The 102,703-nt window shown below is 71.4% G+C and carries 104 protein-coding genes and 1 tRNA gene (1 of these 105 cut by a window edge); 54 read left to right on the forward strand and 51 right to left on the reverse strand.

Annotation, left to right across the window (positions count from 1 at the left end; translation table 11 throughout):
* Nucleotides 1-12: the beginning of a dCTP deaminase gene (dcd, locus tag AB0C01_RS17960; protein ID WP_285792496.1), read on the reverse strand. 567 nt of this gene lie to the left of the window's left edge; 12 of the gene's 579 nt are visible here — the first part of the coding sequence; its start codon is at nt 10-12; its stop codon lies beyond the left edge, outside the window.
* 99 nt (nt 13-111) lie between these two features.
* Between dcd and AB0C01_RS17965 the strand changes: the two genes are divergently transcribed.
* Together AB0C01_RS17965 and AB0C01_RS17970 are read left to right on the forward strand one after the other, a co-directional pair.
* A complete protein-coding gene (locus AB0C01_RS17965; RefSeq protein ID WP_357243246.1) occupies nt 112-672 on the forward strand; it encodes a pyridoxamine 5'-phosphate oxidase family protein in 561 nt (186 codons plus the stop codon).
* A 237-nt stretch (nt 673-909) separates the two neighbouring features.
* A tRNA-Gly gene (locus AB0C01_RS17970) sits at nt 910-983 on the forward strand.
* 85 nt (nt 984-1,068) lie between these two features.
* Here AB0C01_RS17970 and AB0C01_RS17975 read toward each other — a convergent pair.
* From AB0C01_RS17975 to AB0C01_RS17990, 4 genes are all read right to left on the reverse strand, one after another.
* Nucleotides 1,069-1,743 carry an NUDIX domain-containing protein gene (locus tag AB0C01_RS17975; protein WP_357571641.1) on the reverse strand — a complete coding sequence of 225 codons (675 nt, stop codon included), beginning with the start codon at nt 1,741-1,743 and terminating at the stop codon, nt 1,069-1,071.
* A gap of 274 nt (nt 1,744-2,017) precedes the next feature.
* A complete protein-coding gene (locus AB0C01_RS17980) occupies nt 2,018-3,067 on the reverse strand; it encodes an LD-carboxypeptidase (RefSeq protein WP_357243252.1) in 1,050 nt (349 codons plus the stop codon).
* Nucleotides 3,068-3,103: 36 nt separating this feature from the next.
* The gene (locus AB0C01_RS17985; RefSeq protein ID WP_357243255.1) at nt 3,104-3,529 is read right to left on the reverse strand and encodes a nitroreductase family deazaflavin-dependent oxidoreductase; all 426 of its coding nucleotides are present in this window, start codon (nt 3,527-3,529) and stop codon (nt 3,104-3,106) included.
* On the reverse strand, nt 3,526-4,149 hold the full coding sequence (locus tag AB0C01_RS17990; protein ID WP_357243258.1) for an NAD(P)H-binding protein: 624 nt from the start codon (nt 4,147-4,149) through the stop codon (nt 3,526-3,528). Before AB0C01_RS17990 ends, AB0C01_RS17985 begins: the two co-directional genes overlap by 4 nt.
* A gap of 102 nt (nt 4,150-4,251) precedes the next feature.
* On the opposite strand from AB0C01_RS17990, the gene AB0C01_RS17995 reads away from it, so the two are divergent.
* Together AB0C01_RS17995 and AB0C01_RS18000 are read left to right on the forward strand one after the other, a co-directional pair.
* Entirely contained in the window at nt 4,252-4,638 is a 387-nt protein-coding gene (locus tag AB0C01_RS17995) for a helix-turn-helix domain-containing protein (RefSeq protein ID WP_357243261.1), read from the forward strand.
* A gap of 121 nt (nt 4,639-4,759) precedes the next feature.
* Nucleotides 4,760-7,900 (forward strand): BTAD domain-containing putative transcriptional regulator, encoded by a 3,141-nt coding sequence (locus AB0C01_RS18000; protein WP_357571642.1) that lies wholly within the window; start codon nt 4,760-4,762, stop codon nt 7,898-7,900.
* Here AB0C01_RS18000 and AB0C01_RS18005 read toward each other — a convergent pair.
* Both AB0C01_RS18005 and AB0C01_RS18010 read right to left on the reverse strand, forming a co-directional pair.
* Nucleotides 7,884-8,633, reverse strand: coding sequence for an ABC transporter permease (locus AB0C01_RS18005; RefSeq protein WP_357571643.1), 750 nt, complete (start codon nt 8,631-8,633; stop codon nt 7,884-7,886). The two genes, AB0C01_RS18000 and AB0C01_RS18005, sit on opposite strands and share 17 nt — an antisense overlap.
* Entirely contained in the window at nt 8,630-9,574 is a 945-nt protein-coding gene (locus AB0C01_RS18010) for an ATP-binding cassette domain-containing protein (RefSeq protein ID WP_357571644.1), read from the reverse strand. The genes AB0C01_RS18005 and AB0C01_RS18010 overlap by 4 nt, the downstream gene beginning before the upstream one ends.
* Nucleotides 9,575-9,712: 138 nt before the next feature.
* On the opposite strand from AB0C01_RS18010, the gene AB0C01_RS18015 reads away from it, so the two are divergent.
* Nucleotides 9,713-10,294, forward strand: a complete 582-nt coding sequence (locus AB0C01_RS18015; protein ID WP_357243276.1) for an RNA polymerase sigma factor — start codon at nt 9,713-9,715, stop codon at nt 10,292-10,294.
* Entirely contained in the window at nt 10,291-11,094 is an 804-nt protein-coding gene (locus AB0C01_RS18020; protein WP_357571645.1) for a hypothetical protein, read from the forward strand. Before AB0C01_RS18015 ends, AB0C01_RS18020 begins: the two co-directional genes overlap by 4 nt.
* Before the next feature lie 25 nt (nt 11,095-11,119).
* On the opposite strand, the gene AB0C01_RS18025 is transcribed toward AB0C01_RS18020, so the two are convergent.
* From AB0C01_RS18025 to AB0C01_RS18035, 3 genes are read right to left on the reverse strand one after another with little or no spacing between them, the layout of a single operon-like run.
* Nucleotides 11,120-11,557 (reverse strand): GyrI-like domain-containing protein, encoded by a 438-nt coding sequence (locus tag AB0C01_RS18025; RefSeq protein WP_357243282.1) that lies wholly within the window; start codon nt 11,555-11,557, stop codon nt 11,120-11,122.
* Between the two features lie 31 nt (nt 11,558-11,588).
* Nucleotides 11,589-11,948 carry a transcriptional regulator gene (locus tag AB0C01_RS18030; protein ID WP_357243285.1) on the reverse strand — a complete coding sequence of 120 codons (360 nt, stop codon included), beginning with the start codon at nt 11,946-11,948 and terminating at the stop codon, nt 11,589-11,591.
* A complete protein-coding gene (locus tag AB0C01_RS18035; protein WP_357243288.1) occupies nt 11,945-12,700 on the reverse strand; it encodes a hypothetical protein in 756 nt (251 codons plus the stop codon). The genes AB0C01_RS18030 and AB0C01_RS18035 overlap by 4 nt, the downstream gene beginning before the upstream one ends.
* A gap of 183 nt (nt 12,701-12,883) precedes the next feature.
* Here AB0C01_RS18035 and AB0C01_RS18040 point away from each other — a divergent pair, with 183 nt between their 5' ends.
* Complete coding sequence (locus AB0C01_RS18040) at nt 12,884-13,228, forward strand: VOC family protein (protein ID WP_357243291.1); 345 nt, start codon at nt 12,884-12,886, stop codon at nt 13,226-13,228.
* Between the two features lie 12 nt (nt 13,229-13,240).
* Here the strand turns inward: AB0C01_RS18040 and AB0C01_RS18045 are convergent, their stop codons facing one another.
* The 4 genes from AB0C01_RS18045 to AB0C01_RS18060 all read right to left on the reverse strand — a co-directional run bounded on the left by AB0C01_RS18045 (nt 13,241) and on the right by AB0C01_RS18060 (nt 15,533).
* On the reverse strand, nt 13,241-13,885 hold the full coding sequence (locus tag AB0C01_RS18045; RefSeq protein WP_357243294.1) for a dihydrofolate reductase family protein: 645 nt from the start codon (nt 13,883-13,885) through the stop codon (nt 13,241-13,243).
* A 31-nt stretch (nt 13,886-13,916) separates the two neighbouring features.
* Nucleotides 13,917-14,621, reverse strand: a complete 705-nt coding sequence (locus tag AB0C01_RS18050; protein WP_357571646.1) for a dihydrofolate reductase family protein — start codon at nt 14,619-14,621, stop codon at nt 13,917-13,919.
* Nucleotides 14,622-14,748: 127 nt separating this feature from the next.
* Nucleotides 14,749-14,943, reverse strand: a complete 195-nt coding sequence (locus tag AB0C01_RS18055; protein WP_357243300.1) for a hypothetical protein — start codon at nt 14,941-14,943, stop codon at nt 14,749-14,751.
* A 95-nt stretch (nt 14,944-15,038) separates the two neighbouring features.
* Nucleotides 15,039-15,533: a GNAT family N-acetyltransferase gene (locus AB0C01_RS18060; protein WP_357571647.1), complete on the reverse strand. Its 495-nt coding sequence runs from the start codon at nt 15,531-15,533 to the stop codon at nt 15,039-15,041.
* A 42-nt stretch (nt 15,534-15,575) separates the two neighbouring features.
* Here AB0C01_RS18060 and AB0C01_RS18065 point away from each other — a divergent pair, with 42 nt between their 5' ends.
* On the forward strand, nt 15,576-16,463 hold the full coding sequence (locus AB0C01_RS18065) for an LLM class flavin-dependent oxidoreductase (RefSeq protein ID WP_357571648.1): 888 nt from the start codon (nt 15,576-15,578) through the stop codon (nt 16,461-16,463).
* Between the two features lie 69 nt (nt 16,464-16,532).
* On the opposite strand, the gene AB0C01_RS18070 is transcribed toward AB0C01_RS18065, so the two are convergent.
* On the reverse strand, nt 16,533-16,964 hold the full coding sequence (locus AB0C01_RS18070; RefSeq protein ID WP_357571649.1) for an ASCH domain-containing protein: 432 nt from the start codon (nt 16,962-16,964) through the stop codon (nt 16,533-16,535).
* Nucleotides 16,965-17,013: 49 nt separating this feature from the next.
* Entirely contained in the window at nt 17,014-17,565 is a 552-nt protein-coding gene (locus AB0C01_RS18075) for a phosphoribosyltransferase family protein (RefSeq protein WP_357243312.1), read from the reverse strand.
* Between the two features lie 187 nt (nt 17,566-17,752).
* Between AB0C01_RS18075 and AB0C01_RS18080 the strand changes: the two genes are divergently transcribed.
* The 4 genes from AB0C01_RS18080 to AB0C01_RS18095 all read left to right on the forward strand — a co-directional run bounded on the left by AB0C01_RS18080 (nt 17,753) and on the right by AB0C01_RS18095 (nt 22,066).
* On the forward strand, nt 17,753-18,385 hold the full coding sequence (locus AB0C01_RS18080; RefSeq protein WP_357571650.1) for a septal ring lytic transglycosylase RlpA family protein: 633 nt from the start codon (nt 17,753-17,755) through the stop codon (nt 18,383-18,385).
* Between the two features lie 104 nt (nt 18,386-18,489).
* On the forward strand, nt 18,490-19,614 hold the full coding sequence (locus AB0C01_RS18085) for a PP2C family protein-serine/threonine phosphatase (protein WP_357571748.1): 1,125 nt from the start codon (nt 18,490-18,492) through the stop codon (nt 19,612-19,614).
* A gap of 128 nt (nt 19,615-19,742) precedes the next feature.
* Nucleotides 19,743-21,599 (forward strand): acyl-CoA dehydrogenase, encoded by a 1,857-nt coding sequence (locus tag AB0C01_RS18090; protein WP_357571749.1) that lies wholly within the window; start codon nt 19,743-19,745, stop codon nt 21,597-21,599.
* 197 nt (nt 21,600-21,796) lie between these two features.
* Nucleotides 21,797-22,066, forward strand: coding sequence for a DUF6458 family protein (locus AB0C01_RS18095; protein WP_030487564.1), 270 nt, complete (start codon nt 21,797-21,799; stop codon nt 22,064-22,066).
* A gap of 46 nt (nt 22,067-22,112) precedes the next feature.
* Here the strand turns inward: AB0C01_RS18095 and AB0C01_RS18100 are convergent, their stop codons facing one another.
* Nucleotides 22,113-22,652: a histidine phosphatase family protein gene (locus AB0C01_RS18100; protein ID WP_357243318.1), complete on the reverse strand. Its 540-nt coding sequence runs from the start codon at nt 22,650-22,652 to the stop codon at nt 22,113-22,115.
* Nucleotides 22,653-22,764: 112 nt separating this feature from the next.
* On the opposite strand from AB0C01_RS18100, the gene AB0C01_RS18105 reads away from it, so the two are divergent.
* Nucleotides 22,765-23,052: a DUF6458 family protein gene (locus AB0C01_RS18105; RefSeq protein WP_357571651.1), complete on the forward strand. Its 288-nt coding sequence runs from the start codon at nt 22,765-22,767 to the stop codon at nt 23,050-23,052.
* A 108-nt stretch (nt 23,053-23,160) separates the two neighbouring features.
* Here the strand turns inward: AB0C01_RS18105 and AB0C01_RS18110 are convergent, their stop codons facing one another.
* Complete coding sequence (locus AB0C01_RS18110) at nt 23,161-23,838, reverse strand: hemolysin III family protein (protein WP_357243326.1); 678 nt, start codon at nt 23,836-23,838, stop codon at nt 23,161-23,163.
* 107 nt (nt 23,839-23,945) lie between these two features.
* Between AB0C01_RS18110 and AB0C01_RS18115 the strand changes: the two genes are divergently transcribed.
* From AB0C01_RS18115 to AB0C01_RS18125, 3 genes are read left to right on the forward strand one after another with little or no spacing between them, the layout of a single operon-like run.
* Entirely contained in the window at nt 23,946-24,638 is a 693-nt protein-coding gene (locus AB0C01_RS18115) for a carboxyltransferase domain-containing protein (RefSeq protein ID WP_357571652.1), read from the forward strand.
* Nucleotides 24,635-25,498, forward strand: a complete 864-nt coding sequence (locus tag AB0C01_RS18120; protein WP_357571653.1) for a biotin-dependent carboxyltransferase family protein — start codon at nt 24,635-24,637, stop codon at nt 25,496-25,498. Before AB0C01_RS18115 ends, AB0C01_RS18120 begins: the two co-directional genes overlap by 4 nt.
* Nucleotides 25,482-26,231 (forward strand): 5-oxoprolinase subunit PxpA, encoded by a 750-nt coding sequence (locus tag AB0C01_RS18125; protein ID WP_357571654.1) that lies wholly within the window; start codon nt 25,482-25,484, stop codon nt 26,229-26,231. Before AB0C01_RS18120 ends, AB0C01_RS18125 begins: the two co-directional genes overlap by 17 nt.
* A gap of 35 nt (nt 26,232-26,266) precedes the next feature.
* Here AB0C01_RS18125 and AB0C01_RS18130 read toward each other — a convergent pair whose 3' ends face one another.
* The 6 genes from AB0C01_RS18130 to pdhA all read right to left on the reverse strand — a co-directional run bounded on the left by AB0C01_RS18130 (nt 26,267) and on the right by pdhA (nt 35,435).
* Nucleotides 26,267-28,105 carry an NHL domain-containing thioredoxin family protein gene (locus tag AB0C01_RS18130; protein WP_357243339.1) on the reverse strand — a complete coding sequence of 613 codons (1,839 nt, stop codon included), beginning with the start codon at nt 28,103-28,105 and terminating at the stop codon, nt 26,267-26,269.
* Nucleotides 28,106-28,226: 121 nt separating this feature from the next.
* Complete coding sequence (locus AB0C01_RS18135; protein ID WP_357571655.1) at nt 28,227-31,076, reverse strand: hypothetical protein; 2,850 nt, start codon at nt 31,074-31,076, stop codon at nt 28,227-28,229.
* A 342-nt stretch (nt 31,077-31,418) separates the two neighbouring features.
* Complete coding sequence (locus AB0C01_RS18140) at nt 31,419-31,556, reverse strand: hypothetical protein (RefSeq protein ID WP_357243345.1); 138 nt, start codon at nt 31,554-31,556, stop codon at nt 31,419-31,421.
* A 218-nt stretch (nt 31,557-31,774) separates the two neighbouring features.
* The gene (locus AB0C01_RS18145) at nt 31,775-33,274 is read right to left on the reverse strand and encodes a dihydrolipoamide acetyltransferase family protein (RefSeq protein WP_357571656.1); all 1,500 of its coding nucleotides are present in this window, start codon (nt 33,272-33,274) and stop codon (nt 31,775-31,777) included.
* Nucleotides 33,271-34,260: an alpha-ketoacid dehydrogenase subunit beta gene (locus tag AB0C01_RS18150; protein WP_357243351.1), complete on the reverse strand. Its 990-nt coding sequence runs from the start codon at nt 34,258-34,260 to the stop codon at nt 33,271-33,273. The genes AB0C01_RS18145 and AB0C01_RS18150 overlap by 4 nt, the downstream gene beginning before the upstream one ends.
* Nucleotides 34,260-35,435: a pyruvate dehydrogenase (acetyl-transferring) E1 component subunit alpha gene (gene pdhA, locus AB0C01_RS18155; protein ID WP_357243354.1), complete on the reverse strand. Its 1,176-nt coding sequence runs from the start codon at nt 35,433-35,435 to the stop codon at nt 34,260-34,262. Before pdhA ends, AB0C01_RS18150 begins: the two co-directional genes overlap by 1 nt.
* Nucleotides 35,436-35,997: 562 nt before the next feature.
* On the opposite strand from pdhA, the gene AB0C01_RS18160 reads away from it, so the two are divergent.
* Together AB0C01_RS18160 and AB0C01_RS18165 are read left to right on the forward strand one after the other, a co-directional pair.
* Nucleotides 35,998-36,858 carry a hypothetical protein gene (locus tag AB0C01_RS18160; protein WP_357243357.1) on the forward strand — a complete coding sequence of 287 codons (861 nt, stop codon included), beginning with the start codon at nt 35,998-36,000 and terminating at the stop codon, nt 36,856-36,858.
* Nucleotides 36,859-36,906: 48 nt separating this feature from the next.
* Nucleotides 36,907-37,587, forward strand: coding sequence for a phosphatase PAP2 family protein (locus AB0C01_RS18165; protein ID WP_357243360.1), 681 nt, complete (start codon nt 36,907-36,909; stop codon nt 37,585-37,587).
* Nucleotides 37,588-37,671: 84 nt separating this feature from the next.
* On the opposite strand, the gene AB0C01_RS18170 is transcribed toward AB0C01_RS18165, so the two are convergent.
* The 3 genes from AB0C01_RS18170 to AB0C01_RS18180 are packed head-to-tail and all read right to left on the reverse strand — an operon-like array spanning nt 37,672 to nt 42,476.
* Nucleotides 37,672-38,895 carry a hypothetical protein gene (locus AB0C01_RS18170; protein ID WP_357243363.1) on the reverse strand — a complete coding sequence of 408 codons (1,224 nt, stop codon included), beginning with the start codon at nt 38,893-38,895 and terminating at the stop codon, nt 37,672-37,674.
* A gap of 57 nt (nt 38,896-38,952) precedes the next feature.
* Entirely contained in the window at nt 38,953-40,638 is a 1,686-nt protein-coding gene (locus tag AB0C01_RS18175; RefSeq protein WP_357243366.1) for a GTPase, read from the reverse strand.
* Nucleotides 40,635-42,476 carry a GTPase domain-containing protein gene (locus AB0C01_RS18180; RefSeq protein WP_357571657.1) on the reverse strand — a complete coding sequence of 614 codons (1,842 nt, stop codon included), beginning with the start codon at nt 42,474-42,476 and terminating at the stop codon, nt 40,635-40,637. The genes AB0C01_RS18175 and AB0C01_RS18180 overlap by 4 nt, the downstream gene beginning before the upstream one ends.
* Before the next feature lie 220 nt (nt 42,477-42,696).
* Here AB0C01_RS18180 and dnaK point away from each other — a divergent pair, with 220 nt between their 5' ends.
* The 5 genes from dnaK (at nt 42,697) to AB0C01_RS18205 (ending at nt 47,436) form a co-directional block, all read left to right on the forward strand.
* Nucleotides 42,697-44,559, forward strand: coding sequence for a molecular chaperone DnaK (gene dnaK, locus AB0C01_RS18185; protein ID WP_357243371.1), 1,863 nt, complete (start codon nt 42,697-42,699; stop codon nt 44,557-44,559).
* Nucleotides 44,560-44,607: 48 nt separating this feature from the next.
* Entirely contained in the window at nt 44,608-45,366 is a 759-nt protein-coding gene (grpE, locus tag AB0C01_RS18190) for a nucleotide exchange factor GrpE (RefSeq protein ID WP_357571658.1), read from the forward strand.
* A gap of 85 nt (nt 45,367-45,451) precedes the next feature.
* Nucleotides 45,452-46,633, forward strand: a complete 1,182-nt coding sequence (gene dnaJ / locus AB0C01_RS18195; RefSeq protein WP_357243377.1) for a molecular chaperone DnaJ — start codon at nt 45,452-45,454, stop codon at nt 46,631-46,633.
* 30 nt (nt 46,634-46,663) lie between these two features.
* Entirely contained in the window at nt 46,664-47,104 is a 441-nt protein-coding gene (locus AB0C01_RS18200; protein WP_030332087.1) for a helix-turn-helix transcriptional regulator, read from the forward strand.
* A gap of 137 nt (nt 47,105-47,241) precedes the next feature.
* Nucleotides 47,242-47,436 (forward strand): hypothetical protein, encoded by a 195-nt coding sequence (locus AB0C01_RS18205; protein WP_357373274.1) that lies wholly within the window; start codon nt 47,242-47,244, stop codon nt 47,434-47,436.
* A 126-nt stretch (nt 47,437-47,562) separates the two neighbouring features.
* Here AB0C01_RS18205 and AB0C01_RS18210 read toward each other — a convergent pair whose 3' ends face one another.
* Nucleotides 47,563-47,994: a hypothetical protein gene (locus tag AB0C01_RS18210; RefSeq protein WP_357243383.1), complete on the reverse strand. Its 432-nt coding sequence runs from the start codon at nt 47,992-47,994 to the stop codon at nt 47,563-47,565.
* 172 nt (nt 47,995-48,166) lie between these two features.
* On the opposite strand from AB0C01_RS18210, the gene AB0C01_RS18215 reads away from it, so the two are divergent.
* The gene (locus AB0C01_RS18215) at nt 48,167-48,625 is read left to right on the forward strand and encodes a GNAT family N-acetyltransferase (RefSeq protein WP_357243386.1); all 459 of its coding nucleotides are present in this window, start codon (nt 48,167-48,169) and stop codon (nt 48,623-48,625) included.
* On the opposite strand, the gene AB0C01_RS18220 is transcribed toward AB0C01_RS18215, so the two are convergent.
* The gene (locus tag AB0C01_RS18220; protein WP_357243389.1) at nt 48,614-49,828 is read right to left on the reverse strand and encodes a cation:proton antiporter; all 1,215 of its coding nucleotides are present in this window, start codon (nt 49,826-49,828) and stop codon (nt 48,614-48,616) included. The two genes, AB0C01_RS18215 and AB0C01_RS18220, sit on opposite strands and share 12 nt — an antisense overlap.
* 5 nt (nt 49,829-49,833) lie before the next feature.
* On the reverse strand, nt 49,834-50,334 hold the full coding sequence (locus AB0C01_RS18225; protein WP_357243392.1) for a TrkA C-terminal domain-containing protein: 501 nt from the start codon (nt 50,332-50,334) through the stop codon (nt 49,834-49,836).
* Nucleotides 50,335-50,364: 30 nt separating this feature from the next.
* Here AB0C01_RS18225 and AB0C01_RS18230 point away from each other — a divergent pair, with 30 nt between their 5' ends.
* Entirely contained in the window at nt 50,365-51,462 is a 1,098-nt protein-coding gene (locus tag AB0C01_RS18230; protein WP_357571659.1) for a hypothetical protein, read from the forward strand.
* Nucleotides 51,463-51,520: 58 nt separating this feature from the next.
* Here the strand turns inward: AB0C01_RS18230 and AB0C01_RS18235 are convergent, their stop codons facing one another.
* On the reverse strand, nt 51,521-51,739 hold the full coding sequence (locus tag AB0C01_RS18235) for a winged helix-turn-helix domain-containing protein (protein ID WP_357243398.1): 219 nt from the start codon (nt 51,737-51,739) through the stop codon (nt 51,521-51,523).
* 284 nt (nt 51,740-52,023) lie between these two features.
* Between AB0C01_RS18235 and AB0C01_RS18240 the strand changes: the two genes are divergently transcribed.
* Nucleotides 52,024-52,287 (forward strand): hypothetical protein, encoded by a 264-nt coding sequence (locus AB0C01_RS18240; protein WP_357571660.1) that lies wholly within the window; start codon nt 52,024-52,026, stop codon nt 52,285-52,287.
* A 144-nt stretch (nt 52,288-52,431) separates the two neighbouring features.
* On the opposite strand, the gene AB0C01_RS18245 is transcribed toward AB0C01_RS18240, so the two are convergent.
* Nucleotides 52,432-53,568 carry an epoxide hydrolase gene (locus AB0C01_RS18245; protein ID WP_357571661.1) on the reverse strand — a complete coding sequence of 379 codons (1,137 nt, stop codon included), beginning with the start codon at nt 53,566-53,568 and terminating at the stop codon, nt 52,432-52,434.
* Between the two features lie 85 nt (nt 53,569-53,653).
* On the opposite strand from AB0C01_RS18245, the gene AB0C01_RS18250 reads away from it, so the two are divergent.
* From AB0C01_RS18250 to AB0C01_RS18290, 9 genes are all read left to right on the forward strand, one after another.
* Complete coding sequence (locus AB0C01_RS18250) at nt 53,654-54,298, forward strand: helix-turn-helix domain-containing protein (protein WP_357243407.1); 645 nt, start codon at nt 53,654-53,656, stop codon at nt 54,296-54,298.
* Between the two features lie 85 nt (nt 54,299-54,383).
* Nucleotides 54,384-56,975 (forward strand): ATP-dependent chaperone ClpB, encoded by a 2,592-nt coding sequence (gene clpB, locus AB0C01_RS18255; protein ID WP_357571662.1) that lies wholly within the window; start codon nt 54,384-54,386, stop codon nt 56,973-56,975.
* A gap of 113 nt (nt 56,976-57,088) precedes the next feature.
* Nucleotides 57,089-57,469, forward strand: coding sequence for a hypothetical protein (locus AB0C01_RS18260; protein ID WP_357571663.1), 381 nt, complete (start codon nt 57,089-57,091; stop codon nt 57,467-57,469).
* 172 nt (nt 57,470-57,641) lie between these two features.
* Nucleotides 57,642-58,238, forward strand: a complete 597-nt coding sequence (locus tag AB0C01_RS18265; protein ID WP_357243416.1) for a DUF4178 domain-containing protein — start codon at nt 57,642-57,644, stop codon at nt 58,236-58,238.
* 90 nt (nt 58,239-58,328) lie between these two features.
* A complete protein-coding gene (locus AB0C01_RS18270; protein ID WP_357243419.1) occupies nt 58,329-59,087 on the forward strand; it encodes a hypothetical protein in 759 nt (252 codons plus the stop codon).
* 72 nt (nt 59,088-59,159) lie between these two features.
* Nucleotides 59,160-59,828, forward strand: coding sequence for a hypothetical protein (locus tag AB0C01_RS18275; RefSeq protein ID WP_357571664.1), 669 nt, complete (start codon nt 59,160-59,162; stop codon nt 59,826-59,828).
* Between the two features lie 11 nt (nt 59,829-59,839).
* A complete protein-coding gene (locus tag AB0C01_RS18280) occupies nt 59,840-60,649 on the forward strand; it encodes an SDR family oxidoreductase (RefSeq protein WP_357571665.1) in 810 nt (269 codons plus the stop codon).
* Nucleotides 60,650-60,818: 169 nt separating this feature from the next.
* Complete coding sequence (gene pyrE / locus AB0C01_RS18285; RefSeq protein ID WP_357243427.1) at nt 60,819-61,358, forward strand: orotate phosphoribosyltransferase; 540 nt, start codon at nt 60,819-60,821, stop codon at nt 61,356-61,358.
* Nucleotides 61,359-61,415: 57 nt separating this feature from the next.
* Nucleotides 61,416-61,793: a metalloregulator ArsR/SmtB family transcription factor gene (locus tag AB0C01_RS18290; protein ID WP_030332125.1), complete on the forward strand. Its 378-nt coding sequence runs from the start codon at nt 61,416-61,418 to the stop codon at nt 61,791-61,793.
* A 173-nt stretch (nt 61,794-61,966) separates the two neighbouring features.
* Here the strand turns inward: AB0C01_RS18290 and AB0C01_RS18295 are convergent, their stop codons facing one another.
* The gene (locus AB0C01_RS18295; protein WP_357243430.1) at nt 61,967-62,788 is read right to left on the reverse strand and encodes a DedA family protein; all 822 of its coding nucleotides are present in this window, start codon (nt 62,786-62,788) and stop codon (nt 61,967-61,969) included.
* A 128-nt stretch (nt 62,789-62,916) separates the two neighbouring features.
* Nucleotides 62,917-64,557, reverse strand: coding sequence for an LPXTG cell wall anchor domain-containing protein (locus AB0C01_RS18300; RefSeq protein ID WP_357571666.1), 1,641 nt, complete (start codon nt 64,555-64,557; stop codon nt 62,917-62,919).
* Between the two features lie 180 nt (nt 64,558-64,737).
* Here AB0C01_RS18300 and AB0C01_RS18305 point away from each other — a divergent pair, with 180 nt between their 5' ends.
* Together AB0C01_RS18305 and AB0C01_RS18310 are read left to right on the forward strand one after the other, a co-directional pair.
* Nucleotides 64,738-65,217, forward strand: a complete 480-nt coding sequence (locus tag AB0C01_RS18305) for a SigE family RNA polymerase sigma factor (protein ID WP_357243436.1) — start codon at nt 64,738-64,740, stop codon at nt 65,215-65,217.
* 2 nt (nt 65,218-65,219) lie between these two features.
* Nucleotides 65,220-66,284, forward strand: a complete 1,065-nt coding sequence (locus tag AB0C01_RS18310; protein ID WP_357243440.1) for an LCP family protein — start codon at nt 65,220-65,222, stop codon at nt 66,282-66,284.
* Nucleotides 66,285-66,288: 4 nt separating this feature from the next.
* Here AB0C01_RS18310 and AB0C01_RS18315 read toward each other — a convergent pair whose 3' ends face one another.
* Entirely contained in the window at nt 66,289-66,501 is a 213-nt protein-coding gene (locus AB0C01_RS18315) for a hypothetical protein (RefSeq protein ID WP_357243443.1), read from the reverse strand.
* Between the two features lie 125 nt (nt 66,502-66,626).
* Here AB0C01_RS18315 and AB0C01_RS18320 point away from each other — a divergent pair, with 125 nt between their 5' ends.
* Entirely contained in the window at nt 66,627-67,010 is a 384-nt protein-coding gene (locus tag AB0C01_RS18320) for a phage holin family protein (RefSeq protein ID WP_357571667.1), read from the forward strand.
* A 136-nt stretch (nt 67,011-67,146) separates the two neighbouring features.
* A complete protein-coding gene (gene fbaA / locus AB0C01_RS18325) occupies nt 67,147-68,172 on the forward strand; it encodes a class II fructose-bisphosphate aldolase (protein ID WP_357243449.1) in 1,026 nt (341 codons plus the stop codon).
* 53 nt (nt 68,173-68,225) lie between these two features.
* Here fbaA and AB0C01_RS18330 read toward each other — a convergent pair whose 3' ends face one another.
* The gene (locus tag AB0C01_RS18330) at nt 68,226-69,419 is read right to left on the reverse strand and encodes a hypothetical protein (RefSeq protein ID WP_357571668.1); all 1,194 of its coding nucleotides are present in this window, start codon (nt 69,417-69,419) and stop codon (nt 68,226-68,228) included.
* A gap of 249 nt (nt 69,420-69,668) precedes the next feature.
* Here AB0C01_RS18330 and AB0C01_RS18335 point away from each other — a divergent pair, with 249 nt between their 5' ends.
* Entirely contained in the window at nt 69,669-70,097 is a 429-nt protein-coding gene (locus AB0C01_RS18335) for a DUF3151 domain-containing protein (protein WP_357243455.1), read from the forward strand.
* Nucleotides 70,098-70,141: 44 nt separating this feature from the next.
* On the opposite strand, the gene AB0C01_RS18340 is transcribed toward AB0C01_RS18335, so the two are convergent.
* A complete protein-coding gene (locus tag AB0C01_RS18340) occupies nt 70,142-72,190 on the reverse strand; it encodes a chromosome partitioning protein (protein ID WP_357571669.1) in 2,049 nt (682 codons plus the stop codon).
* 93 nt (nt 72,191-72,283) lie between these two features.
* Nucleotides 72,284-73,297 (reverse strand): diacylglycerol kinase family protein, encoded by a 1,014-nt coding sequence (locus tag AB0C01_RS18345; protein WP_357571670.1) that lies wholly within the window; start codon nt 73,295-73,297, stop codon nt 72,284-72,286.
* A 124-nt stretch (nt 73,298-73,421) separates the two neighbouring features.
* On the opposite strand from AB0C01_RS18345, the gene AB0C01_RS18350 reads away from it, so the two are divergent.
* The 5 genes from AB0C01_RS18350 to AB0C01_RS18370 all read left to right on the forward strand — a co-directional run bounded on the left by AB0C01_RS18350 (nt 73,422) and on the right by AB0C01_RS18370 (nt 79,482).
* Nucleotides 73,422-74,711 (forward strand): adenylosuccinate synthase, encoded by a 1,290-nt coding sequence (locus AB0C01_RS18350; protein WP_357571671.1) that lies wholly within the window; start codon nt 73,422-73,424, stop codon nt 74,709-74,711.
* A 574-nt stretch (nt 74,712-75,285) separates the two neighbouring features.
* Nucleotides 75,286-75,855, forward strand: a complete 570-nt coding sequence (locus tag AB0C01_RS18355) for a hypothetical protein (protein WP_357244129.1) — start codon at nt 75,286-75,288, stop codon at nt 75,853-75,855.
* Nucleotides 75,856-76,007: 152 nt separating this feature from the next.
* Nucleotides 76,008-77,258, forward strand: coding sequence for a phosphoribosylamine--glycine ligase (gene purD / locus AB0C01_RS18360; protein ID WP_357571672.1), 1,251 nt, complete (start codon nt 76,008-76,010; stop codon nt 77,256-77,258).
* A gap of 425 nt (nt 77,259-77,683) precedes the next feature.
* On the forward strand, nt 77,684-78,268 hold the full coding sequence (locus tag AB0C01_RS18365) for a SigE family RNA polymerase sigma factor (RefSeq protein WP_357243469.1): 585 nt from the start codon (nt 77,684-77,686) through the stop codon (nt 78,266-78,268).
* A 2-nt stretch (nt 78,269-78,270) separates the two neighbouring features.
* Complete coding sequence (locus AB0C01_RS18370) at nt 78,271-79,482, forward strand: hypothetical protein (RefSeq protein WP_357243472.1); 1,212 nt, start codon at nt 78,271-78,273, stop codon at nt 79,480-79,482.
* Between the two features lie 55 nt (nt 79,483-79,537).
* Here AB0C01_RS18370 and AB0C01_RS18375 read toward each other — a convergent pair whose 3' ends face one another.
* The 3 genes from AB0C01_RS18375 to AB0C01_RS18385 all read right to left on the reverse strand — a co-directional run bounded on the left by AB0C01_RS18375 (nt 79,538) and on the right by AB0C01_RS18385 (nt 82,970).
* The gene (locus AB0C01_RS18375) at nt 79,538-81,100 is read right to left on the reverse strand and encodes an AMP-binding protein (protein WP_357243475.1); all 1,563 of its coding nucleotides are present in this window, start codon (nt 81,098-81,100) and stop codon (nt 79,538-79,540) included.
* A 201-nt stretch (nt 81,101-81,301) separates the two neighbouring features.
* Complete coding sequence (locus AB0C01_RS18380; RefSeq protein ID WP_357243480.1) at nt 81,302-82,516, reverse strand: acyl-CoA dehydrogenase family protein; 1,215 nt, start codon at nt 82,514-82,516, stop codon at nt 81,302-81,304.
* Between the two features lies 1 nt (nt 82,517).
* Nucleotides 82,518-82,970: an SCP2 sterol-binding domain-containing protein gene (locus AB0C01_RS18385; RefSeq protein WP_357243483.1), complete on the reverse strand. Its 453-nt coding sequence runs from the start codon at nt 82,968-82,970 to the stop codon at nt 82,518-82,520.
* Between the two features lie 68 nt (nt 82,971-83,038).
* On the opposite strand from AB0C01_RS18385, the gene AB0C01_RS18390 reads away from it, so the two are divergent.
* A complete protein-coding gene (locus tag AB0C01_RS18390; RefSeq protein WP_357243486.1) occupies nt 83,039-83,677 on the forward strand; it encodes a TetR/AcrR family transcriptional regulator in 639 nt (212 codons plus the stop codon).
* Nucleotides 83,678-83,718: 41 nt separating this feature from the next.
* Here the strand turns inward: AB0C01_RS18390 and AB0C01_RS18395 are convergent, their stop codons facing one another.
* The gene (locus AB0C01_RS18395) at nt 83,719-84,381 is read right to left on the reverse strand and encodes a DedA family protein (protein ID WP_357243489.1); all 663 of its coding nucleotides are present in this window, start codon (nt 84,379-84,381) and stop codon (nt 83,719-83,721) included.
* 169 nt (nt 84,382-84,550) lie between these two features.
* Between AB0C01_RS18395 and AB0C01_RS18400 the strand changes: the two genes are divergently transcribed.
* Nucleotides 84,551-85,702 carry a histidine kinase gene (locus AB0C01_RS18400; protein WP_357243491.1) on the forward strand — a complete coding sequence of 384 codons (1,152 nt, stop codon included), beginning with the start codon at nt 84,551-84,553 and terminating at the stop codon, nt 85,700-85,702.
* On the forward strand, nt 85,699-86,340 hold the full coding sequence (locus AB0C01_RS18405) for a response regulator transcription factor (RefSeq protein ID WP_357243494.1): 642 nt from the start codon (nt 85,699-85,701) through the stop codon (nt 86,338-86,340). The genes AB0C01_RS18400 and AB0C01_RS18405 overlap by 4 nt, the downstream gene beginning before the upstream one ends.
* A gap of 26 nt (nt 86,341-86,366) precedes the next feature.
* On the opposite strand, the gene AB0C01_RS18410 is transcribed toward AB0C01_RS18405, so the two are convergent.
* The 7 genes from AB0C01_RS18410 to AB0C01_RS18440 all read right to left on the reverse strand — a co-directional run bounded on the left by AB0C01_RS18410 (nt 86,367) and on the right by AB0C01_RS18440 (nt 93,378).
* Nucleotides 86,367-86,966, reverse strand: a complete 600-nt coding sequence (locus AB0C01_RS18410; RefSeq protein ID WP_357243497.1) for a DedA family protein — start codon at nt 86,964-86,966, stop codon at nt 86,367-86,369.
* 63 nt (nt 86,967-87,029) lie between these two features.
* Entirely contained in the window at nt 87,030-88,292 is a 1,263-nt protein-coding gene (locus AB0C01_RS18415) for an adenylosuccinate synthetase (RefSeq protein ID WP_357571673.1), read from the reverse strand.
* On the reverse strand, nt 88,289-89,248 hold the full coding sequence (locus AB0C01_RS18420) for a hypothetical protein (protein WP_357373205.1): 960 nt from the start codon (nt 89,246-89,248) through the stop codon (nt 88,289-88,291). The genes AB0C01_RS18415 and AB0C01_RS18420 overlap by 4 nt, the downstream gene beginning before the upstream one ends.
* A gap of 9 nt (nt 89,249-89,257) precedes the next feature.
* Nucleotides 89,258-90,229: a serine/threonine protein kinase gene (locus AB0C01_RS18425; RefSeq protein WP_357571674.1), complete on the reverse strand. Its 972-nt coding sequence runs from the start codon at nt 90,227-90,229 to the stop codon at nt 89,258-89,260.
* Nucleotides 90,226-90,978 (reverse strand): NUDIX domain-containing protein, encoded by a 753-nt coding sequence (locus AB0C01_RS18430; RefSeq protein WP_357243509.1) that lies wholly within the window; start codon nt 90,976-90,978, stop codon nt 90,226-90,228. Before AB0C01_RS18430 ends, AB0C01_RS18425 begins: the two co-directional genes overlap by 4 nt.
* A 79-nt stretch (nt 90,979-91,057) precedes the next feature.
* Nucleotides 91,058-91,879, reverse strand: a complete 822-nt coding sequence (locus AB0C01_RS18435) for a MaoC/PaaZ C-terminal domain-containing protein (RefSeq protein WP_357244085.1) — start codon at nt 91,877-91,879, stop codon at nt 91,058-91,060.
* A 140-nt stretch (nt 91,880-92,019) separates the two neighbouring features.
* The gene (locus AB0C01_RS18440) at nt 92,020-93,378 is read right to left on the reverse strand and encodes a 3-oxoacyl-ACP reductase (RefSeq protein ID WP_357571675.1); all 1,359 of its coding nucleotides are present in this window, start codon (nt 93,376-93,378) and stop codon (nt 92,020-92,022) included.
* Nucleotides 93,379-93,433: 55 nt separating this feature from the next.
* On the opposite strand from AB0C01_RS18440, the gene AB0C01_RS18445 reads away from it, so the two are divergent.
* Both AB0C01_RS18445 and purB read left to right on the forward strand, forming a co-directional pair.
* Complete coding sequence (locus tag AB0C01_RS18445) at nt 93,434-94,726, forward strand: acetyl-CoA C-acetyltransferase (protein ID WP_357571676.1); 1,293 nt, start codon at nt 93,434-93,436, stop codon at nt 94,724-94,726.
* Nucleotides 94,727-94,792: 66 nt separating this feature from the next.
* The gene (purB, locus tag AB0C01_RS18450; protein ID WP_357243518.1) at nt 94,793-96,217 is read left to right on the forward strand and encodes an adenylosuccinate lyase; all 1,425 of its coding nucleotides are present in this window, start codon (nt 94,793-94,795) and stop codon (nt 96,215-96,217) included.
* 183 nt (nt 96,218-96,400) lie between these two features.
* On the opposite strand, the gene AB0C01_RS18455 is transcribed toward purB, so the two are convergent.
* Complete coding sequence (locus AB0C01_RS18455; RefSeq protein ID WP_357571677.1) at nt 96,401-96,964, reverse strand: YbjQ family protein; 564 nt, start codon at nt 96,962-96,964, stop codon at nt 96,401-96,403.
* Nucleotides 96,965-96,988: 24 nt separating this feature from the next.
* Nucleotides 96,989-97,672 (reverse strand): trypsin-like serine protease, encoded by a 684-nt coding sequence (locus AB0C01_RS18460; RefSeq protein WP_357243524.1) that lies wholly within the window; start codon nt 97,670-97,672, stop codon nt 96,989-96,991.
* A 354-nt stretch (nt 97,673-98,026) separates the two neighbouring features.
* Here AB0C01_RS18460 and purS point away from each other — a divergent pair, with 354 nt between their 5' ends.
* The 4 genes from purS to AB0C01_RS18480 all read left to right on the forward strand — a co-directional run bounded on the left by purS (nt 98,027) and on the right by AB0C01_RS18480 (nt 102,455).
* The gene (purS, locus tag AB0C01_RS18465; RefSeq protein WP_357243527.1) at nt 98,027-98,290 is read left to right on the forward strand and encodes a phosphoribosylformylglycinamidine synthase subunit PurS; all 264 of its coding nucleotides are present in this window, start codon (nt 98,027-98,029) and stop codon (nt 98,288-98,290) included.
* The gene (purQ, locus tag AB0C01_RS18470; RefSeq protein ID WP_357243530.1) at nt 98,287-98,970 is read left to right on the forward strand and encodes a phosphoribosylformylglycinamidine synthase subunit PurQ; all 684 of its coding nucleotides are present in this window, start codon (nt 98,287-98,289) and stop codon (nt 98,968-98,970) included. The genes purS and purQ overlap by 4 nt, the downstream gene beginning before the upstream one ends.
* Nucleotides 98,971-99,037: 67 nt before the next feature.
* Nucleotides 99,038-101,695, forward strand: a complete 2,658-nt coding sequence (gene purL, locus AB0C01_RS18475; protein WP_357571678.1) for a phosphoribosylformylglycinamidine synthase subunit PurL — start codon at nt 99,038-99,040, stop codon at nt 101,693-101,695.
* A gap of 4 nt (nt 101,696-101,699) precedes the next feature.
* The gene (locus tag AB0C01_RS18480) at nt 101,700-102,455 is read left to right on the forward strand and encodes a 2-phosphosulfolactate phosphatase (RefSeq protein ID WP_357244089.1); all 756 of its coding nucleotides are present in this window, start codon (nt 101,700-101,702) and stop codon (nt 102,453-102,455) included.
* Nucleotides 102,456-102,703: the final 248 nt, after the last annotated feature.

Consider the following 102,703-nt stretch of genomic DNA (forward strand, 5'->3'; position numbering starts at 1 on the left):
GGAGAGCAGCATCGGACCACCTTAGCCGCGGGCCTCAAAACCCCCGAATTCGGTGCCGGTGACCAGCGCGTCGAGGTCGCCGCTCGTACATTTGTTCGATAGAATGCCCACATGGCTTCCTGGTCCGAATTCGCCGCCGACGAGCCCCGACTCGCCGACGGGATCCGCGTTCTCCTCCAGCAGTACGGGCCGGGCTTCGGCTATCTGGCCACGGTCCGTGCCGACGGCGGGCCCCGGGTCCATCCGGTCTCCCCGGTCATCACCGACGAGGGTCTGTTCTGCTTCATCATCGACTCCCCGAAGCGCCGTGACCTCGAACGCGACGGCCGCTACGCGCTGCACTCGTTCCCGCCGGAGGAGAGCGACGACGAGGCATACGTGGCGGGTCATGCCCGCCCGGTGACCGATCCGGCGCGAGTCGCCCGGTTGGCGCAGGGCGCCCGCGCCGAGCCGCAGGTCGACTGGCAGCTGTTCGAGTTCACCATCGACGTGGCGATGCTGACCCGCCGCGAGCAGCACATCACCGGCGTCCCAGGCCTCGCGCCGGGCCGGCCGGCCGTTCGGGTCTGGCTCGACCCGCGGGCGCCATCGGCGATGGCGCCCGCGCCGCTCAGCGTGCCGCAGACCCGCCCGACCCGCCGCAGCCGCGACGTCCAGTGCACGGCCGCCTAGACCACGGCCCAGCGACAGCGAATGCCGGCTCCGTGCTGACGGAGCCGGCATTCGGCTGTCCGCCCCGCGTCCGGCCGGCGGTCGCCCGGCATGACCAACTCGGTTTCGGTGATGTCGCGGTGTCCCGCCGCTCGGATGCCCCGACTTCCAAGACACCGAGTGGATCAACCCAGGCCGAGCGGCGGGCGGGGTACCTGGGTGCACGGGCTCGACGACTCGGGTACAGTGGTGCCGCTTGCGGGTGTAGTTCAATGGCAGAACATCAGCTTCCCAAGCTGACAGTGCGGGTTCGATTCCCGTCACCCGCTCCACGCACGGAAGCCCTGGTCAGGACCCACGTCCTGCCGGGGCTGCCGTATTTCTAGGCCATGCTGAACAGGGCATGGGGCCACCAGTTCAGCTTCGGTGCCTTTCCAGGGCCGAATGCACACCCGTGGAGACCGCCGAGTCGTTGGGTAGGTCCGTAAGGTCCACGGCTACCCACCGGGCCTGGGAGATCTCCCCGTTTGGGTTGAGTTCGGTCGAGGTCGCGTGCAGGCGGACAACCGTCAGGTAGCCCCGTCTGCCGCCGTTGGTGGTCACGCGTTCCTCGAGCACAAGAGCGGACGAGTCCAATTGAACGCCCAGCTCCTCGATGCACTCGCGCCTGGCTGCCTGCTGAGGTGTCTCTCGTTCCGGCCGGTATCCGCCTCCGGGCAGCCTCCAGAGGGACTGGTCACCGTAGCTGTGTCGGACGAGGAGGACTCGATCGGCGTCGACCGGGTGAATGATCAGCGCCTTCACGCCGTAGATGGTCGGCTTGACGATCCGCCAGTACGCCCGACGCAGGTGATACAGCAGCCTGAACGCGAACGGCGGAATCCTCATCTGGCCATCCAATCGGTGAGCCACGCGAGTCTGATTTTCCTCCGACGATGGCAGGATCGCATAGATGGGAACGGCCGGGAGCCCGTGGTGGCAGACAACGAAGACGCCCAAGCAGGGTTTCCTCCTGGGAGGTGTCTGGCTCCTTCTTGTCGTGACGTACGTGGTGTTTTCCATCAGGAGGCCGATCAGTTGGTCGATATTCATCGCCGCGCTGGCAGCACTGCTTGCCGTTGGCCACCTGGTTTCAGCCGTGCTGCTGCTTCGGGCACGAGCCGGAAGGCGCCGGACCGGGGAAGAGTCCGAGTGATGAGGAATGAATTCCACACTCATTCAGGCTGATTTATGGGTTGATGGTGGCGATGCCCGGTGCGACCCGAACTGTCGGCGGCAGCAATCATCCGGGTGCGGACAGGTGCCCGTGGCGCGCTCGACGCAGGAGCGGGCAGCGGTAGCCAAAGGCGTGTCGAGTAAACGTGCTCTATCGATAGTCGGCGAACACTCGCCGTTCCACGCCGTCAACGGTCACCTGGCCGCCGTGGGGAAGGATCCACTGCGGTCGGGTGTGGCCGAAGGGGATGCCGACGCAGACGACTGCCTCCGGGTTGTAGCGGGCCACCACGTCGACGACCGTGTCGCGTTGCTGCTCGCGTAGCCGTGCCCGATCCGCGGTAGCGGGCCGCCGGGTGTGGTCGGAGACCGCCGGACGGGCTACCAGCACCGCGTCGACGGCGCTGAGGAGGCCGCGTTCACCCAGGGAGCGGACGATCCAGCCGACCTCGCGCGCGGGAAGGAGTTCCTCCGACGTCTCGATGACCAGCACCCCGCCCCGCAGAGCCTCCGGAGTGAACGGGAAACGTCCCGCCGTCAGGATCCACTGGATGACTTCCAGGCATCCACCCCAGGTGGGGCCGGTAACCGCGCGACGCGGCCCGTGCCAGCTCCACGGCTCCGTCGGTTCGCGTTCTCCGAAGGACGTCAACGCCCGCGGATCGGCCCAGTCGAACCCGACATCCTCGGACTCGCCCGGGTCGGTGATCTCCAACCGCTCGCCGGTGAGTAGCGCCGCTCGCAGCGACTGGACGTGGATGTCGTCCACGGCCGGCCCGGGGCCGAGGTGTACCTGGGACGACCCGCCGTAGAAGCTGGCGACGCCGAGGCCCCAGAGCCAGTGGTGCAGGTTGGTGTTGTCGCTGGTGCCGAGGAACGGCTTGGGATCGGCTCGGGCGAGGTCCGCGTCCAGGTGCGGGATGACCGTGATCTGGTCCTCGCCGCCGACGACGGCGAGGATGCCGCGTACCTCAGGGTCTGCGAAGGCGGCATTGATGTCCGCCGCCCGCGCCGCCGCGGTCGCACCGACCTGCCGGGTGGTGGGGTACTCGACCGGTACGAGGCCGGTCAGGTCGGCGAGCCGTCGCAGGGCCTGCTCGTGGATTTCGGGAAAGGCGCCGGCCGCGGCGAAGGACGGCGAGAGAACCGCGATCTTGTCCCCGGGTCGGGCCTTCCGAGGACGAACAAGCTCATGCGTCATGCCGAGATCCAACAGGTACGCCAGTCCGTACGCATCTCATTTCGTTACCGGCTCCAGGAGGATCACGGGGATCTCCCGCGTGGTCCGTTCTTGGTAGGCGGCGTACTCCGACCTGGCCGAAACCATCAAGCGCCACAGATGCGGACGCTCCCCGGCTGCGGCGGGGCGCGCGTACGCGCCGAAGGTCTCCGTACCGACCTGCACCGTGACGTACGGGTCGGCGAGCAGGTTGAGGTACCACGCGGGGTGCTGGTCCGCGCCGCGGTTCGAGGCGGCCAGCACGTAGTGGTCGCCATCGCGTTCGTAGACGAGCGCGGTGCGGCGCAGTTGACCGGTCTTTCGGCCTCGGGTCGTCAGGAGCAGGTCGTTCACGCCGGGCCGGGGCCGGCCGCCGGTTTCCTCGAACCGGCGGATGTGCTCGGCGATCCAGGCCGTCGGGCTGTCGTGGACCTCGGTCATCACACCTCCCGGACACTTGCGGCGGCGCGGTGGTGGCGGGGTGCCTCGATCTCGTCGACAAGTGCGATCGCGAAGTCCGCACAGCTGATCCGACTGGCCGGGTCGCCATGTTCGGCGATCCGGTAGTGGCCGGTGCGTGTGCCGCCGTGGTCGAAGTCACCGGCGGGGGCCAGGTAGGCCCAGTCGAGGTCGGAGGTCCGAAGCTCGTCAAGGCCCGCTGCGTGCCCCAGGTAGAAGGGCCGGTACTCGTTCGGGTAGCCGGGGTGGTCCATCAGGGCGGCGCCGGATGCGCCGGGCATGATCGAGGCGAGGCCGACCACCACCAGGCGACGTACACCTGCCGTGGTCAGGCCGGCGGCCAGGGCGCGTGCCGATGCGGTGAAGAAGTCGTGCGGCGGTACGGACAGGTCGACGGCAGCGCTGATGGCGGCGTCGTGCCCGGCGGCTGCCTGGGCGATGCTTCCGGCGTCGGTGACGTCGCCTGCCACCACCCGTACGTCGGTCAGGTCGCCGTGGTCAGCGGGGTTGCGCACCAGGGCGGTGACCTGGTGGCCGCGTCGTCGCGCCTCGGCGACGGCCTGCCGTCCGGCCCGACCGCCCGCGCCGAAGACCACGATCCTCATGGGTCACGCCTCTCACCAGAGGCCGGAGCCCGTGCGCCCGGCCGGTGTGCCGACGCTATCGAGGGTCGTGGTTACCACCGGGATACCAGTTATCGTTTGGTGATGAGGCAACCTCTGCCCGCCGACATGTTCGACGAGCTGTGCCCGTCCTCGCTCACCCCGATCCGATTCGGCGACAAATGGGCGGCGCTGATCGTCCGCTGTCTTGAGCAGGGGCCTCGTCGGTTCTCCGAGCTGCGCGTGCCGCTGCGCCGCGTCACCCCCAAGGTGCTCACCCAGTCGCTGCGTTCCCTCGAACGGGACGGGCTGGTCAAGCGCACCGTCCTGGCCGAGGCCACCCGGCACGTGGAGTACGAGCTGACGCCGGTGGGCCGCAGCATGCTCGAACCGATCGCGGTTGCCTGCGCCTGGACCGAGCAGCATTGGGACCAGTTGCTCGACGCCCGAGAGTCGTACGACAACGCCACCCGGCGCAACCGCGCTGGGTGACCCCGCGTGCCACCGGCGTGGCACAGGACCAGGAATGCGTGGTCGACCTCGGCCCGGAGAGCCGTTGGCAGAGCACCACGGCGACACGGATGCTTCTCACGTTCGTGGCAGGATCTGCCAGGTGCAGGTCAGGATGCTTGGTCCATTCGAGGTTCGCGCGGACGTCGGCACCGTCATCGACGTGCCGGGCGCGCGGCTGCGCGGGCTGCTGACCGCCCTCGCGCTCAACCCGGGTCGCGTGGTCCCGAAGGGGACCCTCGTCGACTGGATCTGGGGTGAACATCCGCCCTCCGATGCGGCAAACGCCCTGCACCGCCTGGTTTCCCGGTTGCGGAAGGCGCTGCCGGAGGGGTCGATCGAGGGGCAGGCGGACGGCTACCGGTTGATCGTCGAACCCGATGACGTGGACGCCGTACGGTTCGAACGGCTCGTCGGCCTGGCTCGCGATGACGAGGGCGCGCAGCGGGGACGGCGGCTGCGCGAGGCCCTCGATCTGTGGCGCGGTGCGGCGATGCAGGACGTCGGCCTGGCCGACAGCGCGGCGCTCGACGCGGCGGTCACCCGGTTCGACAGGCTGCGGCTGACCGCCCTCGAGGATCGCTTCGACGTGGAGGTCGGCGTCGGCCACGGTCCGGAGTTGATCGCGGAGCTGACCGATCTGGTGGCCGCGCACCCGGTACGGGAGCGGCTGGTCCTCTCGTTGATGCGGGCGCTCGCCGCGAGCGGCCGAGACAACGAGGCGCTGCTCGTGTATCAGCGCACGAGTGCGGCGCTGGCCGACGCGCTGGGCGTCGACCCCTCGCCGGAACTCTCGGCGTTGCACGTCGCGCTCCTGCGGGGTGAGGTGCAGCAGCGGCGCGAGGAGCACCGGAAGACCAACCTTCGTGCCGAGTTGAGCAGCTTCGTCGGCAAGGACGAGGCCGTCGCCGAGGTCGGCGCGCTCGTCGCCGAGCACCGGCTCACGACCCTGATCGGGCCGGGTGGCTCCGGGAAGACCCGGTTGGCCACCGAAACCGCGCGCAGAATGCTCGACGACCTGCCGGACGGCGCCTGGCTCGTCGAGTTCGCCGCCATCGGTGCGGACGGTGACGTGGTGCAGGCGACGCTCGCGGGGCTCGGACTCCGGGACGCCCTGCTCGGTGAGCCACCGAGCATGGAGTTGATCGACCGGCTCGTCGCCGCGATCCGCGAGCGGGAGGCGTTGCTGATCCTGGACAACTGCGAGCACGTCATCGAGCCGGCGGCGGTGCTCGCGGACCGGCTGCTCGGGGAGTGTCGGCGGCTGCGGATCATCGCGACGAGCAGGGAACCGCTCGGCATCACCGGCGAGGCGCTCTGGCCGGTCGCGCCGCTGGCCCTGCCGGACGTCGATGCCGGCCCCGGTGAGATCGAGACCTCTCCCGCTGTCCGGTTGCTGCGGGACCGAGCGGGCGCGGTGCGCAGGGATCTGGCGGTCGACGATCTCACGCTGTCCACGATGGCGCGGATCTGTCGGGCGCTGGACGGGATGCCGCTGGCCATCGAACTGGCCGCCGCCAGGTTGCGCACCATGTCCATCGACCAGCTCGCCAGGCGGCTCGACGACCGGTTCCGCCTGCTGACCGGCGGCAGCCGTACCGCGTTGCCCCGGCACCGGACGCTGCGCGCGGTGGTCGACTGGAGTTGGGAGCTGCTGACCGACGCGGAGCGGGCGGTCCTGCGCCGGCTCTCGGTGTTCTCGGGCGGGGCGAGCCTGGAAGCGGCCGAACGGGTCTGCGCCGGCGACGAGGTCGAGCCGGAGGATGTGCTCGAGTTGGTCACCGCACTGGCCGAGAAGTCGCTGGTGGTCGCCGAGGGCGATGAGGCTCCGCGCTACCGGATGCTCGGCACGATCAAGGAGTACGCCGCACACCGCCTCGCTGAGGCGGGGGAATCGGACCTGGCGCGCCATGCGCACCTGACGTACTTCATCGAACTGACCGCGACCGCGGAGCCGCAGCTTCGTCGCGCGGACCAGGTGACCTGGCTCGCCACTCTCGAGCTCGAACATGACAACATCGGATCCGCGATGCGTGGTGCGCTCGCCGCGGGCGAGGCGCACGCGGCCATGCGGCTGGCCGCGGGTGCCGGCTGGTACTGGTGGCTGGGTGGTCACCGGACCGAAGGCATGGAGTTGATCACGGCGGCCACCGAGACGCCTGGCGAGGTCAGCGACGAGATCCGGGCCACGGTGTACGCGCTCGTCGTGCTCTTCATCAACTCGGGACCGGGTGACGAACACCAGGCGGCGGAGTGGATCCACAAGGCGTACGAGTTCAGCCAACGTGGTAACGGCAGCCACCCGGGGACGGCGCTCGTCGTCCCGCTGGAACGCATGCTGCGAGCCCCGGACGCGATCCTGCAAGCGTGGGAACCGTTGCTGGACGACGAGGATCCCTGGGTACGCGCGCTGGCCCGGTTGCAGCTGGGCAAGATGCGGATCATCTTCGGCCAGGACGGTCGGGATGTGGAAGCGCATCTCGTGGCGGCGCTCGCCGAGTTCCGGGCACTCGGCGAACGGTTCGGGATCTCGTTCGCCCTGACCGAGTTGGCGGAGCTGATTGCCGTACGCGGGGAGTTCGCCCGTGCGTGCGAGCTCTACGAGGAGGCGACCGCGGTCGTCACCGAGGTCGGCACCGTCGAGGACATCATCCGGATGCGGTCCCGGCAGGCTCAGCTGTACTGGTTGCTCGGCGATGAGAAGTCCAGTGCGGCTGCCATGGCCGAGGCACGGCGATGCGCGGCGCGGGTCACGTGGCCCGGTGCGTTGGCCATGCTGGCCCTGTCCCAGGCGGAACTCGCTCGCTGGTGTGGCCAGGCCGAAGAGGTCGCCCACCAGGTCGGTGTCGCGACCAGCCTGTTGCGCGACGAGGCGACACAGGCGCACATCCGCGTGCTGACACACGACCTGCTCGGCTATGTCGCGGACGATCTCGAGGCGGCGCGCAGACACCATTCCCTGGCCTGCGAGGCGGCAGCCGCGACGGGGCACGCACCCTCGATCGCGCGGGTACTCGTCGGTGTCGCGGACCTGGCGCTGCGCCGTGACCAGCATGAGCTGGCCGCGCGGCTGCTCGCCGCGAGCGCCGGCGTGCGGGGACGGCAGGATCACTCCCAGCCGGATGTTCCCCGGATCGAGCGGGAAGTACGGCGCCGCCTCGGCGAAGTGAGATTCGCAGAGGCGGCGCGAGAAGGCGGTCGGACGGAGTGGAATCGGTTGGTCGCGGTCACGCTCGCTTCGTGAACGTGGAACGTGCCCACAGGTATCCGACGAGAGCGATCCCGACGCACCAGGCGAGGGCGGGGATCACGTCACCGCTGGACGGCGTGCCGTTGAGGAAGCCGCGCAGCGTTTCGATGATCGGCGTGAAGGGCTGGTATTCCGCGAACTGCCGCAGCCCGGGTCCCATCTTGTCCGCCGGGACGATCGCGCTGCTGAAGAACGGAAGCATGACCAACGGTACGGAAGCCAGCCCCGCCGTTTCCGGAGACTTCGCCGAGAGCCCCAGGGCGACCGTGAGCCAGCCGGCGGCGAAGCCGAGCAGCACGATGACGCCGAGCACGCCGAGCCAGCCGAGGAGGCTCGCCGACGGACTGAATCCGAGCAGGAAGGCCACCCCGACCAGGGCCGCGATGGCGACCAGGTTGGTCAGTACGCTGGCGACGACGTGACCGGTCAGCACCGCGCCCCGGGAGACGTGCATGACTTTGAACCGGTTGATGATGCCCTTCGTCATGTCGGAGTTCACCGCCGTCGCGGTGGCCCCCAGCCCGTAGCAGACTGCCAACAGCATCAGTCCCGGAGTGGCGTAGTCGATGTAGTCGACGCCGACGTTGAAGGCGTCGCCGAACATGTAGACGAACATCAACATGATCACGATCGGCATCAGGACCGCGTTGAACACCGAGGTCGGGTTGCGGGTGAGGTGCGTGAAGTTGCGACGCAGCATGACGATCGAGTGGGACTTGGTGCTCATTTCGCGGAAACCTCCGGGGTGCGGGTGCCCGTCAGGGCGAGGAAGACGTCATCGAGGTCCGGCGTCTGCACGGAGAACCCTTCGGCGCTGATCGCGTACTCGTCGAGCCGGTCCAGCAGGGCCCGCAGCGAGGCGGTTCCGCCGTCACTGGGTACCCGCAGGGTCAGCGCCTCGTCGTCCCGGGTGGCGTCGCCGAGCACCCGGGCGGCGGTGTCGAGTTCGGCGACGGTGGTGAAGCGGAGTCGGACGTGGGTGCCGGGGATCTGGCGCTTGAGCTCGTCGGGCGTGCCCTGGGCGACAACGCGCCCCTGGTCGAGGACGGCGATCCGGTCGGCGAGCTGGTCGGCTTCCTCGAGGTACTGGGTCGTGAGGAAGATCGTCACACCGTCGGCCACCAGGTCCCGGATGATCGACCACATCGTGCGGCGGCTGCGCGGATCAAGGCCCGTCGTCGGCTCGTCGAGGAAGATGATCCGCGGCTCGCCGACGAGCGTCATCGCCAGGTCCAGCTTGCGGCGCATACCGCCGGAATAGGTCGACACCGGCTTCTGCGCGGACTCCGTCAGATCGAACCGCTCCAGCAGTTCCGTGACGACCCTCCTGCCGTCCTTGGTGGGCACCTGGCTCAGGTCCACCATCAGTTGCAGGTTCTCGCGTCCGGTCAGCAGCTCGTCCACGGCCGCGAACTGACCGGTGACCCCGATCGCGGCGCGTACCGCCTTGGCCTGGGTGGCGGCGTCGTGTCCGGCGACGCGTACGGTCCCGCCGTCGGCCTTCACCAGTGTGGTCAGCACGTTCACTGTCGTCGTCTTGCCCGCCCCGTTCGGGCCGAGCAGGGAGAAGATCGTGCCCGCGGGGACATCCAGATCGATGCCGTCGAGCACGACCTTGTCCTTGTAGGCCTTTCGCAGCCCGGAGACCGCAATCGCTGAACTCGTCATGTGGCTACCATCGGCGGCCGGCCTGTCACCGCCCTGACGCGACCGTGACACGGCCACTGACACGGTGTCCCACCTCGTCCCGCCCCGCGACTTCGAGCAGGACTGCAACGGATCCACCGCGACCGGCAATAGTCAGGTGTGACGAGCCAGATACAACCGTCCGACCAGGATCTGTGGTCGACCATCGCGGCCGGTGACGAGGTCGCCTTCGGCCGGCTCTTCGACAGGTACGCCCGGGCGGTCTACAACCACGTGTTCCGGCTCACCGGCTCGTGGACGCTCGCTGAGGACGTCACGCAGGCGACCTTCCTGGTCGCGTGGCGTAGACGCGGCGAAGCGGCGGTCCTGGTGGACGGGTCGGCGTTGCCGTGGCTGCTGGTGGTCGCCACCAATACGACCCGTACCGAGTGGCGCTCGGCCCGCCGGTGGTTGGCGGCCCTGCGGAGGTTGCCACCGGAGCGGGAGGCGACCGCGGACCCGGCCGGCGACATCGTCGCGCGGCTCGATGACGAACGGCAGATGACCGACGTCTTGGCGGTGGTCCGCCGATTACCTCGCGCGGAACGCGAGGCGGTGGCCCTGTGTCTGTGGTCCGGCGTGCCGTACGGCGAGGCGGCGACGGTCCTCGGCATCAGCGAGGGCGCGCTCCGTTCGCGCGTGAGTCGTGCACGGGCTCGGCTGGCACGGATGGTTACCGACGGCAACAAGGAGGAACGATGAAGGAGATTCTCGACCCGCCCGCCGAGCGCGATCTGCCGCCGGGCAGGGCGGTGCGGATGCGAGCGGACCTGATGACGTCGATCCGCCGGCCTCGACGCCGCAGGGCGGTGCGACTCGGGATCGCCACCGTGGCGACGGCTGCCGCGGTGGTGGTCGGGGTGGCGACGGTGCCGAGGGGAGACGAGGTGCGGCATCTGGCGATGGGTTCGGGTGAGCTGTCCCCGACGCTGCACCGGGCGGTGGAGAAGTGCCTGGAGTGGAACGGGCAGATGGAGCGGATTCCACTGTCAATAGACGATCTGGCCGTGGCCGCCGAACAGGACCACGACGGCGTGGCGCTGTTCATCACGGACACCGGCTATTTCACCTGCAATGTCTCGATGCGGCCGGGTGAGGAGATCAGTGGGGGTGCCACCGGTGAACGCGTCTGGCCGCAACGGGCCTGGTTGCCTGGCTCGATCCAGCGGCTCCTGCTCATGTCGACCGAAGTCGACGGGGGCGACGTCGCGGTGAGCGGCCGGGTCGCCGCTCGGGTGCAACGGCTGGTGCTGGAACACGGCGACGGGCAGACGACCACGGCGCGCTTGGCGCACGGGGTGTTCGGCCTGCTCACCGATCACGCAGAGGTCACCAGGGACGCCGAGTTGGTCAGCTATGACAGCACCGGGGCCGAGATCGACCGCCGTCCGCTGTTTCCGCCGTCCGACGAGTCAGACCACTGTTACGTGGACCCCGCCGGCACCATCGTCTACGGCAAGCCGGGAACGGACTGCCGACCCGCCGAGCCCTGGGGACGATAGGCGAGCCCGGTGAACCGCCGCGTCGCTATCGGGCGTTCACCGGGATCAGCAGGTCGATCTGATCGCGCCGGCGGTAGAACTCGATGCTGGGACGCGTCGAGTCGTGGTCGGCGACCTGCTTCAGCTCCGCGTACCGGGTGGGGATGTGCGAGTAGACCGCGGGCGGCTCGCCCCGCACGGTCGTCGACAGGTAGTGACCCCCGGGGATCGACCCGGACTCAAGCCCGTTCAGCGCGGCAACGTCGTCGTCCTGGACCTGCACACAGACCCGGTATGACCCGTCGGGCGGGCCGAAGACCCCGAAGAACTTCCGCCCGTGGAGTGACCCGACGATCGCCTCCAGGCGATCCCACGCCTCGGTGATCGCGTCCTGTTCGTCGGCGGTCGAGATGAACAGGACGGGTGTCTCCTGGCGCTCGACGCGCCGGGTGATCGGATCCGGTGCGGGCATCGACGCATTCATGGCCGGCAACCTATGCCACCCGTACGACAGGTCACTGCTCGTGCCCGCCCGATGGTGAGGCACTGCCCGACTGTTGGTGGCGTTGGAGGAGTTCCCGCAGCGCGTTGATCTCGGCAGTCAACGCGGCCTGCCCCTGCTCGGTGATCCTGATCCAGGTCTTGGGCCTGCGTCCGTGGTAGCCCCTCTCGATGTGGATCAGGTCGGCCTCTTCCAGCACGGCGAGGTGTCGGGAGAGGTTGCCTGCGGTGAGTTCGAGTGCCTCGCGCAGGTAGGCGACCTCCACCTGCTCGGCCTCGGCGGCGATGGTGAGGATGCCGAGCCGGTTGCGCTGGTGGACGGTGTCGCTGAGCCCGTTGGTCGGGTGCCCGCCGGGGCCGGTGCCGGTGCTCATGTCGACCTCTTACCCGTGGTGAAAAGAGCGATGATGCCACCGACGAGCAGGATCGGCGCCGGCAGCAGGGCCGCCAGCAGGACGCTGTAGCGGTTCAGGTCACCCGGCTGGAAGTCCGCGGTCTGGAAGTAGACGTTCACCAGGACGACCGCGGCGACGTAGCAGACGGTCACGACCGTCAGCCCGCGACTGCGTTCCAGTCGGGCCAGGACCAGCAGACCCACCGCGATGACCAGATGCGGAAACATGCCGCGATTGGAGACGCCCAACAGTGGTGTGGTCACCCAGCTGGTCGCGCTCGACACCGAGTTCGCCGAGTTGAGCAACAGGAACCGCAGCACGATCGGCAGCACGAGCCCGCCCAGCGTGCCGATGATGCCGGCCAGGACGTACGTCCGGGTCGGGGTCCGTACGCCCACCCGCGCGCCGTGCCATCGGTACCACCCGAGGGTGAGCAGGTAGCCGCCGACGAGTGCCACCAACCAGTACCACCCGAGGCCCGCCGAGCGTTCGAGGAAGTCGCCACCGAGGCCGGTCAGCGCGGGATTGTCCTGCGGCCCGCGCATGGCGAGCGGGTCGGCCGACTCCACGTACAGGGGTGCCGCTGCCGCGATCAGGAGACCGAACAGCAGGAGCGGCAACCAGTAGGCGTGCCGGGCGACCCGGGCGCGCCGGCGGAGCGCGGCCACCGTCGCGAGGAGTTCCGCGGGGTTGTCTCTGCTGTTCGGCGCGGTGCTCGATTGCTCCGACACGGTGACCTCCAGGCCGCTTGGCGCTGCTGCATTACCAATAGGTTTGCATCGCAAACCATTTTGCGCAAGAAGGCCACCGAACAACGCCATCCACCGGTATCGACAGTGGTGGTTCCACCGGAGCCTCGGCGCGGCTAGGGTCCGGCGTGGAGGTGGTCCGTGTTCACCGAAGCCTTTCCGATCGTGACGACACCTGACCTGCCACGACTGATCGGGTTCTACCGGGACGTGGTCGGCTTCGAGCTGACGTACCGGTTCCCCGCCGACGGCGTTCCGGAGTTCGTCGCCCTCCGCCTGGGCAACAGCGAGCTCGGCCTGGCCGCCAACCCGGAGGCTGGCGGGCCGGCCGATGCGAACCGCTGGGAGTTGTGCGTCTACGCCGATGACTGCGACGCCGCCGTGACCGCTCTGCGCTCGGCCGGCGCGACGGTCGTCGAGGAGCCGGTCGACCAACCGTGGGGTGAGCGGTCCGCCCGGGTCACCGACCCCGACGGCAACCGCATGCTGGTGCTGTCCCGCCTGTCCTAGGATCGGCTGCCGTCACCGTCGCCAGAACAGCAGGTGGGTGACCCCGCTCGGGCTGGGCACCGACTCACGGTGGAAGCGGTCGAGAAGGTCGTCCGGGCTGTCCCACAACCGCTCGCCCCGGTCGAGATCGACGGGCGCGACCACGATGTGCATCGTGTCGACCAGGTCGGCCTCGATGAACTGGCGGATGGTGTCGACCCCACCACCGAGGCGTACGTCCCGACCGTCGGCTGCCTGTTTCGCCTGGGCCAGGGCCTCGGCCGGGCTGGCGTCGAGGAAGTGGAACGTGGTGTCGGAGAGGCTGAACGACGGGCGCTCGTGGTGGGTGAGCACGAAGACCGGCGTGTGGAACGGCGGGTTGTCGCCCCACCAGCCCTGCCAGTCATGGTTCTCCCAGGGGCCACGCTGGGGGCCGAACTTGTTGCGACCCATGATCTCCGCGCCGATGTTGCACTCGGCGTCGCGGGTCAGGTAGTCGTCCAGGCCGCGAGTGCCGCCCGGCTCGGTGCGATACACGAAGCTGGCGGTGGCGGCCCGCCAGGAGAACAGCGGGGTGGGGTCCGCGTGGCCGAAGGGCCGTTCCAGGCTCTGTCCCTCTCCGGTGCCGAATCCGTCCCGCGAAACGTTGAAGCACTGCACCCGCAGCAGCTGCGGCATGGCCATCTCCTCTCGGTTCGACGTGTCGGATTCAAGTGGTGGTCGCCGTCGGGCCACCGCCGCTGCCCCGATCGTCGAGCACGAGGGGCGCCCGACCGTTCACCTCGTACCGGATGTGGGTGACCTGCGGCGTGTGGATGACCCGGGTCGGCGTCAGCTCGATCGCCTCCTTCTCGCCGAGGTCGAGGTCCGCGTCGAACAGCCGGAGTCCGGTGCCGAGAACGACGGGTACGACGTGCAGCTCCAACTCGTCGAGCAGGCCGGCCCTGAGCACCTGCCGCACCAGGGCGCCGCCTCCGGCCACGGCGACGTTCTTACCGCCGGCCGCGGCGCGCGCCTGCTCGACGGCGCTGGCCACGCCCTCGGTGACGTAGGTGAAGCTGGTGCCTCCGCCGCGCAGCAGAGTCGGACGGGGGCGGTGCGTGACGACGAAGACCGGCGCGCGAAACGGCGGCTCCTCGCCCCACGGCACCTCACCGCCGTCGGCCATCCGGCGCCCCATCACGTACGCCCCGGCGGCCCCGAACGACTCGGCGACGACCTCGGAGTTGGCGTCCCGCTCCCCGCCGGCGAAGCCCTGTCGTTCACGCCACGCCGCGACCTCGGTCGCCCAGCGGGTCACCCGGAAGAACCCGGCGCTCTCCGCCGAGTCCATCCAGTTGCCGTTCCCGTCGAACTGGGGGCCGGCGTAGAAGCCGTCCATCGACACGGACAGTTGTGCGGTCACCTTCGTCATCGCGCCTGGTCCTCTCCTCGGCTGACACCTCGACCCGGGTGTCGCTCCCCGAGGGGTCGGAGCCGAACGCCGGCGCCCTACCGAGCCGAAGTGTGACGCGCGTCACCTGTTGCTCCGGCCGGGACGGCTACGACCTGCGGTTGCGGATCGCCGCCTCGATCCGCAGACCGAGGCCGGTCAGGATGAGGAAGGTGGCGAGGATGTGCGGATCAAGCCCGCTGTAGTCGGACGCCATGGTGATGAGCGAGATCATGAACCCGGCAACCAGCGACACCGTGCCGAGTGCTCGTACGGTCTCGACCCGCTGCGCCGGTAGGTCCACGCCGGAACGGTAGCGGGAACCAGCGCCGCGCGGTGCCCTGCGCGGTCGACGTCGGTGACCTCCTCGGCAGCACTCGACACATCGGGCAGGCTTGGCTAGCCCTCGAGTTGCCGGTTCAGCAAGGTGCCCGAGGGGGCGTAGCCGTGGCGGCGGTAGAAGCGCACCGCACCGTCGTTGCGGTGGTGGATGCCCGCCGACAGGCTGGTGATCCCGTTCTCGGCCGCCCATCGGCCGGCAGCGTCGACCAGGGCCGAACCGACCCCGCGTCCCCGGGCCGTGCCGGACACCACCGTGTGGATCTGTGCCGACGGCTCGGGACGCAGGATCTGGTGCGCCGGCGGCTCGGGCAGGCGCAGCAGCTCGACCATTCCGACCACCTGCCCGTCCAACTCCGCGACGAGAATCGCGTCCCCGCCAGCCCCCTTGGTCAGCACTGCCGTGAAATGGTGGGCGACCGCCTCGCGCTGCGGCAGCCGGTAGACGTCGGGGGCCAGGGAGAGGTGAGCTTCGGCGTTCGCCAGGCGCAGATCCACGAGTGCCGGCACATCTGACAGTCCCGCCGGTCGTACCGTCGGCCCGATCCTCCGCATCACCACGATGTTAGGGCAGCTCCGGCGGGCACGACTAGGCTGGTGATCATGAGGATTGGCATCGTGATTCTGCCCGACCAGCGGTGGGCGGAGTCGCGGCATCGCTGGCGGCAGGTTGAGGAGTGGGGCTTCGACCACGCCTGGACGTACGACCACCTGGGCTGGCGGGACCTTGTCGACGGCCCGTGGTTCGACTCGATGGCCACGCTGACCGCCGCCGCCACGGTGACCTCCCGCATCCGGCTGGGCACCCTCGTCGCGTCGCCGAACTTCCGGCACCCGGCCGCGTTCGTCCGGCAGATCACCACCGTGGATGACGTCTCCGCTGGTCGGTTGGTCCTCGGCCTCGGCGCGGGCGGCATCGGTTTCGACTCGGCGGTGCTGGGCGGCGAGACGCTGCCGCCGCGCCAGCGGGTCGAACGGTTCGCCGAGTTCACCGAGCTGCTGGATCTGATCCTCCGCGAGGACGGCACCACCTGGCGTGGTGACTGGTTCGCCGCCGTGGACGCCCGCAACAACCCCGGCTGCGTTCAGCAGCCCCGGGTGCCGTTCGTGGTGGCCGCCAACGGGCCACGGTCGATGCGGCTGGTGGCCCGCTTCGGCCAGGGCTGGGTGACCACCGGCACCGGTGACGACAACGACCTGGCCGGCTGGTGGGACAGCGTGGCCGCCCTGTCCGCGCGGATGGACCGGACGTTGGACGAGGCCGGCCGCGATCCGGCAACCCTGGACCGTTATCTCTCGCTGGACGCCGCACCGGTCTTCTCGCTCAGCAGCGCGCAGTTCTTCGCCGATCAGGTCGGCCGGGCCGCCGACCTCGGCTTCACCGACGTGGTGGCGCACTGGCCGCGGGCCAGCAGTTGGTACGCGGGCGACGAGGCCGTCCTGGCGGACGTGGCGACCCGACTGCTCCCGCAGTTGCGCGGCTGAACACGCATCCCCGGTAGGGACCGCGCCGGTGGCCGCCCAGGCCGTGCCCGCGCCGCCGCCGCGACCGGCTCAGGTGCCGAGGTCGCCGCTGGCCACGCCGCCCTCCCCGCCGGAGACCAGTCGCAGGCGGATGCAGACGATCGGGGTGTCGTCATCGACCGGGGTGCCGAGCCGCGCCCAGTAGGCCGAGTGCCCGGCCCGCCACTCCTCGATCGACCGGTCACCCTCGCCCTCGGAGTGGGCGAAGTCCCAGGACACGTCCGCGAAGCGGACCACCTCCAGCCCGGTGACCTCCACCACGCCGGCCAGCGCGTCGTCGTCGTCGACAAGCGCCAGCCGTTCGCCGACGTGCTCCAACTCCTCGCCTTCTACCGCGTAGTAGGCGAGCCGTCCGGCCGTTGCGGTCTTCACGCCGGCGAGTACCAGGGTGTTGAGGGTCGCCCGCAGCTCACCGGGAGTGCCGAGGGCGAGGGTGCGCAGTCCACCGATCCGAGGCCACATCCTGCCGAGGCTAGGCCAGTGCGCCCCGTACCGCCGCCGCAAACCGCCGTCACGTGGGCAGATCGGCCGCGTTGATCAGGCCGGTGACGCGCAGCTCAGCCGCGACCTCCGGTGGGCAGTCGACCGCCACCACGGCGGTGCCCAGCACCTCGGCGCCGCGTGCGGCACAGATGTCGTACAGGGCGTGGAGTTGAGCGCCGGTACGCACCCAGTCGTCGACCACCAGGACCCGGTCGCCGGGGCCGAGGTGTCGGTCCCGTACGGCCAGGTCGACTCGCCGGCCCCGGTAGTCCGGCGGGCTCTGCGCCCAGGTGAGCGGCCCGGCCGGCAACCGCCCGTCGGCGGGCTTGTGGGCGGCCACGAAGCCGACCCCGAGGGCGGTGGCGGCCAACGGCCCGAGCAGCAACCCGGTGACCGCTGGGGCGAGCACCACCGTCGGCCGGGCGGACCGGTACGGCGCGACCAGGGCCGGTCCCAGTTCCGCCAGCACCGTCGGGTCCCGCCACCAGCCGGAGATGTCGCTGACCAGGTGGCTGGTGCCCGGCCCGGGGTCGATCCACTGGAACAGGGCGGCCAGGCGTGCGGTCAGGTCGGCGGGCATCCGCTCATCCTGCGACACCCGGGGCCGGCCCGTCGGCACCCGGGCCGGCCGGCCCACCCGGGGTCGGATGATCGGCTACACGTACCTGTGCAAATACGGGCATACCACCATGATCACGTTGACGTCGGAAGTGCTTCTCTCGTTACGGTCCGACCCGGTTTGTTCAGACGACGAAAGGACCGGGCCGGTGGCAGCCAAGCACTCCCGTACCCGCATCTTCTCCTCCCCGGCGGGCATCGTGGCCACCGCGGCGGTCGGCGTCGCCCTCGCGGTCGGGGGCACGGTCGGTGCCGTTCAGCTGACCTCCGGCTCCGCTCAGTCGGGGCAAACGGCCCTCGACTTCACCCCGACCACCGCGGCGAGCAGCCTCACCCCCAGTTCCCCGGCCACCTCCCCGACCGCCAGCCCTTCGCCGAGCGTGTCCGCCAGCCCGTCGGCCATCCGGTCGCAGCAGGCGGCCTCCCGGGGCAAGGCCCGTACCGCGCCGCCGAAGCCCAAGCCGACCGCGAAGAAGACCACCCCGGCGCCGAAGGTGGTGGAGAGCGGCTCGTGTGGCGCGTCGTTCTACTCCGACGGGCAGTTGACGGCCAACGGTGAGTCGTTCAACCCGAGCGCGCTGACCGCCGCGCACAAGACGCTGCCGTTCAACACCAAGGTCCGGGTGACCAACCCGGCCAACGGCAAGTCGGTCGTGGTGCGGATCAACGACCGCGGCCCGTTCATCGACGGCCGCTGCCTCGACCTCTCCCGGGCGGCGTTCGCCACCATCGCCTCGGTCGACGTGGGCGCGCTCACCGTCCGCTACGAGGTCCTCGGCTGACCGGGTCGGGTCGCGCCGATTCGGCCGGTCGACTGGGCCGGCCGGACAGAACCTTCTCGGACGACGGGTCAGGTTCATTCACCGGTTCACGTGGATCAGGCAAACTGTCAGTCGTACCCACGCGACTCCTCCAGTCGGGCCGTCGCCCGCTGAGCCCCGGATCCCGCGCCGGCCTCGGCGCGGCCCTTGTCCTGCTCGCGATCGTGTCGGCGGTGGAGGCGGCGGACGGCCGTTTCGCCCACTACGTCGCGCTGTTGTCGGCCGTACCGTTGCTGGCCGCCGCCGTGGCGTCGTGGCCGGTGGTGCTGGGTGTGGGTGTCGTGGCGACCCTGACCGGGGCCGGCTTCGCCCTGACCGAGCCGAAGATGTCAATGATCACTCCGGTCAGCGTGGTCGCGGTCGCGGTCGTCACCGGACTGGCGGTGACGGTGGCGTCGGTCCGGCAGCGGCAGGCGGAGCAGATCGTCGAGCTGACCAAGCTCGCCTCGGTGGCCCAGCAGGCGGTGCTGCGTCCACTCGGGCCGCAGGTCGGGACGCTCTCGGTCGCGGGACGCTACATCTCCTCCACCGCGACTGCCGAGATCGGTGGTGACCTGTACGAGGCGATCGACACGCCCTACGGCGTCCGCATGATCATCGGTGACGTGCGCGGCAAGGGCCTGGACGCGGTTCGGCTGGCGAGCATCGTTCTCGGCTCCTACCGGCATGTGGCCTACGAGCGTGCCGACCTGCGCGCCGTCGTCGCCGACCTGGACCGCGCGGTGGCCCGCAACGTCGGCGACGAGGACTTCGTGACCGCGGCGCTCGTCGAGGAGCGCGGCGGCACGCTCACCATCGTCAACTGCGGGCATCCGGCACCGCTGCTGCTGCGCCGGGGTGCGGTGATCCCGCTGGAACCGCCGGCGCCGGCACCCCCGCTCGGGTTCATGCCGGTGGTCCGCCCCCGGGTCGAGCGCCTGGAGCCGGGAGACCGGCTGCTGCTGTTCACCGACGGCCTCGGCGAGGCGCGGCGGGATGGTGAGTTCTTCCCCACCGCCGACCGCGCCTGGCGGCTGCTCGGTCACGGCACGGTCGCCGACGGGCTGGCCTCCCTGGAGACCGCCCTGGCCGAGTGGGTGCACGGCCACCTCGACGACGACATCGCCCTGGTCCTGATGGAGTACGTCGGTGCCCGTGCCGGCGCGGCGGCGGCCGTCCCGAGTTGGGAGGTCGGTGCCGCCGAGAGCTGACCGGGCTGGGTTACGGAGTTGTGTGTAATCGCTGTCACTTGGGTGATCCGCTTGTCGCTGCCTACCCGCGAGTAATACAGTCAGGGTTACTGATCGGTAACACCTGTCCGGAAGCGGGGCCAGTGAGCATGACCCACTACAAGAGCAACCTGCGGGACCTTGAGTTCAACCTGTTCGAGGTCTTCGGTGCCGACCGGTCGTTCGGCCAGGAGCCGTACTCGGATCTCGACACCGACACCGCCCGCAGCTTCCTCGCCGAGCTCGACCGCCTCGCGCGCGAGGACCTGGCCGCCAGCTACACCGACAGTGACCGCAACCCGCCGGTGTTCGACCCGGCCACGCACACCGCGCCGCTGCCGGCGTCGTTCAAGAAGTCCTACCAGGCGTTCATGGACTCCGAGTTCTGGCGGCTCGACCTCCCGCCGGCTCTGGGCGGGACGAACGCGCCGCGCGCCCTCTGGTGGGCGATGGCCGAGCTGGTGCTCGGCTCGAACGCCCCGATCTGGATGTACGCCTCCGGCCCGTCCTTCGCGCACGTGCTGCACGTCGAGGGCACCGAGCGGCAGAAGAAGTGGGCCAAGCTCTTCATCGACAAGCAGTGGGGCTCGACGATGGTCCTCACCGAGCCGGACGCCGGCTCGGACGTGGGCGCCGGCCGCGCCCGCGCGACCCAGCAGCCCGACGGCTCCTGGCACATCGAGGGCGTGAAGCGCTTCATCACCTCGGGCGAGCACGACCTGAGCGACAACATCGTGCACTACGTGCTGGCCCGTCCGGTCGGCGTGGAGGGCGTCGGTGGCCCCGGCACCAAGGGCCTGTCGCTCTTCGTGGTGCCGAAGTTCCACTTCGACGAGACCACCGGCGAGCTGGGTGAGCGCAACGGCGTCTACACCACGAACGTCGAGCACAAGATGGGCCTGAAGGTCTCCAACACCTGCGAGCTGACCTTCGGCGAGCACGGCGTACCGGCCCAGGGCTGGCTGCTGGGCGACAAGCACGACGGCATCCGGCAGATGTTCATGATCATCGAGTACGCCCGGATGTTGGTCGGCACCAAGGCCATCGCGACCCTCTCCACCGGCTACCTCAACGCCCTGGAGTACGCGAAGAGCCGGGTGCAGGGCGCCGACCTGATCCAGCAGGTGGACAAGACCGCCCCGCGGGTCACCATCACCCACCACCCGGACGTCCGCCGCTCGCTGCTGCTGCAGAAGTCGTACGCCGAGGGTCTTCGTGCCCTTGTCCTCTACACCGCCACCTGGCAGGACAAGGTCGCCATCGCCGAGGCCGCCGGCGACGAGAAGGCCACCAAGCTGGCCAAGCGGGTCAACGACCTGCTGTTGCCGCTGGTCAAGGGCGTCGGTTCGGAGCGGGCGTACGAGATGCTCGGGCACGAGGCACTACAGACCTTCGGTGGCTCCGGGTTCCTCCAGGACTACCCGCTGGAGCAGTACGTCCGCGACGCCAAGATCGACACCCTGTACGAGGGCACCACCGCCATCCAGAGCCTGGACCTGATCTTCCGCAAGATCGTCCGGGACAACGGCAAGGCGCTGATGGCGGTCGCCGGCGAGATCCAGGAGTTCATCTCCTCCGAGGCGGGCAACGGCCAGCTCAAGGAGGAACGGCAGGCGCTCGGCAAGGCGCTCGTCGAGGTGCAGACCATCCTCGGTGTGCTGACCGGCTGGCTGGGCGAGGCGCAGGGTGGCGACACCCGCGCGCTCTACAAGGTCGGGCTGAGCAGCCGGCGCTTCCTGCTCGCGATCGGCGACCTGGTGGTCGGCTGGCTGCTCCAGCGGCAGGCCGAGGTGGCGCTGAAGGCGCTGGCCGGCGAGGTCACCGTCAGTGACAAGGCGTTCTACACCGGTAAGGTGGCCGCCGCCCGTTTCTTCGCCCGCGAGGTGCTGCCCCGCATCGGCGCCGACCGACGGATCATCGAGAGCACCGACCTCGACATCATGGACCTCCCGGAGGAGGCCTTCTGACCGTGCCACGGCACGGCTGACCTTCCGGGTCGCACCACCCGGGACCGGACACACCGACGGCCGGTGGGGCGCTGCCCCGCCGGCCGTCGCCGCGTATTGGGCGGGGCCGGTCGGGTATGCCGCTGGCGTGGCGGGTAACCGTCGCGTGACCTCGAAAGGGAACGCCCAGAGCCACCGCACGGGGGAGTGCAGCGCACATGGGTGTAGGAAGCGGCATTTTTCTCATCGCGATCGGCGCGATCCTGACCTTCGCACTGAGGGCCAACGTCTGGTGGATCGACGTACGGGCGGTCGGCTGGGTGTTCATCCTGGCCGGGCTGGCCGTACTGCTGACCACGGTCTGGTTCTGGCAGGACCGACGCAAGCGGGCCCGGACCCTCATCGTGGAGGAGAACCGGCTCTCCCATCCGACGGCGATGATGCCGCCACCGCCAGACCCACCGCCACCAACCGCGCCGCCGTCCTGACGCCGGGACGTGCCCCTGAGCCACCCGTCGCTTATCGACGGGTGGCTCAGCCGCGTGCGATGTGCCGTGCCGTGATCGGAGCTCCCGCCCGCCCCAACTCCGTCCAGGCGAACCGGCCACGGTGCACCGACAGTTCGGCGGTCCGTAACCCCTCGTCGGACGCACCCTCCGGGTCGAGAAGGGCCGCGAGCAGGGAGATGCCCGGGTTGTGGGCAATCAGCAGTGCCGTGCCGGCCGCCGCGTCAACCGTACGGACCAGCGCCAACAACTCCTCCGGATGGGCGTCGTACGCACCGGGCTCGTAACGCACCGTCGGCCGGGGACCGGTCGGGCCGCCCTCCGGCGGTGTGCCGGTCATCCCCATCGCCACGCCGTGCCAGGTCTGCCGGGTACGTCTCGCCGTCGAGCAGATCACCACGTCGGGCAGCAACCCGTGGTGCGCCAACCAGGCGCCAGCCGCTGCCGCGTCCGCGGTCCCGCGGGCACTGAGCGGGCGCTGGGCATCATCGGCCGCGTCACTCCCCTGCTCGGCCTTCGCGTGCCGGAGCAACACAAGTGTCCGCGTCTCGGAGTCGGCGTCCGTCATGCCCCCAGCTTGCCCGATTGGCGATCTCCGTGCCTGGGTAAGTCGATGGATGCCGCACCCCTACCGACGGCCGCGGCGCGTCGTACGCCAGGTTAGAGCCGAGGAGCGAGACATGGGCATTGGTGGCAGCATCTTCTTGATCGCGCTGGGCGCGATCCTCGCATTCGCCGTGGAAGCCGATCTGGGCTGGCTGGACCTGTCCGTGGTCGGCTGGGTGCTGATGTTGGCCGGTGTCGCCGGCCTGATCACCACTCTCTACTTCTGGAACAGCCGCCGTCGCACCGTGGTCGCCGCGCCGGTCCGCGAAGAGCGCGTGGTGGCTGACCGGGTCGTGCCGGTCCAGGACAACCAGGTCGTGCAGGAGTACCGCGAGGTGCGTCGGCCGGGCCGGCCAGTCTGATCCTCGCTCGCGAACTCCGGGGTCCCGCAGCGTCGCGGGACCCCGGCTCGCGTTTCCAGCACGATCATGGCGGCTGCCACCCGTGGCGTTTCGGCCGCGCCGTCTGGGTCAGGCGAACAGCGCGAAGTAGATCGCGATGTGGTGGCAGAGTGCCGCCAGCAGCGTGCAGGCGTGAAAGAACTCGTGGTGACCGAAGACGGTCGGCCACGGGTTGGGCCGGCGCAGCGCGTAGAAGACCGCCCCGACGCTGTAGATCGCGCCGCCGACGATCAGCAGCACCAGTGCCGCGACGCCGCCGCCGTGCAGGATGTCCGGCAACATGGCCACGGCCACCCAGCCCAGCGCCAGGTAGAGCGGCGCGGACACCCAGCGTGGCGCGTGCGGCCACACCACCTTGACTGCCACACCGGCCAGCGCGCCGCCCCAGACCAGGGCCAGCATCACCGTGGCCGGCCGGGGCGTGAGCAGCATCGTGCAGAGGGGTGTGTACGTGCCGGCGATGAACACGAAGATCATCGAATGGTCCATCCGGCGCATGACCTGGTAGCCGCGCTCCGACCACACCCGACGGTGGTAGAGCGCGCTGGTGCCGAAGAGCCCGCACACCGTGACGCTGTAGATCAGGCAGCTGACCAGGGGTGCCCACCCCGGCCGGGTCGCGGCGATCGAGCACAGCACGACGCCGCAGATCAGGGCCACGAAGAAGGCGTACGTGTGCAGCCAGCCGCGCATCCGGGGCTTACCGATGTCGACCGGCTTCAGGCGAAGCGGGGCGGAGGTACTCACGCAGTCAGGTTACGGCACCGTAGGTTACTTGCAAGTAGTGGTGTTGGTGACGCCCGGCACGGTCCTCGTGAACTCCGTACCGGCACGACATCGGCGAAGATGAGCGGATGCGGATCCGACAGGTCGGGGCGCACGCCCTGCTACTCGACTGCACCGCCCCCGCCGACACGTCCGAAGCCGCGCTCGTGGAAGCGTGGCGCGCCGAGCTGTGGCGGCGTCGGGAGCGGGGTGACCTGACCGCCGTGGAGATCGTGCCAGCGGCCAGCACGATCCTGCTCGACGGGCTGCCCGACCCGACCGCCGCGGCCGAGCAGCTGACCCGGTGGGCATCCGGCGTCGCCGCCGCGACCGCCGGCCCCGACCACGCCGATGGCGAAGCCGAAGACCACGACGCCCCTGCGGACGACCGAGCCGACGACGCGGCGGACGTGGTCGTACCGGTCACCTTCGACGGGCCGGACCTGCCGGTGGTGGCCGAGCACTGGGGCGGGGACGTGCCCGCCGTGCTGCGCCGGCTGACCGGCACCCGGTTCCGGGTCGCGTTCTGCGGCTTCGCCCCCGGGTTCCCCTACCTGACCGGGCTGCCCGCCGAGCTGGCGTTGCCCCGGCTGGCCACCCCCCGCCCCCGGGTGCCGCCCGGGTCGGTCGCCCTGGCGGGCCCGTACGCCGGCATCTACCCCAGCGCGTCCCCCGGAGGTTGGCTACTGGTCGGCCGGACCGAGCTGGTCCTCTTCGACGTGGACGCCGACTCGCCGGCCCGACTCGGACCGGGTGCCCGGGTGCGGATGGTGGCGGCATGACCCGTCCGGCCGCCGTCGAGGTCCTACGCGCCGGCGCGCTCACCACCGTGCAGGACCTGGGCCGGCCCGGTTGGGCGCACCTGGGCGTACCCCGCTCCGGCGCCCTCGACCCGGCTGCTCTGCGGCTGGCCAATCGGCTGGTCGGCAACCCGGAGCACGCCGCCGGCCTGGAGGTCACCCTGTCCGGCTGCACGCTGCGGCTGACCCGGGCCACCACGGTGGCGGTCACCGGGGCCGAGGTGACGGTCCGGGCGGGCGATCGGCCCGGTGACACCGGACGACCGCTCACCGTGCCGGCCGGGACGGTGCTGCGGATCGGCCCGGCCCGTCGGGGCGTACGGAGTTGGTTGGCGGTGGCGGGTGGCATCGACGTGTCGCCGGTGCTCGGCAGTCGGGCCACCGACACCCTGTCCGGGCTCGGCCCGGCTCCCTTGCGCGACGGCGACCGGCTGCCCCTCGGCGAGCCGCATGGCCCACCTGCGCCGGTGGACCTGACCGTCTGCTCCGCGGCGGAGTCGGAGCTGCACCTGATGGTGGGTCCCGGTCCTCGGGAGGACTGGTTCACGCCTACCGCGTTCGACCGGCTGTTCGGCACCCCGTACACCGTCAGTCCGGTGAGCAACCGGGTCGGCGCCCGGCTTGCCGGCGCCACCCTGCCCCGCGCGGTGGCCGGCGAACTGCCAAGCGAGGGCATCGTGCTCGGCGCGGTGCAGGTGCCCGCGAACGGACAGCCGCTGATCTTCCTCGCCGACCATCCGACCACCGGTGGATACCCCGTCATCGGGGTGGTCACCGACGTGACCCCGCTCGCGCAGGCCCGGCCAGGTACTACCGTCAGATTTCATGGACCTCAACGCTGACCTGGGCGAGGGATTCGGCATCTGGCGTCTCGGCGACGACGAGGCGCTGCTGAGCCTCGTCACCTCCGCCAACGTCGCCTGCGGCTTCCACGGTGGCGACCCGTCCACCATGCGGCGGGTCTGCGAGGGCGCCGCGCGACGCGGGGTCGCGGTGGGCGCGCAGGTCGGCTACCGGGACCTGGCCGGCTTCGGTCGACGGCACATCGCGTACGACTTCGCCGAGCTGCGCGACGAGGTGACCTACCAGGTGGGGGCGCTGGACGCGTTCTGCCGGCTGTTCGGCACCCGGGTCCGCTACCTCAAACCGCACGGCGCGCTCTACCACGCGGCCAGCACCAACGAGTCCCAGGCGGCGGCGGTGGTCGCGGCGGTCACCGGCTACGACCCTGAGCTGCCCATCCTCTGCCTACCCGGCTCGATGCTCGCCCAACTCGCCGTCGGCGCGGGCCTGCCGGTCGTCGCGGAGGCCTTCGCCGACCGTGCCTACCTGCCCAACGGGGCGCTGGTGCCGCGCGGCACACCCGGCGCGGTCATCACCGACCCGGAGCAGGTGGCCGAACGCGCGGCGCGGATGGCCACCGAACGGATCGTGGTGGCGGTGGACGGCACCGTCATTCCCTGCTCGGTCGATTCGATCTGCGTGCACGGCGACACCCCGGGAGCGGTCTCCGCCGCCGAACTGGTCCGGGCCAGCCTGATCGACGCCGACATCACCCTGGCGCCCTTCGCGTGAGATCGGAGGGGTCCGGGCGGACCCCTCCGATCACCTCAGGCGTCCAGGCCGCGCAGCACCAGCGGCAGGCGGGTCACGGCGCCGTCGACGACCCGCACCGGTACGCCCCAGTCCTGCCGGGTCAGGTGACACGCCGCGTGTTCGACGTCCGCGTCGCAGGTCGCCGCCTGGGCGGTCACCTGGAGCACCCCGGCGGTGACGTCGCCGTTGAGCACCAGCCGACGGGTCAGCTCGGTGCCCGTGCCGGCACCATCCACCAGCAGCTCCGGCGGTGACGCGGAGACCACCAACCGGGTCGACGGCCCGAACGTCTCGTCCAGCTTCTGCCCCGGCGCCGGGGTGAAGACGATGTCCAGGGTGACCTCACCGGCCGCGACGTCGGTCGGCTTGCGCTCGGTGCGGTGCCGGGGACCGTCGACCGTGCTGGCACCCGCCGCCGACAGGGCACCCGGGGCGAGCCGGGTCAGCCGGTGCGCGGCGGACTCCACCACCAGCACCTCGCCGGCCGGGCTGAGCACCAGGTCGCTCGGCTCCGCCAACCCGTCCGCGACGGTGGAGACCTGGTTGGTGGCCGGGTCGAAGCGACGAACCGCGCCGTTGTACGTGTCCGCGATCAGCACCGAGCCGTCCGGCAACGCGCACACGCCCAGCGGGTGTTGCAGCAGCGCCGACTCCGCCGGACCGTCCACGTGCCCGAAGTCGAACAGGCCCTGCCCGACGGCGGTGCCCAGCACGCCGTTCTCCACGTACCGGAGGGCGCTGGTCTCGCTGTCGGCGATCCAGAGCCGGGCGCCGTCGGTGGAGACGGACAGCCCCGACGGCTGCGCCATCCACGCCTCGGCCAACGGGCCGTCCCGCAGCGCCTCGACCGTGGTGCCGGCGTACATGCCCGCGGTCCGCTTGATCGGGTCGAACCACCAGAGCTGGTGGATGCCGGCCATCGCGATGATCAGTTTGTCGTCGTACCAGGCCAGATCCCACGGGGAGGAGAGATCCACCGCGAGCGCGTCGTGGGCGTGGTCGTCGACCTCGGCACGCCACTGCCGGCCGCTGCCGGCCACGGTGACCACCTCGCCGGACTCCAGCCGTACGCCCCGCAGCAGGTGGTTGACCGTGTCGGCCACCACCAGGTCGTAGCCGGCGACCTCGGCGACATGGGTGGGCAGCAGGCACACCCCCTGCGGCTCGGAGAACGTCGCCGCGGCACCCGGCCCGTCGGCCCGGCCCCGCTCGCCCGAGCCGATCCGGCGCACCGGCGTCTCGCCGTCCGGGGCCACCTCGACCAGGGAGTGCCGGGCCGAGTCCGAGACCAGCAGGTTGCCGTTCGGCAGCAGTACCGCCTTACCCGGGAAGCGCAGCGCCGTCTCCGGGGCCGGCGGCGGAACGTACGGCCCGTCACCCCGGTGCAGGGTGCCCTTGGCCTCGTGGGTGGCGACCAGCTCGTCGATCAACCGGGCCAACCCCTCGGCGTGACCCTCGCCCGCCATGGTGGCCACCACGTAACCCTCGGGGTCGATCACCGACAGGGTCGGCCAGGCGCGGGCCGCGTACTGCTGCCACATGTCCATGTCCGGATCGTCGAGAACGGGGTGGTGCACCCCGTACCGCTCGACGGCCGCGACGAGCGCGTCGGCGTCCTTCTCGTGCTCGAACTTCGGCGAGTGCACACCGATCACGACGAGCACGTCGCCGTACTTCTCCTCCAGCGGGCGCAGCTCATCCAGCACGTGGAGGCAGTTGATGCAGCAGAACGTCCAAAAGTCCGCGATCACGATCTTGCCGCGAAGGTCCTGCAAGGTCAGGTTCCGTCCGCCCGTGTTGAGCCACTGGCGGCCCCGCAGCTCGGGCGCACGTACACGCGCTGTCGTTCCCATGCCTGTCAGCCTGCCACGCCCCGGTCCCGACCGCCGTGACCCGGACGACAGACCGCGTCGTCGTCGCGAGGGTACGACGACGGCGGGGTCACGGTTGCCCGTGACCCCGCCGACGGTGGAGTTACTTCGCGGCCGGCTTGAGGCAGAGCACCCGGTTGGCACCGCTACCCGGCAGCACCACGTGCGGCTGCGTCGTGTCGGTGCACTTCTCCTTCGCATCCACCTTGGAGACGACGCTGAAGGAGCCCGCCTCGCCGCAGGTCGCCGCCGAGGCGCCACCCTGACCGGACTGCTTCACGCAGCTGCCGACCGCCGGGTCGAAGGCCGGTGGATCGTCCTCGCCGACCTTCCCGAGGAGCAGCAGCAGGCCGAGCGGCACCGCCAGGATGAGCACCGCGGCGATCAGTACGGCGGACAGCACCCGACCGTTGCGTACCTTCGGCGTCGGCAGCTCCGCCTTGGGCTCCTCGGCGTCCGGCTTGAACGCGTCGAACCGACCGTGATCCGACTTACCGGGCTCCTGGCCCCAGGACGGCACGGGCTGCTGCGGTGGCGGGAAGGCCGGCGGGAAGCTGTTGCCCGGCCCCGAGTCGATGGCCGGCCCGCCGAAGCCCTGGCCGCCGGAGTCCGGTCCGCCGAAGTTCGGCGCGCCGTAGGTCGAGGCGCCGCCGACCGCGGCAGTGCCGGCGGCTGGCGAACCGGGGCCGCCGAACTGGTCGGCCGGGCGCTCGGCACCGCCGTGCGGCCGCGTGCCGTTCACCGGCCGGTTGTTGCCGGGCGCGTCGACGAACGACGGCACGCCGGGCGGGAACGCCGGCGGCGGTGCCTGGGCCTCGCCGAACGCGTTCAGGGCGGGCTGCCGGTCGTCGAAGCGCGGCTCAGCGGCGGATTCGCCGCCCCAGCCGGGGCCGACCTGGCGCTGCGGTTCGTTCGGCCACTCGGGTGTGGCCTGGCGCTGCGGTTCGTTCGGCCACTCGGGTGTGGCCGGGCGGGACGGTTCGTTCGCCCATTCGGGTGTGGCCGGGCGGGACGGTTCGTTCGCCCATTCGGGTGTGGCCGGGCGGGACGGTTCGTTCGCCCACTCCGGTGCGGCCGGGCGGGACGGTTCGTTCGCCCACTCCGGTGCGGCCTGGTGCGGGGAGTCGTTCTGCCACTCCGGGGCGGCCTGGCGCTCGGCACCCGGGTCGGCCTGGAACGCCTCCGGCTCCGGCTCGTTCTCCGGCTCGGGTCGGGCCGGCCGGCCGTACACGCGGGGTTGTGGTGTGGCCGTGCCGGTCGGACGGATGGCCTGGTCGGTCGGGGGCATCACCCGGCTGGCCAGCGGCACCGAAGCGCTCGCCGTGGCCCGGGCCGCCGCGCCGGCTGCCGACTCGGCGTCCGACACCGGCACCACCGCGCGGCCCGCTCCGGACTCCGGAGAGGTACGCGGTGCGGGCACCACGGCGCCACTCGCGGGAACGTCCTCAGCGCGGCCCCAACCGGCCTGGTCCGCCTCGTACTGCGCGGCGGCGTCCGGAATCTCCCGCTCGGCGTACGCGGGCTGCTCGGGGATCGGGGGGAACTGGGCGGCCTGGGGCGCGTAGTCGGCTGGCGGGGCAGCCGCCAGGCTGGCGCCCGGCACGCGCTGCTCCTGCGGAGGCAGCGGCACCGCGTTCGCCGGTGAGATGCCCGGCGCGGGGCCGGGCTGGTAGGCCGGAACCTCGTCGCCCCGGTCCGCCTCCCAACCGCCACGGGCCTGCGCGGAGGCTTCCGCTTCGGCGCGCCCCCACACCTCGCCGGGTGCCCAGGGCTCGACCTCCGACGGGCCGTCCTTGCCGGGCGCGCTGGCACGCGAGGGCAGTGCGCTCTGCTCCGGGGGCGTCCACCCGACCGGCTCCGGCCGCTCGGCGGGCTGCTCCTGTGGTGAGAGCACCCAGTCGGGCTGCTGCGGGCGGCTCTCGGCATCGCCCCAGGCGGCCGGCTGCGCGGGCTGGTCCTGCCGCGCGTCGCCGTCACCCCACCCGGCGGGCTGCGCCTGCTGCTGCTGCTGCGCGGCCCACCCACCGGAGTGGGCCCGGTCGTCCTGCCCGGGCCAGTTCGTCGCCGGTGCCGGCACCTGGGCTGCGCCACGGGCCGCGGTGGGCTGGGCGGCCTGACCCCACCCGGGGGCGGGCTCGGCCGGTTCGGCGGACTGACCCCAGGCCGGCGGCGACTGTTCGGCCGGCGTCCACGCGGGCTGGTCGTCGCGTCCCGCTGCGGTGGCGGGCCAGCCACCGTTGCCGGATGCCTCGTCCTGCTGGGCGCCGCCGGACCAGGTGGCGGCCTGCGGCGGCTCGGCCTGCGGGGCTTCGGCTCCGCGCCACTCAGCGGTGGGCGGGTTGGTCTGCGCCGCGCCAGCCCAGCCACCGGAGGTGGCCGGGTCTTCCTGGGCGGGCCAGGCGGTGGTGGCGGGCGGCACCTGTGCGGCGCCCCGCGCGGGCGGCTGGGCCTGCACCCAGTCGGGCTGCTCGGCGGCGTTTCCGGTCCAGGTGGGTGCGGGCGGGCTCTGCTCAGCCGGCGTCCAGCCCTGCTGTTGCGGTGCGGCCCAGGCCGGCTGCGCCGGGGCTGCTGCGCCCTCGCTGCCAGGCCAGGCGACCGGCTGCTGTTGCGGCGGCTCGCTCGCGCCACCGCCGGACGCCCACGCCGGCTGCGGCGGGTCGTTGGGCTGCGCCACGGGGGCGGCACCCCAGGCGGGCTGCGGCGGGTCGGTGGGCTGTGGAGCAGCGGCGGCACCCCAGGCGGGGGCCGGCGGTTGCTCGGGCTGAGTCGCCCATGCCGGCGTCGACGCGTCGGGCCGCGCCGGTGGCGGGGGTGCCCAGCCCAGGTCGGGGCCGGCGGCGTTGTGGCCGTTGTCCGGCTGCGCCGGGCGGTCGCCGTACGGCGCCGGTCCGCCGGCGCCCGGTGACACCTCGTCCGGCTCCTGGCCGGTGCGGTGCGGGCCCTCGGACGTCATGGGTGCGCCTCCTCCATCACATGTCGGCTCGCCGGTGCCGATCGGTCTCCTCGGCATGGCTGCCGGCGTCACCGGCGTACCGCTGTGCCGGCTCCCCGCACGGTATCGGGTGCGGGCACGGCACGTCCAAGGAGCCCGGTCGTCACTCCCCGTTGCCGGTCGGTGTCGAGCAGCTTCGGTTTGCTCGGCCTCAGCCGGGTCGGCGGGCGGCGACCGAAGCCCACCGTACCGGGCGCTGCGGCAGGGCGGAATCCCGGTGGCGGGTGGCCGGGAACGCCGATGGCCCACCCGGCGGGCCGGGTGGGCCATCGATCTGGAGGAGGTGCGGAATGTCGTGGAGCGTCAGCTCATGTGACGCTGGGCGATGACGAGGAGTTCCTCGCGAACTGCCGGCGTGTTCGCCGAGCGCAGCGCGTGCTCGATGGCACGGGCGCGGCGGGTGGCGTCGCGGTGGTTGCGGATTCGCTCGATCATGCTCATTGGTGGGTCCCCCTAGCTATTCGGTTGTCAGCCCCTGATGTGTCTATTCAACAGCAGAAGCCGGGGAACTTCCAACGATTATTAGGTGAGCTGAGACACCTGCCTAACAATCGAAGGTCAACAAGCCGTCCGACCAACGGTTACGTCGCCCAACGGACACGGCCGGTGTGCCGGGCGTTAACCCGTGGCACACCGGCCGTGGCTGGCGTCTCGAACGATCAGGTCCAGGCGAGCAGCGCCGCCTCCGGATCCGCGAGGAAGTCGCCGACGTCGCGGAGGAACTTCGAACCCAGCTCACCATCGATGATCCGGTGGTCGAAGCTCAGCCCCAGCGTGGTGACCTGACGCACCTTGACCTTGCCCTTGTGCACCCAGGGCATCTCCCGCACCGCGCCGAAGGCCAGGATCGCGGACTCACCCGGCGGCAGGATCGGCGTGCCGGTGTCCACCCCGAACACGCCGACGTTGGTGATGGTCAGGGTGCCGCCGGACATGGCCGCCGGCGAGGTACGCCCGGACTTCGCCGTCTGCACCAGGTCGGTCAGCGCGTCCGCCAACTCCCGCAACGAGAGCCGGCCGGCGTCCTTGACGTTCGGCACGATCAGACCGCGCTCGGTGGCCGCCGCGATGCCGAGGTTGACGTACTCCTTCACCACGATCTCGTCGCCGGCCCAGGTCGAGTTGACCATCGGGTGCCGGCGTACCGCCAGCAGCACCGCCTTCGCCACCAGCAGCAGCGGCGAGACGCGCACGTCGCGCCACTCCCGCCGACCCCGGAGCCGGTCCAGTGCCTTCATCGCCCGGGTCACGTCGACGGTCAGGAACTCCGTCACGTGCGGGGCGGTGAACGCCGAGCGGGACATGTTCTCGGCGGTCAACTTGCGGACCCCCTTGACCGGGATGCGCTGCTCCCGGTCCGCGCCGAAGCTGGGAGCCGTCGTCGCCGCGATCGGTTCCGCCACCACGACGGCGCCGCTCACCGCCCGCTGCACGTCCTCCCGGGTGATCGAGCCGAGCGGCCCCGACCCGGTCACCGTGCCGAGGTCGACCCCAAGATCCTTGGCAAGCTTCCGCACCGGCGGCTTCGCCAGCACGCCGCCGGCCGCCCTGCCGCTTGCCTCGCCGCGTCGATCATGGACTTGTGGTGCCGGAATCGTAGAGGTCGCGGATGGTTTGTCACCCACCACAACTCCATGATCGACCCCGGCGGGGGCGGTGGGTGCCGCCGCGGCCTGCGCCGGGACACCGCCCTTGCGCGGGCGGCGCTTCGCGGCGGTCGTACGCGGGCCGTAGCCCACCAGCACCGCCGTCCGCCCGCCCGGGGCGGCACCGCCGATCAGGCCCGGCTCGATCATGCCCTCGGCCGGTGCCACCTCCACCGCCGCCAGCGAAGCCGCCGACGGGGTGGGCAGGTCCGCGCTGGGCGTGGCCGTGGTCGACGGCGCGTCCAGCGGGCCGGCACCCGGGTCGGTGTCGATCGCGATGATCGGCGTACCGACCTCGACCGTGGTGCCCTCCGGGTGGTGGATCGCCTGCACCTGGCCGGCCCACTTCGCCGGGATCTCCACGGCCGCCTTGGCCGTCTCGACCTCGACGATCGGCTGGTTCAGCTCGATCGTGTCGCCGACCTTGACCAGCCAGGCCAGGATCTCGCCCTCGGTCAGCCCCTCGCCCAGGTCGGGCAGGTTGAACGTCTTGATCCGGGACATGTCGATCACCAGCCGAAGGTGCGGTCGACGGCGTCGAGCACCCGGTCGAGGTCGGGCAGGTATTCCTCTTCCACCCGGGAGGCCGGGTAGGGGGTGTCGAAGCCGGTCACCCGCAGCACGGGCGACTCCAGGGAGTAGAAGCACTCCTCGGTGATCCGGGCGGCCAACTCGGCGCCGAGGCCGATGTTCGACGGCGCCTCGTGCACCACGACCGCGCGGCCGGTGCGCTTCACCGACTCGTACGCCGCCGCCAGGTCCAGCGGGGAGAGCGAACGCAGGTCGATGACCTCCAACTCCCGGCCGTCCTCCGCGGCGGCGGTCGCCGCCTCCAGGCACGTCCGCACCATCGGCCCGTAGGCCAGCACGGTCACGTCGGTGCCGGGCCGCACCACGCGGGCCGAGTGCAGCGGGTACGCCTCGGACAACGGCGCGTCCAGGTCGACAGGCCCCTTCTCCCAGTAGCGCCGCTTGGGCTCCAGGAAGACGATCGGGTCATCCGAGGCGATGGCCTGCTGGATCATCACGTACGCGTCCTGCGGGTTGGAGCAGGTCACCACCTTCAGACCGGCCGTGTGCGCGAAGTACGCCTCGGGCGACTCGGAGTGGTGCTCGACGGCGCCGATGCCACCGCCGTACGGGATCCGGATCACCATCGGGATGCTGAGTCGGCCGCCGGAGCGGTAGTGCATCTTCGCCACCTGCGACACGATCTGGTCGTACGCGGGGTAGACGAAGCCGTCGAACTGGATCTCGCAGATCGGCCGGTAGCCGCGGATGGCGAGACCGACCGCCGTGCCGATGATGCCGGACTCGGCCAGCGGGGTGTCGATCACCCGCTGGTCGCCGAAGTCCTTCTGGAGCCCGTCGGTGATCCGGAAGACGCCGCCGAGCTTGCCGACGTCCTCGCCCATGATGATGACCTTGGGGTCGTTCTCCAGGGCGCGACGCAGACCGGTGTTGAGGGCCTTGCCGATGGTGAGCGTCTCCGTGGCCATCAGTGGGCGCTCCCCTCGAACGACTCCATGTAGCGGCTGAACTGCGCACGTTGCTCGTCGAGCAACGGAGAGCCGTTCGGGTAGACGTGGTCGAACATCGTCACCGGCTCGGGGTCGGGCATGTCGAGCACCCGCTCACGCAGGTGCACCGACTCGCGGCGGGCCTGCTCGTCGACCTCGGCGAAGAAGGCCGCGTCGGCGATCTGCTGCTTCTCCAGGAAGGCCTTGACCCGGGCGATCGGGTCCTTGGCCTGCCACGCCTCGACCTCACTGGCGATGCGGTAGCGGGTCGGGTCGTCGGAGGTGGTGTGCGCGCCCATCCGGTAGGTGTACGCCTCGATCAGGCTCGGGCCCTGCCCGTGCCGGGCGTTGTCCAGCGCCGTGCGGGTGACCGCGTACGAGGCCAGCACGTCGTTGCCGTCCACCCGTACGCCGGGGAAGCCGAAGCCGGCGGCCCGCTGGTAGAGCGGGACGCGGGTCTGCCGCTCCAGCGGCTCGGAGATCGCGTACTGGTTGTTCTGGCAGAAGAACACCAGCGGGGCGTTGAACACGCTGGCCCAGACGAACGCCTCGTTCACGTCGCCCTGGCTGGTGGCCCCGTCGCCGAAGTAGGCGATCGCCGCCTCGCCGTCGTCGGTGCCGACCTTGCCGTCCATGGTGATGCCCATGGCGTACCCGGTCGCGTGCAGGGTCTGCGCGCCGATGACGATCGTGTACATGTTGAACTTGAACTCGTTCGGGTCCCAGCCGCCCTGGTCGACACCGCGGAACAGGCCGAGCGGCATGATCGGGTCGATGCCCCGGCAGTAGAGGACGCCGTGCTCCCGGTAGGTCGGAAAGGCCATGTCCTGCGCCCGCAGCGCGCGCCCGGAGCCGACCTGCGCGGCCTCCTGGCCGAGCAGGCTGGCCCAGAGACCCAGCTCGCCCTGGCGCTGGAGAGCGGTCGCCTCGGCGTCCAGCTTGCGGACGAGCACCAGGTCGCGGTAGAGCCCGCGGTATTCCTCGTCGGTGAAGTCGACGCGGTACTCGGTGCCGTCCGGCCCGGTGGCGCTGTCGATCCGCTCGCCGTCGGGGGTGAGCAGCTGCACCAGCTCGGGGTCGCCGGCCGTGCCCTTCTTGGAGCGGGGTGCCGCCCGCCTGCCGCGGGTGGTGCCCCCGGGGTCGCCCTTTGCCATCGGTCTCTCCCTGTCGTGTCTGCGTCGGCACCGGGGGGTCACCCGGCCACGCAACTCGTGCGCCTGTCCGGCTCTTGCCGGACCGGTTCCTGGCGGCCGCGCCTAGCCCCGGTGGGGGTTGCCGCACGGCGTGAGCCGGGTTCTGGCCGAACCCGGATCGGGAGCGCCGGCCCCGGGCCGCGCCTGCCGCGTGGGTGCGCGGAGGTCACGGCTGCGTTGCCGTCGTGCTCCATATTCGCAGAGCAGGTGAGCGCGCCCACAGTACGCCCGCCCCGTATTCCGACCGCCCACCCTTTGCCGCTGTTTGTCGCCCTCCTGCCGACCTGCCGTTCCGAGACGTTCCGGCGACGATTCGTCACGGTTCGGTCAGCCCGGCGTGTCGACACGCGGTGGAGGTTGGCTGACGGAGGGTGACTGGGCCAGGCTGATTCCCGCCGGATCATCTTTATCGGGTTATATGCCTGTTTTGTAGCTGACGGCGGCGAGCCTGGCGGCGGTGGCGGCCAAGCGATGACGCGGCGTCCATCCATGTCCACTGACGGCCGACGACAAGGGGTGCGCGGTGTACGAGCCAGGTGACGGTCCCGGCCCGCCAGCACTCGGCCGGCATCGGTCCGCCGGCGGCTACCGCCGGGTGGTCGGCGTCCACCGCGCCCCCGGCGCGGGCGGGCCCTCCCGGGGTTACCTACTGACCGTCGCACTGCTGGCCGGCACCGCGTCGATGCCGATTCTCGCCGCGATCAGCGCGGGCTCGGCCACCCCCGGCAGCACCGCGCTGCCCGACAGCAGCACCCCGTTCATCCCGACCCCGTCGATGGGGCCGGTGGTGATCCCGATGCCGATGACCAGCCAGCCGGCGTTGCCGCCACCCGGCACACCCAGCGTCGGCCCGACCAGCGGCTGGCTGCCCGCCGCTCCCCGGCGTACCTCGGAGAGGCCCGGATCGGAGACCGTGACCGGCCCGGGACCCGGACGGCCGGCGACCTACCCGCCGCTGGCGCCGAAGCCCCCCCGCGGCACCTGGCCCGCCATGCCCCCGGCCGGCCCGCCAGCGCCGACGACCGGTACGCCGACCGACGTCCCGGATCCCGACCCGACCGACGTCCCGGATCCCGACCCGACCGACCCCGTCGACCCGGACCCCACCGAACCGGACCCGACGGATCCCGCCCCCACCCCTACGCTGGACCCGTCGCCGACGCCGGACCCGAGCCCGACGCTGGACCCGACGCCCACGCTGGACCCGAGCCCGACCGACGTCCCCACCGCGACCGCCGCGCCGACCAGGGCACCGTCGGCGCCGGTCACCACCCCCGGGTCACCCGCCGCTCCCGCGTCACCGACCAGCCGGCCCGGCCCAGCGGTCCCGACGCCACCGGTCGTTCCGCAGAAGCCCCCGGTCGGTGGTTCCCCGGTGGCCTGACCAACGCACCCCACGGTTCCCGCCCCGACGGTACGGTGACCCTCAGGCGTGACCCATCCGGTGCCGGCGGTGTGCCGGCGTCAGGCGCGTACCGGAGGGGGTGGCGTGGGCGGCGGTGCGAGACTCCGCCCGGTCATCGCCCGGCCCGGCCCGGGGCTGCGGGTCGCCCGGTTGGTCACCGAGGTGAGTGCGCCGGCCGTGCTCGTGTCGTTGTTGATCGTCACCGTGAGCTGGCACAGCGCGCGCCGCCCGGGTCAGGGCCTGGTCTGGGGTCTGCTCGCCACGCTCTTCGTCATCGGCATTCCGTTCGCCTACGTCGTCGGCGGGGTACGCCGTGGCCGCCTCACCGACCACCACGTCGGCCGCCGGGAGCAGCGCCGCGCGCCGCTGCTGGTCGGCCTCGCCTCGGTGACGGCGGGGCTCGCCCTGCTCGTCGTGCTCGGCGCACCCCGCCCGGTGCTGGCGCTGGCCGTGGCCGGGCTCGTCGGTCTCGTGGTCACCGTGTCGGTGAGCCACTGGTGGAAGATCTCGATCCACTCGGCGGTGGCCGCCGGCACACTCGTCATCCTGATGCTGACCTTCGGGACACGGCTGGTCGTCGCCGCGCCGCTGCTGGTGGTGGTCGGCTGGTCCAGGGTGCGGCTCCGGGACCACACGGTGTCGCAGGTGCTCGCCGGTGGCGTGCTCGGCGCGCTGATCGCCGCGGTGGTCTTCGGCGCGCTGCGCTGACCGCGATCTGCTCCCGACCGAGGCGCGCCGCCGGGGCGGACGAGAGCCGGGGCGGACGGGGTGTCGCCCGCCCCGGGTGGACCGTCAGGCGCCGTCGTCGGCGAGGCGGTGCCGGTTCGCCTCGATCCAGGCGTCCAGAGCGGCCGGATCGTCCGGGTCCACCCCGTCGGCCATCAGCTGCGCCACCGCCGCGGTCGCCGGGCTGCGCCGCTCACCCGTCGAGTAGAGGCGGGCGAACTCCGGCACCATCTCCTCGATCGCCTCGTCGGTGCGCGTCGCGGCCGCCTCCGGCAACCCGCGCTGGCGGGACGCGTACCGCGCCCAGGCGCGCAGCACCCGGGGCAGCATCGCCGCGTCGTCCATGTCCAGGACCGCACGGCGGTGCACCCAGTCGAGCAGGAACAGCCCCGACACCGCCGGGCTCCAGCGCATCGGGTCGCCGTCCGGGAAGCTCGCCGAGTGGTCCAGCACCAGGCTCAGGCAGAAGTGCAGTGAGGCCAACTCCGCGCCGTCGACGGCGTCCAACCCGAAGCGGGCGGCCTCCGGCGCGGCGAGGAACTGCCGGACCAGGTCGGTGCGCTCAGCGGCGGAGAGCGGCTCGACCGCCGCCGGGCCGGTCGGCTCGGCCGCGGTGGGCAGCAGCGCCAGCCGGGCACCGACGAGCGCCCGGTCGGTCGCGAGGGAACCCTCGCCGGGCAGCTCACTGAGGTCGTCGGTCACCGCGAGATGGCGGGCCACCTCGCCCCGGAGCCGGGCCGGATTCTCGGTACGGAACCAGGTCAACTCGTCGTCGGCGCACATCTGTCGGACCTGGTCCAGGATCCGTTCCGCCGGGCCGCCGACGAAGATGTCCTTGGTGATCCCGATGTTGTGGTCCACCAGGGCCACCAACGCGTGCTCGGTGCCGCCCGACGCGTCGTCGTAGGCGAAGGTGGCGAGGTAGGAGGTCTGGTCGCCGTACACGTCGCCGTACGCCCAGGTGCCGGTGAGGTGCACCCGGCCGAGCTGCCCGGACCAGGCGGGCGCCTGGCTGCCCGGACGGACCCGATCGGTGCCCCCGGCGTCCGGGACGAGCGCGGCGAAGACCTGCCGGATGGTGGTCGCCGCCGCGACCCGGCGACGGGCGGTGGCGGCGAGGAACCCGGTGACGAACTCCCGTACGGCGGTGTCGCGGTCGGTCTCCGCGATGGCGTAGACACTGCCCAGCAGCGCGCTGCCGAGCATCTCGGCGTCGAGGGCGGACTCCAGCTTGGTCACGTCGCGTGCGGCGTGCAGCACCGCGTCGTAGGGGGTCTCAGGCGTGGCCATGCTCCGACCCTACGCCGCCCGGGGCCGATGGAGAGCGGTAGCGAGCCGTGCGAGGCGTCAGCGGCCGGCGGCGTCCCGCAACGCGTCGCGCGCCTGCGCGTACGAGTCGAGCACGGTCCGCACCGGTGCCAGCACGTACTCCTCGCCGACCAGGGCGACCTTCGCCGTCAGCCGCTGCTCGGCTCGGGCTCGGGCACGCCGCGCGGCCCAGCGCACCACCGGGCGGGTCAACCCCGCCACCAGCAGCCCGGCCAGCAGGCCGCCGAGCAGCAGCAGGGTGGGCAGCGGCACCTGACCGACCATCGGGTTGTCCAGCGCCGGCAGGCCCAGTGCCCGCAGCGCGTACCCGAGCGCCAGCCAGCCGAGCCCGACCACCGCGGCGAGGGTGACCAGCCACTGGACACCGCCGACGGCCCGCCACCACAGCGGTCGACGATCCAGGCCGAGGTCGGTGCCGGCGATCGTGCGGTCCAGCGCGTCCGGCAGGTCGCCGAGGCGCGACCGGGCGGCCGAGGTCACCGCTCCGGGCCAGGCGGCGGGCAGGTCGGCGGCGGCCCGGTCGGCCACCGCGCGGATCGCGAGGCTCAGCGCCGAGCGCTGGGCGGCCGATGGTTCCGGCACCGACGTGGCCGCGACCAGGCTCTCCGCCGGGTCGTCCCGGCCGCCGGTCGGGCCGGGCAGGTGCAGTCGACGAAGCGGGTCGGGTCGCAGCCGTCGCCAACCCCGGACCACGGGCCAGCCGGTGGCCGCGCCGGCCCGATGCCGGTACGCCTGCTCCACGGCGGTGGTGACCGCGGGTACGCCGGCCGCTCCGGCCAACGCCCGGTTCAGCCCGTCGACAGTCGAGTTGCCCGGTCCACCCGTGGGGCGGGCCGAGCCGACCAACTCGTCCAGGCCGGCCACGACCGTGTCGACGTCACCCGCGAGTCGGCGCAGCGCGGCCTGCCGCTCGGCGACGGTCCGCTCCAGCGCGCCGCGCAGCCCCACCATGCCGGCCGGGTCGATGGCGGTGGTGGACAGCAGCGGCACCCCGGTCAGCCCGTCCGAGTCGAGCAGTCGACGCAGGTCGTCCAGGACCCGGGGCACCTCGGCCGGGGACAGCCGGTCGGCCTGGTTGAGCACGACCACCGTGACGTCGCGGTGCCGGTGGAACTCGCGCAGGTAGCTGTCGTGGATGACCCGATCGGCGTACTTCTGCGGGTCGACCACCCAGACCACCTGGTCGACCAGGCCGAGGAGCCGGTCCACCTCCAGGCGGTGGGAACGCTGCACCGAGTCGAAGTCGGGCAGGTCGAGCAGGACCAGCCCGTGCAGCGCCGTCTCGTCGTCCGCGTCCAGGGCGCTCTCCCGGACGAAGCGGTGTCGGGGCAGCACGCCGATCCAGTCGAGCAACTGGTTGGCGCCCGCCAACGGCCCCCACACGCAGGCGTGGGTGACGCCGGTGGTCGGCCGGCGGACCCCCACCGGCGAGAGCTCCAACTGGGCCAACGCGTTGAAGAGGCTCGACTTGCCGCTGCCGGTGGCACCGGCCAGCGCGACCACTGTGTGGTCCCGGGACAGCGCCAGCCGGGTGCCGGCCCGCTCGACCAGGGTGTGCGCGGGCACCAGTTCGGCGTCGGGCAGCAGGCCGTCCACCGCGGTCAGGAAGCGCCGGACCGCGTCCAGTCGGGCGATCAGCGCGTCGGCGTCCACCCGCTGGTCACCGCGGAACGCCTCGCGTACCCGGCCGGTGAGGTTGGTCACCGGAAGCCCTCCTCGTCGCGGGCCGGCGGGGTGTCGCCGCCAGCGGACAGGCCACTGCGGTGCCGGGCCAGCTCGACCCGGCCGGCGGCCCGGCGCAGCCCGTCGCCGGCGTCCGCGGCGGGGCGGGCGTCGGCGGTGCGGCTGAGGAACCGGTCGGCCTCCGCGTCGAGCAGCGTCCGCACCCGGGCCAGCAGGTCGGTGCGGGCCTTGGCGGCCAGGGTACGCACCGCCTGGTCGCCGAAGATCGCCTGGAGTACGGCCTGCGCGGCGACCGTGGTGCCGGCCCCGGTGGCCAGCTCCAGCCCGGTCGGGATGAACGCGGTGGAGGCGAAGACGGCGATCATCACGGCCAGGCCGGTGGCGTTGACCGCGTACGCGGCGGTGCGGGCCACGAACCGCTTGTCGCCGCCCTCGACCCGGACCAGCTCCAACACCCCGCGCTGCCAGTCCCGGACCATCCGTTCGGCGCGCTCGGGCAGGTCGTCGCTCGGGTGGGCGAGCGCCGGTTCGAGCAGCCCGCTGCCCGCCGGATGCGCCTTCCAACCCGTGTACGCCGACTCGGCGGCCTCCGAGGCCACCCCGCGCAGCAGCGTGACCAGTTGCGACTCGATGGCGTTGCGCAGCTCGACGGCGGGTGCCGGTCGACCGGTGACGGCGGCGACGACCCGGTCCCGGAGGCGGCCGATCCGTGCCTCCAGCGTGCGGAAGAACTCTCCGGTGCCGACGAACTCCTGCCAGCGGGCGAGCACCTCGCCCCGGAGCAGTCGGCCGTCCTGAAGCCCCTGCTCGACGGTGCGCTCGGCACCCCGGTACGCGGAACGGACCCGGTCGTCCAGTCCGTCGGCGGCGGTGACCTGCTCGTCGGCGGCGTCGGCCAACTCCTCGACGGTGGGGTGCAGCGCGGCCAGCGCACCGTCCAGCGTCTGGCGGACCACCGCTGCCCGAGCGTCCGCGTCGCCGGCCAGCCGGGCGAACCAGTCGGCGAGTGCCGCGGTCGCGCCCTCGGGCAGCAGCCCCTGCCCGTCGACCCAGGTCTCCGGCAACACGAACAGCGGCGCCCGGCCGAGATCCTGTTCGGCGAGCATCTCGGTCAGGTGCGCGGCGATCTCCTCGGTGGCCTCGGCGGGCACCCGGTCCAACACCATGGCGATCACCGCGCCGCGCGCCCGTGCGCTGCGCAGCAGCTCCCAGGGCACCGCGTCGGCGTACCGGGCGGCGGTGGTGACGAAGAGCCAGAGATCGGCGGCCGCCAGCAGTTGGGTGGCGAGCGCCCGGTTGGCGTCGACCACCGAGTCGATGTCGGGCGCGTCGAGGAAGGCCAGCCCGGCGGGGAGGGCGGGGGCGGTGACGAGGTGCAGGGCGCGGGGGTCGTCGCTCGGCTCGGTGGTGCGGGTCAGGCCCGGCAGCAGGTCACCCTGCCGGAACCATGCCGCGTCGGACGGGTTGCAGACCAGCACCGGGGAACGGGTGGTCGGCCGGAGCACGCCGGCGGCGCTGACCCGGGCCTTGACCAGGCTGTTGACAAGTGTCGACTTGCCGGCGCCGGTGGAACCGCCGACCACCACGAGAAGCGGGGCGTCCAGCCGGGCGAGCCGGGGCAGCAGGTAGTCGTCGAGCTGGTCGGCGAGGGCGGTGGCGGTGTGCCGGGCGGGGCCGGCGGAGGGCAGTGCGAGGGGGTACCGGGTCGCACCGATCGCCTCCCGGAGGCCCGACAGGGCACCGGGGAGGCCGTCGCCCCCGGTGGTGGCGGGCGACTCCTCCGCGGCGTCCGACGGACCGGTGCGGGCTGCGACGGCGGGCGCGCCGGAACGGGTGGCGGAATCGCCGTGCGTCGTCACCGCTAAAGCGTGCCCGACCGGTGCACGGGAAAACAACCGGACGGTAGTAACGGGTGGGTTGCGTCGGGTTGACTCAACCCGACTTGACGATTCGCCAACGCGTGGCACTATTGAGTCAAGTTCACTCAACTTGTGGTGGGGCCCGCTGCGGGCGGTGCTCGCCAGCAGCCCACGGGCGACGCCCGTCACCTGCACAACCTTATGAAGCGAGGAAGCGAAGATGGCACGTGCGGTCGGTATCGACCTCGGCACGACGAACTCCTGCGTCAGCGTTCTCGAGGGCGGTGAGCCCACCGTCATCGCCAACGCTGAGGGCTCGCGGACGACCCCGTCGATCGTCGCGTTCGCCCGCAACGGTGAGGTGCTCGTCGGTGAGGTCGCCAAGCGCCAGGCAGTGACCAACCCGGACCGGACGATCCGCTCGGTCAAGCGCGAGGTCGGCACGAACTGGTCCGTCGACATCGACGGCAAGAAGTACACCCCCCAGGAGATCTCGGCCCGGACGCTGATGAAGCTCAAGCGGGACGCCGAGGCGTACCTGGGCGAGCAGATCACCGACGCGGTGATCACCGTTCCGGCCTACTTCAACGACAGCCAGCGCCAGGCCACCAAGGAGGCTGGCGAGATCGCCGGCTTCAACGTGCTGCGGATCGTCAACGAGCCGACCGCGGCCGCCCTGGCGTACGGGCTGGACAAGGGCTCCAAGGAGCAGACCGTCCTGGTCTTCGACCTCGGCGGCGGCACCTTCGACGTGTCGCTGCTGGAGTTGGCCGAGGGCGTCATCGAGGTCAAGTCGACGAGCGGTGACAACCACCTCGGCGGCGACGACTGGGACCAGCGGATCATCGACCACCTGGTCAAGACGTTCCGTGGTGAGCACGGCATCGACCTCGGTCAGGACAAGATGGCCCTCCAGCGCCTCCGTGAGGCTGCCGAGAAGGCCAAGATCGAGCTGTCCGCCGCCACCACCACCAACATCAACCTGCCGTACATCACCGCCGGCGCGGCCGGCCCGCTGCACCTCGACGTGACGCTCAGCCGCGCCGAGTTCCAGCGGATGACGCAGGACCTGCTGGACCGCTGCAAGGGTCCGTTCGAGCAGGCCGTGAAGGACGCGGGGATCAAGATCTCCGACGTCGAGCACGTCATCCTGGTCGGCGGTTCGACCCGGATGCCCGCCGTGACCGACCTGGTCAAGCAGCTCACCGGTCGCGACCCCAACAAGGGCGTCAACCCGGACGAGGTCGTCGCCGTCGGCGCCGCCCTCCAGGCCGGTGTGCTCAAGGGTGAGGTCAAGGACGTCCTGCTGCTCGACGTGACCCCGCTGAGCCTGGGCATCGAGACCAAGGGTGGCATCTTCACCAAGCTGATCGAGCGCAACACCACCATCCCCACCAAGCGCTCCGAGGTCTTCACCACCGCGGACGACAACCAGCCGTCGGTGCTGATCCAGGTCTTTCAGGGTGAGCGGGAGATCGCGGCCTACAACAAGAAGCTCGGCACCTTCGAGCTGACCGGCCTCCCGCCGGCGCCGCGCGGCGTGCCGCAGATCGAGGTCGCCTTCGACATCGACGCCAACGGCATCGTCAACGTGCACGCCAAGGACCTGGGCACCGGCAAGGAACAGAAGATGACGATCACCGGTGGCTCCTCGCTGCCGAAGGACGACATCGAGCGGATGCGCCGGGACGCGGAGGAGCACGCGGAGGAGGACAAGCGTCGCCGCGACGACGCCGAGGCTCGCAACGTGGCCGAGGCGCTCCAGTGGCAGACCGAGAAGTTCCTCGCCGAGAGCGGCGACAAGCTGCCCGGTGAGAACCGGGAGCAGCTCAACGAGGCCCTCGGCGAGCTGCGCGGCGCCCTCGGCGGTCAGGACATCGAGAAGATCAAGTCCGCCCACGAGAAGCTGGCGAAGGTCTCCCAGGAGGCCGGTTCGCTGCTCTACTCGCAGCAGGCCGAGCAGGGTCAGCAGCCGGGTGGCGAGGCCGGCCCGGGTGCGACCGGCGCACAGCCCGGCCCGCAGTCCGGCGGTGCCGACGACGTGGTCGACGCGGAAATCGTGGACGAGGACGGCAAGAAGTGACCGTCAGCCTCCGACACCTGTTCACGGCGAAGGGGATGAGGTAGCCGCATGACGCAGAAGCCACGAGCCGTCGACCCGGGCGACACCGGGTCGACGCCGGGTGGCTCCGCGCCCACGGAGCCGACCACCGGCGACGGGGAGCGGGTCGTCATCCGCAACAAGCGCAAGCTCGTCGACACGGCGGAGCCGGAGGGCACCGCCGCCGACGCGGAGACCGGTGTGCCGGCCGAGGGTCTGGTCGAGGACGCCGAGGTCGTGGTCGACGAGATCGAGGTCGAGGTCAACTCCACCGATGGTCCGGAGCCGTCCGGTCCGCCGGTGGTGGACGCCCCGGCGCAGCCGGTTGACGGCGCCGGCACGGGCACGTCGCTCGGCGCCGAGCTGGAGGCGCTCCGGGCCGAGTTGGACGAGCGGACCCGGGACGTGCAGCGGGTGTCGGCGGAGTACGCCAACTACCGCAAGCGGGTCGACCGCGACCGCAACCTGGTGCAGGAGCAGGCGACCGGTTCGGTGCTTGCCGCGCTGCTGCCGATCCTCGACGACCTGGACCGGGCTCGGGAACACGGCGACCTGGTCGGGCCGTTCGGCACGGTGGCGGAACAGCTCACCACCGCACTGGGCAAGTTCGGCCTGAACGCCTTCGGCGAACAGGGCGACCCGTTCGACCCGACGCGCCACGAGGCGGTCGCGCACCAGACCTCGGCCGAGGTCACCGAGCCGACCTGCGTGCAGGTCATGCGGCGCGGCTACCAGCTCGGTGAGCGGCTGCTGCGCCCCGCGCTGGTCGCGGTCGCGGACCCGGAATAGTGCGAAGCAGTGACCGGGCCGTCCCGCCCACCGCACCGCGGTGGGCGGGACGGCCGGGCCGCGACGGTCGAGAGGGGGTGGACCGGTGAGTTCCAAGGACTGGATCGAGAAGGACTTCTACGCCGTGCTCGGCGTGGACAAGGCCTCCTCCGCGGATGACATCAAGAAGGCGTACCGCAAGGTGGCCCGGGAGTCGCACCCGGACCACAACCCGGGCGACGCCAAGGCGGAGGAGCGGTTCAAGGCCGCGTCCGAGGCGTACAACGTGCTCTCGGACTCCGGCCGTCGCCGCGAGTACGACGAGATGCGCTCGCTGTTCGGCTCGGGCGCGTTCCGGCGCAACGCCCGCGGCGCGGGTCAGCCGGGCGGCATGCCCTTCGACGTCTCCGACATGTTCGGCGGCGGCGGGGCCGGCGATCGTCGCTTCGGCGGCGCCGGCTTCCAGGACCTGTTCAGCTCGATCTTCAGTGGCGGCCAGGGCGGTGGGCAGGCGGCGCCCCGCGGTCCGGGCCGTGGCCGGGACGTGGAGACCGAGGTGGCACTGGACTTCGGCGACGCGGTGCGCGGGGTGACGCTGCCCCTGACACTGCGGGCGCCGGGCGTCTGCGAGACCTGCAACGGCAACGGGGCCAAGCCCGGCACCCAGCCACGGACCTGCCCGGTCTGCCACGGTGCCGGCGTGACCACCCGCAACCAGGGGTCGTTCAGTTTCTCCGAACCGTGCCGCAACTGTCAGGGTGTCGGCACGGTGGTCGAGGAGAAGTGCCCCGAGTGCCACGGCAGCGGTGGGGTCACCAAGACGCGCACCATGAACGTGCGCTTCCCGGCCGGCGTGGCCGACGGTCAGCGCATCCGGCTGACCGGGCGCGGTGAGCCGGGCGAGCGCGGCGGCCCGGCCGGTGACCTGTTCGTGCACGTCAAGGTCCGGCCGGACGAGCTGTTCGGGCGTACCGGTGACGACCTGACGCTGAGCGTGCCGATCACTTTCGCGGAGGCCGTGCTCGGCACGGACCTGCGGGTGCCCACGCTCGACGGCGCGGTGACCCTGCGGGTCCCGCCCGGGACGCCCAGCGGGCGGGTGCTGCGCGCCCGGGGCAAGGGTGTGGTCCGCCGCGACGGGCAGGCCGGCGACCTGCTGGTCACGCTGGACGTGGTGGTGCCGGCCCGGTTGTCCGACGAGGCGCGCACCGCACTGGAGGCGTTCGCCGAGCAGAGCCCGCCAGCGGCCCGGGAACATCTCGAGGCTCGGGTGCGTCGGGTCAGTTAGTCCGGTGGAAGGGACGCGGAGGTGAGCGGGATGTCGGGCGAGTTCCTCGGTTCGGGTGACCCTGCCTACGAGGCCAAGGTGCTGATGATCTCGGTTGCGGCTCGAATGGCGGGGATGCACCCGCAGACCCTGCGCCAGTACGACCGGCTGGGGCTGGTGCAGCCCGGCCGGGCTGCTGGTGGCGGACGTCGGTATAGCGTCCGTGACGTGGTGCTGCTGCGCGAGGTGCAGCGGCTCAGTCAGGACGACGGGATCAACCTGGCCGGCGTCAAGCGGATCATCGGGCTGGAGCGGCTGTTGGAGCAGGCGCAGCAGCGGGTGGCCCGACTGGAGGCGGAGCTGGACGCCGCGTACCGACGGGTGGCCGAGCTGGAATCACTCGCCCGCTTTCCGGGACGGGATCTCGTGCCGACCAATCGCACGTCCACCGCGCTTGTGGTGTGGCGACCCCGTCGTACTCCCGATCGTTGACCTGCCGCACATCCGGAGCTGTCTTCTCGGCCCGGACCGCACCGGATTCCCCGGCGCGGTCCGGGCCGCTTCGGTTAGCCTGTTGATACGGGTCCAATCGGCTTAATACGGACCTACCGGCATGGCGAGGGGGAGCGATGGCGGAACCGGCGAAGAAGGTCGCCCAGCAGACGGAAGATCGGTTGGAAGACCTGGCCGAGACCGTCCGCAAGAAGTTCGACAAGGTGACCGAGGGGACCTACCGGGACCGGATCGTCGAGGGCCGGTTCGCCGAACAGGGCGACCACGGCGGCGACCGGAGCCGAGCCGAAACTGAACGCAAGCAGGACTGACCGGTGACCGACGTACGGGCCGGGACCCACGGGGGGTCCCGGCCCGTTCGCCGTCAGAGTGCGGGCCGGGAGGCGGTGATGCCAGGGTGGGGGTCCCGGCCCGTTCGCCGTTTTAGAAGACGCAGCTCAGCCGAGGCGGCGGTTCTCGCGGACCAGGCCGCCCTCGCACCACTCCCGGTAGACGAAGAGGTCCGGGCGGGCCAGCAGCACCCGCCCGTTGTGCGCCCAGATCTTCATCAGCTCGTCGCCGTCCCGCTCGGCCTGCTCGACGAGCTTGCGGAAGCGGCGCTTGGGGTGGGCGCGGAAGTTCGTCCGGATGCCGTCGGCCGCATAGATGTAGAGGCAGTGCAGGGCGAAACGCCGGGCCGGGCAGGTCTGGTCCATCGCCAACTCGAAGAGTGTCAGCACCAGCCGGTCACCGGAGACCAGCAGGTCCCAGTCGGGTGGCATCGAAGCCAACGGCACCGAATCGGGCTTGTACGCCCAAGCTCGCAACTCCGCCGGACTCGGATCGACGGGGTTGGCGAAGCCGTGGAACGTCGACTCCTGCACGCTCACCGGCCAACCTTCCGCTCTCGGCCGCGTGTGGCAACGCTGCCTGCGGACCGTGGCTGCTGGGGCGAAACGGTAACCCGCCGTGGCCTGCTGCGGTAGTACCCGCGAGGAGCAATTCCGCAACCGTTGGCATGGTCGGGTTCACGGCATCGACAGCGCTGCCGATGATGCTTGCATGACAATCCACGTTCGACGGTTACAGCGGGGTGCCGAGGCCGAGTTCGTCACGGGGCTGGAGTGGCTTTTCGCCCCTCCCGGTCGCCGTCCCGCTGATTGGGACCGCGACCGCGCCGTCGAGCGCACCGCGCAGGTACTCGCCCACGACGACGTCGCGCTCCTCGAAGCGCGATCGGAGGAGGGCCAGCTCGTCGGCGTGGCCAGCGTCTACGTGGACATCCTTTCGGTGCGCTTCGGCCGTCGGGCGTCGATCGAGGATCTCGCCGTGCACCCCGGGTGGCGTTCCCGGGGTGTCGGCTCCCGCCTCCTGGCAGCGGCCCGGGCCTGGGCGCACGAACAGGGTGCCGACTACGTCTTCCTGGAGTCCGGCCTCGCACGAACCGAGGCCCATCGCTTCTACCTCCGCGAAGGAGCGACCCACGCGGCCGCGGCGTTCAGGTGGAGCTCAGTGCAGTGAGTCGACGACCGGGGTCGACTCCCGCCGCTGGGCCGCCGCGCGGGTACGCAGCCACCGCTTGAACCACGGGAAGTCCGGCAGCCGGGCGAGGATCGGCCCGGTCACCACCGTGATCAGGACGTACGTCGCGGCCAGCGCCGCCAACCGCGGCTCGACGCTCCCGGCGGCCACCGCGAGGCCGGCGATGACGATGGAGAACTCGCCGCGAGGGACGAGTGCCAGGCCGGCCCGCCATCGACCGGGTTCCGCGATGCCGACCCGGCGGGCGGCGAGGTAGCCGGTGAGCGTCTTCGTCGCCATGGTGACCACGGCCAGGGCGAGTGCCGGCAGCAGCACCGGCGGAATGTCCTGCGGGTCGGTGGTCAGGCCGAAGAAGACGAAGAACACCGCGGCGAACAGGTCCCGCAGGGGCGAGAGCAATTCGGTGGCGTGGTGCGCCACCGGGCCGGAGAGGGCGATGCCGACCAGGAACGCGCCGACCGCCGCCGACACCTGGAGCGACGCGGCGAGTCCGGCGATCAGCAGGGTCAGACCGAGTACGCCGAGCAGCAGCGCCTCCGGGTCCTTCGCCGACAGGGCGGACGAGATCAGGTGGCCGTACCGGATGGCGACCACCAGGACGATCAGCACCGTGCCCACCGCGACGGTGAGCGCGATCCCGCCACCGAGCAGGCCGGTGCCGGCCAGTACGGCGGTGACGAGCGGCAGGTAGAGTGCCATCGCCAGGTCCTCGATGACCAGCACCGAGAGGATCACCGGGGTTTCCCGGTTACCGAGCCGGCCCAGGTCGGCGAGGACCTTCGCGATCACGCCGGAGGAGGAGACCCAGGTGATGCCGCCGAGCACCAGGGCGGCGACCCAGTCCCAGCCGAGCAGCAGGGCGAACCCCGCGCCGGGTAGCGCGTTGAGCACGCCGTCGATCAGCCCTGCCGGTGCCGCCGAGCGCAGGTTGCCGACCAACTCGTTGGCCGAGTACTCCAGGCCGAGCATCACCAGCAGCAGGATCACGCCGATCTCGGCGCCGACGGCGAAGAACTCCTCGCTGGCGTCCAACGGCAGCAGCCCGCCGTGCCCGAACGCGAGCCCGGCGAGCAGGTAGAGGGGGATGGGAGAGAGGCCGAAACGCCGGCTGAGCCGGCTGAGGAGCCCGAGCAGCAGCAGCAGCGCACCGACTTCGATGAGCAGCGTGGTGAAATCGTGCATCCGCCTCAGCCGTCCGGGTCACTGTCGGCGAGGATGGCGGAGACGCCGTCGAGACCTCTACGGGTCCCGACAACGACCACCACGTCGCCGGCCGCGAAGCGGAAGGAGGGGAGTGGCGAAACGATCACTTCGCCTTCGCGCAGGACCGCCACGATGGAGGCGCTGGTGCGGGTACGCGCCTTGGTGTCGCCGAGCTTGCGGTTGACGTACGGCGAGCCGGCCGTGATGGCGATCTGCTCGGTGAGCAGACCGGCGGCCTGCTCACGCAGCCCGGACAGCTGACCGAGCATCAGCGACGCGCCGAGGATGTCGGCCAGCGCCTCAGCCTCGTCGTCGGTCAGCGGGATGTCCGCCTGGCAGGAGTCGGGATCGTCGGGGTCGTAGAGCACAAGGTCACGACGACCGTTGCGATGGGAGACCACGCCGAGCCGACGGCCGGATTCGGTCACCAGATCGTGACGCACTCCGATGCCGGGTAGGGCAATCTGTTCCACACGTACTCGCACCCGGGCAAGGCTACCGCTTCGGAGACGCCGATGATCGGACGGAGGTCGGGTCGGGCAGTGGGGCTGCTGCTCGTACCCCTGCTGGCTGGGTGTTCGATCGGCGACATCCGCCGAAATCCGCCGACCGAACCATCGTCCCGGGCGGCCGTCGCCACGCCGTCCCCATCGGCCGCCGTCGCAGAGGTCCGCCGCGTCCGGGTCGCCGTCCCGCAACGGTACGACCCGCCGTACGTCGAGTTCGTCGACGCCGAGCACGGCTACGCCCTCTTCGCCAACTGCGGCGAGCCGCCGCCCGGCGACGACTGCCCGGCGTGGATCTTCGCCACCGATGACGGCGGACGGTCCTGGCGGGAGTTGCGGCATCCCCATCCGGCGGCGGAGAACCACCAGCTCTACGCCGCCCCGGGGGTGCTGACGCTGTGGAGTGAGCCGCACGGCTGGTGGACCTCGACCGACGGCGGTACCTCGTTCACGCACACGCTGGACGGGCCACCGCCGCAGTGGCTCGGCGCCCAGGGTCGATTCCAGTTGATCGAGGGCAGTGGTCAGGTCGGCGAGTGGGACGGTCAGCGGCTGCGCCCGCTCGCCACACAGCCGCGCCTACCCGCAATGAACACGGTCGACGCGGGCGAAGGCCCGCTGGTGGTCGCGGCCGGGGAGAAGGACGGGAAGCCGTACGCGGCGGTCTCGTTCGACCGGGGGCGGAGCTGGCAGCAGACCCCGGTGCCGGCACCCGACGGGCCGGTCGGCGTCCTGCGGACCGTGGTCGATCGGGACGGGACGGCATGGCTGGTCGGGGAGCGGCCGGACCGCAGGTCCTTTCCGGCGCTCTGGCGACTGGGCCGAGGGTGGGATCCGATCCGGGCCGAGGGGCATCCGCCGCATATCCAATCCGTCGTGCCGATCGGCGGCGGGCTGCTCGCGGTGACCAGCTCGGCGGGTACGGGTACGGCCACGGTCGGCGACGGTCGCTACACCGAGCTGCCCTGGCCGATCGGCCCCGACCGAAGCCTGTCGGTGCTCACCGACGGCACGATCGTGGCCGCCGGCGGGGACGGTGACATCCTGCTCGGCGTCGGCCAGGTCGCCGAGCGCCGCTGGACGGAGATCATCCTCGACAGGTCCTGACGACCCCCAGAGATCTTGGAGGAATCCGGCCCCTCCAGGGGCACTTTCGCGCCAAGATCTACTTCTCGGCCACGTACGTGCCCTTGCCTTGGTGGCCTTCGATCAGGCCCTCGGCTTGCAGAATCAACAGGGCCGAGCGGACCGGCTCGGCGGACACGCCATAGTGGGCGATCATCTCGCGCAAGGACGGCAGTTTGTCGCCGGGCGCGTACTCGCCGGAAGCGATCTTGTCGCGGATGTCCTGCGCGATGCGTTGGCGGTCCGAAACTCGGGGCATGGGGCAACTCCTGGTAGGCCCCAAGATCCTCCCATGCGGATGGCCAGGCGACCAACACTTCGCGTGCTAAGCATGGTCACCGCTTGTCTTACAATGCTTTGCATTGTAGGTTGACCGGGCGGGCACTCGGGATGCGGAAAGCCTGGTAGGCAACCGGCCTCCTCGGCCGGGTCGTCCGTGTCGCCGCTGGCACGGCCGCGTGCTCCCCTTGGGTAAACGGCCGTGCCAGCGATCCGCACCTCCAGGAGAGGAGCACCGCTGATGGTGGATCGAGGGTGGCGACGATGAGCGGGCGGTTCGTCATTCATCTGCCGATATCCGCGCCCGACCTGGCCCGGGCCAAGATGCTGGGGCGGACCGCCGGTCGATCGCTGGCCTTCCTTGCCCAGATCGACCTTGGCGGGATCACCGTCTCGGCCGAGGACGACCAGGGGGTACGGCACTGGGTGTTCTGCGACCGGCGGCTGGATGGTGGCCCTCGTTGCGTGCTCCGCGCCGATCACGAAACCCCGTGCACCGCCCGGTTGCCCCGGCGAATCGGCCCTTAGGGGCCATACAAGATCGTGATCGACTCGGTTTTCATGATGTCGCGGTGTTCTGGTGGCCCGAATACCGCGACTTCCGGAAAGTCGAGTGGATCAACAGGTCGGCGCCCGCCCCGGTCGAGCGGAGCGGGCGCCGGTCAGTTCGGGTCAGCTGAGGCTGGCGAAGAAGTCGCGGATGTCGGCGACCAGGACGTCGGTGGCCTGGTGGGCCGCGTAGTGACCGCCGACGTCGCCCCGGCCCTCGACGTCCGTCTCGTACGCCGTCCACCTGACGATGTTCGCGTGGTCCCGCTCGGCGAAGCGGCGGATGGACTGGAAGTCGCCGGGGAACATCGCGAGCGCGGTCGGTGCGGTGGTCGGCTCGGTCGGCGGCTCGCCGGCGTGCGCGTCCTCCCAGTAGAGCCGGATCGCCGAGGCGGCCGTGCCGGTGAACCAGTAGAGGGCCACGTTGGCCAGGACGAAGTCGGCGTCCAGGCTCTCGTCGAACAGTTGGGCGTTCCAGGCGAGCAGCCCCACCGGGGAGTCGCCCAGCGCGTACGCCAGGGTCTGCGGCTGCTGGCTGTGCACCTGGTTGAAGGAGAACTTGTTCTCGTAGAACCACTGGAGGTGCCCGAGCGCGGCCTGATCCGCCTCGGAGAGGCCGGCGAACTCGGCCGGGTCGCCGGAGGGGAACGAGAAGAGTTGGGTGACGTGGACGCCGAGGACGTGTTCGCGGTCGATCCGGCCCACCTCCGGCGCGACCATCGAGCCGGCGTCGTTGCCGACCGCGCCGTAGCTGTCGTACCCCAGGCGGTTCATCAGCTCGGCCCAGGCGCGAGCGGTGCGGAAGCGGTTCCAGCCGGCGCTGCGGGTGGGTCCGGAGAAGCCGAAGCCGGGCAGCGACGGGATGACCAGGTGGAAGGCCGGCGCGGCCGGGTCGCTGGGCTCGGTGAGCGGGGCGATGACGTCCAGGTATTCCAGGATCGAGCCGGGCCAGCCGTGGGTGAGCACCAGCGCTGTGGCGTCCGGGCGGGACGACCGGACGTGCAGGAAGTGGATCTGCTCGCCGTCGATCTCGGTGACGAACTGGGGGTGGGCGTTCAACCGGTCCTCGACGGCCCGCCAGTCGAACCCGCCCCGCCACCGGTCGACGAGAGTGCGCACCCGGTCGGTGCTCATCCCGTAGGCGTCACCCGTGCCAGGCAGTTCGGCGGGCCAGATCGTGCGGCCGAGCCGGGCGGCCAGGTCGTCGAGGTCGGACTGCGGGATCTCGACGCGGAACGGGCGGATCGAGGTGTCGCTCATGCCGGAACTCCTTCGGAACGGAATGTTTCGTTCTGCAATCACAGTAGCAGAGCGGAACGATCCGTTCCACTGTTAGGCTGAGGGCATGTCAACGACTTCCGGCAGGATGCTGGGCGGTCGCCGCGCCCAGGCCGCCCGCAACGACGAGGTCATCCTCGAAGCCGCGCGCGCCGTCTTCCTCGACGACCCGAAGGCCCCGATCGCCGCCGTCGCCGACCGCGCGGGCGTGGGCATCAGCGCGCTCTACCGGCGGTACGCGGGCAAGGAGGACCTGCTGCGTCAGCTCTGCCACGACGGGTTGCGCAGGTACGTCGCCGAGGCCGAGGCCGCCCTTGCCGAGCCGGACGGCTGGGCCGCGTTCACCGGCTTCCTGACCCGGGTGGTCGACGCCGACGTGCACTCGCTCACCGTCCACCTGGCCGGCACCTTCACGCCGACCGAGGAGATGGGTCGGGACGCGATGCGCGCCGGCGAGTTGGCCGCCGCCCTGTTCGAACGGGCCCGCGCCAGCGGGCGGCTGCGCCCCGACGCGGTCGTACACGATCTGGGGTTGCTGTTGGAGTCGTGCGCGGCGGTGCGCGTACCCGATCCGGAGCGGACCGGGCAGTTGCGCCGCCGTCAGCTCGCGGTGCTGCTGGCCGGTCTGTCGTCGGTGCCGGACGCGGACCCGCTGCCCGGCCCGGCCCCGGCGGCCGGGGAGTTCGACTGGCGGTGGCGTCCTCGGGGGTGATGGGCGTCACGCGCTAAGGTTGAGTGGAATACGCTCAACTCTGGTTGTGTCCTTCTCAGTGGACAACGCCGATCCGGGGGAGCCCATGAACACCGAAAGACTCACCACCAAGAGCCGCGAGACCATCACCGGCGCTGTCGCGCTGGCCAACCAGCGTGGCCACGCCACCGTGGAGCCGTGGCACCTGCTGCTGTCACTCCTGGACACCGATGGCTCGACCGCCACCGGTCTGTTGCGCGCCGTCGGGGCCGACCCCGCCGAGCTGCGCCGGGCCGCCCAGCGCGCGGTCGACGCCCTGCCGGCCGCCCGCGGTTCGAGCATCGCCGAGCCCACGTTGGCTCGGGAGTTCGTCAACGCCATCGGCGCCGCCGAGCAGATCGCCCGCCCGTTGGGCGACGAGTACACGTCCACCGAGCACCTGCTCGCCGGCCTGGCCCGGGTGGGTGGCGCGGTCTCCGGCGCGCTGAAGACCGCAGGTGCCACCGAGGAAGCCCTGGTCGCGGCGTTCCCGACGGTCCGCGGTGGCGACCGCCGGGTCACCACCGCCGACCCGGAGCAGACCTACCAGGCCCTGACCAAGTACGGCGTCGACCTCACCGCCAGCGCCCGGGACGGCAAGATCGACCCGGTGATCGGCCGGGACGCCGAGATCCGCCGGGTCATCCAGGTGCTCTCCCGGCGGACGAAGAACAACCCGGTGCTGATCGGCGAGCCCGGCGTCGGCAAGACCGCGATCGTCGAGGGCCTCGCCCAGCGGATCGTCACCGGCGACGTGCCCGAGTCGCTGCGCGACAAGAAGCTGATCAGCCTGGACCTCGGCGCGATGGTCGCCGGCGCGCAGTACCGCGGCCAGTTCGAGGAGCGGCTGAAGTCCGTCCTGGAGGAGATCAAGAACTCCAACGGGCAGGTCATCACCTTCCTCGACGAGCTGCACACGGTCGTCGGCGCCGGCAAGGGCGAGGGCTCGATGGACGCCGGCAACATGCTCAAGCCGATGCTGGCCCGTGGCGAGCTGCGGATGGTGGGCGCGACCACGCTCGACGAGTACCGCGAGCACATCGAGAAGGACCCGGCGCTGGAGCGCCGTTTCCAGCCGGTGCTTGTCGGCGAGCCGACGATCGAGGACACCATCGGCATCCTGCGCGGGCTCAAGGAGCGCTACGAGGTGCACCACGGCGTACGGATCACCGACGCCGCGCTGGTCGCCGCCGCCACCCTGTCGGACCGCTACATCACCGACCGGTTCCTGCCGGACAAGGCGATCGACCTGGTCGACGAGTCCGCGTCCCGGCTCCGGATGGAGATCGACTCCCGGCCGGTCGAGGTGGACGAGATCGAGCGGGCGGTCCGCCGGCTGGAGATCGAGGAGATGGCGCTGGCCAAGGAGCCGGACGCGGCCTCCGCCGAGCGGTTGGAGCGGTTGCGCAAGGAACTGGCCGACAAGCGCGAGCAGCTCACCGTGCTCTCCGAGCGCTGGCAGACGGAGAAGAGCCACATCACCAAGCTCTCCACCGCCAAGGAGGAGCTGGAACGTCTCGGCGGCGAGGCCGAGCGGGCCGAGCGCGACGGTGAGTTGGAGCGTGCCGCCGAGCTGCGCTACGGCCGGATTCCCGCCCTCAAGGTCGAGCTGAAGCAGGCCGAGGAGGAGCTGGCCCAGCTTCAGGCCGACGGCGCGATGCTCAAGGAGGAGGTCGGCGCGGACGACATCGCCGCGGTGGTCGCCTCCTGGACCGGCATCCCCGCCGGCCGTCTGCTCGAAGGCGAGACGGCCAAGCTGCTGCGGATGGAGGAGTCGCTGGGCGGCCGGGTGGTCGGCCAGGGCGAGGCCGTCGGCGCGGTCTCCGACGCGGTACGCCGCGCCCGGGCCGGTATCGCCGACCCGGACCGCCCGACCGGCAGCTTCCTCTTCCTCGGCCCCACCGGCGTCGGCAAGACGGAGCTGGCCAAGGCGCTCGCCGAGTTCCTCTTCGACGACGAGCGGGCGATGGTCCGCATCGACATGAGCGAGTACGGCGAGAAGCACTCGGTCGCCCGCCTGGTGGGTGCCCCGCCCGGCTACGTCGGCTACAACGAGGGTGGTCAGCTCACCGAGGCGGTGCGTCGTCGGCCGTACTCGGTGATCCTGCTCGACGAGGTGGAGAAGGCCCACCCGGACGTCTTCGACGTGCTGCTCCAGGTGCTCGACGACGGCCGGCTCACCGACGGTCAGGGCCGCACGGTGGACTTCCGCAACGCGATCCTGATCCTCACGTCCAACCTCGGATCGTCGGTGATCGGTGACCTGACGCTCGCCGACGAGCAGCGTCGGGAGGGTGTCCTGGCCGTGGTCCGGTCGCACTTCAAGCCGGAGTTCCTCAACCGGCTGGACGACATCGTGGTCTTCGCCTCGCTGCGTGGGGACGACCTGCGGACCATCGTCGACATCCAGCTGGACCGGATGCGGCGGCGGCTGGCCGACCGCAGGCTTGGCCTGGACATCACCGAGTCCGCCCGTCAGTGGCTCGCCGAGCACGGCTACGACCCGATCTACGGAGCCCGCCCGCTGCGCAGGCTGGTCCAGACGGCGATCGGCGACCAACTGGCAAAGGCCCTGCTGTCCGGCCAGATCCGCGACGGCCAAACCGTCAAGGTAGACCTGAACACCCAGCCCAACACCCTCTCGGTAACCCCGGCCTAACCCCCGCCCATCGACGTTGATCATGAGGTTGTCGCCCGTCGCGCCGGCGTGTCGTGGCAATAACCTCATGGTCAACTGGGTGGCGGTGGCGTGGACGGGGAAAGGGTTGGGGCATGTTTGGGATTGGGAAGAAGTGGGAGCGGGAGCTTGACGCGGCCGTCGACGAGTTGGTCACGGCTGACACGCTTGCCTTTGGTGGCGTGGGGCTCGCTGGTCAGGTGCTGCCGGTGACGTTGGCGTACGAGCGGGTTTCCGCGGCCGTCGACGACCACCCCGACGAGGTCCGCCGGCAGCTCGACCGTGTGCTGGCCGACGGCACACCCGCCGGCCGGGCGTACGCGGCCACGCTGCTGGAGCGGGTCGACCCGGCGGCGGCCCGAGCGGCCTGGACCTCGCTGCGGGACGACCCGAGCGAGTTCACCACATTCGTCGGCTGTGTGATGGACCGCGAGACCCTTGGCAACTACGCCAGCCAACGGCTCGCCACATCTTGATCCATCTGCGGACACGGACGAACCACCGCCCACCCGGCCGTCCACAGTGCGATCGTGCACAACAGGCGACGCCGCGACTGCCTTCGGTAGCTGAGCTGTCGGTCACGGTACGGGTCGCACCGGAGCCGAGGATTGTTACCGTCTGCGCCGAGGTACCTGGGGAGATGGTCGGGTGGGCAGGTCAGTGACGTACCTGGTGGTGGCGCTTGCCGTACTCGCGGCGGTCGTCATCGTCGTCGCCGTGCGGACCCGGCGGTCGACCCGGCCGGGCGGGCGGTCGTCGGACGCCACGGCGGAGTCGCGGCGCGGCGACCCCCTTCGCCTGGGCCTGGGCGACCGCGTGCGGATCCGCGATCGGGAGTACGCGGTGAGCGGCACCATCCGCCTCGTCGAGGGGGACTGGAGCTGGGTGCAGCACCTCCTCGACGACGACTCCGGCACCCGCTACCGGCTCTCCGTGGAGGACGGCCCCGAACTGGAGCTGGTGCTCTGGACGGCTGAGCCGGGCGCGAGCGTCACCCCGGGTGCCCCGACCATCGACCTCGGCCGGCGGCGCTACACCTGGGCCGAGACGGGGCAGGCGCGCTACACCGCGACCGAGGAGGTCGGGCTGCCGTCGGCAGGGACGATGCGCTATCACGACTACCAGTCCGGCGGCGCGGCGCGGCTCTCCTTCGAGGCGTACGGCGAAGAGGGTTGGCGAGTGGCCCGCGGTGACCTGCTGGACCCCGCTGACCTGACGATCCTGCCCCGATCCGGCGAGCGCTGAGCCCGGGCCGGGTGGGCGTGCCGGCCCGCCACGGCATGCCGAAACGGCCGGTTGCCGATACGGTGTGGGCGATCTGAGGGAAGGAGAATCATGGTCGATTCCCAGAGCACGCCGGCCCGTCAGCGGCCATCAGTTGTGTCGATCTCCAGTTACCTGATCTACCTGTTCCTGGCGCTCCAGGTGATCACGCTGATCATCTCGCTCACCACCTTCGGCAAGACGCGTGACGCGCTCCGTGACGCGTACGCGGACAGCAGCGTCGACGGCGACCAGGTGGCCGATGTCTTCGTCGCCATCGGCATCGGCGGCGGCATCCTGCTGCTGCTGCTCGCGGTCGTGCTGGGCGTCCTGGCCCTGTTCAACAACCAGGGCCGCAACGGCGCCCGGATCACCACCTGGATCGTCGGTGGCATCCTGGTCTGCTGCGTGGGCGGTGGCCTGCTCAGCAACGCGAGCGGCGGTTTCAACACCGGTGGCGACACCGGCGACGGACCCAGCCCCGACGAGATCCAGCGCCGCCTGGACGAGGCCCTGCCCGACTGGGTCACCCCGGTCAGCCTGCTGCTCGGTGTGCTCAGCCTGATCGCGCTTGTCACCGCGCTGATCCTGCTGGCGCTTCCGAAGGCCCACCCGTTCTTCCGCAAGGCCACCGCGGCCTGGGAGCCGCCGACCCCGGGCACCAGCTACCCGGGTGCCCCGCAGACCCCGGGTCAGCCCGGCTACCCGCAGTCGTCCGGTGAGCCGGGCTACCCGTCAAGTGGCGAGCCGAGCTACCCGCCGCCGGCGAACCGGCCGGACGACACGCCGCCCGGGGATCGGCCCGGGTCAAACCCACCACCCACGAGTTGACGGCCCGGTAAGCACGACGCCGACGATCCCTCCGAGTAGGTTGCAACCCGACGCCTACCGGAGGGATTCGTCGTGTCGTACCCCGAATCGGCATCGGCCCGCCGGCCCGCCGTCGTCCTGTCGGCCGCAACCGTGCTGTGGGTGATGGCGGTGACCGCGCTCGTCTACACCGTGGTCGACCTGGTGGTGTTGGGCGGGACTGTCGACGCGTTCCGTTCCGCCGCCCGGGACACCTCGGCCAGCCCGGAGCAGATCGACGACGTGGTGACCCTGCTGCGCGCGTCCGCCGTGCTGTCGGCGGTGGTGGCGGCGCTCTCCGCGCCGGTGCTCGCCGCCCTGGCCCTCGGGTTGCTGGCGGCGCGCAACGGCGCCCGCGTGGCCACCTGGGTGGTCAGTGGGCTCGGTGTGCTCGGCGGCTGTTGCAGCGTGGCGGTGCTCATCGGTGAACGGGCCGCGCCACTGCAACTGGGTGCCGACGACCAGGCTCTCGCCGAGTTGCTGGGCCTGATCGGGGACGCCTACCCGTCCTGGTGGATCCCGCTCAACGCCGGGCTTTCCGTCGGGCAGGTGCTCGGTTACCTTGTAGTAGCCGTGCTGCTGGCCCTGCCGGCGGCGAACGCCTGGTTCGGTCACCGCCGCTCGGCCGCGCCGCCGACGCCACCATCCGCGCCACCCGCGTTCACGTCCGCCCCGTACCACCCGCCATCGGCGCCGCCCGCGCCCCCGTACCCGCCCAGGTGAGGACCGCCCCCGTGCCGCTCCACCCCACGACTGCCGAGCGTCGGGCTCTGATCACCGGGGCCACCGCCGGTATCGGCGCGGCGTTCGCCCGGCGGCTGGCCGCCGACGGTTGGCACCTGGTGCTCGTCGCCCGCGACGCGGCCCGGTTGGCCGAGGTGGCCGGCGAGTTGGGTTCCGCCCACGGCCGCGAGGTGGAGACGATCCCCGCGGATCTGTCCACCGACGACGGGTGCGCCATCGTGGAGCAACGGCTCGCCGACGGCGGTCCCGTGCACCTTCTGGTCAACAACGCCGGGATCAGCCTGAACAAATCGTTCCTGCGGTCCACCGCGGAGGACGAGGCGCGCCTGTTGCGGCTCAACGTGCACGCGGTCATGCGGCTGACCCTGGCGGCGTTGCGACCGATGACCGAACGCCGAAATGGGGCAGTGATAAATGTCTCTTCGGTTGCTGGGTTCGGTGCGGCGATGCCCGGTTCGACGTACTCGGCCAGCAAGGCGTGGGTCACCAACTTCAGCGAGTCCGTTGGCCTGTCCGCCCGGCCGTTCGGGGTCCGGGTGATGGCCCTCTGCCCCGGCTACACCCGCACGGAGTTCCACCAGCGGGCCGGCATCAACATGTCGAAGACGCCCGAGTGGCTGTGGCTGCGGGCCGAGGATGTGGTCGACGAAGCCCTGCGTGACCTGCGCAAAGGCAAGATGGTCAGTGTCCCGGCATGGAAGTACAAGGTGGCCGTCGCCGGCATGCGGCATGCGCCGCGTCGGCTGCTCCAGGCGGTCGCCCGGGACACCCGCGGCCGGATCGGTCGCGACGACCACTGAGCCCCGACCGACCCGCCGGCCTCCGGTGGCCGGTGCGGAGACGTTGGCGCGCCGCTGTCAGGACAGTCGCTGAGCGTAGTCGAACATCGCCAACCATCGGTGCCTCGCCGGGCTGGTCAGGGTGGACCCCGCACACACCGTTCAGACTTGCGCAGTAACCTCTATCGCCATGGGGGACCACGACGACCTGCGTAAATTCATTACCGACCTGGCCGTGGTCCACGGGCGGGTCGTGCTCTCCTCGGGGCGTGAGGCAGACTGGTACGTGGATCTGCGGCGCGTCACGCTCCATCACCAGGCCGCTCCTCTGGTCGGCCGGGTGTTGCTCGACCTCACCGCCGACTGGGATTACGCCGCTGTTGGCGGCCTCACCCTGGGCGCGGATCCCGTCGCGGTCTCGATGCTGCACGCCGCTGCTCCGACTGGCCGTGCCCTGGACGCCTTTGTGGTGCGCAAGGCGGGCAAGGCACACGGTCTGCAGCGGCGGATCGAGGGACCGGAGGTGGCCGGCCGCCGGGTGTTGGCGGTGGAGGATACGTCCACGACGGGCGGAAGTGTGATGACCGCTGTCGAGGCGCTTCGCGAGGCCGGGGCGGAAGTCGTGGGCGTGGCGGTTATTGTTGATCGAGGCGCCGGCGACGCGGTGCGAGCCGCCGGATTGCCTTACCGGGCGGCCTATACGTTGGCTGACCTTGGCCTTGTGGCGTAAAAGTTTACCGATTCGGATCTGCTGATATGCAGGCGGATCGATGCTGCTGGTGGAAGGATGGAATACGTGGGAACTGCGTTGGCCGAAATGACTATGCCTCAGATCTCGCCGCTTAACGGCGAGCCGATCGAACGTGCCGATGCCGAGCGTCTCGCCGGGGTCCTCAAGGCCCTTGCGGATCCTGCTCGGTTGCGGCTGCTCAGCCTGATCCAGTCGGCCCCCGAGGGCGAGGCGTGCGTCTGTGACCTGACGGCGCCGCTCGGCCTCTCTCAGCCGACGGTCAGTCATCACCTGCGTATCCTCACCGAGGCGGGCTTGCTGCAGCGGGAGAAGCGCGGTGTCTGGGCGTACTACAGCCTGGTCCCGAGTGCGATCGCGACGATCGCCGACCTGCTGACCCCGCCGCGTAAGCGGGCCACCAAGAAGGCCCGCTGACGTAGGCAGTAAACGCCGTCCCGCGCCGGGACGGCGTCCGGTGGCGAGCCAGGGGTGGCGCCATCGGTGGGTAACACCTGTGCTCGTCCCCGGCCGCACCGCCGGAGGCCGGGTCCGACATGCCGACGGCCGACCCCCGCACCAGGGGCCGGCCGTCGTCGTCGTACGTGGGCTCAGTGGTCCTGGCCGTGCTCCGGGCGGTGCCGGCCGTGCTGGTGCCGGTCGTGGTCGAACGCCTCGCGGGCTGCCTCCACCGCGCCGGCGGCGCTGGCCGCCGCGACCACCGCGACCGCCTCGCCGCGCTTGCGGGCACGTCGGTCGCGGAGGAACTCGAAGAAGATCGGCAGCACCGAGATCAGGATGATCAGGGCCACCACCGGCAGGATGTAGCGGTCGATCTTGTCACCGATGGCGTCGTAGATCTGCTCGGCCAGCAGGTAGCCGATCAGCAGGATGCCGTCCACCCAGAGCACCGCGCCGACGATGTTCCAGAGCAGGAACTTCCGGGCCGGCATGCCGAGCGCGCCCGCCACCGGGTTGAGGAACGTCCGGACGATCGGAATGAAGCGCGCCAGCACCACGGCCTTCGCCGGGCCGAACTTCTGGAAGTAGTACTCGGCCTTCTCCACGTACTCCTTCTTGAAGAGCCGGGAGTTCGGCTTCTCGAACATCGGCCGGCCGTAGCGGGAACCGAGCCAGTGCCCCAGCTGGGCGCCGACGATCGCGCAGATCGGGCCGCCGATCAGCAGGCCGGCAAGGGAAAGACGGGTGCCGTCACCGAAGATCGCGTCCGCCACCGGCGACGAGGCCACGCCGGCGAGGAACAGCAGTGAGTCGCCCGGGAAGAAGAAGCCCACCAGCAGGCCAGTTTCGGCGAAGAGGATCACCCACACACCGATCAGGCCGAAGGTCTGCAACAGATCCTTGGGATCGAGCGGGTTCAGGGCGACGCTCTCCACGAGAGCGCGGGTCTTCTCAGCTGTGTCCACGGCCACAAAGGGTACCGAAGCCCAAGGTCCCAGCCGCGCCGGACCGGCCCGCACCACCCGCCCGCGTCGTGGAGTCCGTACGACGGTGCCCCGCCGACCGGGTGGTGGGCGGGGCACCTGTGGTGCGGAGTCGGTCAGGCGACGAAGCGGGTCCGGCGGCGCTTGGCCACCAGATAGCCACCGACGCCCGCGGCGAGCAACAACGCGCCGAGGCCGGCGATCAGTCCGGTGGACTGACCGGTGACCGGCAGGCCGCCGCCGTCACCGCTGTCGCCGCCGCCCGTGCCGCCGTTACCGCCGGCGCCCGTGCCGTTGTTGCCCGAGCCGCCGTTGTCGCCGCCGCCGTTCCCGTTACCGCCGCCGTTGTTGCCGCCGTCGGTGCTGGTCGGATTGATGATGATCTTGGCGGTGTCATTGCTCTTGTTCGGGTCGCCGGCCAGCACGGTAGTGATGGCACCCGTGGCGTCCGGGACGACCTTGTCGATTCGGAGCGCGAACGAGTACGAGCCCTTGAAGTCCTTGTCGTTCGGGGTCTCGAGGACCGCGCAGGCGTACTCCTTGGCGCCCGGCTCACCCCAACCCGCGTTCCACGGATCCCACTCCTTCTCCGGCGCGAATGGCACGCACTCGGAATCTGCCTCGACCACCGTCGTGTCGGCCGGGACGGAAATCCGGACCGGCAGGTCCGCGAGTTGGATACCCGGCGTGCTCTGGCCCAGATACTCGACGACGGCCGGTCCATGGTTGGTGAAGCTCGGCGCGACGGTGACCACGTCACCCTTCCTGCCGCTCGCGGACGCGCCGTTGGCGGCCAGATCCGCGTGGTTGTCGCCGGTCACCCGAACGGTCCCGAGGGTGGTGCTGTTCCACCTCTCGAGGTCGGTCTGCGGCGCCCGCGCGCGCTCCGTCGACTGCTCGACCAGGCGAAGCCTGCCGCCCTTGCCTGGCGCGACGTCGTCCAGGTGCCAGTCCTTGAACGCCAACTCCCAGTCGGCAATGGTCCACCAGTCCAGCAGGACCGGGAACTTGGCCCCGGTACGCGCCTCCGGTGCGACCTTGATGGGAAGGTTCCCGGAGAGCTTGTACGACCTACCCGGCTCGATCTTCGTGTCGAACGTGCAGAAGGTGGTCATCCCCCACTCGTCCGACCTGCAGTTCGAGAAGTCCCCGCCGTAGGCGGCGAGGTACTCGGCCTGGACGACGAGGACCGCACCACTGACCCGGGTCGCACCGGCGTTGCGAACGATGCCCGGCAGGCCAGCGCTGCCGCCCGGAGCGCCGCTGGCCTCGACGGTCGGCTCGCTCACCAGGTCCACGCCTTCGGCGATGCTGACGTCGGCCTTCGCCTTGGCGGTCTTGCCGCCGGCGGTGAGGCTGATCGCCAACGAGCCCTTCTGCCCTGGTTTCGCGTCGTCCTCAGCCGTGACCAGGTAGTCGAACGAGGGCGACTGGCCATCCTCGATGTCGGACTCGCAGTGCAGCTTGGTTGGCGAAACGTCGCAGGTCCAACCCCACGTCGGCTCCACCGTGGCAAAGCCGGCGACTGCGGAGAGGTCGACGTCCACCGAGGTTCGACCGAACGTCGGCTCGGACTCGCTGCCGGTCGACTGGGCGTAGAAGGAGCCGTAGGTCAGGTGGCCGGGCGCGACGAGCAGATCGTGAGTGACGATGTCGAAGGAAGCCTTGGCGGCGGCTGCCGGGGTGGCGGAGGCTGCGACGAACGCGCCTGCTACGCCCAGTCCGGCGAGCCAGCGCCGGGCGGAGTGGGTGAGCATGAGGGGGTTCCTCCAGTTGGGGGTTCAGGTGGAGCCTGCGGATTTTAAGGAGCCGTTAAGGCTGGACGCAGCCCCTCGGAACCACCTGGCCAACAAGATCATCCAAAAGGCTGACCACGCTCGCTGCAATGTTCTGCCCGTCCGCTTCCGTCATCTGCGGTAGGAGCCCCGGGAGGTGCAGTGACGTACGAGGAGTTCGCGGACACGCGGCTGGCCCCGCTACTGCGGTACGCGGTGATGCTCACCGGTGATCCGCACCAGGCTCAGGATCTGGTCCAGGAGACCATGGTCCGGGTCCAACTGAACTGGCGTCGGGTCGCCCGGGCGGACTCGCCCGAGCACTACGTGCGCCGGATGCTCACCAACCAGTACGTCGACTGGCGGCGCGGCTCCTGGGTCCGCCGGGTGCTGCTGCGCGGGGAGGCCGACGCGACGGTGCCGGTGCCCACCGACCACACGCAGACCGCTGTGGACCGGGACCAGATCTGGTCCTGGCTGTCCCGGCTGCCGCGCCGGCAGCGGGCCACCCTGGTGCTGCGCTACTACGAGGACCTACCCGACGCGGAGATCGCCGACATCCTCGGCTGTGCCGTCGGGACCGTACGTTCGTCCATCTCCCGGGCCCTGGCCACGCTCCGGGCCGAGTACGTGGAGGCGTGAACATGATTGAGGACGACCTGCGTGCCGCCTTCGGCAGGCACGAGCCGCTGACCCCGCCGACCGGCCCACTGCGGGCCGCGATCGACCGGCTGGCGGCACGTCGCCGGCAGCGTCGGCGTCGCTGGCAGGCCGGTGGCGTGGCCCTGGCCGTGCTCGGCGTACTCGGCGTCGGGGTGCCGCTGTTCACCCCGGAACGCGCCGGAACGCCGCCGACCGCCGACCTGATCGGAGCGTCGGATCGGCCATTGGCGACGGGTCCGGTGACCGTCCTGCTGCTCGGCATCGACAGTCGCACGTCGGCTCCGCCGCTGGCCGACTCGGTACTGCTGCTGCACCTCCCGGCCGACCGCAGCCGCCCGTACCTGATCTCACTGCCCCGCGACCTGAGGGTGCCGATCCCCGGTCACGACAGCGACAAACTGAACGCGGCGTTCGCGTTCGGCGCAGGCTATGGGTCGACGGACCTGGCCAAAGGCTACGAGCTGACCCGGCAGACGGTGGCGAACCTGACCGGTGTCCGCATCGACACCGGTGTGGTGTTGACGTACTCCGCTCTGCGGTCGCTGACCAACGAGGTGGGCGGGGTGCCGGTCTGCCTGCCTGAGCAGGTGCGGTCGGCCCACACCCGGCGGGTGTTCCCGGCCGCGTGTCAGCGTCTCGACGGCGCCGCCGCGGTCGACCTGCTCCGCCAGCGCTACGGGCTGCCCGAGGGCAGCCAGGACCGCGACCGCAATGCCCGGATCTTCGCCACCGCGCTGGTGCGTTCGGCCTCCGACCAGGGCCTGCTGACCAATCCGGTACGACTGGCCAAGCTGCTGAGCACCGTCGGGCCGGACCTCGCCGTGTCACCGGGTGAGGCCACCATGCTGGACCTGATGAGGCTCATCCCGACGCTGCGCTCGTTGGAACCGGTCGGGCTCAGCCTGCCGGCGAACGAGTCGACCGGGCCCAGCCACTATCTGGAGGCGGACCCGAAGCTCGCCCCGGAGTTCCTGACCGCGCTGCGCGAGGATCGGCTCGGCGACTGGGTGGGCCGCCACCCGAAGCTGGTGGACGGCGCTCGCTGAACGCTCAGCGGTAGTCGTCCTCGTCCCCGGTGACCACCCGGGCCTGCTCCATCGCGTCCCAGTCGTCGACTTCCAGGCCGCGCTGCGGCGCTCCGTCACCGTCCAGCGGGACGGCCGAGGTGGCCTGCTCGACGGCGTCCGCCGGCTCCGCCTCGGGGTTGCGCTCGTCCGGGGCGAGGTGGTCGCCGGGGGTGAAGTCCTCAACGGGCTGACCCATCGTCCCTCCCGGGGGGTCTCGGGGCACGGTTCCCACCCACCGTACGGGGTGGGCGGGCACCGCGCCCGGAAGCGGAGTAGGCGGAATCAGCCCTCGGCGACGCGACCCGGTGCCAGGATGGTGCGGTGGGCTTTCTCATCCGACTGGCGATCACCGCGGTCGCTCTGTGGATAACCACGCTGATCGTGCCCGGGGTCGACGTGCACGGCCGCTCGGGTGGCAACACCGCGCTCACCCTGATCGTGGTGGCGCTGATCTTCGGTGTGGTCAACGCGGTGCTCAAACCGATCATCCGGGTGCTCGGCTGCGTGTTCTACCTGTTGACCCTGGGCCTGTTCGCGCTTGTGGTCAACGCCCTGCTGTTCCTGCTCACCGACCGGATCGCCCGGGGGCTCGACCTGCCGTTCGAGGTGGACGGTTTCTGGGCGGCGTTCTGGGGCGCCATCGTGATGACAGTGGTCACCTGGCTGATCAGCGTCATCGTGCCGGACAACCTGGACCGCCGATGAACGGCTAGCACCCGGGTCGGTTGTTCCGGCACACCCCACCTACGGGATACTGCCGGGCGGAGGACAGCGCGGTCCGGCGCACAGGTGAACAACAGCGGCCAGCACGGCCGAGAGTGGTAAGTAAGGAGCGCATCACATGCCCATCGCTTCCCCCGAGGCCTACGCGGAGATGCTGGACCGCGCCAAGGCTGGCCGGTACGCGTACCCCGCGATCAACGTGACCTCCTCGCAGACGCTGAACGCGGCGCTCAAGGGCTTCGCCGACGCGGAGAGCGACGGCATCATCCAGGTCTCCACCGGTGGCGCCGAGTACCTTTCCGGCCCCTCGATCAAGGACATGGTCACCGGCGCGGTGGCGTTCGCCGCGTACGCGCACGAGGTGGCCAAGAAGTACTCGGTCAACATCGCCCTGCACACCGACCACTGCCCGAAGGACAAGCTGGACGGGTTCGTCCGTCCGCTGATGGCCATCTCGCAGGAGCGGGTGAAGCGCGGCGAGGAGCCGCTGTACCAGTCGCACATGTGGGACGGCTCGGCCGTGCCGGTCGCGGAGAACCTCCAGATCGCCGCCCAGCTCCTCGACGAGGCCGCCAAGGGCAAGATCGTCCTTGAGATCGAGGTCGGCGTCGTCGGTGGCGAGGAGGACGGCGTCGAGAACGCCATCAACGACAAGCTCTACACCACCACCGATGACGGCCTGGCCATGGTCGAGGCGCTCGGCCTCGGCGAGAAGGGCCGCTACATGGCGGCGCTGACCTTCGGCAACGTGCACGGCGTCTACAAGCCGGGCAACGTCAAGCTGCGTCCGGAGATCCTCAACCAGATCCAGGAGGCCGTCGGCGCCAAGTACGGCAAGGACAAGCCGCTCAGCCTGGTCTTCCACGGCGGCTCCGGCTCCCTGCTGAGCGAGATCCGTGAGGCTCTCGACTACGGCGTGGTGAAGATGAACATCGACACCGACACCCAGTACGCCTTCACCCGCCCCGTCGCGGACCACATGCTGCGCAACTACGACGGCGTGCTGAAGATCGATGGCGAGGTCGGCAACAAGAAGCAGTACGACCCGCGCGCGTGGGGCAAGGCCGCCGAGGCCGGCCTGGCCGCCCGTGTCGTCCAGGCGTGCGAGGACCTGCGCTCGACCGGCACCACGATGACCAAGTAACGACGCATCCACGAACGGCCGGCTTCCCCTCGCGGGGAGCCGGCCGTCGTCGTTCACGCGGTGAGCAGGCGGACGGCCTCGCGTACGTCGTCGGTGAGGTGGATCGTCGACGACAGGTCACCGAACGGCGACGCGGCCAGCAGCGGACGCAACAACGCCTCCACCGGCAGCTCGGTGGTCCAGTAGCCGCGGTCCAGGAAGATGTACGCGCCGCTGGCGCCGTCGGTGCCGTAGTAGGTCTTGGTGGCCGCCTGGAACACCTCCTGCACCGTGCCGGCACGCCCCGGCGCGAAGACGATCCCACCACGGGCGAGCCGCAGGATGGTGTCCTCCCGGATCGCGTTGGAGAAGTACTTGGCGATCCGCCCGGCGAACAGGTTCGCCGGCTCGTGCCCGTACAGCCAGGTCGGGATGGCCAGGCCGCCGGCCCGTGCCCAGGCGAGGTCGTCACCACGTTGCCGGGGCACGCCCGCGTAGCGCTGCCGCACCGCCAACGCCGTGGCCGTGTACCGGTGGTGATCGGTGAAGTCGGGCGCGCCGGCCAGCAGGTCGATCGCCTCGGTCAACTCGGTCGCCGGCCGGTCCGCCAGGTAGGCGCCGAGATTCGCCGCCTCCATCACCCCCGGACCGCCACCGGTCACCACCAGCCGGTCGGCCCGCGCCAGCTCCCAACCCAGCACGGCAGCCATCCGGTACGGCGGGCTGCCACGCCGCACGGCGTGCCCGCCCATGATGCCCACCACCGACTGCGGCCCGTGTCGGGTCAGCCAGGCCCGGGTGGCGTCGGTCAGCGCGTTGTCCACGCCGTGGTCGTGCAGCCGCTGACCCAGCGCCTCCTTGACGTCCGGCATCGCGCCGCCGTGCGCCCGGTAGTGGTCGTACACCCGGGTGTCGTACATGCCGGTGAACCCGCCCTCGGCGAAGCCGGCGGCCAACTCCTCCGGGGTGTAGAGGTGCGACGGCTGGGTCGGATACGGCAACCCCGAAAACGGCGGCACCACGTTCGCGCCGCGCCGGACCAGGTCGGCCCCGACGTCCCGGGAGGCGAACCGGCAGCCCACGAAGAGCGTGCCGGCGACCTCGATGCCGGTGAGATCAGGCACCGGCGCCAGGTCGAGGCGCAGGCCCTGCACGGTCAGCCCGGTCAGTCGGCCGGTGGCCAACTGACTGTCGAACTCGTCGCGGGTCTGGATCTCGTCGGCGTGCAGGTGCGGCTCGATGACGTCCGCGGGAGGTGGGGTCGGCACCCGGCCATCCTGCCCGTCCGCCGGGGGCGGGCAAACCTCGGGCCTGGGGTGCAACGGGCAGGAGCCCGGTGACCGTGGCCACCGGGCTCCTGCGTTACCGGTTCCTGGGGAGGCTCCGGACCATTAGTTGTAGTGGAAAACACATGGCAGCGGCATAGGCCGCAGGCGTGACCAACTCCTCAGCCGTTCAGCCGAACGCGTCGGCCGACCCGCTCGCGTGTCGCCCTGTCCAGCGGGTTGAATGGGGCGATGCAGAACCTTTTGCCAGAGCCACCGGCCACCCGCCTGCCCGCGAACGACGAGGCCGACGCCGCCCTGGCTGCCGCCGAGGAGGCCGGCACCGAGGAGGCGCTCGCCACCGTGGCGGCCGGCTTCCCCACCTACAGCGCGGCCTGGGCGGAGCTCGCCGCCCGGTCGTTCGCACAGGACCAGGTGGTGACGGCGTACGCGTACGCGCGCACCGGCTACCACCGTGGCCTCGACCAGCTGCGCCGCAGCGGGTGGAAGGGGCACGGCCCGGTGCCGTGGTCACACGAGCCCAACCGGGGCTTCCTCCGCTGCCTCTACGTGCTGTCCCGAGCCGCGGACGAGATCGGCGAGGCCGACGAGGCGGCCCGCTGCGCCCAGTTCCTGCGTGACTGCGACCCGGAAGCGGCGGACGCGCTCGCGAGCACCTGACCCGATCCGACGGCCGGCCCGACATCGGGCCGGCCGTCGGCGGTTCACAGCCCTTCGGCGACCGAGGCGGCGATCTTCAGCCAGGCGTCCCGGGTGGCCGCGGAGAGCCCGCCGTACCGGATCGGCTCACCCGTGTCGATGAGCCGCTCGTACGGGGCCAGCAGCACCGCCCGGGTGCGGGCCGCGAAGTGCTCCTGGATGGCCGGCAGGTCGATCTCCTTGCGGGACGGTGGCATCGACACCACGGTCACGGCCTGGCGGACCAGTCGCTGCCGGCCGCTCTGCTCCAGGTGGTCGAGCATCCGGGCGGCCGTCTCCGCCGAGTCGTTACGGGCCGACATGGTGACCACCAACTGGTCGGTGGCGTCCATCGACGCCTGCCAGTTCTGCGCCCGCACGTTGTTGCCGGTGTCCACAAAGATCAACTTGTAGAACCGGCTGACCACCTCGCGGATCTCGGCGAACGCGGCAGCGGTCAGCATCTCGCCGCCGGTGGCCGACTCGTCCGAGGCCAGCACGTCGAACATGCCCTCGCCCTGCGAGCGGACGTACTGCGACAGGTCACCGACCCGCCCGTGCGCGCCCTGGAACTGTCCGAGATCCCGCAGCATGTCCCGCACGGTGCGAGAGTGGAAGTCCTGCTGGGCCCGCATCCCCAGGGTGCCCTGGGTCTCGTTGTTGTCCCAGGCCAGCACGTAGCCACCACGCTTCTGACCGAACGTCATGGCGAGCAGCAGGATGGCCACCGTCTTACCGGCGCCGCCCTTCGGGTTGACCACGGTCACCTGCCGCAGCCCGCCGAAGTTGCGGCGCACCATCTCGATGTCCCGCTTCAGCTCCTGCTCGTGCCGGCCGGGAGAGAGCCGGAGCAGCCCCATCTTGTTGACCACCGCGCGGACACCCATCGTCGCCATCGGGTCGGCGGGCCGGACCTGTCGGCGTCGGCTGAAGTCCTCGGCGGTCGGTACCGCGGTGTCCTCCGACGCCCAGCTCGCGTCCGGGTACGGGGACGCGTCCGGGTACCCGGTGCCGGGCATCCGGGTCACGCCGTCGGCCTCCGGATAGGGCTGCCCGGGCTGGACGCCTGGCGCGCCCTGTTGCCACGGCGGTGGGTACCAACCCGGAGACGGCGGATACGGCCCGGGCGGTGGGGCCACCGGCCCGCCCTGCTGCGGCGGGTTGCCGAACTGCGTCAGGTCCGGCGGCGGCGGGATGTACCCGGGACCGGCCTGACCGGGGATCACCGGCGGGGCCGGGTACGCCGGACCGGGACCGGGGTGCGGCGGCTGCGGTACGGGTGGCGCGGGAGGCGGCGGCGTCGCCGTGGCGTCGTGGGACGCGGGGCGTTGCGGCGGATAGGCCCAGGGTGACTCGGTGGGCCGTCCCACCCCGCCAACGGATCCGTCGCCGCCGGCCCCGTCGACCTGGGGTGCCGGCCCTGCCGCTGCGGGTCCGGCCGCTGGCGGGTCGGCCGAGGTTCGGGTTGTGCCGTTCGGGCGGTCGGTGGGCGTCGGGGCCGCGGTGGAGTGATCCAGGGTGAACGGCAGGTTCAGGTCGACGCCTCCCGGGGGGATCGGCGGTGCGACCGGCGGCTGCGCCGTCCCGGCCGCGCCGGGGGCGCTCGGTTCGGGCGTGCCGGGTGCCACTGGCGTGCCCGGTCCCGCCGGCGTGCCCGGGTTCGGTGGAAGGCCCGGGACCGGCGGTGCCGCCGAGTCAGCCGGCGGCGGCCAACCCGGCTGCGGCGGCGCCCAGCCGGACGTGGCGGCGTTCGGGCCGCCGGCGCCCCAACCGCCCGGCGCCGGAACGGCACCGGAGAGCGACGGGTAGTCGGACGGCGAAGGCGGCGGCTGGGCCGGGGCCCCGGGCTGCCCGGGCACCGGCGGCCGGCTGAACGGCGGCACGTCCACCGGCGGCGTCACCGGCCCCGGCGCGCCCGGCTGTTGGGCGCCCGGCTGTTGGGCGCCCGCCGCCCACGGCGGCACCGCGTTACCCGTGCCGCGGTCGGCCGGATCCGGTGGCCAGAGTGGTTCGATGTCTCGCTCCGGCACCGGCTGCTGGCCGTGCACCTGCGCCCGGTCGGCATTCTCGTCCATTACGGCCCCTCCCAGTCCTCCTGCGAGGATAGGCCCATCCACCCAGGCGGGGCCGTCGGCGCAGCCGCGCCGCCGCTCGGCGCGACCGCAGGGTCAGATCGACCAGACCGCCCAGGCACCCGGCTCGATCCACCAGGAACGCTTTCGGGTCAGCTCAGCCTCGACACCATCGTCGAGATAGGGGACCTTCCCCTCCCGGGGCAGCACCGAAACAGCCCGTCCACGGGCTCGCCGCACCTCCAGACGGACCCGTTTGCGGCCCAGCGCCGAGCGGACGACCACCGGCACGGCCACCGCGACCTCGATCTGGCCGTCGGTCGGGTCCGGCGCGGTCAGCAGCACGACGTCGTCGAGCGTCGCGTACCCGCCGGCGTTGCCGACCACGCAGGCCAGCAGCGGTTCGTCGCCGTTGGTGAGGACGGTGTCGTCCACCTCCACCCGGGCCCGCCAGTGCATCGGCCGTCCGTCGTCGTCGGCGGCGCCGAGCAACGCGCCGTCCAGGGTCACCGAGCCACCGTCGTTGCGCAGCAGATCGAGTCGGCGCGCCGTGCCGTCCACCACCGCCTCGGCCACCGCCGCCGGGTCGCGCGGCAGCCCGAGCTGCGCGGCCAGGTCCTGGTGGGTGCCGCCACGGGCCGGATCGAGCGGGAGTACGGCCACCGGCGGCAGGTCGGGCAGGGTCCGGTTGCCGGGCAGATCCGCCGGTCTTCTGCTCGGCGCCGGCGCGTACCGCCGGACCAGTCGGCGCAGCACGGCGCGCAACTGCCCGTCGCTCGCCGTGGCGACGACCAGCCGGGTCTTGCCGTCCAGGTCGGGCCAGGTGAGACCGTCCGGGCGGGCCGGACCGTCGAGCCGGGCCAACACCGCGTCGATCTCCGCGTCGGAGCGGGCGGTGACCATCTCCACCCGGGCACCCCTGGCGATCAGCGCGTCCGAGCAGGCCAGCACCGGCACCCGGGGCCGCTCGGTGGCGCACTGCTCGCTGTCGGTCTGCTTCGTCGGGTCGGTTGCGGACTCGGTCGCGCCGCCGCAGCAGGCCCCACCGCTGCCACAGCCCCCGGGAGCGTCCCGCTCCGAACCGAGGGTGAGCAGCACCACGTCGTACACGGAAGGAGCCTCCTGCCTCTCGACGCGACCCCTGCCGGCCACGCCGTCACTACTTGTTAACCTGACACCCCGGGCTCGCCGAGCGGTCGCCACCTGGCACCCGAGCCTTCTGGAGGCGGAAAAGATGCCAGCGATCGTGCTCATCGGCGCTCAGTGGGGCGACGAGGGCAAGGGCAAGGTTACCGACCTGCTGGGTGAGCGGGTCGACTACGTCGTGCGCTACTCCGGCGGCAACAACGCCGGGCACACGGTGATCACCCCGGACGGCCAGAAATACGCGCTGCACCTGATGCCGTCCGGCGCGCTCTCACCGAACGCGATGATCGTCATCGGCAACGGTGTGGTGGTCGATCCGAAGGTGCTGCTCGCCGAGATCGACGGCCTGGCCGAGCGCGGCGTCGACGTTTCCCGGCTGCGGATCTCCGGTGACGCGCACCTGATCATGCCGCACCACCGGGCACTGGACCGGGTGATCGAGCGCTACCTCGGCTCGTCGCGCATCGGCACCACCGGCCGGGGCATCGGCCCGGCGTACGGCGACAAGGTCGCCCGGATCGGCATCCGGCTGCAGGACCTGCTCGACCCGGGCATCCTGCGCAAGAAGCTGGAACTCGCCCTGCGTGAGAAGAACCAGATCCTGTTCAAGGTCTACAACCGCAAGGCGATCGACCTCGAGGCGACTGTCGAGGAGTACCTGGCGTACGCCGAGCGGCTCAAGCCGTACATCGCGGAGACCCGGGCGATGCTCTGGGACGCCCTGGACCGCGGCGACACGGTGCTGCTGGAGGGTGCGCAGGCCACCATGCTCGACATGGATCACGGCACGTACCCCTTCGTGACCTCGTCGAACCCGACCGCCGGTGGTGCCTGCGTGGGTGCCGGCATCCCGCCCACCGCGATCAACAAGGTGATCGCGGTGAGCAAGGCGTACACCACCCGGGTGGGCGCGGGGCCGTTCCCGACCGAGTTGTTCGACGCCAACGGCGATCACCTGCGCAAGATCGGTGCGGAGTACGGCACGACCACCGGGCGGGAGCGCCGGTGCGGGTGGTTCGACGCGGTCGTCGCCCGGTACGCCTGCCGCCTCAACGGTGTAACCGACCTGGTCATCACCAAGCTGGACGTGCTCACCGGCCTGCCCAAGGTGCCGCTCTGCGTCGGCTACGAGATCAACGGCGTCCGGGTCGACGACATGCCGATGAGCCAGACGGACTTCCACCACGCCACGCCCGTCTACGAGGAGCTCGACGGCTGGTGGGAGGACATCACCAAGGCCCGCACCATCGACGACCTCCCGGAGAACGCCCGCCGCTACATCGCGAGGGTCGAAGAACTCTGCAACACGAGGGTGAGCGTCGTAGGCGTAGGCCCAGGCCGAGAAGAAAACGTAGTCCTCCACCCCCTCCTCCCCTAACCCAACCCACCACCCACCCCACCCCCCCTGGCGCCGGTGATCAAGAAGTTTCCGTCAGTATTCGGCGCGGAATTGACGCAAACCTCTTGATCACGAGGGGCAGCGGGGAGGGAGTGGGGGAGGGGTCGGGTACTAGGGTTATCCACAGGGTGGTGGGGGTTGTCCACAGGGGCTTTGATGGGGTTGGGTCGGTGGGCAGGGTGTTGGTGTGCGAGCACACCAGCTACTGCGCGACGTCGCGGCCCGGCAGGACGGGATGGTCACTCTGGCGCAGGCGTTGCGCGCCGGACTGACCAGGGACCAAGTCCGGCAGTTGCATCGGTCCGGCAGGTGGCAACGGCTTCTGCGCGGCTGCTTCCTGCCGGACGCGCAGCCGAGTGATTCGACACTGCGGCGAGCGCGGATTCGGGCGGCGGTCGTAAGCCTCGGACCGGGCGCCTTCGCCGTCCTGGACACCGCGCTGGAGTTGCACGACATCGCTGGTCTTCGCCGGAGTCCAGACGTTCATGTCTCGGTTCCGGTCGATCGACCGCGGCCTCAGCGCGTCCTGGCACCGTGGCTGGTCGTCCACCAGGTGACCGTCGCCCCCGGCGAGATAGGGGAGGTCGCGGGCGTTCGCGTGACCGCTCCGCTCCGCACGGTCTCGGACGCCATTCTCCGGGTTGATCGTTTTTCGGCCGTCTCGATCCTCGACTCGGCGCTGAACCGGGGCCGCATCACCCCGGCGCACCTGGACGTGATCCCGAACCTGATTCGGGGGCGACGAGGTGCGGTCACGGCACGATCCTGTCTGGCTGAGGCAGACGGGCGTGCCCAGTCGCCGCTCGAGACCCGCACACGATTGCGGTGCGTGGACGGGCGGGTGTCGCCAGACACGCTGCAGTTGGAGGTCCGTGACAACGACGGATACCTGCTCGGAGTCGGCGACCTCGGGTGGCGTGGCCCGAGAGTGATTGCGGAGGCCGACGGTCGTGACGCCCACGGCACGCCGGAGGCGGCCTTCGCCGACCGCCGCCGCCAGAACCGAATGGTCAACGCCGGCCGGACGATTCTCCGCTTCACCTGGCAGGACACCCTGCGCCCCGACTACATCCCCTGGACCGTCCGCCAGGCGATCACGGCGGCCCGACTCTCGCGTCCGTGATCAAGAGGTTTGGGTCAGAAACAGGTCGATGCCTGACGCAAACCTCTTGATCACCAGCGGGCGGAGGGTGGCGGAGGGTGGCGGAGGGTGGTCGGGGGTGGGCGGATGGCGGTCCGCGGGGGTTGGAGCGGTGGGCAGTAGGATGCGGGGTCGTGCGCGTTCTTTTGGTGGGTGGTGGCGGGCGGGAGCATGCGCTCGCGCTCGGGTTGGTGCGCGATCCGGCTGTTTCGGCGCTGATTGCTGCGCCGGGCAACCCGGGGATCGGCGCGGTGGCTGAGCTGCGGACCGTGACTCCGACGGATCCGGCCGCGGTCGCGGCGCTGGCCGTGGAGACAGCCGCCGACCTGGTGGTGATCGGCCCGGAGGCGCCGCTGGTCGCCGGGGTCGCCGACGCGCTACGCGCCAAGGGGATCGCCGTGTTCGGCCCCTCCGGTGCGGCCGCCCAGTTGGAGGGCTCCAAGGCGTTCGCCAAGGACGTGATGACCGCCGCCGGCGTGCCGACCGCCCGAGCGTACGTCTGCACGGACGCGGAGAGCACCGCCCGGGCGCTCGACGCGTTCGGTGCCCCGTACGTGGTGAAGGACGACGGTCTCGCCGCCGGCAAGGGTGTGGTGGTGACCGACGACCGGTCCGCCGCCCTGGCGCACGCCGCCGACTGCGGACGGGTCGTGATCGAGGAGTTCCTCGACGGCCCGGAGGTCAGCCTCTTCGTGGTCACCGACGGCGAGGCGGCCCTGCCGCTGCTGCCGGCGCAGGACTTCAAGCGGCTCGGCGACGGCGACACCGGACCGAACACCGGCGGCATGGGCGCGTACGCACCGCTGGCCTGGACCCCCGCCGGCCTGGTCGACGAGGTCATGCGTGACGTGGTCCACCCGACCCTGGCCGAGATGCGCCGTCGGGGCACCCCGTTCGCCGGCCTGCTCTACGTCGGGCTCGCGATCACCGCAGCCGGCCCTCGGGTGATCGAGTTCAACGCGCGCTTCGGTGACCCGGAGACGCAGGTGGTGCTCGCGCTCCTGGAGACCCCGCTGGGCGGGCTGCTGCGCGCGGCGGCCACCGGCACGCTTGCCGAGCATCCGCCGCTGCGGTGGCGGGACGGCAGCGCGGTCACCGTGGTGCTCGCCGCTCCGGGCTACCCGGCCGCGCCGCACACCGGCGACGTGATCACCGGCGCGGACCGACCGGGCATCATCCACGCGGGCACCGCCCGCCGGGCCAGCGACGGCGCGTTGCTCTCCGCCGGAGGCCGGGTCCTCTGCGGTACGGCCACCGGCCCCGACCTGGCCGCCGCGCGGGATGCCGCGTACGCGCTGGTGGACGGCGTGGAGTTGGCCGGCTCGCAGCACCGCACCGACATCGCCGCCGCCGCGATCGACGGCCGGATCACGATCCCGAGCTGACTCCCCGCATCGGTGGGCGGGTGCCTGCCTCTCACCGCGAACGTCCGCAGGGGCGGTCGGGCTGATGGAGGATCCGACCCCCGGTTCCGGGCCGTAGCTCGATGCCTCCGTGCCGGCGGAGCGGATCGGCGTGCGCGCGGCCAGGATGTTCGCCACGCTCCGGTGCCGCCGCACGACACCCGAGGCCCGTGCACGATCTGCCACCACCCGGCCCGCCGACAGTCCAACACCACCCTCCTCGTCCAGCGTGCCGACCGAAGGGGTGGATGAGCCCGTCTGGTGAGGTTGTCGCCCCCGTGGGGCAACCCGACGTTGCTCGGGCCACGACTTAGCGGTGTCGGAGGCACAGCGACGGGAGGAGTGGAGATGCGGGTTTGCGGACGATCACCGTGCTGTTGGTGGCCGGTGGGAGGACAGGTCCGAGGATGCCGCTGAGCCGGAGATCGGTCGAACGGTCCGCGGCCGACGCGGACTACACCGAGTGCGTTCGCGCTGGTCTGCCGCAGTGGCGCCGGACGGCGTACCTGATGTGCGGTGACTGGCATCAGGGCGACGACATCGTGCAGCGGGTGCTCACCGAGCTGTACCGCAACTGGCCCCGGGCTCGGCGGGCCGACAGCCTGAATGCGCTGGTCCGGACGATGTTGATGCGGCGGTTGATCGACGAGCGGCGACGCGGCTGGGCTCGGGTGCTGCTCACCGACCTGCTACCGGAGCGGCCCGCACCGACCGCCCCGGATGCCACGGAGCGGCTCGATCTGGTTGCGGCGCTGCGCCAGGTCGCGCCGCGGCAGCGGGCCGTCCTGGTGCTGCGGTTCTTTCAGGACCTGACGGTGGAGGAGACGGCACAGGCGCTGGGCTGCGCGCCGGGCACCGTCAAGAGCCAGACCGCCAAGGGGTTGGCGACGCTGCGAGGACTGCTCGCCCCCGTCCGAAACGACGTGCCGACCGCCATGCAGACCGGCAAGGCGAGTGGCACGCCGACCAACGCGTGGGCCCACGGGAGTTGACAATGATCGACGAAATGGATGTGGCGCGCTTGATGCGCGCCGAGGTCGAGGCGGCCGAGACACCGTCCGCCGTGGTGAACATCGAACGGGCGATGACCGCCGGGCGGCGGCAGCGCTGGTACGTGCGCAGTGCGGGCGCCGCACTGGCGGTGGTCGCGGTGGTCGTCGGTGCCGTCACGGTGCCGGGCCTGGTCGCGCCGCCGGACGGGTCGCCGTCGGCGACGCCGTCGTCACTGAACCTGTTCGGCGCTCTGGCTCCGCTGGAGCCGTACACCGGGAAGGTGCCGTCGCCCGACACGTCCCGGATCCCGGCCGCCTTGGAGACGATCGACCCGACCGTTCAGTACATGCGGTTCGGTTGGTTGCCGTCGGGCCTGGCCAGGCTGAGTTACTCGGCGGGTGTGTCGCCTCTTGGTCTGGGTGTCTCTCTGAGCGGGAGTGGCGGCGATCCGCAGAACTGGGCGGGAGTTTCGGTCGATCTCTACCCGAAGGGGGTGACGCCGCAGGCGCCGCAGGTCATGGGCATTGACCAACGGGCACCCGTCGTGAGCACGGCGCCCGCGCCCGATGTGCGGGGCGCGACGGCGACCTTCACCCAGTACGACGTCGACGGCACTGACCGGCTCTCCCTCCGCTGGCAGTACGCCCCGGACGGCTGGGCCGAGGTCGATGTCGCAACCTGGGCGGAGGGGCAGGACGCCCGCGAGATCGCCCTGCACGTGGCGCAGAAGCTCAGGTTCAGCACGACCGAGCGGGTGAAGATGCCGGCCCAGGTAAGGGGGGTGCCGCAGAACCTGCGGCTGATCAATGCCACGGTTCAGGGGCCACTGACCCCGGACGGCTGGCGGTGGTACGCCAACGTCATGTACAGCGCCGAACCCGCCACCGCTAGCCCCGGTACGCAGTGGTCGAAGACGCTGGACGTCGGCTTCTCCCCGTACGTCGAGATGACCGACAAGATTCGGGCCGAGTTGAACGGGAAGCTGTTGCACGAGCCGCCGAACACCACCATCGACGGTCATCAGGCGGCCTTCTACGCTGCCGCTGATCCGAGCGGGTTGGAGAGGCTGGATGTGATTGACGTGCGGGGGATGGTGGTCCGCATCGACGCGCACCGCGGCACGCTCGATGAGCAGGGCACGAAGGGCCTGTTCCAGCGCCTCGACCTCGCCGGGGCCAAGCAGGACTGGCGGCCCTCGCTGATGGTCGACTGACGGGCGCGGTCACCGCCCCGGAACTCACCGGTTCTCGCCGGCGGTTCCGGGGCGGTCAGCCGTAGTAGCGGCGTAGCTCTCGGCTGAGCACCTTGCCGGTGGCGTTACGGGGCAGGTACTTCACGAGGATCACGTCCCGGGGAACGGAGAATCGGGCCAGGTAGTGTCGGACGTACTCGCGTACCGCCTCGGGGTCGAGCGTCTCGCCCGGGTGCAGGGCGAGGAACGCGGACAGCCGCTGGCCGTACTCCGCGTCCGGCACGCCGATCACCGCCGCCTCGCGGACCTGGGGTAGTTGGGTGAGCAGGTCCTCCACCTCGGATGGGAAGACGTTCTCGCCACCGGAGACGATCATGTCGTCGGCTCGTCCGTCGACGAAGAGCAGCCCGTCGGGGTTGAGTCGGCCGAGGTCACCGGTGTCGAGCAGGCCGTCGTGGGTCTCCCGGCTGGCACCGGAGGTGTACCCCTCGAAGAGCATCTCGTTGCCGACGAAGATCCGCCCGACCTGGCCGGGCGGCACCGGCTGCCCGTTGTCGTCGAGCAACTCCAGCCGGGTGCCGTGGGGTGGTCGGCCGGCCGTGGTGGGTGCCTGGCGCAGATCCTGGGGAGCCGCGAGGGAGGCCCAGGAGACCTCGGTGGAGCCGTAGAGGTTGAACAGGACGTCGCCGTAGACGTCCATGAACCTCGGAGCGAGCCCGCCGGGCAGGGCGGAACCGCTGACCGCGACGACCTTGAGCGGGGGGCGCGGGTCGGGCGCGGGCACCTCCAGGAGTCGCTGCACCATCACCGGTACGGCGAACAGCGCGTCACACCTGTGCGCGGTCAGGGCGGTGAGCGTGGCGACCGGGTCGAAGCGCCGGTGCAGCACGATGGTGGCCCGCAACGCGAAACAGACCTGGAGGGCGGCGAACCCCCAGGTGTGGAAGATCGGTGCCGCGATCATCACCCGGTCCCGGGCGTGCAGCGGGATGCGGTCGATGATGGACACCAGCGGGCCGAAGCCGCTCGGCGTGGGTCGGCGGGCGCCCTTGGGCGCACCTGTCGTGCCGGACGTGAGCACGATGATCCGGCCGTCCCGCTCCGGCGGCTGTAGGTCACCCGGCAGCGCCCCGGCGACCAGTTCCTCGCGGCCTCGTTCGTCGAGGCGGGGCAGTTCGGCGGGGAGGCCGAGGACCCGCTCGGCGAACTCGTCGTCGTGCACCAGCAGCCGCAGCCGCTGCTCCTCGGTGACGGTGCCCAGTTGGGCGGCGGAGAGCCCGGTGTTGACCAGCACGGCGTCGACGCCGAGCAGGGTGGCCGCGACGATCGTCTCGATCAGCCCGTGATGGTTGCGGCAGAGCACACCGATCCGGTCACCGGCCTGGACGCCGAGGCCCGCCCGCATCGAGCGGGCCATCCGCTCGGCCCGGTCGAGCAGATCGTGGTACGTCAGCTCGACGCCGTTCTCGTCGATGACCGCCGTCCGGCCGGGGTCCCGGGCGGCTGCCTGGCGCAACTCGCCGCCCAGGCTCCATCCCCACGTCCGCAACGCGTTGAGCTGCGCGGCGACCCGGACGGGGCTGCCGGGGGTGAGCAGTCCACGGCGGGTCAGCGTGGCGATGATGAACGGCAGGTCCATGCCGCAGACCTCCTCGGGGTGGTGCGCGGACAGGGCAGCGGATCTTCCCCGTCCGTCAGGGCGTCGTCCTTGATCATGCACTGGGTCCGGCGGAAGGCCCAGTTCACGTCCGTGTGGGGTGACGAACACGGCACAGATCGTGGAATCCGGTGGCGGCCGCGGTATGTGAATCCCGCGGCCTCGACGCCCGCCTCCGCCGAGTCAGCGGATCTGCGTCCCGGAGATCGCGCGGGAGATGACCAGTCGCTGGATCTCGGAGGTGCCCTCGAAGATGGTGTAGATCTTGGCGTCGCGGTACCAGCGCTCCACCGGGTGATCGCGCAGGAAACCGGCACCGCCGAGTAGCTGCACCGCCTTCTCGGTGACCGACACCGCGACCTCGCCGGCCTTGAGCTTGGACATCGATCCCTCGCCCGCCGTGAACGGGCGGTTGTTGCGGCCCATCCACGAGGCACGCCAGACCAGCAGCCGGGCTGCGTCGATCTCCATCCGCATGTCGGCGAGTGCGAACGCGACGGCCTGGTTCTCGATGATCGGCCGTCCGAACTGGACCCGGTCCTTCGCGTAGTCCAGGGCGTACTCGTAGGCGGCCCGCGCCACACCGAGCGCCTGCGCGCCGACGGTGGGTCGGGTCAGTTCGAAGGTGCGCATCGCGGCCTGCCCGGTGGCCCGCTGACCGGAGCGGGCCCGGTCGAGGCGTGCCAGCAGGGCGTCTCGTCCGCCGAGCAGGCAGCGGCCGGGCACACGTACCCCGTCGAGGAAGACGTCGGCGGTGTGGGACGCGCGCAGGCCGAGTTTGCGCAGCTTGCGGGTGGCGGCCAGGCCGGGGGTGCCCGGGGGTACGACGAATGCGGCCTGGCCGCGGGAGCCGAGCGCGGGGTCGACGGAGGCGGTGACGACGTGCACGCCGGCGATCCCACCGTTCGTGGCGTACGCCTTCTGGCCGTTGAGCACCCACTCGTCGGTGGCCTCGTCGTAGACGGCCCGGGTGCGCATCGCGCCGACGTCGGAGCCGGCCTCCGGCTCGCTGGAGCAGAACGCGGCGACGGCGGGTGAGTCGACGTCGCCGAAGCACTGCGGCACCCACTCGACCAGCTGGTCCGGCGTGCCGGTGCCGTAGATGGCGGCGACGGCGAGCGAGGTGCCGAAGATGGAGAGGCCGATGCCGGCGTCACCCCAGAAGAGTTCCTCGCTGGCGATCGGCAGGGAGAGCCCGGTCGGGTCGGCCCAGCAGGTGGCGAGGAACTCGAAGCCGTAGAGGCCGACCTTCGCGGCCTCCTGGATCACCGGCCACGGGGTTTCCTCGCGCTCGTCCCACTCGGCGGCGGCCGGGCGCACGACCTCGGCGGCGAAGCCGTGCACCCAGTCGCGCAGATCCCGCTGTTCCTCGTTCAGGTCGAGCGAGAACTCGGCCATGTCAGGCCTTGGGGATGTCGAACAGGTTGGCGATGTTGGCGGCGAGGCCGAGGTCGCCCTTCGCCTTCAGCTTGCCGGTCATGAACATCATCACCGGGTTGGCGCCACCGGAGACGATCTTCAGGAACTCGACCGGGCCCATGGTCAGGCTCAGCTTCGGGTCGTGCTGCGGGGTCTCGTTCACCACGCACGTGCCGTCGGCGATGACCACCTCGTAGGTGTCGTTGCCGCCGTCGGGGCGACCGGTGATGACCCAGTGGATGACCGCGTTGGTGGAGCCGGCCCGGTCGGCGCGGAACAGCGACGGCATCCGGCCGAACACCTCGCCGAGCACCTTGCCGCGCAGGTCACCGGACATCACCTGGGCGATCTTGTCGTCCGGGGTGGACTTGACCAGCTGGGCGAACTCCTTGGGGCCGACGTTGGCGAAGGTGGCCGGGTCGAAGTCAGTCATCAGGTGCGCCTTCCGCAAGATATGGCTACTCGTGCGTAACCCTACGCACGAGTAGGTATGCTCGCAAGGTGTCCACACCGCCCGCCTTCAAGCGCCTGCCACGCGCCGTTCGTGAGCAGCAGATGCTTGACGCGGCCGTCAAGGTCTTCTCCCGACGTGGCTTCCACGCCGCCAGCATGGACGAGATCGCCGAGGATGCCGGCATCTCCAAGCCCATGGTGTACGCGTACCTCGGCACCAAGGAAGAACTCTTCGTCGCCTGCCTGCACCGGGAGGGCACCCGCATGATGCAGGCCATCGCCGGCGCCGCCGCCCCCGACCTGCCGGCCGACGTTCGGCTCTGGCGAGGGCTGAAGGCGTTCTTCGGCTTCGTGGGCGCGCACCGCGACGGCTGGGCGGTGCTCTACCGGCAGGCTCGGGGTGAGCAGCCGTTCGCCGGCGAACTGGCCACCATGCGTGCCCGGCTGGTCGAGGTCGTCGCCGGAATGCTCGACCACGCACTGCGCGCCGAGGGTCGGGAGATCGCCGCCGTCGACCTGGAGGTCGTCGCGTACGCCCTGGTCGGCGCCACCGAGTCGCTTGCCGACTGGCTCGCGGACCACCCCGAAGCCGACTCGGAGAAGACGGCCACCCGGATGATGAACGTGGCCTGGCTGGGCGCCGGCCAACTCCTGCACGGCGTCGTCTGGCGCCCGGCCGCCGACTGACCCCGCCCCGAAGCCCGCGCACCGGCCGGGCCGCCCCGAGATCAGCGCGCCGGCTGGCCGCCCGAGATCAGCTCACCGGCATCCGGCTCGTCCGCCGTCGCCGATCGCGCGGATCGGCGACGCCGGCCGAGCCAGCGGACCACCTCGACCATCGTCGTCACCCCCAGGGCGAGGCCCAGACCGAGCAGGAGCCCACGCAGCGGGTCCTGCTCGAAGGCCATCCCGCCGAGGTATCCCACCAACCCGGAGTAGAGCCCCCACGAGCCGGCGGCGAGCGCGTCGAAGACCAGGAACCGTCGGCGGGGATAGTGCACCGCGCCCATGGTGAGGGTGACCGCCGTCCGGCCGCCCGGCACGTAGCGGGCCACGGTGAGGATGAGTCCTCCCCGCGTGGCGATGCCCCGACGCGCCCACTCGATGGCCCGCCTACGCCGACCCTCGGGTGGGAGCCGGTCGAGTAGCCGGGTGCCACCACCCCGGCCGATGGCGTACGAGACGTGATCGCCGATCAGTGCCCCGGCCGCGGCCACCAGGATCACCGCGGGGAGGTACGGCGCGCCGGAGGCCGCGAACACCCCGGCGGTGATCACCGCCGTCTCGCTCGGCACCACCGGAAAGAAGCCGTCGAGCACCGCGATCGTGAAGATCGCCAGGTACACCCACGGCGAGGACATCGTCTCGTGCAGCAGGTCGAGCAGATCCATGCCCCGATGCTGGTGTGGGCGGCGGTTCCTGCCATCGGCCAGTGGTCAGCGGGACACCATCACTTAGGTCTGGTTCGGCCCGGAGGCCGGGTAGGGGTCATCCCCCAGGACACCCGCATCCGACGGTGTGGGGCGAGCCGAGCCTTCGGCGGAGCCCTACGCTCACCCCGTGGCCACCAGCGCCGTCGCCCTCCGGCGGGTCGTCCAGCGGTACGCCCCGCTGCTGCTCGCCGTCCTGGTCGCCGTGGCCGTCTGGGCCAGCGCGACAGGTGACCTGGGAGTCCGCTCGCCGCTGCCGGGCGCGGTCGTGCTGGCCATCGCCGTGGGCTCGGGCTGGGCCGCCAGTACGGTCCGGACCCGTCGCTGGCCGTTGTTCCTGGCCGCGACGGCCAGCTGGTTGGTGCTCGCCGCCGCGGCCGCCGGAGTGGTCGCCTCGTACCAGGCGGGGCTGCGGCTGCGGGGCCGTCGGCTTGCCGCCTACCTCGTCGGTGCGGCCACGGTGCTGGCCGGTGGGGTGCTCGTCGGGCTGGCGGTGGGCGGCGTACGCCGGATCACCACCGCCACCACCGGCAACGTGTTCTTCCTCGCCGCCGGTCTGGTCGGGCTTCCGTTGGTGTTCGGCCTCTGGGTGCGGGCGCGCCGGGAGACGCTCGCCGCCCTGCGGGACCGGGCCGAGCGGTTGGAACGTGAACAGGAGGCCCGCGCCGACCGGATCCGCGCCGAGGAGCGGACCCGGATCGCCCGCGAGATGCACGACGTGGTCGCGCACCGGGTCTCGCTGATGGTGGTGCACGCCGGGGCGCTGGAGGTGACCGCGACCGCTCCGGCGACAGTCGAAACCGCCGCGCTGATCCGGACGACCGGGCGGGAGGCGCTCACCGACCTGCGCGAGGTGCTGGGTGTGCTGCGGCAGGCCGGTCCGGCAGTGCTGCCGGAGCGGGGGCTCGACGCGTTGGACGAGTTGATCGGGGAGTCCCGTGTCGCCGGGTTGCGGGTGCACCGGCGGGACGAGGGAGTTCCGACGGCGCTACCGGCGACGGTGGGGCGCACGGCGTACCGGGTGGTCCGGGAGGCGCTGACGAACGTGCGCAAGCACGCCGCCGACGCCGAGACGACCGTGTGCCTGCGCTACCTGCCCGACGGGCTGGAGGTGCGGGTCCAAAACGGTCCGTCCGAGGGTGGCCAGTCCCTGCCCGGTTCCGGTCAGGGGCTGCTCGGGCTGCGCGAGCGGGTGGAGTTGCTCGGCGGCCGACTGGAGGCGACCCCGGTGGACGGCGGCTTCCTGGTCCGCGCCCTGATCCCGCTGGCGGGTGCGGCGTGATCCGGGTGGTGGTGGTCGACGACGAGCACCTGCTCCGCGCCGGGCTGCGGCTGATCCTGGAGGCGGCCGAGGACATCACGGTGGTGGGCGAGGCGGCGGACGGCGCCGGCGCGTTGCAGCAGGCCCAGCGGTTACGTCCCGACGTGGTGCTGCTCGATGTGCGGATGCCGGGCGTCGACGGGCTGACCATCGCGCCCGACGTGGTCGCCGCCGGACCGAAGGTGATCATGTTGACCACCTTCGACCTCGACGAGTACGTGCACCGGGCGCTGCGGGCCGGCGCGGTTGGCTTCCTGCTCAAGGACACCCCGCCCCGGGAGTTGGCGGCAGCCGTCCGCACGGTGGCCGCCGGCAACGCGATGCTCGCCCCGACGGTCACCAGGCGCCTGCTCAATTCGTTCGCCGAGCGTGGCCCGGCCCGCCGGGAGGCGGCTCGGGAGCGGCTGGCGCCGCTGACCACGCGGGAGTTGGAGATCGTCCGGGAGGTGGCCCGCGGGCACGGCAACGCGGAGATCGCCAGGCGGTTGACGATGAGCGAGGCCACCGTGAAGGCACATGTCAGCCGCGCGCTGGCCAAGCTCCAGGCCGGCAACCGGGTGCAGTTGGCCATCCTGGTGTACGACGCCGACCTGCTGTGACGGGTGTCCCGCCGCCACCGGTCCGGTCAGTGGCGCGACCGGTGTCGCAGCCAACGGATGCCCTCGATGCCGAAGGTGACGAGCACCGACAGGCCGATCCCGGCGAGGACGCCCTTGACGGGGTGGCGCTCGAAGGCCAGCCCACCGAAGTAGCCGAGCAGCCCGCAGTACAAAGCCCAGGTGACCGTCGCGATCGCGTCGTAGAGCAGGAACGACCGGCGGGGATAGCGCACCGCGCCCATGGTGAGGGTGACCGCCGTCCGGCCTCCCGGCAGGTAGCGGGAGGTGGTCAGGATCAGCCCGCCGCGCCGGTTCAGCGCGCGTCTCGCCCATTCCGAGCTGGCCCGTCGGCGGCTGCCGTCGGGAAACCTGGCGAGCCGGTTCGCGCCGCCACCGCGCCCGATGGCGTACGAGATGTGGTCGCCGGCGCAGGCGCCCACGGCGGCGGCGACGATCACCGCCGCCAGGTTGGGATTGCCGCTGGTGGAGAGCACGGCGGCGGTGATGACGGCCGCCTCACCGGGTACGGCTGGAAAGAACGCGTCGACCGCCGTGAGCCCGAAGATCAGCAGGTACACCCATGGTGAGGTGACGAGCTGTCGGAGCAGGTCGAGCGCGGAGTCCATGCCCCCATGCTCGCCGGGCACGACCGGTCCCGGTGCCGAAGCGGCGGTATAGGGAGGGTCGGGTTAGGCCGAGTGGACCAGGGCTGGTTGGGCGAGCAGTGGGCCGTGGGGGGTCTTGTCGTCGGCGGTGGGGCCGCGCGAGGTCAGCACCACCGGGGTGGCCAGCTCCGTGCTTATCGCCTCCGCCCAGTCCGCCGGTGGATCGTCGTAGAGCGGGCGGGAGCGCAGCAGGCGGGCGGTGAGCGCGGCCTGCCGGTCCAGGTCACCGGGTGGGCCGGGGGTGAGCCGGTCGGTGGTGTCGTAGCGGCGGCAGATCCGCAGGTCGGGGCCGGTCAGATCGAGGTGGGTCAGCGCCAGGCCGTCGACCCCACCGGCCGCCGCGAGGGCGTACCGGTGGGCGACCGCATCGAAGTGGCCGAACCGGAACCGGCCCTGCCACGGGTTCGTGGCGTTGTGCCTGTCGGTGAACGACAGGCTCGGGTCCTCGGTCACCAGCGGGCCGGCACCGTGCCGGGTGGTGACGATCCGCAGCACCCCGATCCGGGTCGCGTCGCCGGACCGGCCCGCCTCGGCGAGCAGGCCGTCCACGTTGGCGAAGGTGGTGGTGCTCCACGTCGTGTACGGGTGGAAGCCGTGCCACTCGTCGAGCAGCACCCCCTGTGCCCCCTCGAAGACGCAGGTCCCCGCGCGCAGTGCTCCGGCGAGCCAGTTTCCGTCCACGATCGCGACCCGCCCGGCGAACCCGGTGAACGCGGGCAGGCAGTCCTCGACCGGCGGCGCGTCCAGCGGACCCAGCTCGGCGGTCAGCCGGTCCCGCAGGGCGGTCAACCGACGGCGCAGCAGCGCTGGGCTGCGGCAGTCGCCGACCCGGGGCGCGTCGTCGGGGTGGGCGAGACCGTACGCGACAGCCTCGCCCACCCCCAGCCCGCAGGAGCCGTGCCGGTCGGCTCCCCGGGCGATCTCCCGGGCCTGGTTGGCGGCCCGGTGGTACGGGGTGGCGAGCAGCGCGTCCCCGTCGACGGTGAGTCGGTCGAGCGCGTCGGTCACCCCGAGCGTGGCGAGATGGTCGGCCTCGGCGGCCAGCGCCAGCGGGTCCACCACGACGTGCCGCGACAGGTGGGTACGGACACCGGGGTGGAACGTCCCGGCACCGAACTGCGCGAACGTGTGGTGCCGCCCGTCGCGCAGCACGACGTTGTGCGCCGCCTGCGCACCCCCGTTGAAGCGGATCACCGTGTGCACGGGCCGGGTGGCGCAGAGCCAGTCCACCACCGTGCCCTTGCCGGCGTCGCCGTAGCCGAGGTCGACCACCGCCACGTGCCTCACAGCCTCCTCACCCCACCGGCGGTGTCGGTGAACGCGGGCAGCGTCGACACCTCGGCCCGTCGTCCCCGGCCGAGGCGGGCCAGGGCCTTCGAGACGGTGCCGGTGGCGCTGGAACCGGCGTGGTCCAGGTGGCGCAGGCCCTCGTCCAGGTCGATGGCCTGCTCGCCGAGGCCGATGGTGAGCGCGATGGTCTCGCAGACCGCGTCGAGGTCGTCGAGCACGACGGCGTTCTGCCCGAGCAGGTCCCGCCAGAAGTCGAGCACCTTGGCGTTGCCGGCGTAGTGGCTGCCGGCGGGGAGCAGGTAGTAGGTGTCCCAGCGGCGGGTCACCTCGTCGACGACCTGCCGCAGCGGCACGTCCTCGGCCAGGTCGTCGCCGATCAGTTTGGCCACCTCACGAGCCTTCACCTGCTGGTACGCCAGTTCGTCACCGATGATGAACAGGTAGCCGCGCCGGCCGCGCCGGTCCCAGTTGTCGGTGGCGGTGTGCCGGGCCATGAAGTACATGGCCAGCTCGTACGACTCGCTCATCTGCCCGCCGCCACCGCCTTCGAGGACGATCCGGCCGAGGTCGTCGTCCATCCGGTTGTCCGACTCGAACTGCCCGACCTGCAACGGCACCCGGTCGCAGGTGGCGTCGCCGATCGCGCCGAACATGATCTGCGGATCGCTGGCGTACCCCTGCCGTTGCAGCAGCCCGAGCAGCTGCGGCAGCTTGGTCTGCAGGACGCGTGGCACGTTGCGCATCGAGCCGGTCACGTCGAAGAGCACGGCGACGGGGGTCGACCGGGGATGCTCGTCGGAGTCGCGGCTCTCGCGCATCGCGTCGCGGGGATCGAGCGCGGTGTGCACGGTGCGTGCCCCGCTGTCGCTGTAGGAGAAGGCGCTCCGGCCGGTGGACCGGCGGTAGCGGTCGGCGGCGTCGTACACGTCGGTGGACCAGATTCCACTGCCCATGACAGCTCCTTAGGGGGTGAGGGTGAAGGGTCGGAAGGTGCGTGGCCCGTAGAGCCGGTCCAGCACCTGGTCGAGTTCGCGCAGCAGCCGCCAGGCGTCGTCGGGCCGGGCGTCCAGGGACCGCTGCCGACAGCCCCGCGCGAAGGCGTGCAGCTCGCGGGGCGCACGCGACCCCATCAGCCAGCTCATGCAGCGGCTGGCCATCGCGATGTCGGTGCCCGGTCCGGCGGGCCGCTTGCGGGGGACCTCCTCCGGATACCAGTCCTCCTGGCCGGGCACGAGCGCCGGGATGGTGGTGCCGGTGGGGGCGGAGAAACACCAGTCGACAAGCACGACGCCGTGGCCGTCCGGCTCGATCAGCACGTGTCGGGGCAGGACCGCGCCGTGCACCACGCCCGCCCGGTGGGCCAGGCCGAGCACCACCAGCAGCCGCCGCCACATCCAGGCCGCGTCCCGGGCGTCCAACCCGTCGGGGTACGCGCGCCGCACCTCGTCCAGGTCGTGCAGCCCGGGTGCGGTGGCGATGACGTTGATCCGTCGTTCGGCGCCGGACGCGGTGTCGCGGTGCGGAAACTCGTCGACGAGCCGGGGCACGTACGGCAGGTAGCGCGGGTCGCCGCGCTCGGCGATGGTGCGCAGGGCGTGTGCCTCGCGGGCCAGCAGGTCGTTGTCGGTGGGCCGTCGGGGGAGCTTGAGCAGACGGTCGGCACCGACGTCGAAGAGGTCGGCCAGGTCACCGGAGTGGGCCGGCGCGCCGAGCCGGTAGTCGCCGAGGACGGTGACCTGCCGGGCCTGCCACCGGGTGGTGACGTGGACGAACGCGTCGAGGGCCTCGGCGCGTACCGCGGGGTCGGCCGGCAGGCGGTCGGGGTGCAGGGCCGCGACCAGCTCGCGGTAACGCCGGGCCGGCTGGTCCGTGCCGAACAGGTCGGCGTCGGTGTGGGCCGCCGCGACCAGGCCGATGGCCGCCGCCGTCCTCATCGCACCGTCTCCTCGCGGGCGGGGCGCAGCAGCGCCGGGTGCAGCAGGCGGGCGTCGCCGGCCCGGTAGAGGCGGGCGCGGGGGCCGCCGCGGGAGCCGCCGCGTTCGGTGCTGGCGCCGGTGCTCTCCACGAAGCCGGGCACGGAGAGCACCTTGCGGTGGAAGTTGCCGGCGTGCAGCGGGTGACCCCAGACCGTCTCGTAGACCGTGCGTAGCTCGCTGATCGTGAACTCGGCGTCGAGGAAGCGCGTGGCGAGCGGGGTGTATTCCAGCTTGGACCGGGCACGCTCCAGCCCGTCGTCGATGATCCGGCCGTGGTCGAAGGCGAGCTGTCGGCTGGTCAACGCGGTGACCGGCAGCCAGATCGCGGCGTCGGCGTCGGTGCCGGCGGCCGGATCCGGCAGGTCGGGGGCGAACGCGAGGTGCGCGATCGAGACGACACGCATCCGCGGGTCGCGGTCGGGGGTGCCATAGCTGCCCAACTGCTCCAGGTGTACGCGGCGCAGCCGGTCGCCGCCGAGCCCGGTCTCCTCGGCCAACTCCCGTCGGGCGCCGGCGGCCAGGTCCTCGTCGGGTTGGACGAAGCCGCCGGGCAGCGCCCAGTGCCCCGCGAAGGGCTGCTGACCGCGCTGGATCAGCAGCAGGTGCAGCGCACCGTCGCGGATGGTCAGCGCCACCACGTCGACGGTCACCGCGACCGACGGGTAGGCCCGTGGGTCGTACGCGGCCAGGAACTCCTGCTCGTTCATCGCGTCTCTCTCAGGTTGAGAACATCTCGCTCTGAGAATAACTTAACGTACGAGGGCACCCCTGCCAACCCGGAAATCGTCAGCGCACGAAACCCGCCAGGTGCGGACGCCCGCGCGAGTCGTGCAGGGCGAACCCGCCGTCCGGCAACAGGGTGAAGTTCACCGTGCTCGGCAGCGACACGGGCGCCTTGAAGGCGACCTCGACGGTGTAGGCGTCCGGCAGCCGGTTCTCCAGGGCGGCCAGACAGCGGGCCTTGCTCCACATGCCGTGCGCGATCGGCCGGCGGAAGCCGAACAGCCGCGCGCCCAGGAGCGAGGTGTGGATCGGATTGTGGTCCCCGGAGACCCGCGCGTACGTCGTGCCGACCCGGGGATCCACCCGCCAACGGGCCGTGGCGGCCGGTGCGTCGGGACGCCTACCGCGGTCGCCCCCGCCGCCGGGCTTGCGTTCTCGACCCAGGTACGTCGAGACACCCTCCCAGACCGTCTCGCCGTCGACCGATCCCACCAGCACCACGTCCACCTGCCGTCCCCGGGCGTGCGGGCGCAGGTTCTCCGCGTACGTCGTGAAGTCGAGGGTCTCGTCGGCGCTGATCGGGCGGCGCACGGTGATCCGGTTGCCCACGTGCACCAGGCCGATCAGTGGAATGGGGAACTCCGGCATGGTCATCAGCCGCAGACTCAGCGGGAACCCCAGGACGTGCGGAAAGGTGCCGGGCAGACGGTCGGCGAGCCGGAACCCACAGACCCGGTCGTAGTCGGCCAGCTGTGCCCGGTCGACGGTCACGCCGCGCACGGCCAGCTCGACGGCCGGCAGGTCGGGACCACGTCGCCGCCCGCCACCGAGACCCGGTAGCGCGCCGAGCACCGCCCGCCGGTGCAGCGCCCCGGCCGCCGGCATCCGAGCCAGTTCGACAGGGGTACGACCGCCGGACTCCGGCCGGAGCGCCGCGGCCCGCGTCTCCGCCGACAGCGTCTCCGTCGGGCCGTCGATCAACTCGTGCAGGGAGAGGTCGTCGTCCGGCTCCTTCCGGCGGCCCATCACGCCCCCAGCAGGCTCTGGCCGCAGACCCGGACCACGTTGCCGCTGACCGCACCGCTGGCCGGCCAGGCGAGCCAGCCGATCGTCTCGGCCACGTCCACCGGCAATCCGCCCTGGGCCAGGCTGTTCATGCGTCGGCCCGCCTCGCGGACCACGAGCGGGATGCGCGCGGTCAGCCGGGTCTCGATGAAGCCCGGGGCCACCGCGTTGACGCTGATCCCCCGCGCGCGCAGGGCCGGGGCGAGCGAGTCGACCAACCCGATCACGCCGGCCTTGCTCGTCGCGTAGTTCGTCTGCCCCCGGTTGCCGGCGATCCCGGCGATCGACGAGACCGCGACGATCCGCCCGCCGGCCGGAATCAGCCCCCGCTCCAGCAGCACGTCGTTGATCCGCTCCTGGCTGGAGAGGTTGACGTCGATGACCTGGTCCCACCGGTCAGCGTCCATCCGGCCGAGCGTCTTGTCCCGGGTGATGCCGGCGTTGTGCACCACCACGTCGACCCGGCCGTGCCTGCTGGCCAGGTGGTCGGCGAGCCGGGTCGGCGCGTCCGGCGCGGTCAGGTCGAGCTGCACGGCCGTACCGCCGATGTCGTTCGCCACCGCGGCGAGGGCGTCCCCGGCGGCCGGGATGTCCAGCGCCACGACCTGCGCGCCGTCGCGGGCGAGCACCGTCGCGAGCGCCGCACCGATGCCCCGGGCCGCGCCGGTGACGAGCACGACCTGGCCGTCCAGCGGGCGGTCCCAGTCCGCCGGGGCGCTCGCCGCGCCGACGCCGACCCGGATGACCTGGCCCGAGACGTACGCGGACCGGCCGGACAGCAGGAACCGGACTGTCGATTCGAGGCTGGTGAGTGTGCCGGCGTCGTCACCGGCGCGGGTGACGGCGACGAGCTGCGCGGTGGTGCCCCGGCCGAACTCCTTGCCGATGCTGCGGACCAGCCCCTCCAGGGCGCGCTGGGCGGTCGCCTCGCGGGGCGTCGCGCACTCCTGCGGCGGGGTGCCGAGCACGATCACCCGACCGCTGGGCAGCAACGTCCGGGCCTGCGGGTGGAAGAAGTCGTAGAGCTGGCGGAGCTGGGCGGAGTCGGTGATCCCGGTGGCGTCGTACACCAGGGCTCCGAAGCGGTCCTCTGTCGCGGCGGTGGTGGTGTCGCGCAGCTCGACCCCGGCGGTGGTCAGGATCTTGGCGAGCGGCTCGGCGAGCCGGCCGCCGGTGGCCGCGCCGAGCAGGGCCGGCCCGGCCAGCAGCGGGTCGCCGGGGTGGTGCCGGCGCAGTCGGGGCGGGTCGGGCAGCCCGAGGCGCTTGACCAGCGCGCGGCCGGCGGCCGATTGGACGAAGCTCGCGTACCTGTCGGTCATGGGCGTAGCCTACTGGCGAGTAGGGTTCGAGCAACACAGGTCGAGGAGGCGGATCGTGCAAAGCATCCGGCGGGTCGCGGTCATCGGGGGCAACCGCATCCCCTTCGCCCGTTCCAACTCCCGCTATGCCGACGCGTCCAACTCGGACCTGCTCGGTGCCGCGCTGGACGGCCTGATCGCCAGGTACGGGCTGGCCGGGCAGCGCGTCGGCGAGGTGGTGACCGGCGCGGTGCTCAAACACTCCCGCGACTTCAACCTCACCCGCGAGGTGGTCCTCGGTTCCCGGCTCGACCCGCACACCCCGGCGTACGACATCCAGCAGGCCTGCGGCACCGGCCTGGAGGTGGCGATCCTGGTCGCCAACAAGATCGCCCTCGGCCAACTCGACGTGGGCATCGCCGGCGGCGTCGACACCACCTCCGACGCCCCGCTCGCGGTCAACGAGGAGATGCGCCGCACGCTGCTCAAACTCAACTCCGCCCGCACCCTGGGCGAACGACTCAAGGTCGCGGCGAAGCTGCGGCCACTCCAGCCGTTCAAACCGGAGATCCCGCGCAACGCCGAACCGCGCACCGGCCTGTCCATGGGCGACCACGCCGCCCGCACCGCCCTGCGCTGGCAGATCGACAGGCGATCCCAGGACGAGCTGGCGCTGCGCTCACACCAACGGCTGGCCGCCGCGTACGACCGGAACTTCTTCGACGACCTGATGACGCCGTACCTGGGGCTGACCCGCGATGCGAATCTTCGCCCCGACACCAGCCTGGAGAAGCTCGGTTCGCTGAAGCCGGCCTTCGGCACCCGCGGCCCGGACGCCGAGCACGCCACCATGACCGCCGGCAACTCGTCGCCGCTCACCGACGGCGCCTCCACCGTGCTGCTGGCCAGCGAGGAGTGGGCGGCCGCGCACAACCTGCCGGTGCTGGCCTGGTTCAGCTGGTCGGAGACGGCAGCCGTCGACTTCGTGCACGGCGACGAGGGGCTGCTGATGGCACCCGCCTACGCGGTGCCCCGGATGCTGGCCCGCGCCGGGCTGACGTTGCAGGACTTCGACTACTACGAGATCCACGAGGCGTTCGCCTCGCAGGTGCTGGCCACCCTCGCCGCCTGGGAGTCGCCGGAGTTCTGCAAGGACCGCCTCGGCCTGGACGCGCCGCTGGGCGCGATCGACACCGACCGGCTCAACGTCAACGGCTCGTCGCTGGCCGCCGGGCACCCGTTCGCCGCCACCGGCGGGCGGATCGTGGCGACCCTGGCCAAGCTGCTTGCCGAGAAGGGCAGCGGACGCGGGCTGATCTCCATCTGCGCGGCCGGTGGCCAGGGTGTGACCGCGATCCTGGAACGCTGAGCGCAGCAGCCCGGACAGCCCGGCCCGGTCCAGGCGCCGGTCGGCGGGTGCGGGACAATGAGGTACGTGACGACGATCCCCAACGTGCTGGCCAACCGGTACGCCTCGCCCGAACTGGTCGCCCTCTGGTCTCCGGAGGAGAAGGTCCGGATGGAGCGGCGGCTCTGGCTCGCCGTGCTCCGCGCTCAGCGCGACCTGGGTGTGGCCGTGCCGGACGGCGTGGTCGAGGCGTACGAGCGGGTGCTCGACCAGGTCGACCTCGCCTCGATCGCCGAGCGGGAGCGGGTCACCCGGCACGACGTGAAGGCCCGGATCGAGGAGTTCAGCGCGCTCGCCGGGCACGAGCACGTGCACAAGGGGATGACCTCACGGGACCTCACCGAGAACGTCGAGCAGCTTCAGGTGCGTGCCTCGCTGGAGCTGATCCGGGACCGGGTGGTGGCCGCCCTCGCCCGGTTGGCGTGGCTGGCGTACGAGCACTCCGAGCTGGTCATGACCGGCCGTTCGCACAACGTGGCGGCGCAGGCCACCACGCTGGGCAAGCGCTTCGCGTCGGCGGCGGAGGAGCTGCTCATCGCGTACGAGCGGTTGGAGGACCTGATCGCCCGCTATCCGCTGCGGGGGATCAAGGGACCGGTCGGTACGGCCGCCGACCAGCTTGACCTCTTCGACGGCGACGCCGACAAGGTGGCCGAGTTGGAACGGCGGGTCGCCGAGCACCTGGGCTTCTCCCGGGTGCTGGACAGCGTCGGGCAGGTCTACCCGCGTTCGCTCGACTTCGACGTGCTGGCCGCGCTGGCGCAGACCGCCGCCGCGCCGTCGTCGCTGGCCACCACGATCCGGTTGATGGTCGGCCAGGAGTTGGCCACCGAGGGCTTCAAGCCGGGTCAGGTCGGTTCCAGCGCGATGCCGCACAAGATGAACACCCGCTCGTCGGAGCGGGTTAACGGCTTCGCGGTGATCATCCGGGGTTACCTGTCGATGGTCGGCGAGCTGGCCGGTGACCAGTGGAACGAGGGGGACGTGTCCTGCTCGGTGGTCCGCCGGGTGGCCCTGCCGGACGCGTTCTTCGCCGCCGACGGGTTGTTCCAGACGTTCCTCACCGTGCTCGACGAGTTCGGCGCGTACCCGGCGGTGATCAACCGGGAGTTGGAGCGGTTCCTGCCGTTCCTCGCCACCACGAAGATCCTGGTGGCGGCGGTCCGGCGGGGTGTCGGCCGGGAGGTCGCCCACGAGGTGATCAAGGAGCACTCGGTCGCGGTGGCCCTGGCCATGCGCGAACAGGGCTCGCCGGAGAACGACCTGTTCGACAGGTTGGCGGCCGACGGCCGGCTCGGCCTGTCCCGCACCGACATCGACGCCCTGGTCGCGGACCGATCCGCCTTCGTCGGCGCCGCCGCCGCCCAGGTCGAAGCGATCACCCGTCGAATCACCAAGGTAGTCCAAACTCACCCAAACGCCGCAACCTACGCCCCACCCCCCATCCTCTAACCCCCACCCCGCCCAGCCACCACCCCACCCCACCCGCCCCCACCCGCCCCGCCTCGGTGATCAAGAGGTTTACGTCAACTTTGATCTCCTACCTGACGCAAACCTCTTGATCACCGGACGGGATGCGGGTGGGTGGGGGCGGGGTGGGGTTCGGGCGGGGTGGGGTGGGTGGGGTGGGGTGGGTTAGTCGCCGGTTGCGGTTTCTGCTGCCGATCTCAGGTTGGGGGCGCTTGCCGGTTCGGCGATGCCACCTGGCGATTCCGTGAAGCCCGCGACCTCCGCGGTCTCCGCGGCGACCGCCGGCTGGTCGGCCGGCATGACCTCGGGCATCTTGGGTACGGCGACCACCGCCGTTCCGTACGCGCAGATCTCCATCCACATCTCGCCGCAGTCGCGGCTGTCGAAGCGCATGCCGATCACCGCGTTCGCGCCGAGCCGCAGGGCCTCCTCGCCGAGCCGGGACACCGAGTCGGTGCGCCACCGGGTCAGGTTGTCCGGGGCCATCGGGTCGTACGCGCCGCCGCGCAGGTTCTTGACCCCCTCGCGGTACGGGTTGCGTGTCCTGGCCATCGAGGACACGACCTCGCCCAGAATCTGGCGGATCTCATAGCCGGGCAGTTGCTCCGTCGTCACGACCAGCACGGTTCCGATGCTGTCAGGAGTGGCCTGACCCGATCGGGTGCATTGTTCACCTGATCGGATGCTGCAAAACAGCGCGGCGCGGACGGCCGACACGGGGCCGACCATCCGCGCCGCGTGTGGCGTTAACCGTCAGACACCGGCCACCGAGGTGATCCAGGCCCGGTTGTACGCAACGCTGCCGTAATTCTGGATGCTGTAGCCGTCGGCGGTGGAGGCGACGCCGACCTGCTGGCCGTTGTAGAACTGGGGGCCGCCGGAGTCGCCCCGCCAGGCGTTACCGCTGATCTCCGTGCTGCGGATCGCCTGCCCGCCGTACGCGTCGGTGACGCTGTTGCTGGTAACCCGCACGGTGGCGGTCTTGAGCTGGCTGGACGCGGAGCAGCCGCTGTAGCAGGTCATGCCCCACCCGTAGATCGAGTTGGTCGAGTTGATGGGCGGGTTGCTGCTGGCCAGGGTGACCGTCGACGTGCTGACCGTGCTGGAGAGCCGCATGAGGGCGAGGTCGTTGCGGGTGTAGGTGGCGCTCACCGTACGGGTGACTCCGCCCGAGGCGCGGTAGACGCTGCCAACCCGCACCGACATGGTGCCGCTGATGCAGTGGCGGGCGGTGAGCACCCACTGCGCGGCGATGACGCTGCCGGAGCAGGTGAACGAGCCGTTGCTCAGCACCGCTGCGGCCCAGGGCGCGGACGCGACGGTGTTGCCGCCGATGATGGGTTGCGGGCCGGGCGGGGCGGCGGACGCGCCGGAGGCGGCGCCGAGGGCACCGACCAGCGCGGTGCTGAGGACGGCGAGCAGGGGGCGGATGCGCATCGGGTGGACTCCTTGGACGGGCGGACCCGGGGTCGCCGGGTGCGGGAGGGCGACAGCGGGGGTTCCCACCAACGCCTACATCGACTTACATCGATGCACAATAAGCCTCGGGGCTGCCGTTATCAAGATTTTGATCGGGATTGATCAATGTAACGATTCGGCTACCGAAAGCGCCGTATATGTCCTGGTGGGGCCACCTGTCGCGCTCCCTGGGTCATCCTGAGCGTCGGTAATGTCGATCACTGCCTGAACTGCACCCGGCCGGTGCGCCCGTGGCGATATCTGCCAGGTACGCTGGCTGCGCTCGCCCGTTGTGGGTCGGCACCCAACTGCGTACACAGTCAGGAGTGCCCAGTGCCTCGCGTCGTCGTCGACGTCATGCTCAAGCCCGAGATCCTCGATCCGCAGGGCCAGGCCGTCGCAAACGCGCTGCCCCGGCTCGGCGTCGGTGACGTCGCCTCGGTTCGGATCGGCAGGCGGATCGAGATCGAGTTCACAGGTGAACCGGACCTGGACCGCGCTCGGGAGATTGCCGACAAGTTGCTTGCCAACCCGGTGATCGAAGACTTCACCATCCGCCTGGTCGAGGCCGACGAGACCGCGGGCGCCCGCTCGTGACCGCCCGGGTCGGTGTCGTCACCTTCCCCGGCTCGCTCGACGACGGGGACGCGGCCCGGGCCGTCCGGATCGCCGGTGCCGAGCCGGTCCGGCTCTGGCACGGTGACCCGGGTCTGTACGGGGTGGACGCGGTGGTGCTGCCCGGCGGCTTCTCCTACGGCGACTACCTGCGCTGCGGCGCCATCGCCCGGTTCGCCCCGGTGATGGAGACGATCGTGGACGCCGCCCAGGGCGGTCTGCCGGTGCTCGGCATCTGCAACGGCTTCCAGATCCTGTGCGAGGCGCACCTGCTGCCCGGCGCGCTCACCCGCAACCAGCACCTGCACTTCCGCAACCGGGACCAGGTCCTGCGCATCGAGTCGGCCGGCACCGCGTGGACCAACGCGTTCCAGCCCGGCCAGGAGGTGCTCATCCCGGTCAAGAACGGCGAGGGCTGCTACGTCGCGGACACCGCGACGCTGGACCAGCTCGAAGCCGAGGGCCGGGTGGTCGCCCGGTACGTCGGCGGCAACCCCAACGGGTCGCAGCGCGACATCGCCGCGATCACCAACGCCGCGGGCAACGTGGTCGGCATCATGCCGCACCCCGAGCATGCGGTGGAGGCGCTCACCGGTCCTTCGCTGGACGGCCTCGGCTTCTTCACGTCGGCCCTCAAGCACCTGGTGGGGACGCCGGCATGACCGGCGACACGATCATCGGTCTGCTCAACCGTCGGTCTGGCGGGCACGAGCGCAGCGAGGAGAGGTCATGACCACCCATCCGGACCCGGTACGCGACACGCCCGAGGCGTACTCCGCCCCGGCGCAGTCGGCCGAGCCGAGCGCGGCGCAGCCCGCCGCTCCGGCCCCGCTGGACACCGCCGTGTGGACCGAGGGCGTGGACACCGTGCCGCGCGCCGGTGGCACCCCGGGCGAGCTCCAGCCGTACACCGAGCTTGGTCTGCGCGACGACGAGTACGACCGGATCCGGCAGATCCTCGGCCGCCGGCCCACGCAGTCCGAGCTGGCGATGTACTCGATCATGTGGAGCGAGCACTGCTCCTACAAGTCGAGCAAGGTGCACCTGCGCCAGTTCGGCGAGAAGGCCGTGCACAGCGACCGGCTGCTCGCCGGCATCGGTGAGAACGCCGGTGTCGTGCAGGTCTCCGACGAGCTGGCGGTGACCTTCAAGGTCGAGTCGCACAACCACCCGAGCTTCGTCGAGCCGTACCAGGGTGCGGCGACCGGCGTCGGCGGCATCGTCCGGGACATCCTCGCCATGGGCGCCCGCCCGGTCGCGGTGATGGACCCGCTGCGCTTCGGTGCCGCGGACCACCCGGACACCGCCCGGGTGCTCACCGGCGTGGTCGCCGGTGTCGGCGGCTACGGCAACTGCCTCGGCCTGCCCAACATCGGTGGCGAGTTGGTCTTCGACCCCTCCTACCAGGGCAACCCCCTGCTCAACGCGCTGTGCCTGGGTGTGCTGCCGGTCAACCGGTTGCAGAACAAGGCTGCCGCCGGCCCGGGCAACGTTGTCGTCCTGATGGGTGCCAAGACCGGCCGGGACGGCATCGGCGGCGTCTCGGTGCTGGCCAGCGCCACCTTCGACGAGGGCAGCGAGGCACGCCGGCCGGCCGTGCAGGTCGGTGACCCGTTCACCGAGAAGCTGCTGATCGAGGCGTGCCTCGAGCTGTACGACGGCCAACTGGTCGTCGGCATCCAGGACCTCGGCGGCGCCGGGCTGACCTGCGCGCTCACCGAGACCGCCGCCGCTGCCGGCACCGGCATGCGGGTCTGGCTGGAGCGGGTGCCGCTGCGCGAGCCCTCGATGGACCCGCACGAGATCCTCGCCAGCGAGTCGCAGGAGCGGATGCTGCTGGTCGTCGAGCCGGACAAGCTGGACGCGGTGCTCAAGACCTGCGAGAAGTGGGGCGTGCTCGCCACCGCGATCGGTGAGGTCACCGCACCGGAGCCGGACGGCCGCCCCGGTCGACTGCTGATCACCTGGCAGGACCACCTGGTCGTCGACGTGCCACCGGGATCGCTTGTCGACGACGGTCCGGTCTACGCCCGGCCGATGCGTGAGCCGGCCGACCTGATCCTGCTCCAGGCCGACCGGGCCGAGACGCTGCCCCGCCCGGCCGACCCGGAGGCGCTGCGGGAGACCCTGCTGCGCATGATCGCGTCGCCGAACCTGGCCGACAAGACCTGGGTCACCGAGCAGTACGACCGCTACGTGCTGGGCAACACCGTGCTCGCCCAGCCGGAGGACGGCGGGGTGATCCGGATCGACGAGCGGACCGGACTCGGCGTGGCGCTGTCGGTGGACGGCAACGGCCGGTACGCGAGGCTCGACCCGTACCACGGCACCAAGCTGGCGCTGGCCGAGGCGTACCGGAACGTGGCGGTGACCGGCGCGAAGCCGATCGCCGTGACCAACTGCCTCAACTTCGGCTCCCCGGAGGACCCGGGCGTGATGTGGCAGTTCGCCGAGGCCGTGCGCGGCCTCGCGGACGGCTGCCTGGAGCTGGGCATCCCGGTGACCGGCGGCAACGTCAGCTTCTACAACCAGACCGGCGCGGCGGCCATCCACCCGACCCCCGTGGTCGGTGTGCTGGGTGTGCTGGACAACGTCGCCGACCGGGTGCCGATGGGCTTCGTCCCGCGGCCCGGTGGCGACCACGACCAGCTCTACCTGCTCGGCGAGACGAACGTGGAGCTGTCCGGCTCGGAGTGGGCCTGGGTGACGCACGAGCACCTCGGCGGCATCCCGCCGCAGGTCGACCTTCTCCGGGAGAAGGCGCTGGCCGACCTGCTGGCCGAGGCCGCCCGGGTGGGTCACCTGGCCTCCGCGCACGACCTCTCCGACGGCGGCCTCGCCCAGAGCCTGGTCGAGTCCTGCCTGCGCCGCGGCGTCGGTGCCCGCATCGCGGTGCCGGAGCAGTTCGCCGAGGGCTCGATGCCGTTCGTCTACCTGTTCAGCGAGTCCGCCACGCGGGCGCTGGTGTCGGTGCCGCGCGGCCACGACAAGGCGTTCGCGGCGCTCTGCGCCGAGCGGGGGGTGCCGTTCGAGCTGATCGGTGTCACCGACCCGACCGGCGGCGCCCTTGAGGTGCACGGCCAGTTCCGGATCGAGCTGGACGAGCTGCGCCGGGCGCACACCGAGACGTTGCCGCGCCTCTTCGGGGGTTCGGCGGCCGTCGAGGTGCCCGCGCCGGCCACCGGCGTGGCGGGCGCGGTCGAGGCCGTCCCACTGCCGGTCGCCCCGGCGGAGCGGATCGACCCGGCTGAGGTGCTCTCCGAGCCGATCGCCTCTTCGGGGCCGTCCCCGGAGACCGGCGCTGTCGAGCCGATCGGTCCGGCACAGCCTGGCCGGTCGTCCGAGTCTGACACCGGTGTCACCGAACCGTCGCCTGACGAGCGCTGAGGCGTTGGCGGCCGCTGTCTACGGCCAACCCGGCTCCGGTGCCCGGTTCGACTGGGGGCTGACCGGGGCGGCCGAGCTCGGCCGGGTCTGCGCGGCGCTGGTGGTGGTGGACGTGCTGTCGTTCACCACCGCCGTGGAGGTGGCGGTCGCCCGGGGCATGCGGGTGCACCCGTTCCCCTGGGGTGAGCAGGCCGCCGAGTACGCGGTGCGCGTCGGCGCGGTCGCGGCGGTGGGAAGACGGCAGGTGAGCGCGGAACACCCGTGGTCGCTCTCGCCCGCCGCGCTGAGCACCGCACCGGTGGTGGCGGATCTGGTGCTCCCCTCACCGAACGGCTCCGCGATCAGCGCCGCCGCCAGCGCCACCGGCCTGCCGGTGGTCGCGGCGTGCCTGCGTAACGCACCGGCCGTCGGGCGTTGGCTACGACGCCAGGGGTACGGCACCGTGGACGCTCCGATCGGCGTGATCGCCTCCGGGGAACGGTGGCCGGACGGGTCGCTGCGCCCGTCGGTGGAGGACCAACTCGGTGCCGCCTCGGTGCTCGACGCTCTCTCCGGCGTACCGGGCGGGCTGTCCGTGGAGGCCGCCATGGCACTCGCCGCGCTGGCGAGCACCCCGGATGTGCCAGCCGCCGTGCGGGGGAGCGTGTCCGGGCGGGAGTTGACCGAGGGCGGCTTCGCCGAGGACGTGAACGTCGCCGTCCGGATCGGCGTGTCGGACGTCGTGCCGGTGCTCAACCAGGGTGTCTTCGCCGCCGCCTGAGGGTGTACCTGAGTGATCAACTCCGCGTGCAGGAAGCCGCGGGGTCCAGACAGCCGGGACACTTTTTTCTTGACCACGAGTAGATCGTGAATGCGAAACGGCCACCCGGAGATCCGGGTGGCCGCTTCCGTGCGCTGTGTTCGGTCAGTCGTCCAGCCAGTCGAGACGTCGGCCACCCCGGTCGGTCGGGGGCGGGGTCTCCGGTCGGGGCCGCCCGGCGGTCGGTTGGCCGTAGCCGCCCTGCTCGT

This window comes from Micromonospora sp. NPDC048905 (assembly GCF_040649655.1).
GTDB lineage: Bacteria > Actinomycetota > Actinomycetes > Mycobacteriales > Micromonosporaceae > Micromonospora.

Bases quoted from the DNA above. Each gene is read 5' to 3' on its own strand.
- AB0C01_RS18395 (WP_357243489.1), bottom strand. From the start codon at position 84,381: ATGGATCTGCTCGACCTGCTGCACGAGACGATGTCCTCGCCGTGGGTG.
- AB0C01_RS18290 (WP_030332125.1), top strand. From the start codon at position 61,416: ATGGAATACGTGGGAACTGCGTTGGCCGAAATGACTATGCCTCAGATC.
- dnaK (WP_357243371.1), top strand. From the start codon at position 42,697: ATGGCACGTGCGGTCGGTATCGACCTCGGCACGACGAACTCCTGCGTC.
- AB0C01_RS17965 (WP_357243246.1), top strand. From the start codon at position 112: ATGGCTTCCTGGTCCGAATTCGCCGCCGACGAGCCCCGACTCGCCGAC.
- AB0C01_RS18270 (WP_357243419.1), top strand. From the start codon at position 58,329: ATGGTCGATTCCCAGAGCACGCCGGCCCGTCAGCGGCCATCAGTTGTG.
- AB0C01_RS18020 (WP_357571645.1), top strand. From the start codon at position 10,291: ATGAAGGAGATTCTCGACCCGCCCGCCGAGCGCGATCTGCCGCCGGGC.
- AB0C01_RS18420 (WP_357373205.1), bottom strand. From the start codon at position 89,248: ATGGGCAGTGGAATCTGGTCCACCGACGTGTACGACGCCGCCGACCGC.
- AB0C01_RS18090 (WP_357571749.1), top strand. From the start codon at position 19,743: ATGACCCACTACAAGAGCAACCTGCGGGACCTTGAGTTCAACCTGTTC.
- AB0C01_RS18050 (WP_357571646.1), bottom strand. From the start codon at position 14,621: ATGACGAAGGTGACCGCACAACTGTCCGTGTCGATGGACGGCTTCTAC.
- AB0C01_RS18430 (WP_357243509.1), bottom strand. From the start codon at position 90,978: ATGAACGAGCAGGAGTTCCTGGCCGCGTACGACCCACGGGCCTACCCG.
- AB0C01_RS18370 (WP_357243472.1), top strand. From the start codon at position 78,271: ATGATCGACGAAATGGATGTGGCGCGCTTGATGCGCGCCGAGGTCGAG.
- pyrE (WP_357243427.1), top strand. From the start codon at position 60,819: ATGGGGGACCACGACGACCTGCGTAAATTCATTACCGACCTGGCCGTG.
- pdhA (WP_357243354.1), bottom strand. From the start codon at position 35,435: ATGGCAAAGGGCGACCCCGGGGGCACCACCCGCGGCAGGCGGGCGGCA.
- AB0C01_RS18150 (WP_357243351.1), bottom strand. From the start codon at position 34,260: ATGGCCACGGAGACGCTCACCATCGGCAAGGCCCTCAACACCGGTCTG.
- clpB (WP_357571662.1), top strand. From the start codon at position 54,384: ATGAACACCGAAAGACTCACCACCAAGAGCCGCGAGACCATCACCGGC.
- fbaA (WP_357243449.1), top strand. From the start codon at position 67,147: ATGCCCATCGCTTCCCCCGAGGCCTACGCGGAGATGCTGGACCGCGCC.
- AB0C01_RS18375 (WP_357243475.1), bottom strand. From the start codon at position 81,100: ATGGACCTGCCGTTCATCATCGCCACGCTGACCCGCCGTGGACTGCTC.
- AB0C01_RS17990 (WP_357243258.1), bottom strand. From the start codon at position 4,149: ATGAGGATCGTGGTCTTCGGCGCGGGCGGTCGGGCCGGACGGCAGGCC.
- AB0C01_RS18460 (WP_357243524.1), bottom strand. From the start codon at position 97,672: ATGCGCATCCGCCCCCTGCTCGCCGTCCTCAGCACCGCGCTGGTCGGT.
- AB0C01_RS18205 (WP_357373274.1), top strand. From the start codon at position 47,242: ATGGCGGAACCGGCGAAGAAGGTCGCCCAGCAGACGGAAGATCGGTTG.
- AB0C01_RS18240 (WP_357571660.1), top strand. From the start codon at position 52,024: ATGAGCGGGCGGTTCGTCATTCATCTGCCGATATCCGCGCCCGACCTG.
- AB0C01_RS18075 (WP_357243312.1), bottom strand. From the start codon at position 17,565: ATGCCCGCCGACCTGACCGCACGCCTGGCCGCCCTGTTCCAGTGGATC.
- AB0C01_RS18385 (WP_357243483.1), bottom strand. From the start codon at position 82,970: ATGACTGACTTCGACCCGGCCACCTTCGCCAACGTCGGCCCCAAGGAG.
- AB0C01_RS18250 (WP_357243407.1), top strand. From the start codon at position 53,654: ATGTCAACGACTTCCGGCAGGATGCTGGGCGGTCGCCGCGCCCAGGCC.
- AB0C01_RS18070 (WP_357571649.1), bottom strand. From the start codon at position 16,964: ATGTGGCCTCGGATCGGTGGACTGCGCACCCTCGCCCTCGGCACTCCC.
- AB0C01_RS18380 (WP_357243480.1), bottom strand. From the start codon at position 82,516: ATGGCCGAGTTCTCGCTCGACCTGAACGAGGAACAGCGGGATCTGCGC.
- AB0C01_RS18120 (WP_357571653.1), top strand. From the start codon at position 24,635: ATGACCCGTCCGGCCGCCGTCGAGGTCCTACGCGCCGGCGCGCTCACC.
- AB0C01_RS18140 (WP_357243345.1), bottom strand. From the start codon at position 31,556: ATGAGCATGATCGAGCGAATCCGCAACCACCGCGACGCCACCCGCCGC.
- AB0C01_RS18365 (WP_357243469.1), top strand. From the start codon at position 77,684: ATGCCGCTGAGCCGGAGATCGGTCGAACGGTCCGCGGCCGACGCGGAC.
- purL (WP_357571678.1), top strand. From the start codon at position 99,038: ATGACCACCCATCCGGACCCGGTACGCGACACGCCCGAGGCGTACTCC.
- AB0C01_RS18260 (WP_357571663.1), top strand. From the start codon at position 57,089: ATGTTTGGGATTGGGAAGAAGTGGGAGCGGGAGCTTGACGCGGCCGTC.
- AB0C01_RS18425 (WP_357571674.1), bottom strand. From the start codon at position 90,229: ATGAGGACGGCGGCGGCCATCGGCCTGGTCGCGGCGGCCCACACCGAC.
- AB0C01_RS18100 (WP_357243318.1), bottom strand. From the start codon at position 22,652: ATGACGGACGCCGACTCCGAGACGCGGACACTTGTGTTGCTCCGGCAC.
- AB0C01_RS18215 (WP_357243386.1), top strand. From the start codon at position 48,167: ATGACAATCCACGTTCGACGGTTACAGCGGGGTGCCGAGGCCGAGTTC.
- AB0C01_RS18025 (WP_357243282.1), bottom strand. From the start codon at position 11,557: ATGAATGCGTCGATGCCCGCACCGGATCCGATCACCCGGCGCGTCGAG.
- AB0C01_RS18235 (WP_357243398.1), bottom strand. From the start codon at position 51,739: ATGCCCCGAGTTTCGGACCGCCAACGCATCGCGCAGGACATCCGCGAC.
- AB0C01_RS18335 (WP_357243455.1), top strand. From the start codon at position 69,669: ATGCAGAACCTTTTGCCAGAGCCACCGGCCACCCGCCTGCCCGCGAAC.
- AB0C01_RS18105 (WP_357571651.1), top strand. From the start codon at position 22,765: ATGGGCATTGGTGGCAGCATCTTCTTGATCGCGCTGGGCGCGATCCTC.
- AB0C01_RS18115 (WP_357571652.1), top strand. From the start codon at position 23,946: ATGCGGATCCGACAGGTCGGGGCGCACGCCCTGCTACTCGACTGCACC.
- AB0C01_RS18170 (WP_357243363.1), bottom strand. From the start codon at position 38,895: ATGGCCACGCCTGAGACCCCCTACGACGCGGTGCTGCACGCCGCACGC.
- AB0C01_RS18410 (WP_357243497.1), bottom strand. From the start codon at position 86,966: ATGGACTCCGCGCTCGACCTGCTCCGACAGCTCGTCACCTCACCATGG.
- AB0C01_RS18005 (WP_357571643.1), bottom strand. From the start codon at position 8,633: ATGAGCACCAAGTCCCACTCGATCGTCATGCTGCGTCGCAACTTCACG.
- AB0C01_RS18455 (WP_357571677.1), bottom strand. From the start codon at position 96,964: ATGGTCGGCCCCGTGTCGGCCGTCCGCGCCGCGCTGTTTTGCAGCATC.
- AB0C01_RS17975 (WP_357571641.1), bottom strand. From the start codon at position 1,743: ATGAATATCGACCAACTGATCGGCCTCCTGATGGAAAACACCACGTAC.
- AB0C01_RS17995 (WP_357243261.1), top strand. From the start codon at position 4,252: ATGAGGCAACCTCTGCCCGCCGACATGTTCGACGAGCTGTGCCCGTCC.
- AB0C01_RS18045 (WP_357243294.1), bottom strand. From the start codon at position 13,885: ATGCCGCAGCTGCTGCGGGTGCAGTGCTTCAACGTTTCGCGGGACGGA.
- AB0C01_RS18010 (WP_357571644.1), bottom strand. From the start codon at position 9,574: ATGACGAGTTCAGCGATTGCGGTCTCCGGGCTGCGAAAGGCCTACAAG.
- AB0C01_RS18200 (WP_030332087.1), top strand. From the start codon at position 46,664: ATGTCGGGCGAGTTCCTCGGTTCGGGTGACCCTGCCTACGAGGCCAAG.
- AB0C01_RS18300 (WP_357571666.1), bottom strand. From the start codon at position 64,557: ATGCTCACCCACTCCGCCCGGCGCTGGCTCGCCGGACTGGGCGTAGCA.
- AB0C01_RS18135 (WP_357571655.1), bottom strand. From the start codon at position 31,076: ATGACGTCCGAGGGCCCGCACCGCACCGGCCAGGAGCCGGACGAGGTG.
- AB0C01_RS18230 (WP_357571659.1), top strand. From the start codon at position 50,365: ATGATCGGACGGAGGTCGGGTCGGGCAGTGGGGCTGCTGCTCGTACCC.
- AB0C01_RS18435 (WP_357244085.1), bottom strand. From the start codon at position 91,879: ATGCCGGCGGCCGGGGCGCTGCACCGGCGGGCGGTGCTCGGCGCGCTA.
- AB0C01_RS18245 (WP_357571661.1), bottom strand. From the start codon at position 53,568: ATGAGCGACACCTCGATCCGCCCGTTCCGCGTCGAGATCCCGCAGTCC.
- AB0C01_RS18060 (WP_357571647.1), bottom strand. From the start codon at position 15,533: ATGCGGAGGATCGGGCCGACGGTACGACCGGCGGGACTGTCAGATGTG.
- AB0C01_RS18350 (WP_357571671.1), top strand. From the start codon at position 73,422: ATGCCAGCGATCGTGCTCATCGGCGCTCAGTGGGGCGACGAGGGCAAG.
- AB0C01_RS18095 (WP_030487564.1), top strand. From the start codon at position 21,797: ATGGGTGTAGGAAGCGGCATTTTTCTCATCGCGATCGGCGCGATCCTG.
- AB0C01_RS18130 (WP_357243339.1), bottom strand. From the start codon at position 28,105: ATGGGAACGACAGCGCGTGTACGTGCGCCCGAGCTGCGGGGCCGCCAG.
- AB0C01_RS18125 (WP_357571654.1), top strand. From the start codon at position 25,482: ATGGACCTCAACGCTGACCTGGGCGAGGGATTCGGCATCTGGCGTCTC.
- AB0C01_RS18340 (WP_357571669.1), bottom strand. From the start codon at position 72,190: ATGGACGAGAATGCCGACCGGGCGCAGGTGCACGGCCAGCAGCCGGTG.
- grpE (WP_357571658.1), top strand. From the start codon at position 44,608: ATGACGCAGAAGCCACGAGCCGTCGACCCGGGCGACACCGGGTCGACG.
- AB0C01_RS17980 (WP_357243252.1), bottom strand. From the start codon at position 3,067: ATGACGCATGAGCTTGTTCGTCCTCGGAAGGCCCGACCCGGGGACAAG.
- AB0C01_RS18315 (WP_357243443.1), bottom strand. From the start codon at position 66,501: ATGGGTCAGCCCGTTGAGGACTTCACCCCCGGCGACCACCTCGCCCCG.
- AB0C01_RS18440 (WP_357571675.1), bottom strand. From the start codon at position 93,378: ATGACCGACAGGTACGCGAGCTTCGTCCAATCGGCCGCCGGCCGCGCG.
- AB0C01_RS18030 (WP_357243285.1), bottom strand. From the start codon at position 11,948: ATGAGCACCGGCACCGGCCCCGGCGGGCACCCGACCAACGGGCTCAGC.
- AB0C01_RS18310 (WP_357243440.1), top strand. From the start codon at position 65,220: ATGATTGAGGACGACCTGCGTGCCGCCTTCGGCAGGCACGAGCCGCTG.
- AB0C01_RS18220 (WP_357243389.1), bottom strand. From the start codon at position 49,828: ATGCACGATTTCACCACGCTGCTCATCGAAGTCGGTGCGCTGCTGCTG.